Genomic DNA, 99,513 nt, shown 5'->3' on the forward strand with positions numbered 1-99,513 from the left:
AAGGCAAAATAAACTCTGTCGGTTAAAGCCCTTGGCCCCCAAGAGTGGGGGCAGGGGTTTGGGGTTGGGGGCTGACCGAAGAAGCCACGCTGCCAGCTTTAGCCGGCTGGGTGGCCAAAAGCAACCGGATGCGGTACCGGCAACCCTATAGCTTTTTCTCAACAAAAAAAGCCGGTACAGCATCCGGCTTAAATCAATTACCTAGTTGACTTCTTGAATGAAATCTCATATAATGAAGTAGTGCAAGTCGGGATGTGGCGCAGTTTGGCTAGCGCGCTTGGTTCGGGACCAAGAGGTCGCAGGTTCAAATCCTGTCATCCCGACCATTTTTGTATACAGGCAATGGAAGTGATTTACAGATACGTTTTTGCACAGCGCGGTAGCGCGCTTGGTTCGGGACCAAGAGGCCGCAGGTTCAAATCCTGTCATCCCGACCATTTTTTTTGCCATCTTATCTTAAGTTGGGAAAACCCTGCTGTCGCAGCCCTTCATAGAGCACGATGGCGACGGAATTGGACAAATTCAAAGACCTGGCTTCATTGAGCATGGGAATGCGGATCACGCGTTCCCAGTTTTGTTTTAACAGGTCCTCCGGCAGCCCTGCCGTCTCCTTGCCAAACACCAGGAAGTCATCCCTTTGATAGGTAACCTCCGTATAGCGCCGGGGCCCTTTCGTCGAAACGTAATAATAAACCCCGTCGGGATACTGGGCCTGCAAATCCGCCAAGCTTTCATGCACATGTATTTCCACCAAGTGCCAATAGTCCAAACCGGCCCGCTTTAAATATTTGTCCTCAATGGAAAAACCTAGGGGTTTCACCAGGTGTAAGACGGTCCCGGTGACAGCACAGGTCCTGACGATGTTTCCTGTATTCGGGGGAATCTCCGGTTCCACCAACACTACATGCATGATTGCCTGCCTCCTGTTACAGTATCTCAATGGAATAATCGATGATTTCCGCTTCGGGAAACTGTTCCACAAAATTCACGCTTTGCTGCAGCACTTCATTGATATGCCTGCTTTCATTGCTGACACAAGCCAGACCGATACGGGCTTTTTGCCAGTACTCCTGGTAATCCACTTCCGCCGCGGAAACATTAAAACGATTGTGTAATCGCTGCAGCAAACTCTTAACAATCCTGCGCTTCTCTTTCAGGGACGTCACACCCCTCAAGTGGAGTTCCAGGGAACACAAACCCACCACCATAGAAAAACCCCCTCAATAGTGGTAACAGGATTATTATAGCACTTGACCGGTGCTTTTTAAGACATGGATCAAGAACTACGGCAAAAAATGGGCGCAATTTAAAGCAGGACTTCACCAAAACAGAAAGAATCCAAATGCTGACCCTTTTTGCTAAGACACCGGAGGAAAGGAGAAACCACTCATGTCCCTTCCGCCCCTGCCCCCCGCGGCCCAACCGGCAGCGGCACCGGAACCTGAGAAAATCTACCGGGGCTGGCCTTTGCCCGCCGGCTTGGCCTTGTGCTTCGTCCTCGGGCTTGTACTGGCCTGGCTTTACCCCGGCTTTACCACCGTTGTACCGGAGCCCCGGAGCACCCCCACCCTCATCTGGCACGGAACGGAAATCGAGGGTAAGCCTGTCATCATGCAGGAGGACACTTTATATTTTCACGTCCCGACCCTCCAGTCATTGTTAGACCCTAATATGCACTGGGACCGGGAGGGTGGATACCTGGCCATTACCACCAAAGACCGGGTAATCCAGCTGCACACCGAACAATTAACTTGGTACATTAACCAAGCACCGGTAGACCTGCGGTTTCCGGTACTGGTCTTGGACGGGGAACCATACCTGGACCTGGAGCCCTTGCGGTTTCTATACCAGTTGGATGTTAGCTACGTACCCGGCACTGACCGGGTCGTGGTGCGGGATACCAAGGAACCCTATTTGGACGGGGAAATTACCGGCAAGAAATCCTATCTCCGCATCCAGCCCAGTATCAGGGCCCCCCGCTTGACGGAACTTGTCCTGGGGGACCGGGTCATCATCCTGCAAGAAGAGCATAATTGGTTTAAGGTGCAAACAATCCAAGGCCTGATCGGTTATGTACCGGAAAAAGACCTGGCCGTGCAAGCCATTGCCTGGGTGCCGGCACCGCCAAGTTTGGAACAGCCGCCCTGGAAACCTTTAGGAGGCAAGATATCCCTGGTATGGGAGCAAGTCACCCATGGTTCCCATAATCCCAAGCCGGAGGTGCTCGGGCCCTTAACGGGCGTGAATGTCTACTCACCCACCTGGTTTCACCTGGCCGACGCCGGGGGCAACATCAACAGTTATGCCAATCTGGCTTTAGTGGAAGAGGCCCACCGGGCCGGGAAACAGGTCTGGGCCCTTTTCAGCAACAGCTTCGACCCGGAAATGACCGCCGCCTTCCTGCGTAATCCCGAGGCCCGCAGTCGGGCCATCAAACAACTGGTGGTCCTGGCCCGGCTTTACCACTTGGACGGCATCAATATTGATTTTGAAAATATTCCCCCGGAAAACAAAGACCTCCTGGTTCAATTTGTCCGGGAACTGGCTCCCATATTGCGGGAACAGGGTTTAATCGTATCCATGGATGTAACTTTTAAATCCGACAGCGGCAATTGGTCCTTAATCTACGACCGGAAAGCCCTGGGCGAAGCCGTGGATTATTTAGCCGTAATGGCCTATGATGAGCACTGGGCCACCAGCCCCGTGCCCGGGTCGGTAGCCTCCCTACCCTGGGTGGAAAGAGGATTGCGGGCATTATTGGAAGAAGTGCCACCGCAAAAGATCCTGCTGGGCATACCCCTCTATGCCCGCATCTGGACGGTGGCAGGAAACGAAGCAGAACCCAAAGTAACCTCCAGGGCCTGGTCCATGAGGCAAACACAAAAATGGCTGCAGGAAAACCGGCTGGAGCCCATATTGGATCCCGCCACCGGGCAGCATTTCGCCGAACTGGAACAAGACGGGCAGCGGTATCTCCTCTGGCTGGAAGATGAGGTTTCCTTGCAGCAGAGAATTGAGCTGGTGCATAAATACGGTTTGGCCGGTATCGCCGCTTGGCAAAGAGGGTTTGCCAAAGAGGAGATATGGCCGGCCATCAAAGAATACTTGAAGAATTAACTTGCTCGCCGGGAAGCACAATACTCGGCCACTACGCATTGATGGCAAAGAGGATGCCTGGCTTTGCACACCTGCCGGCCATGGTAAATCAGCCAGTGATGTGCTTCGGACCACAATGCCCGGGGTATCCAGGCACAGAGCTGTCTTTCTGTTTCCAGGGGATCTTTAGCCTCGGCCAGTTTCAGCCTGTTGGCTACCCGGAACACGTGGGTATCCACCGCCAGGGCCGGCTGCCCGAAGCCGATGCTTAGGACTACATTGGCGGTTTTGCGCCCCACCCCGGGCAATGCTTCCAGTTCCTCCCTGGTCTGTGGAACCTGTCCATGGTGTTTCTCCAGTATTTGGCGGCATGCCGCAATAATGTGGCGACTTTTGCTTTTGTACAGACCTACCCCCTTAATATCCTCTTCCAACTCCTCAGGGGTAAGCCTGGCAAAACTGGCGGGATCCGGGTATTTTTTGAATAAAGAAGCGGTAATCACATTGACCTGCCGGTCCGTGGACTGGGCAGCCAGCATGGTAGCAATTAAGAGTTCAAAAGTGTTTTTGTACCGCAGGGCTGTTTTCGCCCCTTTGTAGGTCTCCTGCAGCAAAGCCAGGATTTTTTGGCGGCGCTTCTCTTCCCCCAAAGCCTCCACCTCCGTTTACGGTATATCTAACGGTTCCTATGTTACCACCAGACTACGGCTTTTTCAAATCTAAAGCTGTGAGACCGCCCTGCTTTCGGGAAAACAATAAGGCCATGGGCTCATAAAGACCATGGCCGCTGCCGTCATGTCTTTGCAGGCACGGATGCCGTGCATAACTGAGTAGCCACCAGGTTACGGCGAAGGATTAAGGATGATGCCGGCGCTGGCATTTTTCTCCATCAGGGCAAAACCTGCCTCCCAAGAGGTCAAGGGCAGCACTTGAGACACCAGCTTTTCCGGCTGGATTTTACGACTTTGCATCAAGGCCAGGGCCTTCTGCTTGGCCGTCCAGGTGGTGCCGGAAGAACCAATAATTTCGATCCCGTTAGCCACGGCATAGGTTAAGTCTACGGGGGTGTTGCCCGGATAACCATGGGACTGGAGCAGCAACCTGCCCCTTTTTTCCAACAGTTTCAACCCGAGAGCGACCCCTTCCTTGGTGCCTGAGCATTCAATCACACACGCTACCCCCAGGCCGCGGGTCAAGTCCATGACCTGCTCTTTTACATCCTCCTGCTCGATGAGCATGATCTGGTCAGCACCCAGTTCCCTGGCCAGCCGGTGCTGTTCTGAAGCAACGAAATCAACCAGGTAAACCGTGGCACCGGCTGCTTTGGCAACCATTAGCGCAAGCAAACTCGTAGATTCGGAGCCCAGCACCACCACTGTCGTGCCGGCTTTGAGGTCACAGTGTTCGATCAGGCAATGCACCGTTTTGAACAATGGCTGCGTCATGGCGCCGCTGACAAAGTCAATCTGCTCTCCCAGGACCGTTACGTATGCGGCTTTGGTAACAAAATACTCCGCAAATCCCCCGTCGACATGACGGCCCACCATGGTACGCTCCAAGCAGTACCGGGGCAGGCCCCTTTGGCAAAAACCGCAGGTATTACAGTAATAGCCGTGGGAATCAGCCGCCACCCGGTCACCCACTTTGATCCCCTTGACCCGGGAGCCCACCTCCACCACGACGCCGCTGATCTCATGCCCCAGTATAACCGGGGGGCAGTAGTCGATCCGGTCATGGTAAATGAGGAGATCCGTGCTGCAGATGCCACAAGCTTTGACATTAATCTTAACTTCATCGTCCCGGACCGCCGGTTCCGGTACATCCTTTAATTCCAGTAGACCTGGACCTTTTGCAGTTTTCACCAGTGCTAACATGCGCTTCCCCCGTTTTCTCTCTCAGTTTTTTGTCTCAGTGCCAACAAAACCTTTTCCGGCGTGGCCGGGAGTTCGGTGATCCAAACACCGACAGCGTCATAAATGGCGTTGATGATGGCCGGTGCGGTGGGCAAATTAGCCGGTTCCCCAATTCCTTTAGCACCGTAAGGGGTAAAATCGTCTTCCGTTTCAACGAAGCAAATGTTGATCTCCTCGGGAACATCAAGAGCGGTGGGGACCAAGTAATCGGTAAAACTGTCGTTGAGTACGGCACCCGTCTCACCATCCAACAGCATTTCTTCCATCAAGGCATGGCCTATCCCCATGGCTATACCCCCCGTTACCTGTCCTTCGGCCAGGATGGGATTAATCACCCTGCCGCAGTCATGTACTGCCGTTACTTTAAGCACCGTTACTTCTCCCGTGGCAGTATCCACTTCCACCTCGGCCACCTGGGTGGCAAACACATACGTGGAGTAAGGCCGCCCTTGTCCGGTCTCTTTGTCAATGTCGCTGGTATCAGGAGAGAATGAGCCCAACCCGTAGACAGGTTTCCCCAGCACTCTTTCACTGAAAAACGCAGCTTCTGCAATGGAAACCCATCTGGCGGGCAGGTCAGCCAGAAAGATTTTGCCGTCGCGGATCGTGAGAAAATCCTGATTGACATTCAAAATACGAGCAGCAGCCTCCAGCAATATGGTCTTGGCGTTTTCTGCTGCATTTTTTACCGCATTGCCCATAATCAGCGTCACCCGGCTCGCCCCGGTACCATAATCATACGGGGTGAACTCGGTATCATGATAGACCATCGTAATATCATCGACGGCCAGTCCCAGTGTTTCCGCAGCAATTTGGCACATGGCGGTGATCACCCCTTGCCCTACATCGGCTGCGCCAATGTATACGAAAGATTTGCCGTCGTGATTAACCCGGACAATTGCAGTAGAAGGATTAGCTTTCCCGGTGGAGCCAATGGCATAAATCATGCCGGCCACCCCTTTGCCGCGCTTTTTCACCAGTTGTGTCCTCCTTTCCTGCCATACCGGGCACTGTGCCCCGGCGGACTGTGTTTAAGAAAAGCTAAGCTCGCGGGCCCTGCGCAGGGTCTCTGCAATAGAGGGCCTGATGATTAGCTGGCCGGTGGGCAGCGGGTCCCCGTCCTTGAGAGCATTCTTCAACCGGAAGTCAAAAGAGTCCATACCCAGGGCGCGGCAAATCTTTTCCGTATGCACTTCATGGGCAAAAGCCACTTGCGCCACCCCGAACCCCCGCATGGCGCCGCTGACCGGGCCATTGGTATAGACCAGGTAGCCATCCACTTGTACATTGGGAATAAAATACGGCCCACAAGCGCTGATACATGCCCTTTTTAGAGTCTCTTCCCCCAACTGTACATAAGCACCGGTGTTGCTGAAGATCTCCACTTTCCGCGCTAACACCTGACCCTCGGCCGATACACCCGTGGCATACCGCATCAGGTAAGGATGCCGTACAGAAGACCCGGTGAATTCCTCCTGTCGCGTAAATACCATCTTCACCGGTCTCCCTGTTTTCAGGGCCAGCAAAGCTACCCACGGTTCCAAGGAAATCTCATTCTTACCGCCGAAACTGCCACCCACACTTGGCACCTTTATTTTCAAACGGTGGGACGGCAGTTGCAGCACTTTGCACAGGTGTGTTAAATAAGCAAAGGGCCTGGAAGTTGAAGTCCAGATCACCAGTCTGCCATCCCGGTCTAATTCAGCCAAAGCCACATGGGGCTCTATATGAGCGTGTTCAATATAAGGGCTGCTGAATTCATCCTCCACGATTAGATCAGCCTTTTTAAACGCCTCTTCCACCGAGCCGAACCGGATTTTCACATGGGAAGCCAGGTTGCCTTGGTCATGAATACAGGGAGCATCAACCGCCAGGGCTGCCTGGGCATCAAATACCGCCGGCAGTGGTTCATAATCCACTTTGATCAACCTCACTGCCTCATGCGCCTTGGCCAAAGACTCGGCAGCCACCACCGCCAAAGGCTCTCCTAAATACCTGACCTTTTTGTCAGCCAGCACCGGCTGGTCCAGGTGGGTAAAACCGAAAATATTGTTGGGAACATCCTTGGCAGTAATAACGGCAAACACGCCTTCCAGTTTTTCCGCCTTACGGGTATCGATCCCCAAGATGCGCCCATGGGCATATTGGCTGCGCAGGGCCACGGCATACAACATGTCCGGTCTGGCGAGATCTTCCCCATACATGGTTTTTCCGGTAACCTGGGCTGACACATCCAGCCTGGGCATTCTTTGCCCTACATATCCCTTTGGAGCCCCTGCCATTGACATACCTCCTAAAAGGTCATTGAGCATTGACAGTTTTCCTTCCCTTAACGTACTTTTGATAAACGGTCAAAAGGTAGCCGCCAAAGATAAGTATGATCCCTACCAGATCGTAGGCAGGGAATAACAGCACTGCAGCACCTGCCACCATCAAAACCCGTTCCAGAATAGAAATCTTCCTGTACTGGAGACCCCTGGACAAGGCGTAAACGGCAATCAGAGTGATGACGGCCGTATAAACGATTTCAAAAGTGGTACCTTGAGCCAACAGGGGCGGCCGGTAAACGAATAGGAACGGCACAATAAATCCCGAAATGGCCAGCTTAACCGCGTGAAAACCTGTCTCCATTGGATCGCCGTCAGCTATGGCAGCAGCGGTAAAAGATGAAATGGCAACCGGAGGTGTAATGGTGGACAGGCATGCATAGTACAGCACAAAGAGGTGTGCTGCCATGACGGGAACACCCGCTTGCACCAGGGCGGGAGCCACTACTGCGGCAGCAATTACATAAGCCGGCACCGTAGACATCCCCATGCCCAGGATGGCACTGAGAATCATCGCCATCAGCAAAATCAAGAACAGTTTTCCGCCGGCCAGCATGATGATGAACTGGCCCAGCCTGATCCCGATACCCGTCAAACTGACCACACCGATAACAATCCCTGCTGCAGCAGTCAAAGGAGCCAGGCGCATGGTTCCCTCACCGCCGTTATAGAGGGCCTCAAGAATTTTATTCAAAGTAACTTTGTTTTGAGTAAACCAGCTAACCAGGACAATAACACCCAAAGTATAGATGGCAGCCCGCGTCACTGAACTACCGGCACCAAAGAGCATGTATAGCAAGAAGGAAATTGATATCACAAAGGAAACGCCTAGCTTTAACGATTGGCCGAGAGAAGGAAGCTGCTCCCGGGGCAATCCCATTAGGTTTAAGTTCATAGCTTCAAAATCAACCATAAAATATACGGCCAGGTAATAGAATATAGCCGGAAGAGCCGCCGCCACAATCAAACTAGTATAGGTAATGCCGGTCATCTCCACCATGACGAACGCCACCGTGCCCATCACCGGGGGCAGGATCTGGCCGCCGGTGGAAGCTGCCGCCTCAATGGCACCGGCAAAGGCAGGTTTGTATCCGATCCTCTTCATGAGGGGGATGGTAAATGTGCCCGTGGTAGCCACGTTGCCGGCAGCATGACCGGAGATGGTTCCAAACAGGGCACTGGCCAGTACAGCCACTTTACCGGGGCCCCCGCGGGTATGACCGCTCACCGCCATAGCAAAGTCATGGAAAAAGTCTGCGCCCCCCGATACTTTAAGAAAAGCTCCCAAGGTAATAAACAACACCGCGTAAGTAGCCGACGCCCGGATGGTGGAACCGAAGACACCTTCGGGGCTGAAGATAAAACTCACGGTACGAGCCAGGGAATAACCGCCATGCCCCATAATGCCCGGGATCAGCCCGCCGAACAAGGCATAAGCCATTGCTACCACGGCAACTATCACAAAAGCCATCCCTGCGGCCCGCCGGCAAGCCTCCAAGACGGTGATGATGAGCACCAAACCGAATATAATGTCCAGTTGAGTCGGGGAAGCGCCGGCCCGGTAAATCAGACCGTCCAGTTCAATCAAGGTGTAAACCGTAACAGCCCAGGAGGCCAGGGATAACAGGATATCGATTAGCTGGGGATTGGATTGTTTGCCTTTGTCTTCCTTGCGCATCGGTATGAGAAAAAACACCATAGTGCTGGCTATGCTCAAGTGCAGGGTGTAAAAAATCCATGGGTCTAACGGATACACCATGACATTGAACATGGTGACCAGGGGTAAAGCCACACCCAGCACGAAAACCAGCCATTTGTAAAACCCACTAAGCTTTCGCATACGTTCCTCCCCTTTGCATTAGTACCGGAGGGAGAGACGGGCTCTCCCTCCAATTGACGCCGCATTTTAATTAATCAATAGGTTTGATCTGATCCGGAATTTCAATGCCTAATTCCTGGTAATACTTGTAAGCACCTTTATGCAAGGGAATCTGAGCCAGCACAATTGATTCGGGAGTGATGGAACTCATCCCCTCGTAAGCTGCCGCCATGACATCTTTACCTTGGTAAGTGTGCTTCACCAGTTCGTAAACCAGTTCTTCCGGCAGGTCTTTGTCTACGATCAGCACGTCGTATTCACCCAGGGTTTCAATAGCGTAATCGATCCCCTTATAACTGCCCGCCGGAATCGTTAGTTGATAGAGTTCCGGGTATTTTGCTGAAAACTGGGCTGCGGCCTCGCCGGAAACACCGAAAATGCGTAATTCATTGTTCACGCTCATTTCCACGATGGACGGGTGCACGCTGCCCATCACACCGGCTACATCCAAAAGCCCGTCGCGCATCAAGTCGTTGGCCTCTCCCGGGTTGACATTGCTGATCTTGGCAGGCTTAATCCCAAGCTCATCAAAGAGGCGCCGGGCCCAATTGTCAGTGCCTGAACCAGCTTTACTAAGGTTCACATGTTTGCCGTTAATATCCTCAATCGATTGAATACCTTTCCCTTCCAGGCAATAGAACTGGAGCGCAAAGGGGTCTAAAGTGGCGATGGCCCGCATCCTTTGGTGTTTCTTCCCTTCGGCCCATCCTTCACCGTTCCAACCTTCCGCAGCAATGGTCGTCATGGTCTGGGCAATCTGCACCTCGCCGGACTCCAGCAACTGCACATTGGCTACGGATCCGGCCGTGGATTCAATAATGGGTGAGAAAGTGGGAATCTTCTCCGCCATGTAATTGGCCCAGGCTACGGTCTTGGTATAACTGGATGAACCGATACTGGAAGAACCGATGGAAAAACGGCCCCAATTGACCGGTTGTTCTGTTGCTTCTCCACCGCTTCCCTGGGGTTCTTGTTGCTGGGCATTCTGCTGTCCCCCACATCCTGCCAGTACCAGCGCAAAGCACAAACCGAAAACTAAAAGCAACACCGGTAGTTTTTTCATGTTATTAGGCCCTCCTCTTCTTATTCGTAATCAAAGCAAGTTAAGATGGTAGGTATTTCCTGTCCGTCTAGACCATCACCTAACGGTCATCAACACCACCTCCCCAGCCGGCTATCTAGTCAACTGAGCAAACATGATTTATTCTAAGCAGTCAGCCGGGAAGACTGCCGACAATCATCTCGCTTCATCGTCAATTCTCAGTACACCGGCCTTGGCGTGGTTGCTCTTTGGTATATCGTTAATGATGACGGTAACACGGTCCGGCGTGCAATTGGCACATTCACACACTACGTCAGTTATCTTTTTCACCAACGCCCGTTTCTGCTCCACCGTTCTCCCTTCCACCCAGTCCACTTGAATAATCGGCATACCCAATCCACCTCTCGCAATATTTTGGTAATGTTGTTGTAATATCTTTCACAAATTTCGGGTTGGGTAACTAATCCCCGGGCAGTTTGCCCAAGGCTTTCAGGATTTTTTCAGGGGTGGCAGGCAGGTCGTAGATCTTCACCCCAACCGCGTCGTAAATAGCGTTGATGATGGCCGGGGCGGTGGGCAGCTGGGTCGGCTCACCAATGCCCTTGGCTCCGTAAGGACCGTTTGCATCCTTTTCCTCAATCACCTCTATCACCATCTCCCGCGGCACATCGACGGCAGTGGGAATATGATAGTCGACGAAGGAATCATTGAGCACTTGGGCCGTTTCCGGGTCCAGCATGAGCTCTTCCATCAAGGCATAACCCTGCCCCATTACGATACCGCCTTGGACCTGTCCTTCCACAAACACCGGGTTCAGCATTTTCCCACAGTCATGCACGGCGGTGATTTTCAATACCTCAACTTCACCGGTACAAGTATCTACTTCCACTTCGGCAATTTGGGTAGCAAACACCCAGGTTTCAAAGGGCATGCCCTGCCCCGTTTCCTCATCCAAACCGGTAACCACCGGCGTCGAAGATGCCGCGGCAATGACCGGGACCCCGTTTACTCGTTCGGAGTGAAAAGCTGCCTGGGCCAGGGAAACGGATTTTTTAGGAAAACCTTTTAGTTTAATCACCCCATCCTCAAACACCAGGGTATGACTGCCCGCCAGTCCCAGCATATCAGCCGCGGCTTCCTGCAGCAGTTGTTTCGCTTGGGCCACTGCTTTTTCCACGGCCTTCCCCAAAACATAGGTGGTCCGGCTGGCTCCTGCGCCGTGGTCAAAAGGAGCTATGTCCGTGTTGCCGGGAATAACCCGCACCGCTCCGGGTTCGATGCCCAACCCTTCGGCTACGATTTGCTGGAAGATGGTAGTACTGCCCTGGCCCCAATCCACAGCGCCCACAATGACGGTGGCGGTGCCATCGTGGTTTACTTTTAAAAACACGCCTCCCGGGCTGGCTTTTGCTGTCGAAGCAATGGGATAAAACATGCAGGCAATTCCCTTGCCCCTTTTTTTCATAGCAAGACCCCCTTCTTACCATCCACTTAGTTCCAGTGCCCTTGCAAATGTGGTCCGGAGGGCATGGGCATTGATCTCCTGCCCCGTAGGCATGATGCCGCGCTCATCGAACAGGTTGCGTTTCCTGAAGTCCACCGGATCCAGGCCCACTTTTTGGGCTAAAGTATCCGTATGGCATTCGTGGGCAAAGCAAACCTGCGGTACCCCGAAGCCCCGCATGGCTCCTGCGGCGATGTTATTGGTATAAACCAGGTAGGCGTCTATTTTGACATGATCGATCCGGTAAGGGCCGGCGGCGTGGATGGCTGCCTTGGTCAGGGTGGCTTTTCCTAACCCCACGTAGGCGCCGCTGTCACTAATGATTTCGATCTCCCGCGCCACGATACGTCCGTCTTTAGTGAGACCGCTCTTGTATCTCATCCGGTACGGGTGCCTGACCGTAGAGACAAAAAACTCCTCCTGCCGCGACCAGACCATCCGCACCGGTTTGCCAGTCTGCTTGGCCAGCAAGGCCACCCATGGCTCAATAGTGACCTCATTCTTGCCGCCAAAACCGCCGCCTACCGCCGGAACCTTGACGGCAACCTGGTTCATGGACAAATTGAGAATCCTGGCCAGTTGCGTGACATATTGGAAAGGGCGCCCCGTGGAAGTCCAGATCACTATTCTCCCGTCTTTTTCCACTTCCGCCAGGGCCACATGGGGCTCCAGGTGGCAGTGTTCCACCCTTTGGGTAGTAAAGACTTCCTCCACCACCACGTCAGCCTGGGCAAAGCCCTGTTCCACGTCTCCATGCCTGATTTTAAGATGAGCGGCAATATTCGTTCCCTCATGCACTAAGGTACTGTCGTCTTGCATGGCTGTCAGGGGATCACAGGTGACGGGTAAAGGTTCATATTCCACCTTGATCTTTTCCAGGGCCGCACTGGCCGCTTCCGGGGTAGTGGCGGCTACCACCGCTATGGCATCACCCCAACTCCTGACCTTGTCATCGGCCAGGACCGGCTGGTCTTTATGAGACAACCCAAACCTGTTAACCGGCACATCTTTGTGGGTAATGATCCCCTCCACTCCGGGGACCTCCCAAGCGCCGCCGGCATCAATCCTCTTGATGGTTGCGTGGGGATATTTGGCGTATAAAGCTTTGGCATGGAGCATATTTGGCCTGACCAGGTCTTCCCCGTACTCAAGTTTCCCTGTCACCTGCAATGCAGCATCATGTCTTGGCAGTCTTTGTCCGATGATCCGGAGCATTTACTCACCTACTTCCCGGCCGGCCATTTCCCTGGCGGCGGCCTTGACAGCATCAATGATTTTGACATAACCTGTGCAGCGGCACAGGTTGCCGGACAACCCATGCCTGATTTCTTCTTCCGACGGGGATGGGTTCTTATCCAGCAAGGCCTTGGCTGACATGAGCATGCCCGGACCACAGAACCCGCACTGGAGTGCACCTTCCCTGATAAAGGCCTTTTGCAAGGGATGCAGGTTTTCTTCCGTGCCCAGTCCCTCAATGGTCAGGATTTCTTTTCCTTCCGCCCTGATCGCCAGGTACAGGCAGGAATTCACAGGTTCCCCGTCGATGAGGACCGTGCAGGCGCCGCACTCCCCGTTGTCGCAGCCCCGCTTCGTACCCGTCAAATGCAGCTGGTTTCTCAGCACATCCAGGAGGTAATCCGTTGGCTGCACGGTGACGGAGTAGAGCTTGCCGTTTACTTTGAGGTTGATAGTCTTCACTTTAACACTTTCCGTCATGCCGCCTCCCCTCCTCCAGCTCTTTGCCGGGCAAGTTCTAACCCGCGCTTAAAGAGATTTTCCGCCAGGTACAGCCTGTACTCTTTGCTGGCCCGTAAAGATGTACGAGGAGAAATACTTTCCTTAACTAAAGGAATCGCTTCTGCCACCAGTCCTTCACTCAATTCCCGACCTGTCATGTATTCCTCTACCTGCCTCAGCCTAAGAGGCACGGGGGCCACCGTGCCCATGGCCACGGCAATGTCCCGGATCACATCACTGCCCGGCTCCAATTCCAGCTTGACTGCCAGGTTGATAATGCTGAGACGCAGTGCCTTTCTTTTCCCCACTTTCAGAAACGCGAAACCGCGCTGCCGGAGGGAATTACCGGCAGGTACCACGACCTCGGTGAGAATTTCATCCTCCTCCAAACGCAGCTGCCTGGGTCCCGCGACGAAGTCCTCCAACCTGATCACCCGTTCGCCCCGGCGACTCCGGAGTACCACTTGGCTGTCGAGTACCAGAAGGGCCGGTATCATATCCGCCGACGGGATCCCGGTGCAAATGTTGCCCCCCAAGGTAGCCAGGCTTCTCGTCTGGACGGCTCCCACTTCCCGCGCCGCCTCAGCCAGGATGGGATGTTTCTCCCTTAACTCCGGGTTTTCAACGATGTGGTTCAAAGAAACCATGGCGCCGATACGAACATCTTCACCGCACTGTACATAGTCAAGGCCTGCTCCTGCCAAATCCAGCAAACGAGCAGGTGTCTCCTTGCCGTCTTTCATCCTGACCAGTAAATCCGTCCCTCCGGCCAACAGAGTCACTTCTTCGCCATATTGACTTCTAATGTCTAAGGCTTCCCTCAGACTGCCGGGACTGAAATAGTCCATCATGACACCACCTTTTACCATCCTTTATTCCGGCTAAAGGAACTGCTTGATCCTAGCAAAGGCTTCTTGGATCTTGTCTTCCGGTACTAACAGGGATATGCGGATGTAGCCCTCCCCTGCCGGGCCAAAGGCTGTACCGGGAAAGGTAAACACGCCCGTGTTCTTTAGTAAGCTGCTGGCAAATTCGTAAGTGGTCACGCCAAATTTCCGAATGTCAGGGAAGATGTAAAAGGAGCCTTTCGGTACAACGTAATCAATCCCCAAGGCGTCCAGGTTTTCCATCACCAGATTGCGCCTCCGCTCGTAAGTGGCAGCAATCTCTTTCACGCAGTCCTGCGGTCCCTCCAGGGCAGCCAGGGCAGCGATTTGTGACACAGCGGGAGAGCAAATTGTTAAGGCATATTTCAGGTTCAACATGGCTGAAACCAGATCACGCGGGCCGGCCAGGTACCCCACGCGCCAACCCGTCATTGAGTACGCTTTGGAAAAACCGTTAATGGTAATCGTGCGCTCAAACATGCGAGGCAGCGACGCGATGCTGCAGTAACCGGTGTTGTCGAAGAGGATTTTTTCATACAGTTCATCGGAAATGACCAGCAGGTCTTCTTGTTCCGCTAAATCCGCTATTTCTTTTAGATTCTTTTCACTAATCACGGCACCCGTTGGATTATTCGGGCTAATTAACAGGATAGCTTTAGTCTTATTGGTGAGAACTTTTTCAATATCTCGGGCTGTTACTTCAAAGTTCTCCTCCGGCCTGGTTACCACCGGCACCATGACCCCGCCGGCCACTTTGATGGCAGTATCATACGGGGTGTACCTAGGTTCAGGCACGATGATTTCCTCTCCCGGATTGATCAAGGAAAACACAGTCAGGAACACGGCCTCCTGGGCCCCGACAGTGACAATGATTTCACTTTTCGGATCTACCTCAATCCGGTTCTCCGCTTTCAGTTTCCTGGCGATGGCTTCCCTAAGCCTCATATCACCGGCCCAAGGGGTGTAATGGGTGGCTCCTTCGTCCAAAGCCTTTTTTGCCGCTTCGACAATATGAGGAGGAGTGGGAAGATCCGGGTCTCCCCGACCCAGGTTGATCACATCATTCATTTCCTGTGCCAGAGCGATCATTTTTCTCCTTTCATCCGAGGGGTTTTCGCCTAATCGCTCGGCCAAGAACCGTTTGCTGGGCGATAGATTCATCTGCGCTTACCTCCACATCTTAAAATCTTTCGGGGAAGTCCCGTTTCTTGACTTGCACAGGAATCTCTTTGATTCCCTTGATAAACTCGGCGAACAAGTCAGTCATCCTGCTGTAAATCTTTTCTCCCTTTTCCTTGCTGCCCAGCAGCGGATTACCCATGATGCCCGACACACTGTATTCCTGCTGGTCAAAAGCTGCACGCACAGGAAAATCATGGAACTTGAAGCCGAAACCCGAGCCGGAATCCTTCACACTGCCGGCCGGGAGATAACCCGGTGTGGTGGGAAGCTCTTTTTGCGCCCTGTCCAGTCTAACTAACTCGGGGCAAATCAAAAGAGCGGCGGAAGTCTCAATTTCGCCGGCATGCCAGCCCGGCAACTGATCTTTGCCGTCAATAATATCCATGCACAGGTTGGCAAATACTTCCGTATCGGCGGCATAACCAAAAGCCAGGGCTCCCGTTTCATAGCGAAGGGCCCTGATGACCCGGTCAATGGTCGGCCCATTGGAGGTATGGCCCGTGCTGAAAATAATCTTGTTGAAGCCGTGGAAAATGAGACTGCGACCTACATCGTATAGGACATTGAACAGGGTTTCATCCCGTAAGGTAATGGTGCCCGGCGCATCAGGACGCATGTGGAAGCAACTGTACCCCAGGGGAATTAAGGGAGCCACAGGCACGTCAGCTTTGACCGCCGCTTCCATGCAGACGTAGTAGCCGGCATAGGAATCAATGCCTATGGGCAAGTGAGGCCCGTGCTGCTCGGAGCTGCCCACCGGCACCAGGACTACATCTGTTTTTTCCAGCCACTCTTTCACCTCCACCCAGGTCAAGTCGAAGATCTGGTACTTGCGATAAATGCTCTCCCTTTCTCTAAGCGTCATCTCGTTAACCCTCCCGTGTTATGATAAACTCTCCACGATTCTCATAAATTCCTCGTCCGTCAGCGTTCTTTGCAACCTAACCGCCTCTTCCTTGACCAGTGCCAGGGCTTTCTCCACCAGCTCCTGGCTGAGCTGCAGGTTAAGCTCACGCAGCTTCCATTCAATGTTTGCCTTGCCGGACTTTTTCCCCAGCTTGACATCATGCTTCCTGCCGAAAAGCTCGGGTTGGAACGGTTCAACGGTGTGAGGATTTTTCATCATAGCCGCCGTAGGAATACCTGCTTCCCATGTAAACAGGTTGTCTCCAACCACCGGCTTATTCGGCGGGAAAGACCACCCGCTGATTTCCCGGACCCTCTGGGCCACCTGGTATAAAGCCGCAAAATCAATCCCTGTATCAATCCCGTAGAGACATTCCAGGGCGAGAGCCACTTCCTCGGTGGCAGTGTTGCCTGCCCGCTGCCCCAGACCGTTTAATGTGCAGGAGACAGAGGCGGCCCCTTCTTCCACGCCGGCCAGGGAATTGGCCACTCCCAGGCCAAAGTCGTTATGGCAGTGAACTTCAATAGGTACATCCACCCACTCTTTGGCTTTGCGCACGAGATACTTCATCCCCGCCGGGTGAATCACGCCGTTGGTATCCACCATGACCACTTTGCCCACTTCCGCCTTGGGAACCACAGTGGTGAGCATCCTTTCCAAGAATTCCAACCTGGCCCTGGTGGAATCGATCAGGAATAATGAAGTATGCAGCCCTTGTTCTCTTGCATAAGCTGCCGTGCGCAGAGCTTTGTCAATCACTGCATCCTCTTCCCAACCGAACTGGTATTTCAATCTCGGATAGCTGACCGGGATCTCGATGATGGCTCCCCACACACCGCACTGCTTGGCTAGATCTATATCTTTTTCCATAGCCCGACACAAGCAAGTAATTTTAGCCTTGAGACCCGCCGCACAAACCGCGGCTAAGGCTTCCTGGTCATTAGCCGATACCGCCGGGAAACCGGCTTCAATATACTGGACGCCGGCCCGGTCCAGCATTTTGGCTATTTCAATTTTCTGCTCTTTGCTGAAAACCACGCCTGCCGCCTGCTCCCCGTCCCGCAAGGTGGAATCGTGCAAAGCCACGCTGCCGGATAAATGAAAGTTCTCTCTAACACTTTCAGTGAAGTTAAAGTGACTAACCCACCAATGCTCCGTTTTCCACGGTCCCTGTTCCAAATTGATAGCCATTGTAACCTCCTCACTATACCTGAAGATAATATGATTCACTCTCATTGACATAGCAATTTTCATGCCGCTTCCGACCCATACCGCCTGGATTTGAGCTTACCGTGCTGCCAAGGTAGGCATGAAACCCTACAGCCCTCCCCCAACAAAGGGGGGCCGGGGAATTTCGGGGGAAGCACCCCCTTTCATCCCCCATTTACTGCCCCGGCCAATCACCTGCCGTACCGGGCCCAGAACTGGCCCCAGATTTCTTCGTCAGTGGGCTTGTTAACGGGGATGGGTTCCGCCACCCAGGTCACGTTAATGAAGTGGCGGTAATTAATGTTTTCCGTGGTGATGTTGCCTCCCCAGGTACCGCACCCCAGGGTAACGGTGGCGGGCATGCCGTTAAAGAAACTCCCTCCATTGGCTTGGGCCTGGGGCTGCCTCACCATGATGCGGCTGGTGTGCATGTTTTCCGCCAGGAAATCGACGTATTCTTGCTTAAAAGTATGAATGCCGCAGGAATGGCCGGTCCCCGCCAAATCGGTCAGTTCCTGCAAAATCTTAAAGGCATCCATAAAGTCGGAGCACTTCCACACCGTTAATACCGGAGATATTTTCTCCTGGGCAAAGGCCTCGCCGGCCACGGGCAGCTCGCCTTCCACCAGCAGCATTCTGGTATTTTCGGGCACCGTAAAGCCGGCTCCCCTGGCGATGTCGGTGGCGTTCCTGGCGATAATCTGGGGATTTAACGCCAGGTGCCCTTTATCGTTGGCAACCCACATCCAGCCCTCAAGTTTCTTCTTCTCCTCGGCGTTGCACAGGTACCCGTTATGTTTGACCAGCTCCGCCAGAAAAGCGTCATAAATATCCCGGTGCACAATCACGGAGTTTTCCGAAGAGCAGGAGGTAGCATTATCAAAGGTCTTGCTCATGGCGATTTTCTGAGCCGCGTCCGGAACGTCAGCATCTTCGGCAATGATCTGGACGGCATTGCCGGGTCCTACCCCGTAAGCCGGGGTCCCGCTGGAATAGGCAGCCTTGACCATGGCTGCGCCTCCCGTGGCTACCACCAAATCCACTCGTTTCATCAATTCATTGGTCAACTCCAGGGAGGGCTCGGCAATGATCTGGATCAGATCTTCCGGTGCACCTACTTTTCTTAAACCCTCCCGCATCATGTCCACTGCCAACTTGGAGCTGTTCTTGGCTTTGGGATGGGGAGCAAAGATCACCGCATTTCTCCCTTTCAAGATACTCAAGGCATTGCTGGCGGGAGTGGCGGTAGGATTGGTGACCGGTGTCAAAGCGCCTACCACTCCCACCGGTTTGGCATATTTGGAAATGCCCTTGGTTTCGTCACGTTCAATTAATCCAACGGATTTTGCCCCTTGGAGGTCCCTAAGTAAAGTGAGTATTTTCGCCTTGTGCTTCGCCACTTTGTCTTCGTACACACCCATTTTGGTCTCTTCCACGGCAGCCCGGGCCAGTTGAGCCACGTTGTCATCTTTATAGACCTGCCAGCCCACCGCTAAGCAGACCAAATCGATCTGTTCCTGAGTGTACTTTTCCACCTGTTTTTGGGCCGCCCGGGCCCTGTCCATCAATTCACCGATAATGGCTTCCTTATCCGCCAAAACATGCGTCCCCCCTATCAGAACCGGTGCAATCATGCCGGAGCACGGTTACCAGTTTTTATGGTCTAAGTGCTGGTACTTAGGCAGCAGCCTGGTCGGCAGCGCTAAAGCGTCTTTGCGGAACGGCGGTGCCAGCTGGGTTCCGTCGACCAGGAACTCTAACACCACCGGAACATCTGAGGCGAAGGCTTCCGCCAGGGCATCTTTGATCTCTTCCGGCCGCTGGACCCGGATGCCCTTGGCGCCCATAACTTTGGCCATTTCAGCCCAGCTTGGCGCTTTAATATCTACGCCCACAAACCGGTTGTTATAAAAATCTACTTGGTTTTTCTTCTCGGCACCCCAGGCTCCGTTGTTGAAAACACAGCCGATGACCGGCAAGTTCTGTTCGACGGCAGTCATTACTTCATAGAAACTCATACCCCAGGCACCGTCACCAACAATAGCCAATACCGGGCTTTCAGGGCTGCCCAGTTTTGCTCCCAAAGCAGCCTGATAAGCAAACCCCGTATTGCCAAAGGTGAGGCAAGCAATATGCTTTTTGGGCTTGGTGAACCTCAGGTAGCTGTTGGCCGTGGAGGAAACATTACCGATATCAGTGGTGACGATGGTATCCTCCGGTAAGAAATTCGCGATCTCGTACAAGGCTCGCCTGGGATTTATGGGGTTGCCGTCCTTCATGGCCAGTTCTTTAATTTCTTTATCCCAGGCCTCTCTTTTCTCTTGAATGCGGGCGAATCTGGCTTGGTCCACCGGCCGGTCTTCCATGCTTCTCAGGATCTTCAAAAGTTCCTCGGCAGCTTTCTTGGCATCACCGACAATACCTACCTCTACTGAATGTCTCCTCCCGATCTGGGTGGGATCGATATCGATTTGGATAATCCTTTGCTTGCCGGTAAAATAAGTGATGTCGTATTGGGGCAGGGTACCGAAAACGGATAACCTGGTGCCTACGGCCAGGATCACGTCTGCTTCCTTCACGGATTCCATCGCGGCCTTAGACCCCATGTAACCTATGGGTCCTACCCAATAAGGATTGTTGCTGGGGAAAGCATCATTGTGCAGGTACGACACTGCTACCGGAGCCGTTAAATACTGAGCCAGCTCGGCAATCGCCGGTATAGCACCGGCAGTGACGGCGCCCTGTCCCGAAATGATCACAGGTTTTTTAGCTTCCGCCAGTATTTGAGCCGCTTGTTTCAGGGTTTCCATATCCGGCAGCGGCGCAGCGCAGGAACGGTACTTGTCCGGAGGCAAGATCTCGTCCTCCAATTCCCCGTAAAAATAATCCCTGGGAATATCCAGGTACACCGGGCCCCTCAGAGCATAGGCAAGCCGGAAGGCAGTCCGGACGCAATCGGCCACCCGGCTGGGGTGCGGGACCCGGAAAGCCGCTTTCGTCACCGGTTTGAAGATGGAAACCTGATCAATTTCCTGAAACCCATCCCAACCGACAGTGGGGCTGCCTGCCGACGGCCCCAGCACCACCATGGGAGTGTGGGCATGATAAGCAGTGGCCACACTGGTCACCATATTGGTCATGCCGGGACCGTTTTGCCCGATGCAAATGCCAATCTTGCCGGTTACCCGGCCGTAAGCATCCATCATGTGGGGCGCGGTATGTTCATCTCGCACAGGGATAAACTTGATACCGGCAGTAGGAAAGAGGTCCAGCAGGTCCATAAAAGCGGATCCTACGATACCGGCACAATACTCTACTCCTTCAGCCAGCAGCTGCTCTACAATCGCTTCACTGGGCGTCATCCTTACTTTAGCCATCTGTCATCCTCCTTTTTTCCATCCTTTGTATGGCCTGTGCAATGCTTCACAAGATTAAGTAGCAATTTCGGTGCCAATTGGGTACTTGCCGCCCGCGGCCCACCGGCACCCCGTTAGCAGCCTCCCGGTCAATTTCCCCGGCAGCGCCTTCTCCCATTCTTGCCCCATTTATGACCCAATGTTGCCCAATCAAAAAGCACCCCGCGAAACGGGGTGCTCTGGCAATTAATAACTCTGCCAGACCATTTCTCTACCCTTTTCGGTAATGGTCGAACCCGCCCTGCCTAGAGAAACCTTGACCAGTCCCTGCTTTTTCAGAGCCCTGAGCCTGGTGCGAATCTGGTCTTCCGTGAGCTGGATTCCCGCCTGTCCCAGCAGCACCTGCAGGCGTCTCCTGCCGATGCTTTGCCCGAAGTCCGCCAGGTCGGACATGATCTTCAAAATGGCGAGATCCGTTTGCAGGTAATGGGCATCCCCCAGTTTTGGCCCGGCGGAATTCAATTGAACTTGAGGAGCCCCCGGAACAACGCCCGGCTGGAATTCCAGGGGCAAATCACCGACTTGTACTTTCCTGTCATGCACCGTAGCAACGAGAAACTCGGCAATATTCCTCAGTTCTCTCACATTGCCGGGCCAATTATACTGGGTCAACACCCGGCAGACTTCTTCCGAAAGAAACCCGTGCACCGATTTCCCATATTCTCTCAGCATCCGGTCCATCAACGGGATGATATCTTCCCGCCTGTCTCTTAAGGGAGGAAGGTATACTTTTAAAACATTCAATCTAAAGTACAAATCTTCCCGGAATTTCCTGGCATCCACCATGGACCTGAGATTCCGGTTGGTAGCGGCAATAATCCGGACATCCACGGAGATCAGGCAGTCACTGCCGATCCGCATCACTTCCTTCGCTTCGATGACCCGCAGCAGCTTCACCTGGATCTCCGGCGGTATTTCACCGATTTCATCCAGGAAAATAGTACCCAAGTGGGCTTGTTCAAACAAACCCGGTTTGCCGCCTTTCCTGGCTCCCGTGAAGGCGCCCTCCTCATAGCCGAAGAGCTCGCTTTCCAGCAGGTCCTTCGGCAGGGCAGCACAGTTAATCGCTACAAATGGCCCGTGCTTTCTGGTGGACCCGTTATGGATGGCATGGGCCATCAATTCCTTCCCGGTGCCCGTCTCTCCTTCAATGAGAACGGCCATATCCAGGGGCGCAAATTTCTTGGCGTTGCTGATCTGTTTCCTGAGCATTTCATTCCTGCCGTAGATGTCTTCAAAAGTGTAACGGGCCACGTGCCCCTTGGAGTAGACATGCTGTCTAAGTTTCTTTTCGATTTTTTCCACTTCGCTGAACTCATAAGCCGTCAGCACGGCTCCGTTGATGCCGTTGTCATATTCTAAGGGGATGCGGTTGATCAAGATATGCTTATCCTGGTAACGTTTTTCTATGTTTTCATCACTTTCCCCGGTCACCAGCGGCTTGTTGATCTCCAAGTTGGGCAGCACCTCATCGGCGTTTTTCCCCAGCACCTGATCCTTGTTGATGCCAAACATGCGTTCCGCCGTTTTGTTGCACATCACAATGTTTCCTGCCTCATCCGTAGCGATGACGCCGTTGTTAATCTTCTGCATAATGGCTTCCAACAAATGCACCAGCTTCTTATTGGCACCCAAGCTGTCGGATAATCTCCTGCTGATATTGATGATATTGCTCATGTACCTGGCAGACAAAAGATTGGCTCTTTTGTCCAGCAACTCAAAGCGAAAGAGTATTTCCATCAGGGTGGAAAAGTCGATCTTGCGCGTACCGATATCAATGACTCGTTTAACATAAGGAGGAACCAGGTGACATTCGCCGGGGGTAATGGCAATATCCGTGCGTGGGGGATTCGGCAAACCGGGATACACGGGTATGAGCCAGAGATGTTCAAAACCCATGCCGTATAAAAGGGAAATCACTTCCTCGGCCGTCTCCTTGCGATCATTGACCAACATGATCTTTTGCTTCGCCGGCAAGCTGAACAGCTGGTATAAATTATCAAAATCAACGCTCCGCCGGGCCACAATGATCTCGTACTTATCCCTGAGTTCTCCAGGACACAGCTTCAAGATGGATTCCGTAGCCGCCACCACCAGGTCAACCTGGGACTTGATAGGCGGCAGCGGTTCGTCCACATTGTATCCCATCACATCCACCCTGTCCCCGAGCAGCTCCTCCAATTCCCCGGTCAGGATGCGAAGGTTCTTTTCCCCTTTTGTTACTAAAAGAATACTCTTGTTGAGCATCATGTTGGCCATCGTCACTCTCCTCCCGTGCTGTGATGCATGACATATCAACCACAGGTATCTACCCGCCACACCATAGTAAGTTTTTCTGGTTGTGACCTGCGATTCCCTGTAAAACCGGACTGGAATATATAGGCTTTCCTAGCCGGCTAAGTTAAAGTTCTCACAACCACGTAACATATTATAGAACTGGTTAACCTGTGGCAGAATTAAAGCTTTCACCTGTTTGCCTCAAAAAAGCAATCTCCGCCCGATAATTATCCAACCCGCCGGGAGTCTCCAAGATAAACATTTTTCCGGCTAATGCCGGGTGATAGACTAGCTTCTTAATCGCCTCCCGGCCGATATGTCCTTCTCCCAAGTTGGCATGCCGGTCCCGGCGGGAGCCTAAAGGCTGCAGGCTGTCATTGATATGAAAGGCTTTCACCCATTCCAGCCCCAGCACCCGGTCCACGGCTGCCAGGACTTCTTCCAAGCGTTCTTTTACATCATAACCCGCCCCGTACAGGTGGCAGGTATCCAGGCAAAAACCCATCTCTGCGCCTGTTAACTCCCTCAGGCGCGCTAATTGTTCAAAGGTATAGCCGATCTCACTGCCGCTGCCGGCCATCCCTTCCACCAATAACATCGTTTGAAAAGGACCCTGGCGGAGCACTCTTCTGATAGCGGCGGCAGCCCGCCTCAGCCCCTCCTCCACCCCGGCGCCGGCATGACTGCCGGGATGGAAGTTCAAATAAACCGGCTGCAGGTGTTCCAACCGTTGCAGGTCCTCGGTCAGAAGCCGGATGGCAAAATCCCACACTTCATCCTTAGGGGAAGCCAGGTTTAGAGTATAGGGAGCATGAGCCAGCAAAGGCCCAAAGCCCAACTCTTCCCTTAAAGCATTGGCCGCCCCTATATCCACCGGGTCCAGGGCTTTTGCCTTAGCGCCTCGCGGGTTCCTGGTAAAAAACTGAAAAGTATCGGCACCAATGGACGCGGCTTCTTTGACTGCATGGCGGTAGCCTTTACCGATGGATACGTGCGCTCCCAGAAACAAAGGCATCGTTCCTTTCTCCGCCCGGCCGCTGGCCGGGACCTGTTTCCTCCATTGACAGTGCCAGCGAAACAAAGTAGCATAATAGTAAAAAAAGACAAGGAGGCATGACAAATGAACATTACTGCCAGGTGGTTAGGCAACATGGATTTCGAGGCTTACAACGAACGCAACCACAAAGTCTCCATGTCCAACATGGAGGGTACCATTGGCCCGACGCCCATGGAACTGGTACTCATGGGAGTGGGCGGCTGCACCGGTTTGGACGTGGTCTCCATTCTGCAGAAGATGAGAGTATCCTTTGACCGGTTTGAGATCCAAGTATCCGGCGAAAGAGCGGAAGACCATCCTAAGGTGTTCAAACAGGTCTCCGTCGTTTACCGGGTGTGGGGCCAGGACATCCCGGAGGACAAAGTGGCGCGCGCCGTGCAGCTAACGCAAGAAAAATACTGCAGCGTGCTGCACATGGTGAACAAGACCGCAGAGGTCAGCTACCGGTATGAAATCAACCCGCAGGCGTAATTGACTATTCTACCAAGCAGCTGCCCCCTACGAATTCCTTGATGATGGAAGTGCACGGTATCTCCACATCTCCCAGGGGCACAAAGCATTCCAAAAACCTCAGGAGTCGTTTCGCGGCAATATACTCCGGCATCGAGCTGTCTATTTCTTGCAGCAACGGCTCCGCATACTTTTTGAGCAACGCCAGCTCATACACCAGCGCCGAGTTAAACATGATGTCCGCTTCTTCCTGGAAAGGAAAGATGTTTCTTTCCTCACCCCGGCGCACCATGGGCCAAAGCCTTAAGGTGGCGGCCGCATTGTGACCCCGGAACTGACTGTCCCGCACGATTCTCCTTAAGAGGCGTACGTCCGTAGTGGGAATCCGGTTGTGCCGGTCAATATTTAAAGCAGTGATGGCGCTGATATAGATCTTGTACTTCCGGTCCCGGGGAATGGAAGCGGTCAGGCGCTCGTTTAGGCCGTGGATGCCTTCAATAATAATCGGTTGTTCCGGTCCTATCTGCACCGTGCGCCCGAGATACTCCCGCTTGCCCAGCTTGAAGTTGTAGCTGGGCACTTCTACTTTCTTGCCCTGGATGATGGCCGTCAATTGTTCATTAAACAGCTGGAGATCGATAGCCTCCAGCGCTTCAAAGTCATACTGCCCGTTTTCATCCCTGGGGGTTGATTCCCGGTCTACAAAATAATCGTCCAAAGAGATGGAAATGGGCTGCATGCCGTTTACTTTCAGCTGGATGGACAAGCGCTGGGCAAAAGTGGTTTTACCCGAGGATGAGGGCCCGGCAATAAGGATCACTCGCAACCGGTCCCGCTGCCGGTAAATATCGTCGGCAATTTGTGCCACCTTTTTCTCATGCAAAGCCTCGTTTAAGCGGACCAACTCCTCCCCTTCACCGGCTTGAATACGGTCATTAAGAGCACCGGCGGTGGCTACGCCGAGGATCCTGGCCCACTGCTCCGCCTCCCTGAAAATCGTAAATAACTTGGGACGTTCTACAAAGGGGGGTACCCGGAAAGGCTCCCTGTCATCAGGCAGCTCCAGGATTAACCCGGGCATGTGGTACCGCAGGCGAAAAGTCTTTAAGTACCCGGTACTGGGCACCAAATAGCCGTACAAATAATCCCGGAAATCCTTGCAGCAGTACATGTTTAAATAGGTTTTTTCCCGGTACTTCAATAAGCGGGCCTTATCTTCCAAACCCTCTTTCCGGAAGTATGCAATAGCCCGGTCAAGGGGCCACCTTTCCCGGATGATGGGCAAATCCTGTGCCACCAGTTCCTTCATCTTGTTTTCCAAAGCTGCTACGTCTTCCCTGGTCAACACCGGCTCTTTGTAAAGCTCGCAATAGATCCCTTTGCCGAGAGAATGCTCAATGGAAATAACCCCTTTGGGGAACAACTCCTTGGCCGCCATGATCAACAAATATGTTAAGGAACGCTGGTAAATGCGCATTCCTTCAGGATGATACAGGTCTAAAAACTCCACCAGCCCAGGCTTGTCGGGCCGGAAGGCCAACTCTTTGAGTTCGTTGTCCATGATGGCTGCTACCACCGGCGTACGATAATACTGTTCGAATTCCTTGCTTAATTCCAGCAGGGATGGGCCCAGTCTCCTTGCCACCCTCTGCTCACCAGGTAAAACGATCGTCAATGCGTCCCTCACATCCGGAACCTCCTTCCATACCCGGTCCTCACGGGCCACCAGGTCCAATTCATGGCAGCACAATCCCCTGTTCTTAATGTTCTAGCCGCGACCAGGTTTTCCTCCTTTTGCGCCGTCCTCCACCCCCGGATGAAACTGTATCGCCTTTCGCCACTACGGGAAACGGCTCCCCCCGGCACCGGGGTGCTTCTTTCATTATTACCAGTACTAATATGCTTATGAAGGCTTCACCGGCAGGAACACCCTGCGGTACAAATAATTCCAGAGTATACTTATTGGCCCGCCGGACAGACTAAGAGATAAGACTCTTGTGGGAGACAGGCACCATGATTATCAGCTTCGTCCGGACCATTATCCTGTTCCTGATTGTCATCACCGTGATGCGGATCATGGGGAAACGCCAAATCGGCGAACTGCAGCCCTTCGAATTGGTCATTGCCATTATGATCTCGGAACTGGCTGCGGTACCGATGCAGGAAACAGGCATTCCCCTGTTGTCAGGGATCATTCCCATTCTTACTTTATTGATAATCCAGCTCACCTTCTCTTACCTGTCCATGAAAAGCGAGACAGCCAGGCAGGTGCTTTGCGGCACCCCCAGCATCGTTATTCAAAACGGGAAAATCGTGGAAGAAGAACTGTACCGGCTGCGCTATAACATTAACGATCTCTTGGAACAATTGCGGGAAAAAGACTATCCCAACATAAGCGACGTGGAATATGCCATTTTGGAAACCAGCGGCAAATTAAGCGTCATCCCCAAATCCAGCAAAAGACCCTTAACCCCGTCTGACCTGCAGCTTCCCACCGGGCAGGAAGGTTTGCCCATTACTTTGATCTCGGACGGGGTAGTGAATGAGGAAAACCTGGCCGCCGCCGGTGTCGATTACCGGTGGCTGCTGCAGCAGTTGAAATCCCGCGGCATCTCCAACCCGAAAAAAGTATTGTTCGCCACCTTAAACCCCGACGGGCAGCTCTTCCTGCAGCAAAAAGCCAAGTATGCCAAAAAGGAGAAGTGAGATGCGCATCATTGTCTTTACCGTTGCACTGCTGGTCTTGATCATTGCCATGTCCTGGTACGGCACCGCTTACCTGGAAGCATCCGCCGGGGCCCTGCTGGAGCTCCTGCAGACGGTGGAGAGCCAGATCCAGACCGGGAACTGGACGGCAACTGAGGCAACCCTGCACCGGGTCACCGAGCTGTGGAATGAGACCCATCTTTTCTGGAAGATCCTCATCGATCACCGGGAAACGGATGAAATTGAAACAGCCCTCACCCGGCTGCAGAGCTTTGCCGCTATCCACCGGCAAGGAGAGGCCTTGTCCGAGCTGGCGGTCTTACGTTTTCGCTTGCAGCATATCCCGGCCAAAGAACGCTTGCTTTTAAGCAACATTTTTTAAGGCAGCTGCTTTTTGCGCATCCTGAATTGCTTGGGGGTAACTTCCAGCAGTTCGTCGTCAGCAATAAACTCCAGGGCTTTCTCCAAAGTCATCAACCGCGGGGCATTCAGCTTGACGGCGATTTCCTGAGTGGAACTGCGGATATTGGTCAGCTGCTTTTTCTTCGCCACGTTCACCTTCAAATCACCCGGGCGGGCATGCTCACCCACGATCATGCCCCGGTACACCCGGTCGCCGGGCTTAATAAACAGCTCGCCTCGTTCCTGGGCATGTTCAATGCCGTAGGAGGTAGCTTCCCCCGTTTCATGAGCCACCAGTGAACCCCGCGTACGGCTGGAAATCTCCCCTTTCCACGGGGCAAAATGGTCAAAGCTGTGATACATAATGCCTGTCCCTTTGGTACCCGTCAAAAACTCCGAACGGAAACCAAAGAGACCCCGGGTGGGAACCAGAAAGCGCAGCCGCACCCGACCGTCGGCCTGGTGATCCATGCCCTGGAGTTCCCCTTTCCGCACGCCTAAGCTTTCGATCACAAAGCCCACGTACTCGTCCTCCACTTCCACCACCAGTTCCTCGACGGGTTCGCACTTTTCCCCGTTAATCTCTTTCACGATCACTTGAGGCCTGGACACTTCGAATTCATAACCTTCCCGCCGCATCTTTTCAATCAGGATCGACAAGTGAAGCTCGCCGCGACCGGCTACTTCAAAAACATCCGGGGAATCCGTATCCGTCACCCTAAGACTCACATCCCCTTGCGCCTCCCGGTATAAGCGCTCCCGCAGCTTGCGCGAGGTCACATACTCCCCGTCTTGCCCGGCAAAAGGGCTCTTGTTCACCTGAAAAGTCACCCTGACGGTGGGTTCGTCGATTTTCACAAAGTCCAGGGGGATGGGTTGTTCAGGGTCCGCCACGGTATTCCCTACGTTAATATCTTCGATGCCCGTCAAGAGCACAATCTCACCGCACCCGGCGGTCTCCACCGGCTTCTCTTTCAAACCTTCAAAGACGAATAACCCGGACAAGCGCCGGTAGTCACAAGAGCCGTCTTCCCTCAGGAGGGCTGCCTGCTGCTTCCCCTGTACCCGGCCGTTAACCACGCGACCGATGGCTTTCCGCCCCAGGTAAGGATCATGATCTACAATGGCAACCCCTATTTGCAGAGGAGCAGCCGGATCTCCTTCCGGAGCCGGAATATGGGCAATGATGGTTTCAAAAAGCGGCTGCAAGTCCACCGGCGGTACCGCCGGGTCCAGGGTCGCCAGGCCGGACTTAGCAACGGTGTAAACCACCGGGAAGTCCAACTGCTCATCATCCGCCGAGAGATCGATAAACAAGTCCAGCACCTCATCCAGCACCTGGGCGGGCCGAGCATTGGGCCGGTCAATTTTGTTGATGACGACAATAGGCTTCAACTTAGCCTCTAAAGCCTTGCGCAGCACAAAACGAGTCTGGGGCATGGGACCTTCAAAAGCGTCCACCAGCAGCAGGACCCCGTCTACCATGTGCACGATCCGTTCCACTTCCCCGCCGAAATCGGCATGGCCGGGAGTATCTACGATATTTAATTTATAGCCCTGATAAGAAATGGAAGTGCATTTGGCCAAAATGGTAATGCCGCGCTCTTTTTCCAATTCGTTCCGGTCTAAGACGCGGTCCTCCACCACTTGTTTTGCGTGAAAAAGACCGCTTTGCTGCAGCATGGCATTGACCAGAGTGGTTTTGCCGTGATCTACGTGGGCGATAATCCCAAAATTGCGAATCTGTGTCTGTTTCATCCTATCCCTTCTTCGCCTCAAAACTCCTTTAATATTGTAACGGGTCATACCCTGTCATGCAAAGACAAGCTACCGGCCCAGGATTTCTTTGAGCGTAGCCCCATCCACCGCCTCCCGCTCTACTTGGGCCGGCCGGTCATAATTCTTTTCCGCCGCTATGAATCCAAGTCGTTAGGTTCTAACGGGCGCGGGTTCCTTTTTGACCGCAAGTAAACGGTTCGGGCACCCGGCACCGGTCTGCCTCCTTCCTGTTCAAGACCCTTGTCTTAAGCGCCGGTATTGCCGGCAGCCGTTGACAAAGCCGGCGGCCGCTTTAGGGTTAGACCTCCAATGAAGGTGCACAAAGGAGGCCACCATGTTCCGGTCCACGTAACCCTCAATCCTTTCCGCAGGTGCCTTACCCCCGGCGAGCACATAGGCCGCCTTTTCCTCAGGCAACCCGGTCATGACCGAATAGTGAAACTCGTGCCCTTTCAGGCGATCGCCCCGGTCCGCCAGCAGGCTGGGCCGCAAGGCGGTGGCTTGTACATAGCCGAGAGCCGCCGGTCGCCGGACCATGCGGGCCTCGCCGGGTACCAGGCCCACTCCTTCCCACCTGTCGCCTTGAAAATCCACGATCCTTTCCGCCAGGTACATCAAGCCGCCGCATTCCGCCACCACGGGCATCCCCCCGTGAAAAGCCTGCCGGATGGCCTCTTTCATGGCTTTGTTTCCCGCCAGTTCTTCCAGGAACATTTCCGGAAAGCCGCCGCCCAGGTACAGGCCGTCCACCGGCGGCAAGGCCCGGTCCCGCAGGGGACTGATAAAGACCAGGGAGGCTCCCAATTCCTCAAGGTAATCCAAACTGTCCTGGTAATAAAAACTGAAAGCCTCGTCCCTGGCTACACCGATGACCACCGTCCCCCCACCGGTGGCCCGCCCGGCACTGCTTACCTGGTAACCGGAGGCTAGGTCCGGCGCCCCGGCGGCCACCTCCAGTACTCCCGCCAGGTCGACTTCCGCTTCCACCAGGTCTGCCATTTGCTCGAGAACCGTTCTTAACTGCCGGTTCTCCTCTGCCGGCAATAAGCCCAGGTGCCGTTCCGGCATGGCTATCTGCTGCTCTTTGGGTACACAGCCTAACACCGTCAGTCCCAGTTCCTGTTCAATGGCGGCTTTGATTTCTTTTCGATAATAATCACCACCGGCGTTATTCAAGATCACACCTTTCAGCTTCAAATGCGGCTCATATTCTTGAAAACCCTTGATGAGAGGCAGGCAACTCCGGCCCATGCCTTTGACATTGACTACCAGGATCACCGGCATGTCCAGGATTAAAGCAATGTCGGCACTGCTGCCCTTGAGCCTCTCTCCCTTGGCACCGTCAAAGAGACCCATTACCCCTTCCACTAAACACAAATCAACCCCTTGGGCATGCTTGACAAAAATCTGTTTTATGACCTGCTCGTCACTCATCCAACTGTCCAGGTTATGAGATCTCCTCCCGGCAGCATGGTAGTGCAGGCCGGGGTCAATGTAGTCAGGGCCGACTTTATATGGCTGTACTTCTAGCCCCCGCCTCCGCAAAGCAGCCAGTATCCCCAAGGTCAGCGTAGTCTTCCCTACCCCGCTTTGCACACCGCCAATCAGGACCCGGTTGACTTTCATGCCATCGCCTCCAACCTTCTTAAACGTAAAAAAGCTTCTGACCTTCGAGTCCAGAAGCAAGACTCATCTTCCACAGCAGGAAGGTGAATTTAACACGGGCGGGCCGCTTCCCGGATTTCATGTCACTCTTATCCTTTCCATTCCCGGTGACTCCATCACCGCCCGTGGCGGCGGGATAGCGCCGGCTTCCAACACCCAGTAAACACCCACGCTTCCATTTTTTAAGCAAGAGTTATTGTACACCAATCTTAACCTGAACACAAGCCGGCCCGTAGCCGGACGCAGTATGGTGCCCCGGCAAGTTTGCGGCCTGTCCGTCACCGGTATGGCAGTGTAATCCCTGTAACCAATCGGGAGTGGGAATAGACCGCCCCATTATTGCCTTATTCTACCAACGGGCATCCCGTCACTGAACTTTTTGATTCCGAATAGATTGAATCAGCAACCCATCACAGTCGTCCAAAGGAGTTGGAACCCATGAACTGCTGGCACGACCTGCTGGAAATACCCATGCCGGGAAGACTGCCGAAGCCCCGCCACACTGGATTAACCATGGTCATCGACAAGGGACTTGGTTTAACGGAGCTGCAGGAACTGCTGGACAGCGCTTCCGGCTACATAGACATGATTAAACTGGGCTTTGGTACTTCCCTCCTGTACCCGGACAGGGTCTTAAGGGATAAAATTGCCGCCATTAGACAAGCCGGCATTTTGGTTTTTCCGGGGGGAACCTTTTTTGAAATCGCCTATTTGCAGAAAAAAGCAGCCAACTATTGCCGCCTGCTGGTCAAGTACGGCTTTACAGCCATTGAGATTTCCGACGGCACTATCGAACTGCCTCCTGCCGAAAGGCGGAAAGCCATCAAAATAGCCAAAGAAGCGGGTTTGGAAGTGATCACTGAAATTGGCAAGAAGGATCCACGGGATAAAGTTAGCATGTCTTTTCTCCGGGAACAGCTGGAGGAGGACCTGGCAGCAGGAGCTTATAAAGTCATTGTCGAAGGAAGAGAATCCGGAAAAGGAGTTATGCTCTACGACCAACAGGGGGAACTGAAACAGGAAGAACTGGAAACGCTGCTGAAAAACCGTATTTCCCCGGATCACATCATCTGGGAGGCCCCTTTGAAAAACCAGCAGCAAAGACTGATCAGCCTTTTCGGCTGCAACGTCAATTTGGGTAATATCGCCCCGCAGGAGACCCTGGCTTTGGAAGCTTTGAGATTGGGCCTCAGAGGCGATACCCTGCGAAGTCTCCTGCAACGGCAAAAGAGCGTGATTCCTCTATCTTTCCCATCACAGGAAGAAAAATACAGCATGAGCCAGCTATCCATCCCATAAACACAGAAAGTAGGAATGAAAAGTGCCCGGAACAATATCCTTCGTCATGACAGCCCAGTGCTTGGCCTACACGGATACCGCCGTTCATCCCACCGTGGTGGTCTACGATGTCCTGCGGGCCACCTCCACCATTACCACTGCCCTAGCCCACGGGGCCAAAGAGATCATTCCTGTCTTGGAAGTTGATGAAGCGTTATCCCTCTATGCCGGCTTAAAAAAAACAACCGGCCAGGTGCTGCTGGGCGGGGAACGCCGGGGTGATCCCATCCCCGGGTTCCACTTGGGGAACTCACCTTTAGAATACACGGAAGACAAGGTCCGGGGCAAAACGATTATACTTACTACTACCAACGGTACCCGGGCCTTGCTCCACAGCCGGCGAAAAGGAGCGCAAAAAATTATCATTGGCAGCCTCCTCAACCAGCAGCAGGTGGTGCGAGCCCTTTTAAATGAACCGGCGATAACCGTCGTCTGTGCCGGGGTCAACGGAGCCTTCGCTTTGGAAGATTTTTTCGCCGCAGGCTTGATGCTCCTGGAGCTAATTGCCCTACAACCTGACTATGCCTTGGACGACGGTGCCCTGGCGGCCCTCCACGCCGCCCGGGGGGCCGGGGAGGGCCCCGCCGTGATTGCTGCCAGTACCGCCGCCCAACGGCTCAAAAACCAAAACAGGTGGAAGGATGTAGAGTTTTGCACCACCCCCAACCTGTTCCCCGTCCTGCCGGTATTTCACAACCACCGGGTGGTGCTGGACAGCGCATTTTGCTCCAGATAGTTGATGATCCCCCTGGACAGCGCTTCAGCCAGCTGCTGCCTGAAGCCCGGTTCCATGAGCTTCTGCCGGTCCTCCTGGTTGGACAAAAACCCTAATTCCACGATGACGGTCGGAATACGGGAAGTCCTCAGCAGGAAAAGGTTTTCCCTGGGCAAAGGACGATTGTCATTGAGCAATTGCACCTTGTTCAGCTCCCCAAGCAGGGCAGCGGCCAGTTGTTTCCCTGCTTCCGACCCTTTCTGGTAAAACACTACCGCTCCTCTCTGGCTGCTGTCCTCGATGGTGTTACAGTGAACGCTGACGGCTACTTGCCCTTGATTGATCACCCGAACCCTGGCCTGCAGGTCTCGCCGGTGCCTGCCCGGCGCTAGTTCCCCACCCAGGTCCACATCCGCATCCCTGGTTAACACTACACTGTAACCCTGTTCCTCCAAGTAGTGACTCATCCGCTGCACCACATCCAATACAATGTCCTTTTCCTTCACTTCCCCCGACAAGGCGCCCGGGTCCACGCCGCCATGACCCGGGTCCAAGATGACCTGGGCCCCGGTGGCCAACACCTTTCTCTCCTCCCGGTACATTATCCAGTAATCCAAAGCCATGATCCCAAGAACAATGTGTAATATTAAAAGCCCGCTCAAGAACAAGTACCGCTTTGGCACAAAAACTGCCATGGTAAACCGGCCCAAGTCGACACCCTCCCTCCAAAATCTTCCGCTAACTATCTTATGACTGGCGGATATGATACATGCCTCCCGGGAGGAAAATCTCTGACCGGGCCTCTAGCACTACTCCCGTGTACCTGCATATGCTATCATCAGAAGTTCCTTGCGCAAAGGAGGTGCTTTTTCATGCCCTATGTCATTGTCCAGCCCGGCGATACATTGCGGGAGCTCAGCCAGCAATATCACGTTTCTTACTTAAGGCTTTTGGCCGCTAATCCCCAGATCCAAAACCCGGATAGGATTTATCCCGGCCAGGTGATCATTTTGCCCACCCCTCACCAGCGGACACCGGCAGCCGAGGTACAGAGGGTGGTTCGTCCCGGGGATACCATGTTCTTCATTGCCAGGGAGTTTGGCGTGCCGCTGGAACACTTGATCTCCTTAAACCGCTTCGTCAAGGATCCAAACCTGATTTACCCCGGCATGATCCTGACGATCCGGAGAGGCAGGCACTGCCCGTCACAAATCGTGGATTTCGTCAACCGCTTTATGCAGCGTAAAGCTCAAGGCCAACCCTATGACCACCGGGAGTTTCTAACGGTGGAAGCAGAGCAGCAGTTGGATAAGCGATTAATCATGGGTATACCTGACCCGGCCAATGCGGAATACGATTTCCTATCCTGTTACCAGAGAGCGAACAATGAATATGTGGCTCTAGTGGCCCTCTACCGGAGAAGGAGGGGCTTCCCCAGCGTTTTCGACATCGTCGTAGAGCAAATCATTGTGAGGGTGGTGGACGGGCGACCCAGAGTGGCCAACGTCAACGTCCAGGTGGTGCTGCAGGTAAGTTAATCAAAAAAAGCCTCCTACCTTTCATGCCGGTAGGAGGCTTATACTTAACCTGGGCTAGTTTCTTCGAAAATAGTTAATCCCGGTGCGCTTGCCGGCTTTTTCCACCATCTTGGCTGAGATCCGGTTCGCGTTGGCGACAATGAATTCCTCATCAAAAGCTACTAACCTGCCGTTACGCACCACGATTTTCCCGTTTACAATCGTAGTGTCGACCACTTGGCTGTCGCCGCAAGTCACAATGGCCGCCACCGGGTCGTGCTGCGCCCCGGCAAAGGCCAGGTCATTAAAGTTTATCAGGACCAGGTCGGCAGCCATACCGGGGGCCAGGTAGCCGACGTCGCTGCGCCCCAGCACGGCCGCTCCACCGCGGCAGGCCATCCGCAGTGTTTCCTCTGCACTCAAACCTTCTTGTCCCAGCGTGAGTTTCTGCAGCAGGTAAGCTGTTTTGAGCTCAGCCCACATATTAGAAGAATCGTTACTGGCACTGCCATCCACCGCCAGGCCGACCCGGGCTCCGGCATCGATGAGCTCTTTAACCCTGGCAATACCGGAGGAAAGCTTCAGGTTGGAAACCGGGCAGTGGGCCACACCGGAACGGGTTCTCCCCATTTCCCGGATTTCTTCGTCATTTAAGTGAATGGAATGGGCAAACCAGATGTCTTCCCCGTACCAGTCCAGAGACTTCATATACTCAAAGGGCCTCATCCCAAACCGCTCCAGGCAGAATCTTTCCTCGTCTTTCGTCTCCGCCAGGTGGGTATGGCACAGCACACCGTGTTTTCTCGCCAAAACCACAGTTTCTCTCATCAACTTTTCCGTCACGGAAAAAGGCGAACAAGGAGCCAGCGCAATGCGGCACATGGAGTAGGGGCTTGGATCGTGATATGTTTTGATCAGGCGCTCACTGTCCGCCAGGATCTCTTCTTCCCTTTGCACCACATCGTCAGGCGGCAGTCCTCCATCTTTCTTGCTCAGGGACATGCTGCCCCTGGTGGGGTGAAAACGCATGCCGATGGCTTGGGCCGCTTTGATCTGGACATCAATGAGATTGGCACCTTTTCCTTTTGGGAAAACGTAATGGTGGTCCGTCGTCGTGGTACAGCCGGTTTTAAGCAGTTCCCCTAAAGCAACCAAAGTGCCGAAATAAACGGCTTCTTCATCCAGTTCCCGCCAGATTTCATAGAGTTTTATCAACCAGTCAAACAGCTCGATTTCCTGTGTAGCCGGGATACTGCGGGTCAGGGTTTGGTAAAAATGGTGATGGGTATTCACCATCCCGGGGATCACCACTTTGCCCCTGGCGTCGAGGACCCGGGTATCGTGATCCGCCGGGAGGTTTAGTCCAATCTCTTTGATGGCATTGCCCTCAATTAGAATATCAGCATTCGCATATCTTGTCCCATGGTCATCCAGCGTGATCACCCAGTCTGCATTCTTGATGAGCAGTTTACTCATGGACATGCCCCCATTCTTGACTGTGTCTTTATAGTTTAAGCATACCATAAATGTGTATTTTTTAGTATGACTTAAATAAAAAAACACCTGCCGCAGCAGGTGTCAACTGGCTGGCAAACTGCCCTGTCAGCAGCCGCGCTAAGGGCCGGCCGCCAGGAACCCTGTTTGGAGATGAGCTCAATAGCGGTGGTTAGACTTCAGCCGTCATCCGCCGGTGGTACATGGCATCCTTTCTGCCTGTGCCTAAACGCGACGGAAGTACAACCAGACGCCCGGCACCTGATGACCGGTCGTGGTGCGGGGAGCCCTGACTCTTTTGCTTCTTGCTCCCAAGCCCTGCGATGAACACCGGACCTGGATACCACAACAGGCTTGTAACGTCCTCCACATCCTGTGGATCCATTACATGGGTTTCGTCAAGTGATGGCGCAGCTGTTCCCTGAGCTTGCGCTTCAAAAACTTGCCCACCGGTGTTTTCGGTATTTCTTCCAGGAACACCACCTCATCAGGCAGCCACCAGGCGGGAAATCTCGGGCGAATAAAGTCCAGGATATCCTCTTTTGTCACCTTCCCTTTGAACTCATCTTTTAATACTACACAGGCCACGGGTCTTTCCGCCCACTGCTCGCTGGGCATCGCCACCACTACAACTTCCAACACTGCTTTATGATCGGCGATGGCATGCTCCAGGTCCACAGGAGAAATCCATTCACCGCCGCTCTTGATTAAATCCCTGGTCCGGTCCACGAGTTTGATGAAACCTTCCTGATCAATGGTGGCAATATCACCGGTATGGAGCCAACCGCCGGCAAACACATGGCTGCTTTCGTCATCCCGGTAATATGCGCCGGCAATCCAGGGGCCCCGCAGGAGTATTTCCCCCATTTCCCGGCCGTCCCAGGCCACCTCACCGTGAGCCCCTTCAATTCTCATTTCCAACCCAGGCACCAAAATCCCTTGTTTAGCTTTGAGGGCCAGTTTCTCCTCAAAGCTTAAAGTCTCCTGGTAGCTTTTCAAACGAGCCACGGTCACTAAGGGAGTGGTTTCCGTCATCCCATAGGCATGATAGAAGGGTATTCCCAGTTGTGCCTCATATCTTTCAATGAGGGCGGGAGGAGCGGGGGAACCGCCGCAAACGATGGCTCTCAGGGAACTGGTGTCATACTTACCCTTTTCCAGCAGCGCGTATAAACCCATCCAAACAGTAGGGACACCGGCCGTCACCGTAACTTTTTCCCGGGCGATTAATTCCGCCAGCACTTCCGGGGTAAAACCGGCACCGGGAAGCACCTGCGTAGCACCGAACCAGGTAGCGGCGTAGGGTAACCCCCAGGCATTCACATGAAACATGGGTACCACAGGCATGCAGACGTCGGATTCACTCAGGCCGAAAGTATCGGCCAGACCGACGGCCAAACTGTGGAGCACCAAAGCCCGGTGGGAATACAAAACCCCCTTCGGGCCGCCGGTGGCGGAAAAGGTATAGCACAGGCCGGCAGGAGCATATTCATCAATGTCCCTGCAAAACGGGAAGCTGGGATCGCCTTCTGAAAGCAGTGCTTCATAGATATAGAGAGGCTCCAGGGAAGAAGGGGGCACCTCGTCAGTCTCCGACATCACTACATAAGCTTGCACTGTGGACAAATGACCTTTTATTTTTTCAAACAAGGGAACCAGTTCTTCATCAATTAACAAGACCTTATCCTGGGCCTGATTAATGGTATCAACAACATGCTCCGGTGCTAACCGGGGATTAATGGTATGGATCACCGCCCCGAGACCCGGAATGGCGAAATAGGCTTCCAAGTGCCGGTGATGATTCCAGGCGGCCGTTCCTACCCGGTCGCCGGCTTCCACGCCCAGTTTGCGCAAGGCACTGCTCAAACGACGAGTTCTTTCCCCGATTTCTCTATAAGTAAGGCGGCGGATGCCGCCGGCTGTCCGCGAAATAACTTGTTTATGCGGGAAAAACAATTCCGCCCTTTCCAGCATCGTGCTCACGTTAAGGTTAACCCGCATCATGTCAGCTCCCCCTCCCGATTTTCCATACTTATCAGAATTATAAGTTAACTGCAAGGGGGATGTAAAGCATTTTCGCCCTCTACACCCTGTCCGCCAAGAGCAAGATAGCAAACATCAGCCCATTCCACACCCCGTGGGCGATAATGGACGCATAAAGGGATTTGGTTTTGTGATAGAGTACAGCCAGGCCCATCCCGCCCAGTGCCAAGGGAAACAACCGGACCAGGTCAAAATGCAATAGGCCGAACACGATACCGGAAGTCACGATACCCCAGCCCAAGCCTAAATACTGCTTCAGGACGCTGAAAAGCAGCCCCCGGAAGTAAAGCTCTTCCGCAAAGGGGGCAATGATGACGCCGAAAATGAACAGTACTGACAGTTGCCATGGGGAGGAAGCTTCAAGGACCATTTCCGTAAAAAGCTGCACATCGGTGGAACTGATGGGGTAAAACAACTCCACCATCATGCCGCCGAGAATTACCAGCGCAAAAATAAGAAGACCGGAACTGAATCCCTCTTTCAAACCTTTCATCAACTGCTGCTGCCCCAATCCCAGGCCGGCCGGGGTCATCCCCCATCTACCCAGGCTTAAGTACATGGTGCCGCCGATCAAAAGCAGAGATTGCCAGAGGCTGATGACCACAAAGAAAGCAAAGCCCTCCCACACCCCCGTCAGCCGGGCAAAAATGAAGGCAAAAAGATGATTGCTGAGAAAAACCAGCGGCAGTATCAACAGGCTCACCAGTACTTGTATAGACTGTTTTGGTCGCTGCACATGCTGTTCTTCCACACGGATCACCGTAACGAATCATTTTAGTTCTTTATATTAGCATACCTGAATTCATAGATAAAACAAGCTTTAAATTTCCCAATAAGAAAGTCCCGAGGGAATACCCTCGAGACTACAGGCCATTTCACGAACCGGAAACCGGAGGAACAGTCCCGCCCGGCTGTGTGTTGACTAGCTGCCGGATTCTATCTACATAGAAGGCAGCCAATTCCTGAGCCGCTTCTTGGGAAACGCTCTCGGTGTACACCCGGTAAAGAGGCTCATCCGCATCCGGCAGGATGAGAGCCCAACCCTGTTCCCGGTGAATCTTGATGCCGTCCAGCAATTCCACCCCTTGGCCGCGATGTTCTTCGATGAGCCGCCGCATCACTTGCCCTTTAGCCTCCCAAGGACAAGGAGTATGCTGGACCTCCATATGATAGGGAGGTATGGGGGACACCAGGGAAGACAAGTCTTGCCCGCCCCGGGCCAGGAAATCCAGCAGCTTGAGCAAAGCCCCCACGGCGTCAAATTGCAGCACTAACTGGGGATACTCCCCCTGGCCGCGCCGGAATTCCTCGCCGGCCACGGTTTCCATGAGCTGCGCCGTGTTAGTTTTGGTCCAAACCACTTTCCCCCCAAATCGCTCCGCCAGGCATTCCACCGCCTTCGGTGCCGTCACCGGCATCGCCACGGCAGCGCCGGGATTAGATTGAAAAATGACGGAGGCCATAAATAACAAGTATAGGCCGGCATCAACAATCTGCCCCTTTTCATCTACCAGCACCAGTTTTTCTCCTTCTTTGTCCAGCCAGACCCCCAGGTCCGCCTGGTTTTTCACCACTTCCCCCGCCAGCTTTTCCAACACCTCCGGAACCGCCCGGTCAGCTGCCTCATCTCCCGCCAGGCTGCCGGCGACGAAACCCGCCAGCTTCACGCCGAGGCGGTCCAAAACGTTGGGTAACAGGCCGGCCAGTGCACTTTCCACCGGAGCGCCGACAACCAGTTGAAACTGCCTCTCTTTAATTTTTTGCCGGTCAACCTGATCCAGCATGTAATCACTGTACATGGCCGCCACATGGGTGATTGGATAGGTCAGGCCCATTGCTTCCGGCGGCACCCGGCGAAAATCTTCCCTGGCAAAAGCATTCTCCAGCTTTCTTTCTTGCTGCCGGCTGAAAAGCAACCCTTTTTCATTGACAAAGCGAAACCATACCTTGGTGCTGTCCCGGGAATCAGACATGATATGTACGCCTCCGGCCAGACCTAAAGCGTCCACCGCATAGCGCAGCAAAGAAAAAGGAAGCACCCCGCAGTCCACCCCGTGCACCCCGGTACTCAATAAGCCTGCCAGGAAAGCAGTTTTCAGCATCGGGGCGGCTTTTAGCCCGTCACAGCTGATACCGATTTTTTGATTTGGATTAATAATGCTGCCGTAAGCAGCCCCCAGTTTGGCGGCTACTTCCGGTGTGATATCTTTATTAACAGGGCCGGGAATACCCTGGGAACCGAACAAGTTCTTCCTGCTGCCGGTGCCCCACACCAGGCTGTCATACTGGATGGTACCGGCGCCGATCCGTTTATGGGGCCAGATTTTTACTTCCGGTTTAACGACCACACCTCTTTCCAGTTTACTGTGGTCACCTACCACGGCTCCTTCATAAACGCCTACCCTGCTTTCCAGCACCACTCCTTTCCCGACGACGGCCCCTCTTAGCTCGCTGCCCGGCCCGATATAACAACCATCCCAGATCACGGATCTCTTGACGGATGCCCCCTCCTTCACTTGGACGTTATGCCCGATTACGGTATAAGGGCCAAGCCTCACTCCCGGACCGATGCGGCTGTAATCTCCAATGAGCAGCGGCCCCTCCAAGACCGCTGTCTCATCAATCTGGACTCCTTTGCCAATCCAGAGGCCGTTACCCTGGTAGACCGCCGGCGGGACTACTTTCGCTGTGCCGGCCAGCACGGCCCGGTGGGCTTCGACATATTGCTGGAGATTGCCGATATCGCACCAGTAGCCCTCTAAAGTGACGGCATATAAAGGGGCTTTTCGCCGCAACAGCTCCGGAAAAAGGTCCTTGCTGAAGTCAAACATTTGTCTTTCCGGTATTAAAGACAAGATCTCAGGTTCCAAGACATAAATACCGGTGTTCACCCGGTCGCTGAAGACTTCCCCCCACCCCGGTTTTTCTAAGAACTTGACGATCCGGCCGTCCCGGTTGGTAATGACTAAGCCGTATTCCAAAGGATTGGGAACCGTAGTCAAGACCAGGGTGGCGACGGCTCCTTGGCTGCGGTGAAAATCCATGGCTTGGGCCAGGTTAAAATCGGTCAGGGCATCGCCGCTGACCACCACAAAAGTTTCATCCAGGAAATCTTCCGCGTTTTTCACGCTACCGGCCGTGCCCAGAGGTTTATCTTCCACAAAATAATATAGGTTGACATCCCAGGCGCTGCCGTCGCCGAAATAATCAATGATGCTGTCAGGCAAGTATTGTAAGGTAACGCCGATATCCTTGATACCGTATAGACGCAATAGCTCAATGGCATATTCCATGACCGGCTTATTGGCCACGGGTACCAGGGGCTTCGGGCGGTCACAAGTCAGCGGTCGCAGTCGTGAACCTTCCCCACCCGCCATGATAATCCCTTTCACGTTATCAACCTGCCTTTTTGCATGATGATGATACTGCAAAAGAGGATGAAATAGTGAAGGCCTATTTGGGACCAGGGCCTGCACTTCTTGTCTTTTTCCTTCTCCTTTATTATGGGATTTTTCATGGCAATCAATTCGTCCCCCGGCCGGTGCTCCGGCTGCGCCGGGAATTGTTCCTAAAGAAAAAGGAGACAGGTGCACTATCTCCTTGGTTTAGGGCACATTTTTATGCATGCCCAATTTGGTTGTCACAGCGTTGACCATTTTGTTCAGCGGTGCATCGTATTTTTCAATATTACCGGAATCAGCCAACGCGATCAGGTTGTGGTCAATGGGCAATACCGCCAGCAAATCCGTGCCGATGCTCTCGGCAAATTCCTCGGCTTTGCTCGGTCCAAACAGCCGGATTTCTTCACTACAGTGGGGACAGAGAGTATAGCTCATGTTCTCCACCAGGCCAATCATGGGAATACCCACTTTTTCGACCATTTTCACCGCTTTCCCCACGATCATGGTAGCTAAATCCTGGGGCGTGGACACCATAATCACGCCCGTTACCGGCAGCGATTGCAACACCGTCAAAGCAGCGTCACTGGTCCCGGGCGGCAAGTCCACCACCAAAAAGTCCAATTCACCCCAAACCACATCCGTCCAGAACTGCTTGATAGCCGCACCGATTAGAGGACCGCGCCAAACCACCGGTTCCGTTTCTTCCGGCAGCAATAAATTCAGGGACATGACCTTGATCCCCAAGGAACTCGTAACCGGCAGCAATCCTTTTTCATCCATGTCCGGCTTCCCCGTCAGTCCAAAAAGCCTGGGAATGCTGGGGCCCGTAATATCGGCGTCCAGGATCCCAACTTGGTACCCGGCTTTGGCCAGGTTGCTGGCCAGCAATGCCGAGACGGTGGATTTGCCCACTCCTCCTTTACCGCTCATCACCGCCACCAGGTGTTTTACCTGGTTAAAAGGACTGCTCTCCACTTTCGTTGAGGCGCTTTCCGGTCGGGAGCTGCAACTGGCAGCGGAGCTACAGCCGGAACAAACCTCGTCTTGGCCGCATTCTTTATTTGTCATAAATAATCCCTCCTACCGGATCCAGAAGCTGTGTATGATGCCTTAACCATTGTATCCCAACCGCCATTTCTTTCGCAAGGGCACAAAAGACTGCCCGGTTTTATTTTCTCCAAAATGCCCGCAGCTTTTCCAAATCCTGCGGCCCCCCTGAGGTGAACCATTGCACCGGTTCTTGCTTAACCGGGGCCAACCCGGGCCTTTCTAATCCATGCAGTTGGAGGACTCGCTTCAATTGTTTCGCCGTTCCTTCATTGCCGTCAATCACGAGGGTGTCCTCCGGAAAAAACCCGGCGATGGCCTTCCGGGCAAAAATGTAATGGGTGCATCCCAACACCACCACGCCTACCCGCTCCGTCTCCACGGAGGCAAACATGTGCCGCAAGAAACTGCCGATTCTTTCACCCTCCGTTTCCCCGGCTTCGATCAATTCCACCAAGCCGGGACAAGGCAAGGAAATGATGCCGGCTCCCTGCCCATACCTGGCCAGCAAAGCTTGAAACTTTTCCTCTCTTAGAGTCATTGGAGTCGCCATCACCAACACCGCCTTCCCGTTGGCTTGGGCCACGGCGGGCTTTAAAGCAGGCTCCATACCTATAATGGGAACGGGAAACCTTTCGCGCAAAAGCTTTACCGCCGCGCTGGTCGCCGTGTTGCAGGCCACAACCAGGGCTTTGGCTCCTTTTTCTACCACCAAGAAATCGGCAATCCGAAGAGACAACTCGGCTACCTGGGCCTTGGTTTTGGTTCCGTAAGGTGCATTCGCCGTGTCTGCATAGTACAAAAAACGCTCCCGGGGCAAGTGACGAACCAGAGCTTGCAGGACACTGACACCGCCGACACCGGAATCAAAAACCCCAACGGGTCTCTCCCTATCATCCATGGAAACTAACCACCTTTAACACCACATTCTGGCAAGAAATGTCATTACAACATCTAATTATAACAAACCTCACTCCTTTCGGAAACATAACCATCCATTTTCCTTCCGGCAGCGCCCAGCCGTGCCGGAGCAGCATCCCAATAGCCTCATTTGACAACTTTAATTATCTCGATGATCGATTACTAATAAGAAACCTAATCCAAACACAAGAAATTCCATCATTTATTCAGACAAACCCCTATGTAATTAAAATGTTATGTTTTCGCAAGCTTTTATTAGCAGGTTTTTTCGTCTTTGTGTTGAATTTAACGAAAATAGCAAGCTTCATTTTTGTTAAAATTCAAGTGCTATTTATTGGTAATATATCGTTTCATTTTTGCTAAAGTTAGTTACCAAATGCACTAATGAAACTGATTATCCGCCAGGTGCCACACTGCCGCCGGGTATCGCTCAATTAGTAATCTTGTCAATTTTTTGACTCTGCCGTTGACCTGCCTGTTCCCCGTAACGGGAATTTACGGTAAGGAGGTGATGAAATCTTTCCGAAACGTGTCCAACCGGGGGGAACGAAAGGCGGGTAAAAACATATTACTGGCATATCCAGCTACAGATACTTCTTATCTGTTTTCTGGATCTAGACACACGACTATGCTCCCTTTTTCTCAAAGCTATATGCCTGTTGTCCATGCATTTGGGTTCAACGGGCAGCAGCCTTGAAGTAGTATCAAGGAGGAGGCGTTCTTTATGTCTGACCAAAGTAAACCCCTCACCAAAATCTCCTTACTATCCACCGAAGACTGGTGGGCAGCCTGGTTGGGGTTATTCATCTTCGCTTTAGGCTTAGGCCCCATCTTCGGCAAAGATTTATTGGGATGGGTCGTTAAAGACAATACCTGGATCGACATTTCTAAATCCATTGCTCCGATATCTGCTAATTATCAAGGCATGTCCGGTATCACTTCTCTTTTTCTCACCTACCTGTTTCTGTTAGCTATCACGTGCTGTGGAACGTATGTCATGGGCGGCAACGTGAAAAGGTTTGCCGGGGGCTTCACCATTATTTTTGCCATTACGTACTTGTGCATCATTCTTGGTAAATATGCTTACATCGCCGCCACCCCCGACAAGCTGGACCGTTACGGGATCTCCTGGGCCCTCGGGATGGGAGATATGGGTTATATTTTCGCCATGATCATCGGCCTAATTATCGGCAATTTCTTCCTGGGCGCCGCCGATTACCTGAAGACGGCTGCCAGGCCCGAATGGTACATTAAAACAGGGATTGTGATTTTGGGTGCTTCCATTGCAGTGAAGACTCTCAGCGCCATGGGACTTGCTTCCACGGTTATCATCCGGGGCCTCTGTGCCGTGGTGGAAGCCTATCTGGTCTACTGGGCCGTGGTTTACTACATTGCCCGTAAATGGTTTAAGTTCACGCCGGAATGGGCGGCCCCGTTGGCCTCAGGTATCTCCATCTGCGGCGTGTCCGCAGCCATTGCTACCGGCGCAGCCATCCGTTCACGCCCCGTCATACCCGTTATTCTGTCTGCAGTAATCATTGTGTTTGTGGCCTTGGAATTGCTCTTCTTGCCATGGCTGGCTCAAGTGTTGTTGTGGAAAGAACCGATGGTAGCCGGCGCTTGGATGGGGCTGGCGGTAAAAAGTGACGGCGGAGCTATCGCCAGCGGCGCCATAACGGATTCCCTAGTCCGTGCCAAAGCCCTGAAAGAACTGGGAATCAACTGGGAAGAAGGCTGGATGCTGATGGCCACCACCACCACGAAAGTATTCATCGACATTTTTATCGGTGTATGGGCTTTCATCCTGGCCGTCATCTGGTCTGTGTTTAATATTGGTAAGAAGTCGAAGGACAGCGCCGGCAAATCCCAAGTTAAGGCCAGCGAAATCTGGGACCGGTTCCCCAAATTCATCATTGGGTTTGTGCTCACTTTCCTAATTATTCTGCTGCTGGGACTGTCTAATCCGGACATCGTCGGTGCAGCCGAAACCGGCACCGGTCACGCCAATGCGTTGAGAAGCATCTTCTTCGGTTTGTGCTTCTTCTCCATCGGTTTAGTAACCAACGTCCGCAAATTGTGGCAAGAAGGAATGGGCCGCATTGTGGCAGTTTACGCCGTAGCTCTGTTCGGCTTCATTCTCTGGGTAGGACTGCTGATTTCTTGGATCTTCTACCACGGCATCTACCCGCCTACCGTCTAATTAAATAGATTTGTTTTCCCTATTTCGCTACTAAACAAAACAGGCAGACAAGGAGGTTGAACATATGGCCAAGCTGGAACCCAATCCCGTCCAAACCACACCTGCCGCTGACGAGTTCGAACAAGAGTGGTTCGATTTGCTACCCATTGAAAAGAAATTAATCGGCTATTCCCTGGCTTTGGGTATTACGCTCTTGACCATTTTCGTGCTGGTGTTCCGGGTACTTCCAAATATGTAATTAATCCGGCCCAGGGAAGGAAGTGCCGGTTCAAACTACTGGCCGGGGTAAGCCTTAAAGCCTGAGACGATTATCATTCCTGACAATTTCCTGAGCATAACATGACACCGGCAAAACCCGGGAGCCGGGAGGAGCATTCTTCCCGGCTCTTTTCATTGGAGTGACGCTCGCAAGTCAGTTCAATCTACAGCGCCCTCAAGTTTCTTAGCCTGACCCAAATTCGTAACATTTAGGCAATAAAAGTATCAATGATTTGCAATCAATCTTAGCAGGTTTTTTGCAGCCCGTGGCAAAACTTATTTATAAAAAAATCGTGTTAATAAATAGCTTAACTAGTTTTCATTCTTACTAATTTAAACCATAAACTTGTGAAAGTTCACTCGTTCTCTGAGCTAATTATGTTATGCTTGCTGATTGGCATCCTGTCTCTTACAAACATATTGTAGGGTGGGTGCTGAAAAAACTCATGAAACTGGGAGAGGGGGGATAGTCTCCGGCAGTCTGAGTCTTCTGATGGTGGAACCTGTAACTTGCAAACAAGTCAACGGAGGTGTGAAGCATGTCCCAACCGAGTATTGCTGGTAACGAAAAGCGGGGTATCAACTGGTCTCCTCTATGGAAACTGGAAGACTGGTGGGCTGTGTGGTTTGGCTTTTTCGGCATTCTTTTGGCCGCCGCCGGAATCCTTACCAAAGTAGCTAAATTCAGCAGTTGGAGTGCCTTGGGCGAAGCCTTCCCCGAAGGCGTATGGCTCAGGCTGCTTGTCTTGCTGGTAGGAATGCTGGTGGTCTTCGCTATTGGCGTCAAATGCATGGGGCAAGATGCCGGCAAATTCGCAACCGCCTTCCCCGTCCTGTTCATCCTGGCAGCCCTGGCTGAACTATGTGCCGCCAATAAGCTAGCCAAAGCGTACAACTTGGAAACCGCTCTTTGGGGTTTGATCATCGGTCTATTAATCAGTAATACCGTCAAGACCCCTGCGTGGCTGAAACCGGCAGTTAAGACGGAAATGTACATTAAGACCGGTTTGGTGTTCTTAGGCTGCGAAATCCTATTCAACAGAATTCTCGCGCTAGGTCTTCCCGGACTAATTGTAGCTTGGGTTGTTACACCTATTGTTGTTTTGGTCATGTTCTGGTTTGGTGACAAGATTCTCAAGATGGAGAGCAAGGAATTTAACATTACTCTTACCTGCGCCACCTCCGTCTGCGGTGTTTCCGCTGCCATTGCCGCAGGAGCAGCCAGCGGCGCTAAGAAGGACGAAGTAGGGGTTGCTATCACCATTTCCCTGTTATTCACCGTACTAATGATGGTATTCATGCCTGCTTTCATTCTTCTAGTCGGATTAGACCCTGATGTCGGCGCGGCTTGGATGGGTGGAACCATCGACTCGACCGGTGCCGTGGTAGCCGCCGGTGCATTCCTCGGTCAAAGAGGCTTGGAGATTTCTTCCGTCGTGAAAATGATTCAGAACGTCATGATCGGCATTTTAGCTTTCTTCATTGCTATTATCTGGGTCACCAAATTCGGCCGTAAGGAGAGCAGCCAGCACGCCAGTGCTAAGGAAATCTGGATCAGGTTCCCCAAATTCATCCTTGGTTTTGTCGGTGCCTCCCTGTTATTCTCCTTCGTATTCATCCCCACCGTCGGAGAAGCTGCCGTCGACGGCTACCTGTCCGTAACCAAGACCTTAAGGGGATGGTGCTTCGCACTAGCCTTTGTCAGCATCGGACTTGATTCTAACTTCAAAGAACTGGCCGGTCACGTCAAAGGCGGCAAACCCTTAATCCTTTATATTGTAGGCCAATCTTTCAACTTAGCTCTTACTCTGCTGATGGCCTGGCTCTGCTTCGGCGGAATTCTGTTCCCCAAGACATTCTAGGGATGATGCATAAAACTAAAGCACCAGCCGGAACGGCTGGTGCTTCCTTTCTAGGAGGTGACCGGTATTAACAACAGGAAAGCATTAACACCCCTCATTGTAGGGATCATCTTACTCCTCGTCTTCCTGGTTGATCTATTCATCTTTCGCTTTGTCACCGGCCGGCCCTTAGGCCTCGCCCCCAGCGATTTGTCCTCCGGGCCTAACATCAGCGTAAACGCCCAAGCGGCTCCCGTAGCCGCCGGCTGGGTCACTCCCGGTGAGCCGTTCGTGCTGGTACCCCCCATGTCCTTTCAACCAGTAGACAATCACGGCACCGGCAGCATCAGTGCCATCGGGTACGGGCGAGCCAACAACTCTTTATATCTTAAGATTCGCCTGCATGAAAGCCTGGATATGAGCTTAAAGAAAGGATGGGGCAAAGCTTTCCAGCTCCTTGACTCAAAAGGCAGCAGTTATCTTTACGATTCCTACTCTTTACCGGCCGGGGTACATCTATACGATCCCCTGGTGGACCTACCGGACGATTTGAGAGCTAACCTTACCGTTTTGACCGGTGGTTACAAAGATCTATATCTCTGTTTTCCGGAGTTTCCCGCCGCCGCCGAACCGGTGCAGTTGAGGCTCATTGAGGCATTTCAGGGAAACAGCCCTGCCAACCCCGGCATTATCTATCATGATATCGCTCTTACTCCTGCCGGTTCGGCCCTGAATACGGAAGCGGTGATGGCGTTGGACAGCCTGGAACTGGATTTGACATCACTCCCACCCTTATCCTTGGCCGACCAGGAGTTGGAGATAACCTTCAAAGAATTACGGCTGGATGAGCAGTTGTTTCCCCGGCTGACCCTGGATGTCGCCCCGCAAACCTCAGGTGCCTACTTGTTAGACAGCCTGCTCATCGATGAAACGGGACAGAATTACACCATGCTGCAGCTGGATGAAGCCGTTCCTTTGGACCGGCAGCAGGTACAACTGCTGTACGAGCGATTGCCCGAGCACGTTCAAATTAAGCAGGTGTGGTTTAAACTGTCTATAGACAACACCGAGTACGAATTAATTGCGGAAATCTAAGGGGGCTGTTGCACGAACAGCCCCAGTCTTTTTCAGGCATTCGACTATGCAAGTAAGAGGTATCAACAAAACACGTCGAATTAAAGAGCCTTGGCAAACTCATCCTGCCTTGCTCATGCAGTCTGACCTAGAGTGATGCTTCGCGGTCTGGCACCCGGCGTTTTTCCGGACAGGAATCCCGCTTTCGCTCTAGGCGGGATCTTTTTTGTGTTCTTCCATTTCGGTAAAGGAAAAAGACGGCGAGCCACATCCGAGACTTTCTCCCCCTTCCATAAATCCTTGTTTGTCCCGGACCGCCGCCTGTGCTTGCTTAACTCCCTTAAGGTCACCACCTTAGTGCCTTTTGCAGCCAGCCGCACACACTCTTGGCAACGTTTGCCACCTGAAAGTAACGGCCGTCTTCCGGCACCAGTACATCTCCCCGGGACACATTATCTGAAGCCATCAGGGCGGAAAGATCGGTAGTGGGCGAAACAGTAATGACCGCCATCGGAATACTTCCATTCCAGAAACAGCATCTCGGTGGTTAATAGCATTATATGCGCCCATGCCATTTCCTGCCACTTGCAGCGACAAGAGCGCTGCTTGTTACCGCCTCCGGGGGATAAAAAAACAGCCACCTGGGAAAAGGCAGCTACCTCTAAGTAAAAAGACAAAAGGATGGAATTACCTGTTTCGTAAACAGCTTGGAGCCGCCAATCGCAGCGGCGGCTATGTCGACATATCACCTGATCGTAACGGGTGGAACATAACTGCCCCTGACAGTAAAAAGACGGCAGCCGGAATCTTCCAGTTGCCGTCTTTTGCTCTCCTTTTTTACTCTTCATCCAAGAACTCCAGGAAAGGTCTATCCAAATCCGCCAGGGCATTGACCATGATTTCTACTAAGCCGGTATAATGCAGGTTATACTTGTTGGTGGCATCATAATACTCAAAGATATCCCGGATGGTCCCCTTGCAGTTGGAGCACGGGGCGCAAACTACTTTAAGCACCTCAGGATTACCGGCATCCTCGCCAAAAGCCTCAAGGATTTGCTTAAACTTCATCCTGGCACTGACCTTATTGCGGAAGTCGCTGAAATTCATGGAGTTCATGATGGCAAAGCCGCTGCCGCCCCCGCAGCAATAATTGTGCACCCCGTGGGGGGTCATTTCCCTGAAGCCGGGAGCAATGGCTTTAAGTATCTCCCGCTGGGGCTGCACAATCCCCATGGACCGCACCACGTTACAGGGATCGTGCAGGGTCACCGGAAAGTTGTTCTTGCTGGGATCCAGCTTCAGGCGTTTATCCTTGACCAGTTCCCACAAAAGGGGCAAGCAGCTTTCCCTGGGAATGTAGTTTTGGGACGTCACGATCCGGTCCATGCTCACGGCGGCGGCCCGGTGGGCGTGGCCGCATTCCCCGATCACAATGCGCTTCACACCCAGTTCTTTAGCCGCCTTAAATTGTGCCTCCGCTATCCTGCGCGCCATCACATCATCATACCAGACCCCGTAGTTCACACTGTCATAGCCAATTAAATCGCTGCTTAAAGTCCAGTCCAGGCCTGCTTCTTCAAATAAGATGGCAAAAGCGGCAGGGTTTTCGGGCCAGGCCATGAATTCCCCGGCATTGTGCACCAGCAGTATGTCTGCACCCTTCTTGTCAACGGGAAACTTGATTTTCTTGCCTGTTTTTTCTTCAATATCTTCCTCGATGAACTCCAGCATGTCCAGCAAGGCCGGCTTGGTCAGCCCCGTGGAGGAGCCCGTTTGCAATTGCAGCATGGTACCCTTCTCATGCAGGGGTTTGGGTGCGATGCCCAGTTCCATGCTCATGATTTTTCTAATTTCCCTGGCGATCAAGGCATTGTCCAACCCCAGGGGACAAGCCTGGGCACAGCGGCGGCACAGATTACAGCGGTAAGCCAATTCCGCCAACCGGGCCATCCCTTCCCAGTTCAGTTCCATGTCGGCACCGACCAAAGGCCCCAACAACTTTCCTCCGGTAGTGCAGTATTTTTTTATCAATTTTCGCAAAACTTCAGAACGGAAGATGGGTCGATACAGTTCATTGCGGCCGCTGGCCAAAAAAACGTGGCAAGCGTCGGAGCACGTGTTACACTTGGCGCAGTATTCCAGGGACAACAAGGCCGGCTGCAGCCAGTTCTTATTGGTTTCTTCCGACAACAGTTTTTCCATACCCCGCAAAAATGCCTGAACCTGTTTCTCTTCTTCCCCTTTGTCAGCAGGCCGTACCAAGGTGTCAATGCCGACAAATCCATCCAAAGAAGCGCAGTGTTTTTCGCACCAGGTATCCTTCACAGGCATGAAAGGCGGTTCCAGGTCCGGGGCATCATACGGATGCGGCAGCGGCATTAACTCTGCTTCATTCAGTTTGACCAGTTGTCCTTCTTTACGAGATAGATCCTTAGGATGAATCAAGCTCATCGTCTTCCTCCCTTCTACTGCCCCGAAGCTTGACTAGACGGCGGCTTAATATGAGGCGCAGACCAAGTAGTACTTGGCTTCTGTTTCTGCCCTTCTTCCACAGCCTTCATGATGGCGGAATCGGGCAGGTTTGGTTCATTGTCCCACAGAACCTTGTGGAAGGAAAAGTACTTTCCTACATAGTGACTCATTTTAGAAACAGGAATGTAAATCAAGAGGCAGCCCAACAGCACCACATGCCAAATCACCAGGCCTTCCATCGCCAGCGGTTCAAATCTTAAGAGGGCCGCTGCCATTTGCCTGGCCCCGTCAAACACCGGATCGCCGGACCACAACACTAAACCGGTAACCGCCACGACGAAAATAAACAACAGGTTAAAATAATCCTGCGGGTTGGAATAAATGCGCAGTGAGGCATCTCCCAAGCGCTTGAAGAATAAGGACAGGGAACCGAAAGCCACAAGCACACCCCCGGCCCCGCCGCACAGGCACGTGAGGTAAAATAATAAACTGGGCCAGATCCCATTGCCCGCGGCTACCTCTACCCCTGAATTGACCGTAAGCCCGCCTAGGAATAGCAACAGGGCCCAAGCAATTAACAAATAAATGCCGAGGTGCATTGCATAAGACAGCCACCAGAGAGGTCTCTGGTTGTCAAACAGCTTTTTGATAAAGAGCATCTCCTTGAGCATATCCACCAATTCGCCCATGAAAGATGTCTCCCTGGGTTTTTGCCACCAGAGATGCTCTTCATAGTAGGAACCCCCGTATTCACCCCTGCCTTTTTCCTTCGGCACCGGGTACAATTCCCACCTGGTGTGCATGGGCATTTTGGCGTACTTGAAGGCCTTCCCCAAGGAAAGCACAATGAAGCCTACGACAGCCAAGCAAATGAAAGCTTCCAATACCAAGTCAACTATCCCCCTCCTATTTAAGATCCCTCGAGAAATCCAGCCGGTAAATAGGAACATCACCCTGGGCTGTTTTCTTATTTTTGTACCAGCGAGCCAAGGTCACAAAATTGGCGGCCCATTCTTTCGCCCCTAAAGCATGGAGATGATTGTAAGAAGCGAACACGTTCTTATAAAGTAACCCGTCATGCTGCCCGTCAATGCCATGGCCGCGGCGGACGCGATAAACCAATCCGGTTCCGGGAGGCAGCTCCAGATTTACCATGCGTGTGTGAAAGAACTCATGCCCCCTGACGACCGTCCCTAGGGAAACCAGCGGGTTGGGCTGTGCCACTTCTAACAAGGTATAGCCGTGACCCACGGGCTTTTCTTCCTTCACACCGTCAAAAGGCAAAAGACCTACCATGGGATACCGGACACCATCGACGCAAATACTCCGGCCCAGAAAAGTCATGCCGCCGCATTCCGCATAAATGGGGAGACCCGCCTCAGCTTTCTCCCTGACAGACTCCATGAAGCTCTTATTCATGTTCAACGCCTGGCCATACTCCTCCGGAAACCCTCCACCAATCAGCAGGGCGTCAACATCGGGCAACCCTTCATCATGCAAGCTGTTGATAAACTCCAGTCTTGCTCCCGCCTGAACTAATGCTTCCAGGTTTTCCGGGTAATAGAAGGAAAACACCTGGTCTCTTACAACACCGATAGTCACCGAAGGAGATCCTTCCTCCACGGGCGGCAGGCCGTCATCCATTGTTAAGGGAGGAGCGCCGTTGGCCAGAGCCATGATAGCGTCTAAATCCATATTCTCCATGATCAGTCCTGTAGCTGTCTGGAACAGCCTGGCCAACTCTTCATTTTCCGATGCAGGTATCAAGCCCAGGTGCCGGTTCGGGATGCGAATGCCGCTGTTCTTTGGGACTACCCCTAAGACCGGTAAACCGCAGTAGTCCCGGATACAATCCTCCAACATCTTGCGATGCCTGCTCCTGGCCACATGGTTCAAGATGACGCCGGCAATATTGACCTCCGGGTCAAAGTGCTGGAATCCCATCACCATGGCCGCGGCACTCCTGGTCATCCGGCGGCAATCAATCACCAGGATCACCGGTGCCCGGAGCTTTTTCGCCAGCTGGGCCGTACTGCCGCTGCCTTCCCGGTCCAAACCGTCGTACAACCCCATGTTTCCTTCCACGATGGCAATATCAGCGCCTCGGCTCGCTGTAATGAAGCTCCCGAGCAGGGTCTCATCATCCATCAGGTAGCAGTCTAAGTTACGGCACGTATTCCGGGCCATTACCGACAGCCAGCTGGGATCGATAAAATCGGGACCCTTTTTGAAAGGCTGGACTTTAATCCCTTTCGCCGTTAAAGCACCGAGCAGCCCTAATGTAACTGTGGTCTTTCCCGACTGGCCATGCGGAGCAGCTATCACTAGACGCGGAATTCTCATCGCTTGTGTCATTGGCATCCCTCTCCCAATTTAAAATCAACCTGCTTTAATCTGATACCAGCATCTCCTTTGGCAATGCGTACACTCCTCCTTCGAGGGATAAGACATCGGTGAAGCCCGCCCCCAGGAGGATGCGTTGAGCTTCGTAAGCCCTGGTCCCTAACTCGCAGAAGGTAATGATCTTCTTATCCTTTGGCACTTCCGCCAACCTTTGATGCAACTCATAAAGTGGTATGTGCAGCTTTTGTTCCACTGCCAGCACCCGGTCTGCCGCTTCACCGGGGGTGCGGACGTCTAAAATCAGGACATGGGGGTCGTTCTCCAGCAGGGACTGGAATTCTTTAACGTCAACCCCTTTTAAAATCCCTTGGCATTTATTCCGCAGCGTATTGACGGCATGCAGGCCCAGATCAATGGGCGTCGCAAAAGGAGGCGCGTATCCCAAGTCCAAAGCGGCAATTTGGTCCAGGGTGGCGCCTAACTGCATGGCGGTACTCAAGACATCCAGTCTCTTGATGACCTCGCCGGGACCCACCCCTTGCGCTCCCAAAAGCTTGTGGGTCTCCGCACAGGCAATGAGTTTGATGATACCGTTGCCGTGCAGCGGGTGATAATGAGCCGCATCCACCCCGGCGGTGAAACTGGTGATGACTGAGTATCCCAGTTCCATGGCTTCCTTTTCCGTTAAACCTGTCTTGCCGCCGTTTAATTCAAACACCTGGAAAACACCGGTTCCCATAATGCCCGGGAAAGTTTCTCGGAGCCCGGCCAAATTACTGCCGACTACCCGGCCTTGCTTGTTGGCGGTGGAAGCCAGAGGAACGTACACCGGCTTCCCGCTGAGCAAGTGCCTGTTTTCCACACAATCCCCTGCAGCGTAGATATGCGGATCACTGGTGCTGAGGTACTCATTCACTTGAATGGCTCCCGTCGGACCTATAGCTAGACCTGCCCCTTGGGCCAGTGCCACGTTAGGCCTCACACCGCAGGCCAGGATGACTAAATCGGCCTCCAGCCGCTCCTGGGATAAGATCACACACTTCTCACCTGCCGAGCCTGCCTCAATGCCTAACACGGTTTCACCGGTACGGACTTCCACCCGGTTCATCTCCATTTCCCGGCTGACAAAAGACGCCATTTCCGGGTCCAAGAGGCCCGGCAACAGCTGGTTCTCTTTTTCAACCAGCACCACACGCCGCTTGGCACCGGCCAGGGCCGCAGCTACCTCAATACCAATCAGGCCGCCGCCAATCACTACGATCCGGTGGGCACCCTGCTTCAGCTTTTCCCGTACCAGCAGGGCATCATCGGGGTGGTGCAGCACGATAACCCCTTCCAAGTTCACCCCCGGGATCGGCGGGATCACCGGTTTCGCGCCGGTGGCCAGCACCAGCTGGTCATAGTTTATTTTAAAGGTCTTATTGTTTTCCAAATCAAAGAGGGAAACTTCCTTGTTCACCGGGTCAATGTCCTCAGCTAAAGTGCGCACCAGGAAATTAATTCTCTTTTCATTGCGAAAATAGTTGACATCTCTTTTCATGCCGTAAGCAGTCGAAGTCAAGGGGGCCAACCCGGCTACCATCCCTTGCAGCAGGAGGGGCAACCCGCAGCTGCCGTAAGAAATAAGACTCCCCTTGTCAATCACCGTAATCTCGGCCTCAGGCAACAAACGCCTGGCCCTGGCTGCCGCTTTTGGCCCGGCGGCTACTCCGCCGATCACAACTATTCTCTGTTTTTCCTGCACTGCGGCACCCCCTTTGTTACAAAATTTTGGTAGAGGGAACCGTGATCACGATTCCCTCTAACCCGTTTTGGAGCAATAGTCGATTATACGCATCCCGTGGGCTTCGGTAAGCCGGCGATTTTACAAGCACCCTTGGCAGGTCCGCTGGGGAACAAATCATAAATCTGATTGAGTTTGAACCCCGTATCTTTGCACAGCTTGCGTACCATCGGAGCAATGCCGAACTGCTTGTAATAATCGTTCAGGTAACGGATCACTTTCCAGTGTTCTTCCGTCAGTTCCTCGATACCCTCGGTCTTAGCTAAGAACTCCGCCAGCTCCTCATTCCACAACGACGGATCTGTAATGAAACCATCCTCGTCTACCTCAATCTGCTGTCCTTTGTACTCAATGAACGGCAATGCCAGCACCTCCTCATAATATTGAAAGTTATAATTCTTGCACTGTAACTGCACCGGTGGTGCAGACTTCCACGCAGGACTCACAGCCCAGGCATTCGTTTTCCGTTACGACAGCTACCCCGTCATCTAGTTCCAATACCCCGTTCGGGCAGTTATCAACACATTCACCGCAACCTGAGCACTTGTCAGCATCAACGTTTACCAGATACATGTTTGTCACCCTTCCTTTTTGGGGCAGCAAGCCCTCCGCCGGGGAAGGCTTGCCGTCCCGGCGGAATTATTTTAGTTTCACGTAAGAAGTGCCTAGATAGAGAAATTCCACCAAGTCTTCTTTAGCTAGTTCTTTGACCACTGCATCCACATCACGCTTTTTCTCCCCTAATGCGTCAGCAATATCACGGCTCTTGGCTTTATCCACGGTCTGCAAATATTGCAAGATCCTTTCCCGCAGGTCAGACATTTAATTCACCCCCTACCAGCGGAACTGGGTCGTGGTACGGAAGGTCGGCACTGAGAAGATGAAATCGTCAATATGCTTATCCGTAAACGGTATACCGGTCTTCTTGAAGAAGTTCTCCCAGCCGATCCGGGCGATCCATTCACCTACGCGCTCGCCTTTCCTTGCATCCTTAATCCAAACCTCCACAATGTTCCTGACCGCTTCCACCACTTCAGGCCAGCGCGGCGGGTTGTTCGGGAGGTAAGGAATGGCCAGCCTGGAGAAGGACGGTGTGGACCTGGCGTTGGAGACTTTTCCACCCACCAGAATGGCGATACCGTCGTTTTCCGGATCCAGGATCTGCATGGACGGGCACATGGTGTAGCAGTTGCCGCAGTACATGCATCTTTCCTCGTTCACCTTCACACTCTTGTTCTTCGGGTCCGGACGAATGGCGGCGGTGGGACAAGCTGCGATGACGTTCGGGATCTCACAGGTTTTCGCCAGGTTTTCATGGTCAATCCGCGGCGGTGTCCGGTGTACGCCTAAAATGGCGATGTCGGAGCAGTGCACGGCACCACACATGTTCAAGCAGCAAGCCAAGGCGATTCTTAACTTGGCCGGCAGGTCCATATGGGTGAAGTGTTCATACAGGTCATCCATGACGGCCTTCACGATTCCGGAAGCATCGGTAGCCGGGGTGTGGCAGTGAATCCAGCCCTGGGTATGAACAATGTTGCTCATGGAGTTGCCGGTACCGCCCACCGGATAACCTTTTTCTTTCAGCTCAGCCAGCAGCGGTTCCAGTTGGCCCTTGTCGGAAACCAGGAACTCCACGTTATGACGGCTGGTGAAACGCAGGTACCCGCCGCAGTAGCGGTCGGCAATGTCACAAATAGCTCTAATCCAGTCGATACTGACCAGCCTGGGGGAGCCGACTCTGACGCTGTAAAGCTCGTCACCGCTTTCCGCCACGTGCTTCAGTACCCCCGGCTTAACGATTTCATGGTATGCCCACTTGCCGTAGTTATCCTTGATTACCGGAGGAAGGAAATTTCTATAATCCGGAGGCCCGATATCGGTTTTCCCAGTCACATTAGCCATAGCTGTCACTCCTTTGATCTTAATTGTATCTTGTGATTTCTTTCTTATTTCTTGTCCTCAAAATCCTCATCCCGCCAGAAGATATACGGGTTGGCCCTGGGCTGGTAAACCATTTGCGGAACGGGCGGCAGTCCGACACCCCGCAGGAACTCACCCATGCCTTTACGGTAAATCAGCTCGCCAATCCGCTCCCGCATCTTGCCGTGCTCATCCCACCATTCCCAGATCCTCTCCAGGAGGTCTTTCAGTTCTTGGTAGGGAGGCTCCATCTTCATGAAGGGCACGATAACCCAGGACAGGAAAGCAGATTGGACAATGGTAGCTTTACCCCCGATAAGGATGGTGGCGCCTCTCTCTTTACCAATCTTGATGGCTTTGGACATCTTATTGACACAGTGCATGCACCGGACGCAGTCCTCGGCTTTGAAGACCAGTTCCTGCTTGCTTTCATCGTAAGTCAAAGCTTTCGTCGGGCAGTAATCAGTTACTTCTTCTCTAATGTTGAACCCGTTGTTGGCGTATTTCTTCACTTCTTCCTGGTTAATGATTAAGTCGTCCCGCCAAGTACCGATAATGGACAGGTCGGACCTGGCAATGGAAGCTACACAGTCATTGGGACAGCCTGCAATCTTGATTTTGAACTTGTAAGGCCACATGGGGCGGTGAATCTCATCCTGGTACGTCAGGGTCAAATCATGGCAGAGATCCAGGTTGTCAAAGCAAGCGAACTCGCAGCGAGCGGGACCGACACAGGTACTGGGGGTTCTTAAATCGGATCCGGAACCGCCCAAATCCCAGCCGTTGGCACTCAGCTCGTCAAAGCAGGGCTGCAGTTCTTCCGTCTTGGTACCCAACAGGATCATATCGCCGGTGGAACCGTGGAGGTTCGTTAAGCCGCTGCCTCTACGCTCCCAAATGTCGCAAATGGTTCTTAAAGCTTCCGTGGTATAGAACCATCCGCTGGGCTGGTTCACCCGGATCGTGTGGAATTCCGCCACGCCGGGGAACTCCTCGGGCAGGTTGGTATAACGTCCGATGACACCGCCGCCGTAACCTCTTACACCAACGATACCGCCGTGTTTCCAGTGCCCGGTCTTGTCTTTATAGGACCTTTCCATCAGCCCCAGCAAGTCGGCAGCTGATTCGTTCTTGGCCGCCGCCTTCTTAATTTCAGAGACGAAACTTGGCCACGGCCCTTTCTCCAATTCATCTAACATAGGCGTCTTATGCTTTTCAGACATGTCTCCACCTCCATAATTGTTAAACTGTTTTTGTGCCTGGTTGCTCTAATGAAGAATCCTTGTCTCTATCACCCCTTTTCCACCGGAATGCCGGCGGCAATCATCTTGTCTCTAAACTCCTCTTCATATTCCTCGTAAGTATGCACATCCACCGGGTAATTCCACGGGTTGATGTGCCTTACGGCGCGGCAATTGTTAGCTAGGTTCCTGGTAGGGCTTAAGAAAATGCCACCCATGTGCATCAACTTGCTGAAGGGGAAATAGGCTACCAGGGTACTGGCCAGGAACAAGTGCACGAAGAATATACCGTCCACACCCGCCGGTATCACCGGGTGGAAAGTGACCAACCCCAGGGCCAGTTCCTTAATCGCTGTAATGTCCACCTTCGACACATACTTCATCAGGATCCCCGTGGTGGCGATACCTCCCAGCAGGAACAGCGGGAAATAGTCCGCCGTTAAAGAGATGTACTTCACCCGGGGGATCACTACTCTTCTCAGGAAAAGGAAAGTGATGGCTAGTACAATGAAGACATCGGTTAAGTAGAAGGCCTGGTATCCGAACCGGAACATGCCATCCAACCGGTCCAACCCACTGACTAAAGCCGGTACGGGTTCCGTGAAGTAGCGTAAATGACGTACTATGATGATGAAGAAGGACCAGTGAAAAACCAGACCAAACAGCCAGAGCCATTTTTCCCACCGGTAGACCAGCTTCCCGTCATGCAACTCGGCCTTTACATTCCTGAAGAGGGAGCGAAAACACAGCACCTCCAGCGCCATCCGGCCAATCACACCCGCTTTAGTAAAGGGGCTGTCCAGTTTACTGTCTTTGACCCAGTCCAGGGATCTCTGCTGCCCTCCCGTCAACACAATGTTAAAGGGAACGGGAGTAGAAGCCCACCGGACAATCCGGTAGATAAAGCCGACCACAAACACCGCCACGGCCAGGTAGGGAATGACGACGCCGAACAGGAAAGTGCCCCCGGCTGCCACCCCGGCGATTGGCAGTAAAACCAGTACGATAGTAACGATGAGCGAGGTCCAAAGAGCCATCCGCGGTTCACCTCCTTAAAATTCCACTTCCTCTTTAACGCCCACGGCAATCTTATACAGCAAGGTCAGTACCAGCAGCCCCAATGCCCAGATCCCGACGGTAATCATGATCTCGGGCCAGGTGGGGAAGTATTCCACCACGTGACCAAAGGGATTGGGGATAAAACCGGCTACTACCAAGCCCAGTCCCTTTTCTAAAAACATGGCCACAAAAGTCGCCGCGCAGGCTAGCTTCAAAGTGCTTTCATTCTTTCGCGTCGCCGGATTCAAGAGCAGGATTAAAGCCATTACTGCCAAAACCACAAAGGTCCACATGAAGGGTACTAACCCGGCATGCCCCTCCAGCCCGGCAAACAGGTACACCAAGCTGTGCATGTGTCCCGGTACCTGACTGTAAAAGGCCGTGAAAAATTCCAGACCGATAAAGAACAAGCTGATGGTCAGAGCATAAGTCATAATGACGGCTAATTTCTGCAGCCCCTCTTTAGCCACATCCACCCGGCTGAACTTTTTGATCACGAAGATGAGAAGTATCAACAGGGCCGGGCCCGAGGCAAAGGCCGACGCTAAGAACCGCGCCCCCATTAGGGCCGTCAACCAGTATCCTCTCCCGGGCAGCCCGGCATAGAGGAATGCGGTGACGGTGTGGATGCTGACGGCCCAGGGAATGGAAATGTAGATTAAAGTTTTTACCCATTTGGCCGGCGGCACCCCGCCTCGCTCAGCTTCCAGGACATTCCAGCCGATGATCAGGTTCAGCAGGAGATACCCGTTTAAAACCACCATGTCCCAGAACAAGATGGAGTTCGGCGTCGGGTGGAAAATCATATTGAACAACCGGGCCGGTTTCCCCAAATCCACGATCACAAACAGCAGGCACATCAACACCGCGGCAATGGCCAAGAATTCACCGAAGATGGTAATCGGTCCAAAGGATTTGTTGTGATGCAAGTAATACGGCAGCACCACGGTGACCGCTGAAGCAGCGATACCTACGAGGAAGGTGAGCTGGGCTATATACAGTCCCCAGGACACATCCCTGCTCATGCCGGTGATGCCGAGACCTTGATTCAGCTGCACCAGGTAACACCCAAAACCCACACCGATCAGCACCAGCAAGGTTATAATCCAAGCCCAGTATTTAGGACTTCCTTTAAAGGCCTTGTCAATCATTTTCCGCCCTCCTGACTACTTGTGTACAGGTTTACACCAGGTAGTAAACCTTTGGTTTCGTGCCCAGTTCCGCCTTCCGCTGTAAGCTGAAACGACCGGCCAGTACTTGCCGTACTTCGGAACCGGGATCATTCAAGTTGCCAAAATACAAGGCCTGGTGGGGACAAACCTCCACACATATGGGCCGCTGCCCCAGGGCAATCCGCTCATCACACAAGTTGCATTTTTCCACCACACCTTTTTCCCTGGTGGGGAATGCGGGATTAGCCTCCTTGATAAAGGGCCTGGGATCGGTGAAGTTAAAGCTCCTCGCCCCGTAAGGACAAGCCGCCATGCAATACCGGCACCCGATGCAGCGATGGTAATCCATCACCGTAATACCCGACGGCGTCTGGAAGGTAGCCTTGGTCGGGCACACCCGCACACAAGGGGCATTCTCACAATGGTTGCACAGGGCCAAAACATTGCTGCTTAATAAACTCTCTTCCTTGAGCCCCTCCAGTTCCGGAAACACAGCCGTGAAAGGAGCTGACCAGATCCACTTTATCTCATTTTTGGCGCTATCCATCTCAGGCACATTGTGATGGTAATGACACGCTTTGATGCATTCCCGGCAGCCGGCCTGCTGCTTTTCCCAGCACTTGCGCACATCGATGGCCAGACCCCACTTTGCTTTCCGGTCTGAGCTAACCGGTTCTTTATCGGCCAAGGCTTGCGCCAGGGGCAAGGTGCCCAGGACCAGCGCCGTGGCCCCGCCGGCTTTTAAGAACTCACGCCGGTTTATTCTCATAATCCCACCTCCTCCGGCTCCAGGTGGCAAGTCCAGCAATCAGGCTCCACGTTGCTGTAATCATGACACCGGTCACAAAAATCAGCTTTATTGGAATGGCAATCTAAACAGGTGTTTTGCAAACTCACCGGGTAAACGGTGCCATCCCAGGCCTGGTACTCGCGCCGGCCGTCTCGAATGGCCCAGTCCCGCCAATCCTTTAAAAGCTCCATATGTTGACTGCGCATGGTTTCTACCGGCAACACGCATTTTTGCTCCGGCATCTGCAAGATGCGGGGAGTATTCAGATCCAGCTCAGGAGCCTCGGCTTGGGCGCCAAATCCCAGCCAAAAAGGCAGGGTGGCGATGACAAAAAACACCGCTAGTCCAGCCAACACCCTTCCGCCGTTATACATCGTCATTTCCCTCCTTGGCGCCCTGGGACACTAAAGGTTGCCCTCTCAGGTCAGCCTCCCGTTCTTTTTCGCCTGTCATTACCAGGGCATTGCCTACCAATTCATGGAGTCCGGACACCTGTACTCCTGGAACCCAGTAATCCATCAGGGCCGGCAGCACCGCCCGGTCCACGGCACAGATACAGCTTAACAAGTTGACATCGTATTTGTCTTTCACGTACTTGACGGCGTTGGCCCGCGGGAATCCGCCCCGCATTCTCATTTCCATCAGTTCATCGGCATTCAAGCCCGAGCCGCTGCCGCAGCAGAAGGTTTGCTCCCGGATGGTGTTGGACGGCATTTCATAGAAATGATTGCAAACATGTCTTAAGATGTACCGGGGTTCTTCCAATAATCCCATGGACCTGGCCGGGTTGCAGGAATCATGGAAGGTCACCCGCCAGTGATCATTGCGGCTGGGATCTAATTTAATCTTGTTATGCTTGATCAGGTCCGCCGTAAACTCGGCAATATGGATCATCTTGGTGGAAGCGGCATGCTCAAACCTGGTACCGGTCACCGGGGATACCGGCACTTCCAAGAAATCAGCCGGACCGTTCATAGTATCCATATACTGGTGAATGACCCGCCACATATGGCCGCATTCGCCGCCCAGGATCCATTTCACCCCGAGCCTTTTCGCCTCAGCATACATCTTGGCGTTAAGTCTTTTCATCATTTCGTGGGAGGTGAATAAACCGAAATTGCCGCCTTCCGAAGCATAAGTACTAAAGGTATAATCCAGGCCGATTTCATGGAGCAGCATGATTATGCCCATCAGGTTGTATGTACCCGGATCGGCAAAGATATCTCCGGAGGGGACAATCACCAGTACCTCCGCCCCTTTGCGGTTAAAGGTAACCTCGGGCCTAATCCCAGTTAAATCTTCGATATCATCCAAATAGAACTCAAACATATCTACCAGCCCGTGGGGCTGAATCCCCAAGTGATTACCCACCCGGTAGCAATTAGCTACGGAACTGACGATCCAGTCGATGTTCAAACCGACCAAATTCAGCAGCTCCCTCACAATCATCGTGATTTCCGCCGTGTCAATCCCGTAAGGACAGAACAAGGAACAGCGGCGGCACTCGGTGCACTGGTAGAAGTAATAGAACCATTCTTTAATCACATCTACCGTGAGTTCCCTGGCTCCCACCAGCTTGCCGAGGAGTTTCCCGGCGGCGGTAAAATTCTTCCGGTAGACGGAACGCAAGAGCTCAGCCCTGAGCACCGGCATGTTTTTCGGGTCCCCCGAACCCAGGTAGAAATGGCACTTGTCCGCACAAGCACCACAGCGGACACAAATATCCATGAAGATCTTCAGGGAACGGAAACGATCGATTCTCTCCCGTAACCCCTCCCAAATAATTTCCTGCCAGTTTTCCGGGAGCTTCCAATCCTCCTCGGCCGGCGACCACTCCCGTGGGTAGGGTAGTCCTAAAACTTCCATACTTTTAGGTTTGCTGGGATAGCTCCAGAAACCGGGTTTAAAGGTTACCGGCGTCTCCATCCAACCGGTAGCCGGGGGCTGGTAACTTACTTTGCGCAATTCGTCTGGTTTAGGCACTGATGACACTTTTATCCCTCACTTCCTTCTGCCTGGTATCCATCGCACTGCCGGAGCACCGCGTCTTGATAAATCTTGGGGATACTGTTTTTCAGTTCTTTGATGCGAATGGCGTACAGTTGCTCGCGGCAGTTGGAGTAGACTTCAAAAGCCAACAGGGTCGCTAAATCAATTCGTTCCTCGAATTCCGCCAGCTCCTGCCAGCGTATCGTCTCCCGATGAGTTTCGGCCAACAGCTCTCGCACCGGCCGCTTCAGGTAAAGCAAGAAACCTACCGCCCGCCCCGGCGGAAAATCCTGCACCGCTCTGATTTTAATGAGAGGTTCCAGGGCGGCCTTGAGCATCTCTTCACTTATTTGGGACTGGACAAGCTGGGTCCAAAGGGCTTCAATGCCCTGGCGAAAAGTATAGCCCACCGGATTATTAAACGGATCGGAATTGTTCTTGAGGAAAAGTGCCGTTTCAGAGGGATAATCAGCCAAAATCGCGTCAAACCATTTGGCCAGTATTGATTTCTGCTGGGACATTAAGAATGGGAGTATATTCACCGTTCGGCCCCCTATGTTAAAAAATAAAGGAAGCAATTGTAACCGACTGCTTTACTAATTTGCTTAAATAGTTCGCTATTCATCGCTAAAATCCTGCCTGTTTTATAAAATCAGTCAAAAAAATTTTCATTATAGATTAGTGCTCGTTAGTGTTTTTAGGTTTTTATTAAGAAAAAACAGGCTTGTGCGGGCGAAACAGCCCAACCCAAACCTGTGTTCTTGTTTAACAGGCAGATTAGCTGTTGGCTTGCAGCTCAATCGTAAACTCCGGATGCATCAGCACATCGATTTTTTCCGGCTCGATTTCCGCGACAAGCTTCCTAAAACTGGACATGGATACCCGCTCGATCATGTGGGCAATTCTTTCTTCATGATTACCATACCAGTAGTAAGCGGCCAAAATCCTTTGGATTTGCTCGATCACTTCACCTTGGGTAGGAAAATCACCAAAGCATTGGCCCAACATGGGACTTCTTCCCATTTTGCCGCCCACATACAAGCGATAGTATACACCTTCACAAAGCAAAGCCTCATTAGGGCAGGCATGCAAGCAGTCGCCGCAATCGATGCACTTTTCACGGTCATACACCACGCTGCCTAAACTATTCAGGTACAGGGCACCCTCGCGGCACTGTTTGATACAACTGCGGCACATCTTGCATTTTTCCGGGTAAAAGATGACGCGGGATACACCCACAACGCCAACATCATTAATTAATGGATGAGTGCAGCCGTTCACACAACCGGAGATGGCGATCTTCACTTTGGCCGGCATATGATCTAAATGACCCAATATACTGTCCAACTCCAAACCAATTCCTTGGGTGTCTACTTGAGCATTGGCACAACTATAACGTCCGGGGCAAGCGACAATATTGCGCACATTATTCCCGTAGGCGCTTCCGTCCCACCCGGCGCGACTCAGCAAAGCTTGGGCCTGCTCTAAAAACTTGACCGGGACACCGGGAATTTCAATGGTTTTCCTGGTAGTCAGGTGCAATCGCCCGTCACCGTAGCGCAGCGCCACTTCTCGCAAAATATCCAATTGCTCCGGGTACACTATCCCCAGCGGTACGCGCAGGCGGATGGTCACCAGGTTAGGATCTCTAGCAGACACACTTCTCATGCGCAAAACCCTCTTTCCACGCCGGAATCATTTCATTACAAAGCCAATCCCGGCATTAATAGTTGGCTTGCACTTCCTCTTTACTGGCAATGAACTTAATGTAGTCCAGTACGGATTTCTTCTTTTCCACAGGAAGTTCTTTCAACAGACTCGCTATTTCCAGTGTAATCGGGTCTGCCGGCACCTCCATTCTCCCCGGGAGACTCTTGTTGATGAGCTCCATGATATTGAGGGCTAATTCCTGCTGCCACTCCTCGGCTTCCTTAAACATTTCGATGCGATTCCGGTTTTTCTTCAGATTCACCCATTGTTCAATAGGTACAATATTCGGCGCATCGCTGTTAATCTCCTGTGGATTGGCAAGAAAATAATCAACGGACACACCCAAAGTATCTGCCAACTTCTCCAGGGTATTTAACGACGGCTGCACCTTGCCGGTCTCAATCTGCGCGATGAGACTATCGGAAATGCCTAACTGGGCAGCGAGTTTGACTTGTGTTAAGCCTTGTGCTTCCCGTAACTTTCTCACCCGTTCTCCCAGGCTGACCGGGCTATCGCCCTTTAAGAAATAAGATACGGGCTTTTCCAAGGCCTTGGCCAGTTTTTCTAAAGTTTTTAAGGACGGGCAAACATTACCTCGTTCGATCTCGCTGATATGAGTGTAAGAAATACCCGCTCTCTTGCTGCATTCCACCAGGGTGAGTCCCATTTCCTCCCTGACCTGCCTGATTTTCCGGCCGGCGGAGCTGGAGATGTATTCACCCGTTTCTCGCTCGATTTTTTCCCCTTTGGTATCGGCCAGGCTGATAAACCTCGTATCGTCTACCTCCAACACCCTGGCCAGTTGTCTTAAGGTGTTGACTCCCAAGCATCTCCGCCCGTTTTCCACATCCTCCAAACAGCTGACGGGGATATCCACTTCGGCAGCCAGAGCCGCCAAGGTCAATCCTTTTTTCTCCCTCAGTTTCCTGATTTCGCTACCCAGTCCAGACACGATTATCCCCCCAAAATAGCTTGCAGCGATGTAAAGTATTAATTTCACTTTTCTTTATTCTAACCAATACACCAGGATCTTGCAATAGAGAGTTCCGTTATTACTTAACTTCTTTCGCCAATTTAATGAATTCTTTAATCTTGGCCGCATCTTTGCGCCCCCCAGTCTCTACCCCGCTGGAAACGTCCACTCCGTAAGGCCGTACTGTCATGATAGCTTGCTGCACATTACCGGCATTTAAACCACCGGCCAGGATCACCGGTTTTGGCGAGGGGATCTTTCTTAAGACATCCCAATTAAAAGCCTCCCCTGTACCACCGTAGCATCCCGGCCGGTAAGTATCAAACAAGAAGGCATCGGCCCGGTAACGGGCCAAGTCCGAAAGTAAGATCCCCTCCCGGACGCGAAACCCTCTAATCAGTTTATAACGGACGGGCACTGGATAATCCGGCGGCTCGTCGCCGCTTAATTGGATCGTGGTTAAACGGCAGAACTCGGCAATCTCTTCCACTTCCCGGGGCGGGGCGTTGACAAAAACACCCACTTTATCCACATAGGGCGGAAGCATTGCAATGATTTCTTTTGCTTTTTCTTTCGTGACCCGGCGGGAACTGGGGGCAAAAACAAATCCGACGGCATCGGCGCCTGCCTCCGCCGCCGCCAACGCCGCCTCCGGATCCGTGATGCCGCAGATCTTCACTTTCACTCCACTCACAGGGACACCGCCTTTCTCAAAGCAGGGACACCCCTCAAGCTCAGGGCTTTCCCTTTCAGGTCAGCAGAGGCCATCAGGGCCTCTCCGACCAGCACCCCATTGACGCCGGCGTCACTTAGCATCATCACGTGTTCCCGTTCCCAGATCCCGCTTTCGCTGACAACCACCACCCCCTGGTCCCTTAAAGCCGGGGCCAACCTCAGGGTGGCCTGCAGGTCCGTTTCAAAGGTGTCTAAATCGCGGTTATTAATGCCGATGATTTCCGCACCGCCCTCCAAAGCCGCGGCAATTTCCTCCTCGGTGCGGCATTCCACCAGCACCTGCAGCCCCAGCTGCCGGGACAGCTGGATATACTGTCTCAATTTGCCCGGCGGCACGATCTTGGCAATCAAGAGGACAGCATCGGCCCCCAGGCACCTGGACTGGTAAATCTGGTAAGGGTCGATGATAAAGTCTTTTCGCAGGAGGGGCTGCTCCGTCATCCGGCGGGCGTCCCTCAGGTAATGCTCCGCCCCGCCGAAAAAGCGCCGGTCGGTCAAAACGGAAATGGCTTCCGTACCCGCTTCCCGGTAAGCGGTCACTACATCTTCCAAATCTAAATCCTCCCTGATCATCCCGCGGGACGGGGACTTGAATTTCACTTCCGCAATTAAAGCCACCCGGTCACCCTGCAGCGGGACTTTGAAATCCCTGGCGGGCGGCAAGGCGGCCACCCGGGCTTCCAGTTGGGCCGGCGGCTGCTGTTCCTTGGCTCTTTCCACTTCCCTTTTCTTGTAGGATAAAATGTCCGCCAGGATATGATGCATTACCCGCTCACCGCCTCTTTACCGCCGAGCTGACCGGTAAACCGGACCAGTTCCTCCAATTTGTCATAGGCATATCCTTCATCAATGCTCCGGGCCGCCAGGTCCAATCCCTCCGGTAGAGAACCGGCCAAATCCACCGCCATGAATCCCAACGCCGCATTAAGCAAGACCGCGTTTCTTCTCGGTCCCGGCTCCCCTCGCAGGATAGCCCGGATAATACTCGCGTTTTCCGCGGGCCCGCCGCCCGACAGGTCCGCCAGAGCGGCCGGTGCCATGCCGTATGCTTCAATATTCAATGTATAGGTCCGCAGCCACCCGTTCCTGAGCTCACAGATTTTGGTCATCCCCAGGGGAGACACTTCATCCAAGCCGCCGGCACCGTGGACGACAAAGCCCCGCTGCACACCCAGCCGGTGTAGCACCCTTGCCACCGGTTCCACCAGCTCCGGGCTGTAGACGCCTATCACCTGGGCCGTCACCCCGGCCGGGTTGGTTAAGGGACCAAGCACATTAAAGACAGTCCGGAAACCCAGCTCGCGCCGGGGCCCCGCCACTCGTTTCATCCCCTGGTGCAGCACCGGGGCATAAAGAAAAGCTATGCCCACCCGGTCCAAGCAGGCGGACAACTCCGCCGGCCCCAAATCAACTTTAACACCTAAAGCCTCCAACACATCGGCGCTCCCGCAGCGGCTGGACACGGACCGGTTGCCGTGCTTCGCCACTTTCACGCCTCCCCCGGCCAGCACCAGTGCCGCCGCGGTGGAGATATTAAAGGTATTCGCCCCGTCACCGCCGGTCCCACAGGTATCCAACAGCAAGGGATGGATACTCTTAATGACCGGTGCCTTGCGCCGCATGACCAGGGCAAAGCCGGCAATTTCCTCCGGCGTTTCACCTTTTAATTTCAAGGCCGTGAGCATGGCACCCAGCTGGGCATCAGTCACCCGGCCGGCCATGATCTCTTCCATTAAGGCCGAGGCCTCGGTTTCCTCCAAGCTGCTCCCGGCCAATACCTTGCTCAACAAATCCCGAACCACTCCGCTCGCCTCCTCTATACTCGTCTCTGCTAAAGGGCTACCAGTGACAACCCCAAAGCCTGGCATAATGCCTCGGCTTTGGCTTTCACCTCCATGAATTCCAGCTCCGGCCTGGAATCCGCCACAATCCCGGCTCCCACCTGGACATAGACCCGGTTGTCCTTGATCACGGCCGTGCGAATGGCGATGCCTGTGTCCAGCACCTGGTTAAATCCTACATATCCGACTGCGCCGCCGTAAATCCCCCTGTCAGATGGTTCTAAATCTTCAATGATTTTAGCTGCTGCGTCGCGGGGCGTGCCCAGCACCGTGCCGGCGGGAAAACAAGCAGCCAGGGCCTCGATAGGAGCAACCCCGGGACGCAGTCGTCCCGCAAGCTGCGACACCAGGTGAATCACATGGGAAAAATACTGGGGCTCCAAATACTTGGCAATGGTCAGGCTGTCCGGCTCGCATACCTTCCGGAGATCCCCCAGAGCATAGTCGATCAGCATCCGGTGTTCCGCGATTTCCTTTGGATCGGCCAACAGCTCTTGTACCAGGCGCAAATCCTCTGCAGCATCCGTCCCCCTGGGCCTGGTGCCGGCAATGGGGCAGGTAGTCACCTGTCCCTGCTCCACCCGGAGCAGCATTTCCGGGGAAGAACCGATGGCTTTAATGCCGTTTTGACTCAGGTAGAACATGTAAGGGGACGGGTTAATGCTGCGCAGCCTGCGGTAAATCTCAAAATCATCCCCGGAAAAGCGGGCTTCATAGCGGCGGGACAAAACCACTTGATCCGCGTCACCCCTGCGAACGGCAGCAACGATGCGATCCACCTTCTCCATGAACTCCGCGTCAGTCATATTGGCTTGCAGTTCCTCATCCAGGACAAATTTGCCGGCAGGGTCCATGGGAGCGGCCAACCTAGCCATGACCTGTTCGCTTTTGGCTACCGCCTTTTGATAGGATCGCCCCGGGTCTTCCTTTTGCAAGTAACAATTGACCACCAGGGTCAATTGATGGGTCAGGTGATCATAAATGATCACCGTTTCAGGAAAAAACATTTGACAGTCGGGCAAATCAACGGTCTCTTTCCCGGGCGCCCGGTGAGGCACCCGGGGCACGGGAAACCCCGCTTCAAAAGCTAGATAGCCGACCGCCCCGCCGTAAAACCGGGCTAATCCTTCCACCGCGTGGAACCGGAAGCGGGCCAGTACCTGCCTGAGCACTTCCAGCGGGTGACCGTCGGCCCGTACCATCTCTCCGCCTGCATAAGACAGGACGCCAATACCGTTAGTGGACACGAAGCTCATGACAGGGTCACAGGCGATGAAGGAATAGCGACCCAGGAACTGCCCATTTTCGGCACTTTCCAGCAGGCAGCCGGTCCGGTTGCCCACCAGCTTCCGAAAAATGGTAATGGGCGTCTCCGCATCCGCCAGCATCTTGACGTGAACCGGAACAATGTCAAAATGGCGGCTGAGAGACAAAAATTCCTGGAAGGAGGGATAGATCATGCTTTCTCCCCCCTTTCAACGAAAAAACGGCACTCAAATGAGTGCCGTCTACCTTCGTGACGACATACCTCACCTAAGCTCATCTCCATCTCTCCTCTTCTCTAAACTTGTCTCAGCTCAAACTCTATGGTCCGGTGGGCCGGGGGCTTCTTACAGCCGGTACATCTCCAGAGCCAAAGGTTTAGGCCCCGTCCACACTGTTATAGATAATATTACAAGTCACGCCAATAAATGTCAAGCAAAAGATTTGTCTTTATTGCACAATTCGTGTGCCTTTTTCTCCTTTGACCCCGGCTTCCAGGTGGCTGAGGGAAGTAATCACGGCTTCCCCGCCCGCTTCCACGAAGTTGATGGCCGCCTCCACTTTGGGACCCATGCTGCCCTTGCCGAACTGGCCGGCCGCCAGGTAGTTTTTGGCCTCAGCAACGGTTAACCGCTCTAAATTTTTTTGATCCGGTTTGCCGTAATTGATGGCCACATTGGTTACATCCGTGGCGATGACCAATACATCAGCCCCCAGCTCCCTGGCCAGCAGGCTGGAAGCCAAATCCTTGTCGATGACGGCTTCCACCCCGGCCAGCCTATCATCGTCCTTGACAACGGGAATTCCCCCGCCGCCGGAAGCAATCACGATCACACCGTTGTCCACCAAAGTACGAATAGTGCCAATTTCTACAATCTCTTTCGGTCTAGGCGAAGGAACCACTTTGCGCCAGCCGCGGCCGCTGTCCTCAATCCAGGTTTCCCCTTTTTCCTTCATATTCTTTTCCGCTTCCTCACGGCTGTAAAAGGGTCCCACCGGCTTGGTCGGGTTTTCAAAAGCCGGATCCTGCCGGTCTACCACCACTTGGGTGAGCACCGTCACTACCTGCTTGTCCAAGCCCGCTTTTTTCAGTTCATTGTAGACACACTGTTGAATCATGTAGCCAATCAGTCCCTGGCTTTCGGCACCGCAAACATCCAAAGGCATGGCCGGGACCTGGTCTCTGGCCGCCGCGTTTTGCAGCAAGATGTTACCTACTTGGGGCCCGTTGCCGTGGGAGACCACCACCCTGTACCCTGCCTGGATCAGTTTGACAATTTGCTGGGCACTGTAGGACACATTGGCCATTTGTTCTTCAACGGTGCCTTTTTGTTTCGGCTGTAGAATAGCGTTTCCACCCAAAGCAACAACAACAGTTTTCATTTAGTTCCCCCCGTCCAAATTCTCCTGATTGCTTATTCCTTGTTTTGTCTTATGGCCAGGCTATTTCTCCTGCCTTGATAAATTTCCCCCAGCCGGGTTCGCCCACAAACCTGCCGTTTTGATACACCACCCTGCCGCGGGAAATCGTCATCACCGGATACCCTTTGACCTTTAATCCATGAAAAGGTGTATACCCGGCTTTGGAATGAAGGTGCTCACCGGTTAACAGTTGGTCCCGGTTCGGGTCCACCAGCACCACATCTGCATCGCTGCCTGCCCGGATCACTCCTTTTTGGGGATAGAGACCGAACAGTTTAGCCGGATTGGTGGACAAGTAAGCCGCCAACTGGGCCAGGGTCAACCTACCCTTTTGATAACCTTCGCTGAACACAAGCGGCAAGAGAGTCTCTGAACCGGGAATCCCGGGCAGCGTCGTAAAACATGTATCTGCTTCTTTTTGTTTTAGAGTATAAGCACAGTGATCCGTGGCCACCACCTGCAGGCTTTCACCCGCCAGGGCCTGCCACAGCATTTCGTTATCCCGGCCGGTGCGAAGCGGCGGTGTCATGATATATTGCTGCGGGAAATCCCGCTGAAAACAGCTGTCATCCAGCACCAAATAATGGGGACAGGTCTCGCCGTAAACCTTCACCCCCCGGGCTCTGGCGGCTGCAATGACGGCGGCCCCTTCGCCCGTCGACACGTGGACGATGTATACCGGCACGCCTCGTTTTTCCGCTAAGGCAATCACGTCTGCCACAGCTTTGACCTCAGCGGCGCCGGGCCTGCTTTTGCCATGGTAGGCGGGAGCGGTCAAGCCCTGCTCTTTTAACTTTTCCCCTACCGCCCGCACATGATCATCGTCTTCCGCATGCACCGTCACCAGCAAGCCCTGTGCATGAGCATCCACCAGGAGGTTCTCAAGGTGATGGTAAGGAATGCGGGAAGCTTCATAAGTGGTGAACACTTTGAGACTGCTGATGCCCTCTTGGCGTAAGTTCTCCAGCTCTGCTTGCGACCAGGGGCGCTCCCCGTAAAGGCACATATGGAAATGATAATCGATGCAAGCCTTGCCGGCGGCTTCCGCCCGGCGCGCCCGCAGCCCTTCCGCCAGCGGCTTACCTTCAATGGGGTCCGCATAGTCAATGAAAGTGGTTACCCCGCCGCAGGCCGCCGCTAAGCTGCCGCTGGTAAAATCATCGATGGTTAATGCTCCTCTGGTCAACAAACTGTAATGGGTGTGAGCGTCGATGACCCCGGGCAGGACCACCATCCCCGAGGCATCGATCACTTCGGCCCCGGCGGCCGTCAATCCCCGGCCGACGGCGGCGATTCTCTCACCCTCAACCAAAATGTCCGCCTGCACTACACCTTCCTCGGTAACTACCGTACCGTTTTTAATGATCAAGGCCATGGCGAACTCCCCTAACTTTCTATTGTTTCATATAATCAAAAAAGCCCTCTTTTTGCTCCAGCGCAGCCAGCAGTTCATCCATGTCAGGATGGACTTTAATCGGTTCACCGGCAGCCTTAATGGCGTTGTTGACATCCTTTAAGCCGTTACCGGTGACGGCGCAGACCACCGTCTCGTTTTTCTTGATAATCCCCTGGGCTACGGCTTTTTTCAGGCCGGCCAGCCCTGCCACCCCAGCCGGTTCACCGAAAATACCGGAGGTGCGACCCAGCAAGCGCATGGCAGACAGGATTTCCTCGTCGGATACGTTAATATAGGTGCCGTGGGAGTCTCTTACGGCCCGCAGGGCTTTTTCCGGGTTTCTGGGCATCCCTACGGCGATGCTGTCGGCCAGGGTATTCTCATCCGTGGGCTCCAGTTTACTGCCGGAGAAGAAAGCCTTGGTAATCGGAGCGCAGCCTTCCGCCTGCACGCCGAGCACCTTGGGCAAGCGGTCAATCATGCCGGTATGATACAGGTCCAGGAAACCTTTCCAGGCCCCCCCGATGGTGCAGCCGTCCCCCACGGAGAAGACCACCCAATCAGGCACTTCCCAGTTCAACTGCTCGCAGATTTCCAAAGTCACCGTCTTTTTCCCCTCAATCAAATAAGGGTTAATGGCGGCATTGCGGTTGTACCAACCGAACTTTTTGATCGCTTCCGCCGACAGCTTAAATGCATCCCGGTAATCTCCCTGAACGCTGATCACCGTGGCGCCAAAAATTAAGAGCTGGGCAATCTTCCCTTGGGGCGCCCTTTGCGGCACGAAAATACAGGTTTTCATGCCCACGCTGGCCGCATTGCCGGCCAAAGAAGAAGCCGCATTCCCGGTGGAAGAACAGGCAATCAGTTTGGCACCTTCCTCCATCGCTTTCACCACCGCAATGGCCGAAGCCCTGTCCTTCAAAGAGGCAGTGGGGTTCTGCCCATCGTCTTTCATATACAGTTTTTCCAAGCCAATAGCGTCTGCCAGCACCTTAGTCTCATACAGGGGCGTCCAACCTACCCGCAAACGAGGCCTGGGGCTGTCAGGTTGGATGGGGAGATAATCGCTGTATCTCCAGATGGTGAAATTACGGTTTTCCTTAAACATTTCCTTGGAAACCCGGCTCTTAATATAATCGTAATCATACTTTACATCTAAAATCCCGTCCGCACCGCAGTCAGGACAAGTGTAAACACCGGGCGCAGCAGGATAGGTCTTACCGCAGTTGATGCACTCCAAGTGTTTGACGTTGCGCATCGAAAAACCCCCTTGGTAGATTTATCTATGATTAATATTATGCTTACAAATTAAATATATCTTAATAACAGGGCCGGCGCAATAGCATTTTTCTCCTGACACCGGCAAGAAAAGAAAGGCACTCTTACCCACTTGGGTTCGAGTGCCTCGTTCTCTTACGCCAAGTCGGCGTACAAGGGGAAGCGGGCACAGATGTCGGCGACTTTGGCACGGAGGTTTGCCTTTTCTTGCTCATAAGCCTCCGATAAGGTAACGTCGATGATAGCCGCAATCTCTGCCATTTCCTTTTCCTTGAAGCCGCGGGTGGTGCAAGCCGGTGTACCGATGCGGATACCGCTAGTGACAAACGGGGATTCGGGATCGAAAGGAATGGCATTCTTGTTAACGGTAATGCCGATATCGTCAAGACGATGCTCTGCTTCTTTCCCCGTCACCCGCCGAGAGCGTACATCCACCAGCATCAGGTGGTTATCCGTGCCGCCGGAAACCAGGTTAAGGCCTTTGTTCATTAAGTTCTCCGCCAGGGCTTTGGCATTCTTCACCACTTGCTCCATATAAGTCTTGAACTCAGGACTTAACGCTTCTTTAAAAGCAACGGCTTTCGCCGCGATTACGTGCATTAAGGGGCCTCCCTGCAGTCCGGGGAAAATCGCCTTGTCAATAGCCTTGGCATGTTCCTCTTTGCAAAGGATGAGGCCACCCCTGGGTCCCCGCAAGGTTTTGTGGGTGGTGGAAGTCACAAAATCCGCATAAGGAACCGGGTTGGGATGCAGCCCGGTCGCCACCAAACCGGCGATGTGGGCCATATCCACCATGAACAAAGCGCCAACTTCGTCGGCAATCTCCCGGAAGATCTTGAAATCGATTACTCTCGGATAGGCACTGGCCCCGGCCACAATGAGCTTGGGACGATGCTTTTTGGCTTGCTCCCGCACCATATCGTAATTGATGGTTTGCGTTTTTTCGTCTACCCCGTAAGCGACAAAGTTATAATAGAGACCGGAAATATTCACGGGGCTGCCATGGGTTAGGTGACCGCCATGGGCTAAGTTCATCCCCAGCACTGTATCGCCGGGCTTCAGCACTGCCAAGTAAACGCCGGTGTTGGCGTTGGCACCGGAATGGGGCTGCACGTTGGCATGGTCGGCACCAAACAGCTGCTTGGCTCTTTCCCTGGCCAGGTCTTCCGCGATATCGACAAACTCACAGCCGCCGTAATACCGCTTACCGGGATAACCTTCGGCATATTTGTTCGTCAACACGGAACCTTGAGCTTCCATCACGGCTGGAGAAACAAAGTTTTCCGACGCAATCAGCTCGATCTTGTCATTTTGCCTTTTCCTTTCCTGTTCCAGAACCTTGGCGATTTCCGGATCCACTTGCATCAGGTGTTTCACTTTTGTAGCCTCCTTGTCAATAAAGTCCTTATTCATTTATTTTAGTATTCACCGTAATTTAATTTAGATCACTATCATTAAATGGTATTCAACAAAAAAGTTAGTTTTCCTGTTAGAATTTTATCATTTGTTTATTTTTTTCCCTTTACGGCGATGCCAGATGATTTCCGCCAAGATGCTGACCGCTATTTCGGCCGGAGTTTCGCCTCCGATATCCAATCCGATGGGCGTCTTCACTTTGTTCAGGTCCTCCCGTGCATAGCCTTCCTCTTCCAGCTGATCGAACAGTAACCTGGTCCGGCGGCGGCTGCCAATCAAACCTATATAAGCCGCCGGGGAAGTGATCACTTGGCGCAAGCACTCGGCATCATAGCGGTGCCCCCTGGTGACAATGACTACATAAGTGGAGCCGGTAATAGGATACTCCCTTAAAGCCTGGGCAAAACTGCTGCAGATCACCTGGGCCCGGGGGAAAAGCCTGGTGTTGGCAAAGTCCGGCCGGTCATCCACCACGGCAATTTCAAAATCCAAGTAAGCTGCCATGGCCGCCAGGGCCTGAGCAATATACCCTCCTCCCAGAATTAAGAGAGTATGCGGCGGGACAATAGGCTGGATAAAGAGCCGGTTACCGTTAGGCGCCTCTACCAATTGCGGTTCATCCAGCAGCCAGTCAGGCTGCAACCGGTCCAGTACCGGTGTCCCCCCCAGGTACGAGCCGGCAGCATCGTACACGGCTCTTTTCCCTAACAAACCCGGATCTCCTTGTACCACCAGACATGAATAGACTGTCTCATTTTTCTCCTGGCAAGCTGCCATTAAACGAAACGGTTCCGGGTCCGGCACCGGTTCAATCACCACATCCATCATGCCGCCGCAAACCATGCCTTCATCGGCGGCAATATCTGCAGTCATATCCACCTGATGGATCTTCATACGGCCCTGGTCCATAGCCATCAAGGCTGCCTTCTTGACCTCCGCTTCCCCACACCCGCCGCCAATGGTCCCCACGGTTCTGCCGTCGGCAAAAACCAAGAAGGAGACTCCTTTTTGCCGCGGGGTTGAGCCCTTAGTACCGATGATGGTGGCTAACGCGACTTTTTCCCCCGTCGTCATGCTTGTTAATACCTGGAGAATTTCCTTGTCCATAGTATCCTCCTTACCTTTTGCTGGCAAGATGCCCCAGAATCCCTTCCAGGACTCCACCGCCGATAGCCAAAGCTTTTTCCGAAACCGTAAAACAGTATTCCACTCTTCCCCTGGGGTCCACATCTCCTACTTTCATGCCCCGGTGCACCGCTAAACCGCTGCGCAGGATACCCCGCAGCACACCGCTGATCCCGGCACGCACCGGTTCGCCGCCGGCTAAGGCCACCACTTCACCCTCATGCACCAGATCACCGATTTCCCGCACCGCTTCAAAGACCCCGTCCCCAGTTGCTCTTAGCACGCGCTCCGCGCCATAACCTGCAATGGATCCCGGCACCCCGGTATTCGGGAGAGCGCTGCCTTGGCGGATGACCCGGCCTAAATAATGGCCCCGCATGGTCTCAATGACCAGGTCCACGTCTTCCCCGGCGGTAAAGCCAGGCCCACAGCCGATCACCAGGGGAGCTTGTCCCCTGAAAGTACCCAGGTTTTTCTTGGCCAAAGTGGCATCTACAATCACTTCCGGCGCCAATTCCCGGCAGCAACCGGCTTGCGGGTCCACCAGCACGGGGATCAAGCCGTCCTCCAATAGTTTTTTCGCCTCCAGACTGTCCCCGGCGAGGCAGGCCTTAACTCCTTCGACCTCCGTTGTTCCTTCGTAAACCGCCTCGGCGAAAGCTACTTTACGGCGGATGACCGTCGGTTGGGGGATCTCGGTCATCACCACCTTAAAGCCGCTCCGCCATAATCTTAAACCGATGCCGCTGGCAATATCTCCTGCACCTTTAATCAAGACCAACATCTGCCACATCCTCCTCTTCCGGTCGAAGCTTTTCGTACGCCTCCGGTTCATCTACATCAATTAGTATGCCTGGATCCTCCACCGGTAAATAGCACACTAGATGGGGGTTATCTCTGATCACCTGCCTGGCGCCCACATCAGCCGAAACATTCAACAACCGGGGGAAGAGTTCCTTCGCCATCAACACAGGATGACCGGATCTTCCCTGAAAAGTCGGCACAATAATGGAGGACCGCCGCTCATAAAAGACCCTGGTGATGTGCCGGACGGTTTCAGTCTTGATCAGGGGCATGTCTCCCAGGGCAAGTAAAACCGCTTCCGCCTCCTCCGGCAGTGCCTGTACGCCGGCTTTGAGGGAAGAGCTCATTCCCTGGCCGTAAGCTTTATTCTCCACCCAAATAACATCTAAACCGGCCAGTTGGGCCATAATTCGTTCCTTGGCGTGCCCAACCACTACCAAGACAGGTCCGGCTCCGGCCTGCCGGTAGATACTTATCGTTTGGCCTAACAGCACATTCCTGCCCCAGGGCAGGAGTTGCTTCAGCCTCCCCATTCGTTCACCTCGTCCGGCCGCCAGGATGAGGGTGGCTATCATACGATCACCTCATTGACGGGCGGTTCCTGGCTGACATTGGCCAGCAGCACCTTTTTGATGCCCCTTGCCCTGAGCTGCCGGGCAAAGCGCCTGGCGTTTTCCCCATTAGCGCCGTTCACCCCGTTGATGATGACGACCATCTCCGCTCCCTCCGGCAGGGATTTGGGATAACTGTCAGGATGCAATAGGGCCTTTGCCGCCACTTCCGCTGTTAACGGGCTGCCTAAACTGACCCCGGCGAATTCCGCCACCAGCTGGGCCCGGTGGATGTATTCCGGCAGCACCGGCAACCCGAAAGCCCAAGCACCCACAATCACAATCACTAGTTCCGTAGAAGAGGGTACCACCGGCTCATGGGATGCGGGCACTTTAAAAGGCTTTTTCGCCGATCCGTCCGCCTCCACCAGCACATGCTTGTGGGGAAATCGCCGGTGTACCAGATCTATCTCTTGGGGGCGAACCCCCTTCAACTTCCCCGCATCAATTTCCGCCCCCAAGAGCAGCAAATCGCAGTTGGGTAACCCTGGTTTCTCTAACCACTCCCCTTCCGGCAAATTGCGGAGCAACAGCCGGTGGGCAAAGGACAAACCTTCACTGGCGGCCAACCTGGTGGTGGTGGTGACAATGACCTCCCGGTGCACGGCATTGAATTCCCCGGCCAGGCGTTTAATGGTGGAAGTCTTACCCCCGCCACCTACCACACTGATAACTTTCGCCTCCCTGCCTTCTATGGCATCAAGCAAGAAACCTTTTTGCTGCCCTGCATGAATCACTGCCAATCCACTCCTTTGCATGGGTGCCGGCCGGTTAAGAAAAATCTCCGAGATTGAGCTCCTTTTCCAATTGACGGGCACAAGGGGTATTAGCCAGGCCGCCTCGGGCCGTTTCTTTTAAACTCACGGGTAGGGATAAGCCCACTTCCCGCATGGCAGAGATAGCATCATCAATGGGAATGACGCTTTTAATACCGGCCAGCGCCATATCAACGGCAATCAAAGCATTGGCAGTACCCATGGCATTTCTTTTAATACAAGGCACTTCCACCAAACCGGCCACCGGATCACAAACCAAACCTAACACATTTTTCAAAGCAATGGCGCCGGCATGGCCGGCTTGTTCCGGATCACCGCCGGCCAGTTCCACACCGGCGACAGCGGCCATACAGGAAGCCGTGCCTACTTCCGCCTGGCACCCGCCGGCTGCACCGGAAATAAAGGCTTTCGCCCCGACCACCGTACCAACCCCGGCGGCGGTGAACAAGGCAGCCACAATGTCTTCCCGGCTTTTGCCCAGCTGTTTCCCAATGGTATACAATACAGCCGGCAAGACCCCGCAGGACCCGGCGGTGGGAGCCGCCACAATCTTGCCCATAGCAGCGTTGACTTCGGCTACGGCGATGGCCCTGGCCACGGCGTCCATCACCGGTATCCCGGAGACATATTTTGATTTGTCCTTCACATGAAACAGTTTATAAGCATCTCCACCCGTCAGCCCGCTCTTGGAACGAACCTGTTCATGCAGGCCCCGTTCCATGGCCGCCACCATGACCGACCAATGGGAATCCATCTGTTGGCAAATATCATCCCGGCTTCGACCCGTCTCCTCCATTTCCGCTTCTATGACAATGGTGGAAATCTTTGCTCCCCTGCTTTTGGCTTGTTCGATGATTTCTTTAACTGAAGCTAGATGCACCCCAGCACCTCCTTAATCTTTCACGGGTTTCAGGATAAAGGCCTGTTCAATCTCTTCTAAATTGCGGATGGCCGTTACCACATCGGGAGGAATGGGCATATCGGTCTCGACCACCATGAGGGTTTGCCCACCTTTCCCCTCCCGGGAAACCTTCATCTGGGCGATATTAATCTTATTGTCCGCCAGCAATTGGGATACTTTAGCGATCATGCCCAACTGGTCCTTGTAGATGGCACATACTGTGTAATACTCACCGGTCAGCTTCACTTTAAAATTATTAATCTGAGTGACCAGGATGTTGCCCCCGCCAACGGAGGAACCGATTATGGTCCGCTCCCGCCCGGTCTTATCCTTTACCACTATTTTAACTGAATTGGGATGAGCTATCCCCAAATCCGTGGTACCGATGGAAATTTTCACTCCTCTTTGGGCGGCGATTTCCATCGCGTGCACAATATGCTCATCATCGGTTTTCATCCCCAAGATGCCGGCCACTAGGGCTAAATCGGTCCCGTGCCCTCTACCGGTCTGGGCAAAGGAACCATGCAAGTAGATCTCTGCCTCTACCGGCGGTGCATTTAAAACGGCCACCGCCATCCGGCCCAGCCGCACCGCGCCTGCAGTGTGGGAGCTGGATGGACCGATCATCACGGGTCCCACAATGTCAAATACGCCTAGCAATTTCTTCACCTTCCTCCAATATACAGACAACACGAAGCGGCGAATCCAATATCCATTGAACCGCCGCCTCTTCAAGAACATCAACAACTATTTACGCATTTCTTCAATTTTCTTGTTGTATTCGAAGATCTTGTTGTATTCTTCATCCCAGAAAGCTTGGTCCCGCATGGAATCGATGTATTCCTTGCTGTAACCAAAGGGCAGCCAATCCATTTCTTTTTGCTTGAAGAGTTGTTCCTTGGCCTTCTTCGACCGGAAATCGTAGATATGCTGCTCGCCCATGCCCAGGAAGATATCCTTAAACCAGCGCTCCAAGACGAATTCCTCCGTCTCCAGGTAGCGACGCTCCAGGTCTTCCAGCACAGAATTGTAACGGTCGAAACTGTCGGTGGCGATGGTGACCACGTTGTCATCGGGACCGAGGCGCAGGTATTTAGCCATCTTAATGGCTCCCAAAATGTTGCACAGCCCTGACACACCGAACAGCTCCCTCATGCTTTCCGCCACGTCGCGATCCACGCCAAATTTCACCAGGGTATCCGGGCTGTCATGGATGATCTTCAATCCCTTGACGCAATCATCGTCATGGATTAAAGCCACAAAGTCAGTGTTGAGGACGTTATGGATCAGGGTGCACATCTTGTCCCCAATCCCTTCAATCCGGTGCTGGCCGCGGCCGCCAAAGGCCAAAGTAGCACATTCATAGGGCTCCAGGGCCACTACTTTACACTCGGGGAAAGCTTTCTTGATTTCGTCCCCGGCACCGATGGTTCCGGCCGAACCGGGAGCCGACACGAAGCAAGCAATCCGCCCGTTGCCGACGCCCTGCACCGCTTCGATGGCGGAATTACCTGTTACATAACGGTGGAAACGATAGTTGGGCATCAATTCAAATTGAGCCAGGGCTCTGTTTTTCGGGTCCTTGGCCAATTCATGGGTTCTCTGCAAGGTCAGGATCACATCGGATTCCGTACCCGGTGTCAAATCTAGTTCCGCACCGTATCTCTTGATCCGCTCATATCTTTCTTTACTCATGTTATCCGGCATGATCACAACGGCTTTATAACCCATTAAGTTACAGATATAAGCGGTACCGATGCCGAAGTTGCCTGTGGAAGGACCTAAAATGGTATGTTCGCCCGGAATAATGGTACCGTCAACACAGCCCTCGATCAAGGTGGCATAGGCGGGACCTACTTTGTGGGAACCGGAAGGAAAATCCCTACCCAGTAGCACCACGATGTTGGCCTCAACACCGGTCATTTCCTTAGGCAAAACTATTTTTCTTACCTGATTGTTTTCATCTTTCCAAGTAATATTGAACAGGTTAATCGGATCAAACTCATCTTCCTTTAAGGCCTTCAAGGCTTTCTGCCTGACACTCGGATCAATCTTTTCCGGGTGCAGCATCTCCTCATAAGTTGGACCAAATGGAATTTTTTTGCTACTCATGCTTATACCCCTTTTCATATATAATTTTTGAGCATATTGACACTGCTTCAACTACCGGTGAAGCTGAGCAGACTCCTTAGAAGCGAGGCGGTGTAATGGCTGAAATAAAGATCAGGTCTTCCTCGCCGACACTGACTATTTTGTGCGGAATGGCCGCAAAATAATAAATGCTGTCGCCTTCCTCCAAGACATAAACTTCATCGCCGATGCTTATTTCCATTTTTCCCTGTAACACATAAATACATTCCTCGCCGGGATGAGAAAGCGGCTCGTCGCAACTGACCGCTCCCACTTCCAGCCTGGCCATCATCACTTCCATTTGCTTGTTAAGATCCGGAGAAAGAAGTTCGTAAACCAAATGAGATTCCGGAAACTTGAGGATTTTCCGCTCATTCTTCCTGACGACGGGACTGGTGCTGCCGTTGTCAAGTAGGAAATAAAAAATGGGCACTTCCAATGCATCAGCAATTTTCCGCAGGGACGTAATCGACGGTTCCGCCAAATCCCGTTCCACCTGGCTAAGAAAACTGGCGGTCAAGTCAGTCTTCTCGGCCAGCTCCTTCAAACTCATGTTTTTCTCCATGCGCTTCTTGCGGATTTTCTGACCAAGCATGATAGCCTCCCTTTACGAGTCCGGTAATTGCGCCAGGTACGCTGAAATGTGTCTTTAATAATCCACAAAAAATTTAATTCGACTTTAACACTTAAAATCCTTCTTCTAATTTATAAATTTTATACATGGAAAAAACCCGCTCAACGCGGGTTTGAAAAGGCTACAACTTTTTCCGCAGGATCTCGTTGACCAGTTTGGGATTCGCCTGCCCTTTCGTGGCTTTCATGACCTGCCCCACTAGGAAGCCGAAAGCCTTGTCCTTACCGTTTTTGTAATCCTCCACTGACTTGGGATTCTCTGCCAGGACCTGATCCACAATGGCTTCCAACTGGCCGGTGTCACTGATCTGTTTCAGTCCCAGTTCTTCCACCAGGACCCGCGGGTCTTTCCCCGTATCAAACATCTTTTCAAAAATATCTTTACCCATTTTGCCGCTGATCTCGCCGCTGTCGATCATGGTTAACAACTGGACCAGCTGCCCGGGGCTGATGGGGCATTCCTCCACTTCCAGGTTGCGGGCATTCAAGACTCTCAGCAGCTCAACCATGATCCAGTTGCTGACTTTCTTGGCATCCCGGTACTGGGCTACCGCCGCATCAAAGAAATCAGCCAGCTTTTTCGATGCCGTAATCACCCCGGCATCGTATTCCGGCAGTCCCAGTTCGGCCATCAAACGCTGCTTGCGGGCTTCCGGCAGTTCCGGTATCGTTTGCCGGATCTCCTCTATCCAGGCATCGTCAATCTGCAAAGGAGGAATATCATGTTCCGCAATCAGGCGGTAGTGGTCTGAACTGAATTTAGGCCGCATGGGTTCGGTAATGCCTTTTGCTTCATTCCAGGTCCGGGTCTCCTCTTCCACCCGGCCTCCCTCTTCCACCACCCGGATTTGCCGTTCAATCTCGTACCGGATGGACCTTTCAATGGCGCGGAGGGAGTTCATATTCTTCAGCTCGGTTCGGGTGCCGAATTCACTGGACCCCACCGGGCGGATGGATACGTTGGCGTCGCAGCGCAGGGAGCCTTCCTGCATCTTGCAATCGGACACTTCCAAATATTCCAGGATAGCCTTGAGTTTCGCCACAAATTCCCTGGCTTCTTCCGGAGACCTGATATCCGGCGCGGTCACGATTTCCAATAAGGGGACACCGGCCCGGTTAAAATCCACCAGGGTATTGTTGGCTTCCAGAATATTGTCGCCGCCGGCATGCACCAGTTTGCCGGCATCCTCCTCCATATGGGCAAAAGCAATGCGGACCCGCCTGGTACTGCCGTTCACTTCCACATCCAAATACCCGTTGCGGATGATGGGCAGGTAATACTGGGAGATTTGGATGTTTTTCGGCATGTCGGGGTAATAATAGTTTTTCCGGTCAAACCTGCATTCCTTGGTAATCTCGGCATTCAAGGCCAGCCCGGTTTTGATGGCAAACTCCACCACCCGTTTGTTCAAGCGCGGCAGGGCGCCGGGCAGCCCCAAGCAGACAGGACAGACATGGGTGTTAGGGGCGCCCCCGAACTCAGTGGTACAGCCACAGAAAATCTTCGTCTTCGTCTTAAATTCCACGTGTACTTCCAACCCGATCACTGCTTCGTATTTGCCGAACATCTATTTCACCTCCGCCAGTGGGATATCCTTTGGAAATTCCAGCAACTGCTCCAGGGTGTAAGCCGCTCTCAACAAGGTGGGTTCCCCAAGGGGAGGCCCGATCAATTGCAGTCCTACCGGCAGTCCTTCCACTAACCCGCAGGGCAGGGAAATGGCCGGCAAGCCGGCAAGACTGGCCGGAATGGTGCAAATGTCGCTGGCATATACCTCGACGGAAGTCAACTCCTTAACCTGCTTCGGCCAGGCAACTTTGGGGGAGGTGGGGGTAACCAGCACATCATACCTGGCAAAGATATGATCGAAATCCTGCTTCACCAGGGTCCTCAACCGCAGTCCCTTGTCATAATAGTCCTTCAGGCGGCCGGGACCGGAAAAGAAGTGGCCGAGCAGGGTGCGCATCTTGACCTCATGACCGAGCCCTTCCCCGCGGGAACGGCAGTACATGGTTTCCAGATCCTCAGCCTCCAGGTTGCGGTAACCGAACCGCACGCCGTCCACCCTGGCTAAATTGGAACTGGCTTCGGTGGTACCGATCAGGTAATAGGCCGGTAAGGCGCACTCCGTATGAGGCAGGGATACTTCCTCCACCAGGGCGCCGTTACTGGCCAGGACTTGCAAGGCTTTTTTAATGGCCTCAATTACTTCCGGCGCCACTCCCGCCCCAAAGTACTCCTTGGGCACGCCCACCTTAAGCCCTTTGACATCTTCAACTAAGGATTGACTGTAATCCGGTACGGGCGCGGCCAGGGAAGTACCGTCCAGCGGGTCATGCCCTGCCATGGCTTGCAGCAACAAGGCACAATCCCGCACATCCCGGGCCATGGGACCGATGGTTTCCATGGAACTGACGGTGGACACCAATCCGTAGCGCGAAACCAACCCGTATGTAGGCTTCAACCCGACAATGCCGCAGAGGGCTGCCGGCTGCCGGACGGAGCCGCCGGTATCCGTCCCCAGGGCCAGCGGCAGCTGGCCCGCGGCCACGGCTGCGGCACTGCCGCTGGAGGAACCACCCGGCACCCGTTCCAGATCCCATGGATTGCCGGTCACCTTAAAAGCAGACAATTCACCGGTACTGCCAAAAGCAAATTCATCCATGTTCAGCTTGCCGAAGTTTATTGTACCTGCGGTCGCCAGCTTGTCCACCACCGTAGCCTGGTAGGCGGGCACAAAACCGGCGAGCATCTTGGATCCACAGGTGGTTTGCAATCCCTTGGTGCAAATATTATCTTTATAGCCCACCGGGATGCCTGTCAAAGAGCCCACTTCTTTCCCCCGGGCAATCTCTGCATCCAGGTCATTGGCTTTGTTCAAGGCTTCGTCCCCATTAAAAAACAAAAAAGAACCCAGCTTTTCCTCGGTGCCGGCAATCCTGTCCCTGAAACTCTCCACCACATCGCGCACGCTGATTTCTTTTCCGGCCAGGAGCCGGTGCAGCTCAAAGGCGGTCAGCTTGTATAAATCCACAATGATTCCTCCTTCACGTCCTCGCTAGAGCAATTCAATCCTGGGCACCACAAAAAACCCCTCCTGAGCGAGCGGGGCATTGGCTAACGCAGTTTCTTGATCGTAACCCGGTTCAACCTCATCTTCCCGCAATACATTATGAATGGAATGGACAAAACCAAAGGGCGGGACATCATTTAAGTCCATTGTCAAATATTTATCCATATAAGCCAGGAGTTCTTCCAACCGCCGGATAAAAGCTTTTTTCTCCTCTTCCGTCAGCGTCAAACGAGCGGCTTTCGCCAGCACTTCCACTTCCCGGTCATCAATCATTCACGAAGCACCCCTTCTTTTTCGATATACTGCCATTAAAAACCATGAAGATTATATCAAATCAAAGATATAAGTGCAACTTAAGCCCCCCGGGCCGGCTTTTCCGTTAACCTTCCGGCGCCGTGCCCGTGGGAATATTTATAATCCCTGTTAATATTAAGCTCGATTATCGTTATAATAATATCAACAAAATCCAGTATGGATGCTCGAGGTGGATCATGATTCCCATTAGAGACAGTATTCGACCGCGGAAAACACCTGTGGTGAATTGGCTGCTCATCGGCCTCAACATTTATATCTTCATCCTGCAAACAACCTTGTCGCCCAGGGAGCTGCGGCTGTTCTTCCACCAGTTCGGCGTCATCCCGGCCCACATCATCCACCTGGACTTGCCCATGCTCTTAGCCGGGCACTGGGAGCCTTTCGTGCCCCTGGTAAGCTCCATGTTCCTTCACGGCAGCTGGTGGCATTTGCTGAGCAACATGCTGTATCTCTGGGTGTTTGGCGATAACGTGGAAGACCGCTTGGGACATTTGGGCTACCTGTTTTTTTATGTGGCTATGGGATTAATCGCCGCCTTAACCCATGTCTGGTCGGATCCCTTCTCCACCGTCCCGATGGTGGGCGCCAGCGGCGCCGTGGCCGGGGTCCTGGGCGCCTACTTTGTCGCTTTTCCCAGGGCCAGGGTCCTGGCCCTGGTACCGGTGTTCTTTTTCCTGACCATTGCGGAAGTCCGTGCCGTGTTCTTTCTCTTCCTATGGTTCCTCCTGCAGGCATTATCGGGCCTGGGCACCATCCAGGGCGCCCAGTCCGTGGCCTGGTGGGCTCATATCGGCGGCTTCCTGGCGGGAGCCTTAACCTTTTTATTATTTAGGCCAAGGGCTCCCCTCCGCCGGTTCCCCTAATCCTGACACCGGGGCACCGGTGTGCGGTGATGGAACCAATGGGGCGGCAGCCGGCAGGAAAGGCCGGCCTCGGGGCTCACCCGGTGCGGCCCCCATCCAGCAGCCCTCAACACGGTTTCCCGCCCAGTAAGGTTATTCTTCCAGAGAACCTTGATGCTCCCTGATCATGGCCATGAACTCTTCTTCATTGAGAATAGGAATATTTAAGCTCACGGCCTTGTCATACTTGGAACCGGGTTTGGCACCGGCCACTACGTAATCGGTCTTGCTGCTGACACTGGACGAAACCTTTCCTCCCAGTTTCTCGATCAATGCCTGGGCCTCTTTCCGGGAATAATGCTCCAAAGTGCCCGTTAAAACGAATTGCTTCCCGCTCCAGGGCAGGGCCGCCGCCTCTTCCCTGGGCTGTTCCATATTGACCCCGGCTTGAGCCAGTTTCTCAATCACCTGCCGGTTCTTTTCCTGGGCGAAAAAGTGCACGATGCTGGCTGCCACCTTCGGCCCGATCTCGTTGATCTCCGTAAGCAAGCTTTCCTCCGCCCGGGCCAGGGCTGCCATGGTGCCGAAATGGTCGGCCAAGATCCTGGCGGCTCTCTGCCCCACATGCCTGATGCCCAGGCCGAACAACAAATGGTGCAGGGGCCGTTCCTTGCTGGCCGCAATAGCGTTGAGCAGGTTGGTCACCGATTGATGTCCCATCCGTTCCAGGCCGATCAAATCTTCATATTTTAAATAGTACAGGTCCGCTACGTCATGGATGAGATCGGCATTGAGGAGCTGTTCAATCACTTTAGGCCCCAAGCCTTCAATATTCATGGCATCCCTGGATACAAAGTGGATCATGCCTTCCCTGACCTGGGCCGGGCAGGACAAGCCGCCGGTACAGCGATGGGCTGCCTCTCCTTCCAGCCGGACCACCTCGGAACCGCATTCCGGGCAGCGTTCAGGGAAGCGGAAAACCCGCTCAGTCCCGGTCCGGTGTTCCGGCAGCACCGCCACTACTTCGGGAATAATATCCCCCGCCTTTTGCACCACCACGGTGTCACCGATCCGGATATCCTTTTCCAGGATCATATCCTCATTATGCAGCGTGGCTTTGCTGACCGTAGTCCCGGCCAGCCGCACCGGCTTTAAAATGGCCGTCGGCGTCAGCACCCCGGTGCGCCCCACCCGCACGATGATATCTTCCAGGACCGTCACCGCCTGCTCCGCCGGAAACTTGTACGCCACGGCCCACCTGGGGCTTTTGGCCGTGTTGCCCAACCTGGTTTGGAACTCCAGTTCATTGACCTTAATTACCATGCCGTCAATCTCGTAGGCTAGAGAAGCTCTTTTTTCCGCCCAGGCCCGGCAGTAGGCGTAGACTTCCTCCACACCGGCAGCCAGCTTGCGCTCGGGATTCACCGGCAGCCCCAGTTCTGCCATGAGCTCCAATGCTTCCCAGTGGGTATCGACCCTTTCTCCCTCCATATGAATGATTTCGTAGAAATAGGCACTTAAAGAACGGGAGGCGGCGATGCGGGGATCCAGCTGCCGGAGGGAACCGGCGGCGGCATTGCGGGGATTGGCAAACAGTTCTTCCCCTCGTTCCTCTCTTTCCCGGTTCAACCGCTGGAAAGCGGCTTTAGGCATGTAGGCCTCACCCCGTACAATCAAGCGGGGCAGGGGCTTCTTCAATCGCAAGGGTATCACTTTGATGGTCTTGAGATTCCGGGTGATATCTTCACCCACCAGCCCGTCGCCGCGGGTGGCTCCCACGGTAAGCAAACCGTTTTCATAAGTCAGGGCAATGGACAGGCCGTCGATTTTGGGTTCCACCACGTAGGCCGGCGCTTGGCCCAGCATGGAAATCACCCGGCGGTGAAAATCCTGCAAATCCCCTAAATCAAAGGCGTTGTTCAAGCTCAGCAAGGGGCGATAATGCTTGGCCGTGGCAAAGCCTTTCAGGGGCGCACCGCCCACCCGCTGGCTGGGGGAATCCGGTGTCAAAAACTGTGGGTATTTAGTCTCCAACTCAATGAGCCGCTGCATCAACCGGTCATATTCCCGGTCGGAGATCAGCGGTTGATCAAGGACATAGTACCGGTAATTATGTTGTTCAATTTGCTCCCGCAGCTGAAGAATTTCTCGTTCCACTTCTTGCAAAGACGGCATTGTTACCATCCCTCCGGTATGAACTGTTCATCAAGTCAATGGGCCTGTTTACTTGGATACCGGCGTTAACGGGGCATACTTGGCCAGCAGTATCTTCAAGCCTTGATCCGGAAACGCCACCGTCAGCTGCTGGTCATCCCCCTGCCCGGCTACCTTCACGATAACCCCCACACCCCATTTCGGGTGACTCACTTTATCTCCCAGCTGGAAGCCTCCTTGGGGCGCCGCCGGTTTAGGTTCAGCCGCAGGCCTGGAGGTGCTCCGAACTTCCCGGTCCCGGTTTTCCGTTTCACTGACCAGGTGTTCCGGTATTTCGGACAGGAAACGAGAGGGGGGATTGTACACGGTATTGCCGTACAAGGTCCGCTGCCAAGCTCTGGTGAGGTACAGTTCCTCCTGGGCCCTGGTCATACCTACATAGCAGAGACGCCGCTCCTCTTCCAGCTCCTCCACCTCCAGCATGGAACGGCTGTGGGGAAACACCCCTTCTTCCATGCCGGTGATGAAAACGACGGGGAATTCCAGTCCTTTGGCGGTGTGCAAGGTCATGAGCACCACCCGGTCCTTTTCTTCCGACAAGTTGTCCAAATCCGTCACCAGTGAAATCTGGGCCAGGAATCCTTCTAACGTTTTCTCCTCACTATACTTGTCGTAATCATGGGTGACGGACAGGAACTCCTGCAAGTTCTCCAAGCGCCCTTGGGCCTCTTCCGTATTCTCCCTTTTCAGTTCTTCCAAATAGCCCGTCTCTCGCAGGACCAGCTCCGTCAAATCGGTTACAGATATCCTGTCCACTTTTTCCCTGAAACCCATCATCATGGCACCGAAATTGGCCACCGCCCCCGCGCGGCTGCCCAGGCCCGGGATTTCTTTTGCTTGCATCACCGCTTCCAAAACCGTCAGCCCCTGCTGCCGGGCATAATCCTCCAGTTTCAGCCAGGTCCCTTCTCCAATCCCGCGCTTCGGCACATTGATAATCCGGGCCAGGCTTAAAGCATCGGCCGGGTTCGCCAGCACCCGCAAGTAAGCTAGAATATCTTTAATTTCTTTCCGCTCATAGAACTTGATGCCGCCGAAAATTTCATAAGGGATCCCATTCTTCAAGAAAGTCTCTTCCAGGACCCGGGACTGGGCGTTGGTACGGTACAGCACGGCAAAGTCCCGGTAGGCGCGTCTTTTCTCCTGGCGCTGCCGGTAAATCTCCCCGGCCACAAAATGAGCTTCATGATGCTCGTTTTCCCCTTGAAAGACGGCGATTAAAGCGCCTCCTTCTTTATCGGTCCACAGGTTTTTGGGCTTCCTGCCGGTATTGTTGGCAATGACGGCATTGGCGGCATCCAGGATAACCTGGGTGGAACGGTAATTCTGTTCTAATTTGACTACCCGGGCATCCGGGTAATCGTCTTCAAAATCCAGGATATTCTGCATGTTGGCACCCCGCCAGCCGTAGATGGACTGGTCCGGATCCCCCACCACACAGATGTTCCTGTGCTCCTCCGCCAGCAGCTTGACCAGGATGTACTGGGCGTGGTTCGTATCCTGGTATTCATCGACGAGAATGTATTGAAATTTGTGCTGGTAATAGCGCAGCACCTCCGGATGCTGCCTGAACAGCTGCACCGTAAGCATCAGCAAATCATCGAAATCCAGGGCATTTAATTCTTTCAGCCTTTTTTGGTACAGCCGGTACACCTCCGCTCCCTTAACTTCGAAGAAATTGCCGGCCAGGTCAAAAAAACGCTCCGGATCCCACAGCATGTTCTTGGCATTGCTGATCACATTGAGGATACTCCGGGGCGGGAACTTCCTGTCGTCCAGGTTCAATTCCGCCATGCAGCGCTTGACCAGCGTCAACTGGTCATCGGCATCGTAGATGACAAAATTGGGCTGGTAACCCAGCACGGAAATGTCCTTGCGCAGGATCCGCACACAAGCGGCATGAAACGTACTCACCCACATGTATCTTAAATCGGCGCCCACCAACCGGCTGAGCCGTTCTTTCATCTCCTGAGCCGCTTTGTTGGTAAAAGTGATGGCGAGAATGCGGGCAGGGTCCACCCCTTTTTCCGCCAAGAGGTAAGCGATCCGGTGGGTCAACACCCTGGTTTTACCGCTCCCGGCTCCCGCCAGCACCAGGAGCGGTCCTTCCGTGGTCCGCACTGCCTCTTGCTGCCTGGGATTGAGGGTATTAATGATATCCAAAGGTCTGCCTCCTTAATGCATATCGGTGTCTAGAGTATTTTACCATAAAATTTTACCACAAAAACGCCCTCTATGGCGGAAAAAGGCAACCGGCGTTGACCGGAAAGTCCGGGTGACTTTCCGGTCAACGCCGGTTGCCCTCATCATGCCCCGCACGGGGCCGGCACTCCGCCGGACGCCCGGTACGAATCAGTCCATATAAGCATAACGGTTACGGCTCCGATCCCGGTGCCGTGCCAGCGCCAAGTCAATTAACTTTTCCAGCAGCTTCGGGTAGGGAAGTCCCGCGGCCTCCCAGAGTTTAGGATACATGCTGATGCGGGTAAAACCGGGGATGGTGTTAATCTCATTGATGAGAACTCGCTGGTCTTGGCGGGTCACAAAGAAATCAACCCGGGCCATACCGGCGCAATCAATGGCTTGAAAAGCCTCCACCGCCAGGCGCCGGATCTCGTCCGTTACTTCCCCGGGTAGGTCGGCCGGAATAATTAGCTCCGAATCATCCGCTATGTACTTGGCTTCATAATCGTAGAACTCATTGCAAGGAATAATCTCTCCAGGCACCGATACCTGGGGATCATCATTACCCAGCACGCTCACCTCAATCTCCCGGCCGTCAATATTTTCCTCCACCACCAGCTTGCGATCATACCGGGCCGCTTCGTGTAAAGCCTGCATCAAGTGTTCACGGTTTTTCGCCTTGGAGATGCCGACACTGGAACCTAGATTAGCCGGCTTCACAAAACAGGGATAACCGATCCGGGCCTCTACCATTCCCACCACTTCTTCCGGCCGGCGCTCCCAGTCCCGCCGGAACACACTCAAAAACTTGGCCTGGGGCAAGCCGTGATAGGCAAAGAGTTTTTTCATCAAGATTTTATCCATACCAACAGCGGAGCTGGCTACCCCGCCCCCCACGTAAGGGAGATTGGCCAGTTCCAGCAGTCCCTGTACACAACCGTCTTCCCCGTAGGTGCCGTGCAGCACAGGGAACACCACATCAATGGGCTTTCCCAGTTCCGCTTCATAGGACCCGTGTTCTTGCAAAGGTACCAGATACGGTCTCTGGGGATCCGGGCTCAGGATCACCGGCAGCAAATCTCCACGGAAGCCCTGCTGCAGGACCTCCTGGGGTCCCGCACCAACCAGCCAGCGCCCTTCTTTGGTAATGCCTACCGGCAGCACGTCGTATTTTTCTTTATCTAAGGCATTAATCACTGATGCGGCAGATTGCAAGGAGACTTCATGTTCCCCCGAACGTCCGCCGAACAAGACGACAACCCGTAATTTCCCTGACATGAAAGGTCACCTCAATGTTATGGTCAATATTTATCCTATGCTGCCGAACCGGTAAACATGCCCAGCCATGTCCGCTATTTCCTGCGACCGGCCAGTTCCGCGGCTATCTCGCCCAGACTGATCCCTTGTTCCGCCAGCAACACCAGCAAATGATACAGCAAATCAGATACTTCATAGACGACCTCGTCCCGGTTTTTGTTCTTGGCACCGATAATGACTTCCGCCGTTTCTTCCCCTACTTTTTTCAAGATCTTGTCCAGGCCTTTTTGAAAAAGATAGGTAGTGTAAGAACCTTCCGGCAGTTCTGCTTTCCGCTTTTCGATCACCCCGGCCAGTTCCCCTAACACGCTGCCCAGCCGGAGCCCCTCCCGCACGGTGGGTTGTTCCCCTGCCGTCACCGTGCCCGCACCGGTGAAACAGTAATGAAAACAAGAATGATACCCTTCGTGACAAGCGTCTCCTACTTGTTCCACTTTGATGAGAAGGGTATCCCCGTCGCAATCGTAATAGATTTCCTTCACCTTCTGGTAGTGGCCCGACGTGGCTCCTTTATGCCAGAGGGTTTGACGGCTGCGGCTGTAAAACCAGGTCTCACCGGTTTCCAAGGTCTTGAGGATGGATTCCTTATTTTGATAGGCCAGCATAAGCACCTGGCCCGTGGTCGCCTCTTGCACAATGGCCGGGATGAGCCCCTCCCGGTTGAACTTTAAATGGTTGATGAATGCTTCCGCCGCCTGCCGGTTCATAAAGACACCTCCACCCCGTGGGCCGCCAAAAAGGCTTTGGCTTCCTTGATACTAATGATGCCGAAATGAAAAATTGAGGCTGCCAGGACGGCATCCGCCTGTCCGAGGGTTAATGCTTCGTACAAATGCTGTAAGGTACCCGCACCGCCGGACGCAATCACCGGAATACCGGAGGCTTCCCGTACCCTCTTGGTTAAGGCCAGGTCATAGCCATCCCTGGTCCCGTCCCGGTCCACGCTGGTCAGCAATATTTCATCAGCTCCCAGTTCAGCCACCTGCCGCGCCCAGTCCAGGGCATCCAGGCCGGTCCCCTTTTGGCCGCCGCTGATGACGACTTCCCATTTCCGGTCGTTTACCAGCTTGGCATCAATGGCCACCACAATACTTTTTTCAGGAAACTTTTCTTTGGCTTCCCGGATGAGTTCCGGTCGCAGCACCGCCCCGGTATTGACGGATACTTTATCGGCACCGGCTGCCAGCATATCTTCCATATCCTGAAGGGTCTTCATGCCACCGCCAAAGGTCAAGGGGATGGAGATATGCTTTTTCACCTCCCGGATAATGGAGATGAACTTGGGCCGTTCTTCCTTTTTACCCTGGATATCCAAGATCACCAGCTCGTCGGCACCTTCCCTTTCATAAGCACGGGCCAGCTCCACCGGGTCTCCCGCATCTTTTAACCCGGCAAAATTAACTCCCTTGACCACACGCCCGTCCTGCATATCCAGGCAAGGAATAATTCTCTTTTTCATTGTCCTCCACTCCTGACGGTTACTTGAATAGGTTGACCGCTTCACGCAAATCAACGGTTCCCATGTAAAGAGCTTTGCCGACGATAACCCCTTCCAGGCCAAAAGGCTCCAGTTCTTTCAAAGCCCGGAGATCATCCATGGAAGATACCCCGCCGGCGGCAATGATGTTAATACCCAGTTCCTCCGCCAGCAAGCGAATACTCTCCAAGTTAGGCCCCCGCATGGTCCCGTCCCGCCGGGTATCCGTAAAAATGATCCTGTTCACGCCCCAGTTTTTCACCTCGTGACCGAGCTCCAGAAAAGTCTTCTCCACCGTGGCTTCCCATCCTTCCACAGCCACCAGGCCGTCTTTGGCATCAATTCCCACGGTAATCCGTTCACCGAACCGCCGGCAGGCCTCCTGCACCAGGTCAGGATCAGCGATGGCTGCCGTGCCTAAAACCACTCTCTCCACCCCGGCAGCCAGGGCTCTTTCGATGGTAGCCATGGTCCGTACACCGCCCCCCAATTGGAGTGGGACGGACACGGCCCGGGAAATCTCCTCTACCACGTCCAGGTTCTGGGGCTCACCGATGAATGCCCCGTCCAAATCCACCAGGTGGATAATAGGCGCCCCCAATTCCTCCCATTGCTTAGCTGTCTCTACCGGGTCATCGGAAAACACCGTCATTTGTTCAGGATCCCCTTGGAGCAACCGGACACATTGGCCCTCCCTCAGGTCGATGGCTGGAATGATCAACACTCTTATTTCCCCCATTCCCATTTGGATTTACAGTATACCTTTGGTAGAAGGGATGCCCTTCTCCCTTGGATCGAAGGATACGGCTTGCCGGAGGGCTCGACCTACCGCTTTGAATACCGCCTCAATAATGTGATGGGTGTTGTGTCCTGTCTCCTGCTTAACATGCAGTGTTACCCCTCCATGCAGGGTAAAAGCGCGCCAGAATTCTTCCACCAGCTCCGTATCAAAGTCCCCTACTCTACCTTGCGGCAAAGCCACTTGCATGCTGAGATATGGCCGGCCGCTGAGATCAACCACCGCCAGCACCAAAGCATCATCCATAGGTATCCAAGCACTGCCGTAACGCTGGATGCCTGTCTTGTCGCCGATAGCCTGGCTCAAGGCCCGGCCCAGGCAGATACCCACATCTTCCACCGTGTGATGGGCATCGACGGCCAGATCCCCCGTTACCCTGGTCAAATCCAAATTTAAGCCCCCGTGGCGCACCAGCTGCTGCAGCATGTGATCGAAAAAGCCTATGCCCGTGGTTCCCTGCATGACTCCTTGACCGTCCAGTTCCAGCGTCAAGGCAATGTCTGTTTCCCCGGTGGCGCGGGTAATCACTGCTTTTCTTCCCATGCCGCCACCCTCCTGCGCACCGCCACGGCCCTCCCGTGAGCAGCCAGGCCTTCTACCCGGGCCAGTTCCTCCACGGCCTCCGCTGCCTCCAGCAAGCCGGCTTGGGTGTAACCAATCAAGCTGGTCTTTTTCATGTACATGTCCACATTTAGGGGTGAGGAGAAACGGGCCGTACCCCCGGTAGGCAGGACATGATTGGGCCCAGCATAATAGTCTCCCAGGGATTCCGGCGAATAATGCCCCAGGAAAACGGCACCGGCGTTTTCCACCCGGCCCAACCAGCTAAAAGGCTGGTCTAAGCATAATTCCAAGTGTTCCGGGGCAAAACGGTTGGCCAAATCGAAAGCCTCTCCCAGGTCGGCGGTGATAATTATGGCCCCCCTGTGCTCCAGCGACCGGCCGGCGATCTCCCGCCTAGGCAGCTCCGCCAGCTGTTTCATGACTTCCCGGGCCGTTTTTTCCGCCAAGTCTCTCTCCGGGGTAATTAAAATGGAACGGGCCAGGGGATCGTGCTCCGCCTGGGAGAGGAGATCCGCGGCCAAAAAGACCGGGTTGGCCGTTTGGTCGGCGATAATCAAGATCTCACTGGGCCCAGCCAGCATGTCAATATCCACATCACCGTAACATAGTTTTTTCGCCATCGTGACATAAATATTCCCAGGTCCGACAATTTTATCCACAGGATTGATGGTCTCGGTACCATAAGTCAGAGCGGCCACGGCCTGCGCTCCGCCTATTTTATAGATCTCCGTGACCCCCGCTTCCTTGGCGGCCACCAGGGTATAAGGATTAACGGTACCGTTCCTGCCCGGCGGTGTCACCATCACCAGTTCTTTCACCCCGGCTACCAGGCCGGGCAGCGCCGTCATCAACACGGAAGAGGGGTAGGCCGCCCTGCCCCCGGGCACATATAACCCCACCCGGGTCAAGGGCCGGTAGAGCTGGCCCAGAATATTGCCTGCCTCATCCACCTGCCACCAGGATTTCTCCAGCTGCCGGCGGTGAAAATTAATAATGTTTTCTTTGGCCTGTCTTAAAGCTTTCAAAAAACCCGGCGTGACTTCGTCATAAGCAGCCTCGATTTCCCCGGCGGTCACCTGCAGTCCTTTACCGGCCAGGGAAGCCCCGTCAAACCGCTCCGTGTAGTCATATAATGCCCGGTCCCCGTCCCGTCGCACCGTATCAATAATTTCCATGACTTGCGGCAGTACTTCATAGCCGCTGATTTGTCCCGCTTTTCTTAACTCCTCCACCACGGGATCCTGACTGTCAATAATGCGCAGCACTAGTCCGCCCCCATTTCTACCACTTGTTTTAATCGCTGCACCAGCGGCTCCAATCGTTGATAATCCATCCGGTAGCTCACCCGGTTGGCGATCAGGCGAGCCGTGGCGCTGAAAATATCACTGACGGCCACTAACCGGTTTTCTCTCAAAGTCCTGCCCGTGGACACGATGTCGACGATCATATCTGCCAAGCCAACCCTGGGCGCCAATTCAATGTTACCGTGCAGCTTGATTACTTCCACCTGCATCCCCAGGGAAGCAAAGTAGTTGGCCGCCACCCGGGGAAACTTGGTCGCTACTCTCTTGTGATTGAGCTTCCGCAAGTCCGGCTCCCCGTCCACGGTAATCCTCGCCGCCGTCTCTTCCGGCAGCGCCACCACAAACCGGCACAAGCCAAACTTCAGGTCCACCAGCTCAAAAACATCGGCTCCCGCTTCTTCAATGGTGTCCTTCCCGACCACACCCAAAGCCGCCGCCCCGTAATCCACGTAGACCGGGATGTCCGTGGGGCGGCAGATAATGTAACGGTAACCTTCCTCCGGGTATTCGAACACCAGCTGCCGGTCCTCCGTTTTCAAGCCTGCCGCAGGCAGCCCCGCTTTCTGGAAAAGGGCCACGGCTTCCTCCCCTAATTTGCCTTTCGGGAGCGCGATCGTCAGCAAAGACCTATCCATTTTCCCCCTCCTCCGGAATCCCGACCACCTGAGCTATGTTTCGCCGGGCCGCGTAAGCCGCCGCCTCTTGCCGGGAGCGTCCCAGGAGGTCAATTTCCACTTTCAAACCCCGTTGTCTCAAGCGTTCCGCTTCTTTCAAACGCTCCGGTACTTTTCCTCCCACCACCAGGACATCCACCGGCGCCTCATTAGCCCCGGGCAGGGTTTGCATGAGCCTTTCAATGCCGAAAGCGAAACCAATGGCCGGTACGTCCCAGCCAAACTGCCCCAGCAGGTGATCATACCTGCCGCCGCCGCAAACGGGATAGCCCAATCCGGCGGCATAACCCTCGAAAACGATGCCTGTATAATATTCCAAGTCCCGCAGGATACTGAAATCAAAAAACACGTACCGGGCCAAACCCAGCGCATCAAGGGACTGGTATACTTCTTCCAACTGTTCAATGGCCTGCACCATGGCCGGGATGCGGGCAAGGCTCTTGGCTTTTTGCAGCACTTCCCGGCCGCCCCGCAAGGCCAGGATGTTTTTGATTTCCTGCCCCAAAGGCCCGGCCAAGCCCAAAGCAGACAACCTGTTTTCCAGTCCTACGAAGTCCTTGCGGGCAATCAGCCATTTGATCTCTTTGCTCAACTCCGGGGCTACGCCCGCATTGGCCAAGAAGCTGTCCGTCAGCACCACATGGCCGATACCTACCTGGAATTCCGTCAAACCGGCCTGTCTTAAAGCTTCCACCGCTAAAGCCAGCATTTCCGCATCGGCGCCGGTACCCGCGGCCCCAATTAATTCCACACCCCCCTGGTAGAACTCCCGTTGCCGGGCACCACCCAGCGCTTCATAACGAAAAGCATTGCCGAAATAAAACAGCCTCACCGGCAAAGGCTCCTCCCGCAAGTGGGTAGCCACCATACGGGCAATGGGGGTGGTAAGATCCGGCCGCAGGGCCAGGATGCGCCCCGTCGGATCAATCAGCTTGTATAACTGTTCCTCCGCGCTGCTGCCCTTTAACTGTTCATAGTACTCCAGACTGGGCGGGATGATTTCCCGGTAGCCCCAGGCAAGAAACAGGGAAGACAGCTTTTCTTCCAGTTTACGCCGGCTGAAAGCTTCCGGGGGCAGTATATCCCTCACCCCGGGCGGGATCTGCCAAGCGGCAGGATTGACAACCATCGCCAACACTCCTTTAACACATTAAAGTGTTAACGCAATGGTATCACTCTTTTTTCTGCCTGTCAATCTCTTTTAAACGTGAAAGAATTAATTTATACCCGTCCGCGCCGTAATTGAGGGCTCTTTTTACGCGGCTGATGGTAGCCGTGCTGGCACCGGTGGTTTCCGCAATAGTGGTGTAAGTGTAATCCTGGTCCAGCATCTTGGCCACTGCCAATCGCTGGGCAATGGACTTTAACTCAGCCACCGTGCAGATGTCCTCGAAGAACCGGTAACACTCCTCTTCATTTCTCAGCAGTAAAATCGCCTCAAACAAAGCGTCAATGAAAGGATCTTTCAATTTGCTTTGATAGGCCATGGCTATTCCCCCTCTGACCCTTCCTATATTTTATTTATTTTGCCCGTCCTGCTCAGTCATTGTTATATGAGCCTTTTGCAAAATAGCCCCTTTGTAGAAAAAGAAAACAAGTTGCCATACTGCCGCAAAGCGCAATTTTCTAAAAACACTTTAGCGGGCAGCAGTAATATCGGTATCAACCGATTTTAA

90 protein-coding genes and 1 tRNA gene are annotated in these 99,513 nt (G+C 53.5%); 13 read left to right on the top strand and 78 right to left on the bottom strand.

Annotation, left to right across the window (positions count from 1 at the left end; translation table 11 throughout):
• Window positions 1-248 precede the first annotated feature (248 nt).
• A tRNA-Pro gene (locus GXX34_00290) sits at window positions 249-326 on the top strand.
• Window positions 327-451: 125 nt separating this feature from the next.
• Here GXX34_00290 and trmL read toward each other — a convergent pair.
• Complete coding sequence (gene trmL / locus GXX34_00295; protein ID HHW05962.1) at window positions 452-910, bottom strand: tRNA (uridine(34)/cytosine(34)/5-carboxymethylaminomethyluridine(34)-2'-O)-methyltransferase TrmL; 459 nt, start codon at window positions 908-910, stop codon at window positions 452-454.
• Between the two features lie 16 nt (window positions 911-926).
• Complete coding sequence (locus tag GXX34_00300) at window positions 927-1,208, bottom strand: DUF503 domain-containing protein (GenBank protein ID HHW05963.1); 282 nt, start codon at window positions 1,206-1,208, stop codon at window positions 927-929.
• 181 nt (window positions 1,209-1,389) lie between these two features.
• On the opposite strand from GXX34_00300, the gene GXX34_00305 reads away from it, so the two are divergent.
• Complete coding sequence (locus GXX34_00305) at window positions 1,390-3,117, top strand: SH3 domain-containing protein (protein HHW05964.1); 1,728 nt, start codon at window positions 1,390-1,392, stop codon at window positions 3,115-3,117.
• On the opposite strand, the gene nth is transcribed toward GXX34_00305, so the two are convergent.
• The 18 genes from nth to GXX34_00395 all read right to left on the bottom strand — a co-directional run bounded on the left by nth (window position 3,114) and on the right by GXX34_00395 (window position 24,385).
• Window positions 3,114-3,746, bottom strand: coding sequence for an endonuclease III (gene nth, locus GXX34_00310; GenBank protein ID HHW05965.1), 633 nt, complete (start codon window positions 3,744-3,746; stop codon window positions 3,114-3,116). The genes GXX34_00305 and nth overlap by 4 nt on opposite strands.
• Window positions 3,747-3,938: 192 nt before the next feature.
• On the bottom strand, window positions 3,939-4,970 hold the full coding sequence (locus GXX34_00315; protein HHW05966.1) for an alcohol dehydrogenase catalytic domain-containing protein: 1,032 nt from the start codon (window positions 4,968-4,970) through the stop codon (window positions 3,939-3,941).
• On the bottom strand, window positions 4,964-5,986 hold the full coding sequence (locus GXX34_00320; GenBank protein HHW05967.1) for a molybdopterin-dependent oxidoreductase: 1,023 nt from the start codon (window positions 5,984-5,986) through the stop codon (window positions 4,964-4,966). The genes GXX34_00315 and GXX34_00320 overlap by 7 nt, the downstream gene beginning before the upstream one ends.
• A 54-nt stretch (window positions 5,987-6,040) precedes the next feature.
• Complete coding sequence (locus GXX34_00325) at window positions 6,041-7,291, bottom strand: molybdopterin-dependent oxidoreductase (protein HHW05968.1); 1,251 nt, start codon at window positions 7,289-7,291, stop codon at window positions 6,041-6,043.
• A gap of 19 nt (window positions 7,292-7,310) precedes the next feature.
• Window positions 7,311-9,176, bottom strand: a complete 1,866-nt coding sequence (locus GXX34_00330) for a TRAP transporter fused permease subunit (GenBank protein ID HHW05969.1) — start codon at window positions 9,174-9,176, stop codon at window positions 7,311-7,313.
• A 70-nt stretch (window positions 9,177-9,246) separates the two neighbouring features.
• On the bottom strand, window positions 9,247-10,278 hold the full coding sequence (locus GXX34_00335) for a TAXI family TRAP transporter solute-binding subunit (protein ID HHW05970.1): 1,032 nt from the start codon (window positions 10,276-10,278) through the stop codon (window positions 9,247-9,249).
• Between the two features lie 174 nt (window positions 10,279-10,452).
• Window positions 10,453-10,647, bottom strand: a complete 195-nt coding sequence (locus tag GXX34_00340) for a 4-oxalocrotonate tautomerase (protein HHW05971.1) — start codon at window positions 10,645-10,647, stop codon at window positions 10,453-10,455.
• 70 nt (window positions 10,648-10,717) lie between these two features.
• The gene (locus tag GXX34_00345; protein ID HHW05972.1) at window positions 10,718-11,722 is read right to left on the bottom strand and encodes a molybdopterin-dependent oxidoreductase; all 1,005 of its coding nucleotides are present in this window, start codon (window positions 11,720-11,722) and stop codon (window positions 10,718-10,720) included.
• Between the two features lie 15 nt (window positions 11,723-11,737).
• Window positions 11,738-12,925, bottom strand: a complete 1,188-nt coding sequence (locus GXX34_00350; GenBank protein HHW05973.1) for a molybdopterin-dependent oxidoreductase — start codon at window positions 12,923-12,925, stop codon at window positions 11,738-11,740.
• A 51-nt stretch (window positions 12,926-12,976) separates the two neighbouring features.
• The gene (locus GXX34_00355) at window positions 12,977-13,477 is read right to left on the bottom strand and encodes a (2Fe-2S)-binding protein (protein ID HHW05974.1); all 501 of its coding nucleotides are present in this window, start codon (window positions 13,475-13,477) and stop codon (window positions 12,977-12,979) included.
• Window positions 13,474-14,346, bottom strand: coding sequence for a xanthine dehydrogenase family protein subunit M (locus tag GXX34_00360; GenBank protein ID HHW05975.1), 873 nt, complete (start codon window positions 14,344-14,346; stop codon window positions 13,474-13,476). The genes GXX34_00355 and GXX34_00360 overlap by 4 nt, the downstream gene beginning before the upstream one ends.
• A gap of 33 nt (window positions 14,347-14,379) precedes the next feature.
• Window positions 14,380-15,546: a pyridoxal phosphate-dependent aminotransferase gene (locus GXX34_00365; GenBank protein HHW05976.1), complete on the bottom strand. Its 1,167-nt coding sequence runs from the start codon at window positions 15,544-15,546 to the stop codon at window positions 14,380-14,382.
• Window positions 15,547-15,565: 19 nt separating this feature from the next.
• Window positions 15,566-16,432 carry a creatininase family protein gene (locus tag GXX34_00370; GenBank protein HHW05977.1) on the bottom strand — a complete coding sequence of 289 codons (867 nt, stop codon included), beginning with the start codon at window positions 16,430-16,432 and terminating at the stop codon, window positions 15,566-15,568.
• An 18-nt stretch (window positions 16,433-16,450) separates the two neighbouring features.
• The gene (locus GXX34_00375) at window positions 16,451-17,665 is read right to left on the bottom strand and encodes a 3-hydroxy-3-methylglutaryl-CoA lyase (protein ID HHW05978.1); all 1,215 of its coding nucleotides are present in this window, start codon (window positions 17,663-17,665) and stop codon (window positions 16,451-16,453) included.
• 209 nt (window positions 17,666-17,874) lie between these two features.
• Window positions 17,875-19,317 carry an aldehyde dehydrogenase family protein gene (locus GXX34_00380; GenBank protein HHW05979.1) on the bottom strand — a complete coding sequence of 481 codons (1,443 nt, stop codon included), beginning with the start codon at window positions 19,315-19,317 and terminating at the stop codon, window positions 17,875-17,877.
• A gap of 12 nt (window positions 19,318-19,329) precedes the next feature.
• Window positions 19,330-21,060, bottom strand: coding sequence for a sulfoacetaldehyde acetyltransferase (xsc, locus tag GXX34_00385; protein HHW05980.1), 1,731 nt, complete (start codon window positions 21,058-21,060; stop codon window positions 19,330-19,332).
• A 225-nt stretch (window positions 21,061-21,285) separates the two neighbouring features.
• On the bottom strand, window positions 21,286-23,358 hold the full coding sequence (locus GXX34_00390) for a sigma 54-interacting transcriptional regulator (GenBank protein HHW05981.1): 2,073 nt from the start codon (window positions 23,356-23,358) through the stop codon (window positions 21,286-21,288).
• A gap of 181 nt (window positions 23,359-23,539) precedes the next feature.
• The gene (locus GXX34_00395; protein HHW05982.1) at window positions 23,540-24,385 is read right to left on the bottom strand and encodes a deoxyribonuclease IV; all 846 of its coding nucleotides are present in this window, start codon (window positions 24,383-24,385) and stop codon (window positions 23,540-23,542) included.
• A gap of 111 nt (window positions 24,386-24,496) precedes the next feature.
• Here GXX34_00395 and GXX34_00400 point away from each other — a divergent pair, with 111 nt between their 5' ends.
• Window positions 24,497-24,904 (top strand): OsmC family protein, encoded by a 408-nt coding sequence (locus tag GXX34_00400; GenBank protein HHW05983.1) that lies wholly within the window; start codon window positions 24,497-24,499, stop codon window positions 24,902-24,904.
• Between the two features lie 4 nt (window positions 24,905-24,908).
• Here the strand turns inward: GXX34_00400 and GXX34_00405 are convergent, their stop codons facing one another.
• Window positions 24,909-26,570 carry a nucleoside kinase gene (locus GXX34_00405; GenBank protein ID HHW05984.1) on the bottom strand — a complete coding sequence of 554 codons (1,662 nt, stop codon included), beginning with the start codon at window positions 26,568-26,570 and terminating at the stop codon, window positions 24,909-24,911.
• A 326-nt stretch (window positions 26,571-26,896) separates the two neighbouring features.
• On the opposite strand from GXX34_00405, the gene GXX34_00410 reads away from it, so the two are divergent.
• A complete protein-coding gene (locus GXX34_00410) occupies window positions 26,897-27,589 on the top strand; it encodes a DUF421 domain-containing protein (protein HHW05985.1) in 693 nt (230 codons plus the stop codon).
• A gap of 1 nt (window position 27,590) precedes the next feature.
• The gene (locus GXX34_00415; protein ID HHW05986.1) at window positions 27,591-27,971 is read left to right on the top strand and encodes a DUF4363 family protein; all 381 of its coding nucleotides are present in this window, start codon (window positions 27,591-27,593) and stop codon (window positions 27,969-27,971) included.
• On the opposite strand, the gene typA is transcribed toward GXX34_00415, so the two are convergent.
• Both typA and GXX34_00425 read right to left on the bottom strand, forming a co-directional pair.
• Entirely contained in the window at window positions 27,968-29,749 is a 1,782-nt protein-coding gene (gene typA, locus GXX34_00420) for a translational GTPase TypA (protein HHW05987.1), read from the bottom strand. The two genes, GXX34_00415 and typA, sit on opposite strands and share 4 nt — an antisense overlap.
• Window positions 29,750-30,001: 252 nt before the next feature.
• Complete coding sequence (locus tag GXX34_00425; protein HHW05988.1) at window positions 30,002-31,396, bottom strand: cobyrinate a,c-diamide synthase; 1,395 nt, start codon at window positions 31,394-31,396, stop codon at window positions 30,002-30,004.
• Window positions 31,397-31,873: 477 nt separating this feature from the next.
• On the opposite strand from GXX34_00425, the gene GXX34_00430 reads away from it, so the two are divergent.
• Together GXX34_00430 and GXX34_00435 are read left to right on the top strand one after the other, a co-directional pair.
• Window positions 31,874-32,734, top strand: a complete 861-nt coding sequence (locus GXX34_00430) for a phosphosulfolactate synthase (protein ID HHW05989.1) — start codon at window positions 31,874-31,876, stop codon at window positions 32,732-32,734.
• Window positions 32,735-32,780: 46 nt separating this feature from the next.
• Window positions 32,781-33,509 carry a 2-phosphosulfolactate phosphatase gene (locus GXX34_00435; GenBank protein ID HHW05990.1) on the top strand — a complete coding sequence of 243 codons (729 nt, stop codon included), beginning with the start codon at window positions 32,781-32,783 and terminating at the stop codon, window positions 33,507-33,509.
• On the opposite strand, the gene GXX34_00440 is transcribed toward GXX34_00435, so the two are convergent.
• Complete coding sequence (locus tag GXX34_00440) at window positions 33,464-34,198, bottom strand: N-acetylmuramoyl-L-alanine amidase (GenBank protein HHW05991.1); 735 nt, start codon at window positions 34,196-34,198, stop codon at window positions 33,464-33,466. The genes GXX34_00435 and GXX34_00440 overlap by 46 nt on opposite strands.
• Window positions 34,199-34,360: 162 nt before the next feature.
• Here GXX34_00440 and GXX34_00445 point away from each other — a divergent pair, with 162 nt between their 5' ends.
• Window positions 34,361-35,026: a LysM peptidoglycan-binding domain-containing protein gene (locus GXX34_00445; protein ID HHW05992.1), complete on the top strand. Its 666-nt coding sequence runs from the start codon at window positions 34,361-34,363 to the stop codon at window positions 35,024-35,026.
• Window positions 35,027-35,080: 54 nt separating this feature from the next.
• Here GXX34_00445 and GXX34_00450 read toward each other — a convergent pair whose 3' ends face one another.
• From GXX34_00450 to murI, 6 genes are all read right to left on the bottom strand, one after another.
• Window positions 35,081-36,481, bottom strand: coding sequence for an 8-oxoguanine deaminase (locus GXX34_00450; protein ID HHW05993.1), 1,401 nt, complete (start codon window positions 36,479-36,481; stop codon window positions 35,081-35,083).
• Window positions 36,482-36,883: 402 nt separating this feature from the next.
• Window positions 36,884-38,503, bottom strand: a complete 1,620-nt coding sequence (locus GXX34_00455; protein HHW05994.1) for a long-chain fatty acid--CoA ligase — start codon at window positions 38,501-38,503, stop codon at window positions 36,884-36,886.
• A 79-nt stretch (window positions 38,504-38,582) separates the two neighbouring features.
• Complete coding sequence (locus tag GXX34_00460; protein HHW05995.1) at window positions 38,583-39,302, bottom strand: CPBP family intramembrane metalloprotease; 720 nt, start codon at window positions 39,300-39,302, stop codon at window positions 38,583-38,585.
• Window positions 39,303-39,417: 115 nt separating this feature from the next.
• Window positions 39,418-41,934 carry an NTP transferase domain-containing protein gene (locus tag GXX34_00465; GenBank protein ID HHW05996.1) on the bottom strand — a complete coding sequence of 839 codons (2,517 nt, stop codon included), beginning with the start codon at window positions 41,932-41,934 and terminating at the stop codon, window positions 39,418-39,420.
• A gap of 213 nt (window positions 41,935-42,147) precedes the next feature.
• Complete coding sequence (locus GXX34_00470) at window positions 42,148-43,011, bottom strand: Mrp/NBP35 family ATP-binding protein (GenBank protein ID HHW05997.1); 864 nt, start codon at window positions 43,009-43,011, stop codon at window positions 42,148-42,150.
• Window positions 43,012-43,111: 100 nt separating this feature from the next.
• A complete protein-coding gene (gene murI, locus GXX34_00475; protein ID HHW05998.1) occupies window positions 43,112-43,891 on the bottom strand; it encodes a glutamate racemase in 780 nt (259 codons plus the stop codon).
• A gap of 744 nt (window positions 43,892-44,635) precedes the next feature.
• Between murI and GXX34_00480 the strand changes: the two genes are divergently transcribed.
• The 4 genes from GXX34_00480 (at window position 44,636) to GXX34_00495 (ending at window position 49,305) form a co-directional block, all read left to right on the top strand.
• On the top strand, window positions 44,636-46,111 hold the full coding sequence (locus GXX34_00480; GenBank protein HHW05999.1) for a putative sulfate exporter family transporter: 1,476 nt from the start codon (window positions 44,636-44,638) through the stop codon (window positions 46,109-46,111).
• A gap of 64 nt (window positions 46,112-46,175) precedes the next feature.
• Complete coding sequence (locus GXX34_00485; protein ID HHW06000.1) at window positions 46,176-46,349, top strand: hypothetical protein; 174 nt, start codon at window positions 46,176-46,178, stop codon at window positions 46,347-46,349.
• A gap of 559 nt (window positions 46,350-46,908) precedes the next feature.
• On the top strand, window positions 46,909-48,231 hold the full coding sequence (locus GXX34_00490; protein HHW06001.1) for a putative sulfate exporter family transporter: 1,323 nt from the start codon (window positions 46,909-46,911) through the stop codon (window positions 48,229-48,231).
• Between the two features lie 57 nt (window positions 48,232-48,288).
• Window positions 48,289-49,305: a hypothetical protein gene (locus tag GXX34_00495; GenBank protein ID HHW06002.1), complete on the top strand. Its 1,017-nt coding sequence runs from the start codon at window positions 48,289-48,291 to the stop codon at window positions 49,303-49,305.
• 325 nt (window positions 49,306-49,630) lie between these two features.
• Here GXX34_00495 and GXX34_00500 read toward each other — a convergent pair whose 3' ends face one another.
• From GXX34_00500 to gatC, 37 genes are all read right to left on the bottom strand, one after another.
• Window positions 49,631-49,795, bottom strand: a complete 165-nt coding sequence (locus GXX34_00500; protein HHW06003.1) for a hypothetical protein — start codon at window positions 49,793-49,795, stop codon at window positions 49,631-49,633.
• 326 nt (window positions 49,796-50,121) lie between these two features.
• A complete protein-coding gene (locus GXX34_00505; protein ID HHW06004.1) occupies window positions 50,122-51,735 on the bottom strand; it encodes a (Fe-S)-binding protein in 1,614 nt (537 codons plus the stop codon).
• A 14-nt stretch (window positions 51,736-51,749) separates the two neighbouring features.
• A complete protein-coding gene (locus tag GXX34_00510; protein ID HHW06005.1) occupies window positions 51,750-52,706 on the bottom strand; it encodes a nitrate reductase gamma subunit in 957 nt (318 codons plus the stop codon).
• Window positions 52,663-54,111, bottom strand: coding sequence for a cobyrinate a,c-diamide synthase (locus GXX34_00515; protein ID HHW06006.1), 1,449 nt, complete (start codon window positions 54,109-54,111; stop codon window positions 52,663-52,665). The genes GXX34_00510 and GXX34_00515 overlap by 44 nt, the downstream gene beginning before the upstream one ends.
• Before the next feature lie 34 nt (window positions 54,112-54,145).
• Window positions 54,146-55,843: an FAD-dependent oxidoreductase gene (locus GXX34_00520; protein ID HHW06007.1), complete on the bottom strand. Its 1,698-nt coding sequence runs from the start codon at window positions 55,841-55,843 to the stop codon at window positions 54,146-54,148.
• 83 nt (window positions 55,844-55,926) lie between these two features.
• The gene (locus GXX34_00525) at window positions 55,927-56,244 is read right to left on the bottom strand and encodes a TusE/DsrC/DsvC family sulfur relay protein (GenBank protein ID HHW06008.1); all 318 of its coding nucleotides are present in this window, start codon (window positions 56,242-56,244) and stop codon (window positions 55,927-55,929) included.
• A 28-nt stretch (window positions 56,245-56,272) separates the two neighbouring features.
• Window positions 56,273-56,455, bottom strand: a complete 183-nt coding sequence (locus tag GXX34_00530; GenBank protein ID HHW06009.1) for a 4Fe-4S binding protein — start codon at window positions 56,453-56,455, stop codon at window positions 56,273-56,275.
• A 66-nt stretch (window positions 56,456-56,521) separates the two neighbouring features.
• Window positions 56,522-56,704 (bottom strand): hypothetical protein, encoded by a 183-nt coding sequence (locus GXX34_00535; GenBank protein HHW06010.1) that lies wholly within the window; start codon window positions 56,702-56,704, stop codon window positions 56,522-56,524.
• A gap of 12 nt (window positions 56,705-56,716) precedes the next feature.
• Window positions 56,717-57,787 (bottom strand): dissimilatory-type sulfite reductase subunit beta, encoded by a 1,071-nt coding sequence (dsrB, locus tag GXX34_00540; protein ID HHW06011.1) that lies wholly within the window; start codon window positions 57,785-57,787, stop codon window positions 56,717-56,719.
• Window positions 57,788-57,831: 44 nt separating this feature from the next.
• A complete protein-coding gene (dsrA, locus tag GXX34_00545; GenBank protein HHW06012.1) occupies window positions 57,832-59,028 on the bottom strand; it encodes a dissimilatory-type sulfite reductase subunit alpha in 1,197 nt (398 codons plus the stop codon).
• Window positions 59,029-59,096: 68 nt separating this feature from the next.
• Window positions 59,097-60,083 carry a sulfate reduction electron transfer complex DsrMKJOP subunit DsrM gene (dsrM, locus tag GXX34_00550; GenBank protein HHW06013.1) on the bottom strand — a complete coding sequence of 329 codons (987 nt, stop codon included), beginning with the start codon at window positions 60,081-60,083 and terminating at the stop codon, window positions 59,097-59,099.
• 15 nt (window positions 60,084-60,098) lie between these two features.
• Window positions 60,099-61,256 (bottom strand): polysulfide reductase NrfD, encoded by a 1,158-nt coding sequence (gene nrfD / locus GXX34_00555; GenBank protein HHW06014.1) that lies wholly within the window; start codon window positions 61,254-61,256, stop codon window positions 60,099-60,101.
• A 31-nt stretch (window positions 61,257-61,287) separates the two neighbouring features.
• Window positions 61,288-62,046, bottom strand: coding sequence for a 4Fe-4S dicluster domain-containing protein (locus tag GXX34_00560; GenBank protein ID HHW06015.1), 759 nt, complete (start codon window positions 62,044-62,046; stop codon window positions 61,288-61,290).
• Entirely contained in the window at window positions 62,043-62,441 is a 399-nt protein-coding gene (dsrJ, locus tag GXX34_00565) for a sulfate reduction electron transfer complex DsrMKJOP subunit DsrJ (GenBank protein HHW06016.1), read from the bottom strand. Before dsrJ ends, GXX34_00560 begins: the two co-directional genes overlap by 4 nt.
• The gene (locus tag GXX34_00570) at window positions 62,434-64,059 is read right to left on the bottom strand and encodes a (Fe-S)-binding protein (GenBank protein ID HHW06017.1); all 1,626 of its coding nucleotides are present in this window, start codon (window positions 64,057-64,059) and stop codon (window positions 62,434-62,436) included. The genes dsrJ and GXX34_00570 overlap by 8 nt, the downstream gene beginning before the upstream one ends.
• Before the next feature lie 2 nt (window positions 64,060-64,061).
• Entirely contained in the window at window positions 64,062-64,598 is a 537-nt protein-coding gene (locus GXX34_00575; GenBank protein ID HHW06018.1) for a hypothetical protein, read from the bottom strand.
• A 235-nt stretch (window positions 64,599-64,833) separates the two neighbouring features.
• Window positions 64,834-65,724 carry a 4Fe-4S binding protein gene (locus tag GXX34_00580; GenBank protein HHW06019.1) on the bottom strand — a complete coding sequence of 297 codons (891 nt, stop codon included), beginning with the start codon at window positions 65,722-65,724 and terminating at the stop codon, window positions 64,834-64,836.
• Between the two features lie 55 nt (window positions 65,725-65,779).
• Window positions 65,780-66,718 carry a transcriptional regulator gene (locus GXX34_00585; protein ID HHW06020.1) on the bottom strand — a complete coding sequence of 313 codons (939 nt, stop codon included), beginning with the start codon at window positions 66,716-66,718 and terminating at the stop codon, window positions 65,780-65,782.
• A gap of 100 nt (window positions 66,719-66,818) precedes the next feature.
• Window positions 66,819-67,433: a phosphoribosylanthranilate isomerase gene (locus GXX34_00590; protein ID HHW06021.1), complete on the bottom strand. Its 615-nt coding sequence runs from the start codon at window positions 67,431-67,433 to the stop codon at window positions 66,819-66,821.
• Window positions 67,430-68,239, bottom strand: coding sequence for an indole-3-glycerol phosphate synthase TrpC (trpC, locus tag GXX34_00595; protein HHW06022.1), 810 nt, complete (start codon window positions 68,237-68,239; stop codon window positions 67,430-67,432). Before trpC ends, GXX34_00590 begins: the two co-directional genes overlap by 4 nt.
• Window positions 68,239-69,276: an anthranilate phosphoribosyltransferase gene (gene trpD / locus GXX34_00600; protein ID HHW06023.1), complete on the bottom strand. Its 1,038-nt coding sequence runs from the start codon at window positions 69,274-69,276 to the stop codon at window positions 68,239-68,241. Before trpD ends, trpC begins: the two co-directional genes overlap by 1 nt.
• Window positions 69,277-69,305: 29 nt before the next feature.
• Window positions 69,306-70,775 (bottom strand): anthranilate synthase component I family protein, encoded by a 1,470-nt coding sequence (locus GXX34_00605; GenBank protein HHW06024.1) that lies wholly within the window; start codon window positions 70,773-70,775, stop codon window positions 69,306-69,308.
• 253 nt (window positions 70,776-71,028) lie between these two features.
• A complete protein-coding gene (arcC, locus tag GXX34_00610) occupies window positions 71,029-71,961 on the bottom strand; it encodes a carbamate kinase (GenBank protein ID HHW06025.1) in 933 nt (310 codons plus the stop codon).
• Window positions 71,962-72,010: 49 nt separating this feature from the next.
• Complete coding sequence (hydA, locus tag GXX34_00615; protein ID HHW06026.1) at window positions 72,011-73,375, bottom strand: dihydropyrimidinase; 1,365 nt, start codon at window positions 73,373-73,375, stop codon at window positions 72,011-72,013.
• A gap of 19 nt (window positions 73,376-73,394) precedes the next feature.
• Window positions 73,395-74,657: a threonine synthase gene (locus GXX34_00620; GenBank protein HHW06027.1), complete on the bottom strand. Its 1,263-nt coding sequence runs from the start codon at window positions 74,655-74,657 to the stop codon at window positions 73,395-73,397.
• A gap of 155 nt (window positions 74,658-74,812) precedes the next feature.
• The gene (locus GXX34_00625; GenBank protein ID HHW06028.1) at window positions 74,813-76,090 is read right to left on the bottom strand and encodes a serine hydroxymethyltransferase; all 1,278 of its coding nucleotides are present in this window, start codon (window positions 76,088-76,090) and stop codon (window positions 74,813-74,815) included.
• Between the two features lie 87 nt (window positions 76,091-76,177).
• Entirely contained in the window at window positions 76,178-77,200 is a 1,023-nt protein-coding gene (locus GXX34_00630) for an XdhC family protein (protein ID HHW06029.1), read from the bottom strand.
• Between the two features lie 10 nt (window positions 77,201-77,210).
• On the bottom strand, window positions 77,211-78,002 hold the full coding sequence (locus GXX34_00635) for an EF2563 family selenium-dependent molybdenum hydroxylase system protein (GenBank protein HHW06030.1): 792 nt from the start codon (window positions 78,000-78,002) through the stop codon (window positions 77,211-77,213).
• Window positions 77,986-78,597: a nucleotidyltransferase family protein gene (locus GXX34_00640; protein ID HHW06031.1), complete on the bottom strand. Its 612-nt coding sequence runs from the start codon at window positions 78,595-78,597 to the stop codon at window positions 77,986-77,988. Before GXX34_00640 ends, GXX34_00635 begins: the two co-directional genes overlap by 17 nt.
• Window positions 78,594-79,376 (bottom strand): putative selenium-dependent hydroxylase accessory protein YqeC, encoded by a 783-nt coding sequence (gene yqeC, locus GXX34_00645; GenBank protein ID HHW06032.1) that lies wholly within the window; start codon window positions 79,374-79,376, stop codon window positions 78,594-78,596. The genes GXX34_00640 and yqeC overlap by 4 nt, the downstream gene beginning before the upstream one ends.
• 28 nt (window positions 79,377-79,404) lie before the next feature.
• Window positions 79,405-80,289, bottom strand: a complete 885-nt coding sequence (gene sdaAA / locus GXX34_00650; GenBank protein ID HHW06033.1) for an L-serine ammonia-lyase, iron-sulfur-dependent, subunit alpha — start codon at window positions 80,287-80,289, stop codon at window positions 79,405-79,407.
• Window positions 80,290-80,301: 12 nt separating this feature from the next.
• Window positions 80,302-81,051, bottom strand: a complete 750-nt coding sequence (gene sdaAB, locus GXX34_00655) for an L-serine ammonia-lyase, iron-sulfur-dependent, subunit beta (GenBank protein ID HHW06034.1) — start codon at window positions 81,049-81,051, stop codon at window positions 80,302-80,304.
• A gap of 6 nt (window positions 81,052-81,057) precedes the next feature.
• The gene (locus GXX34_00660; GenBank protein HHW06035.1) at window positions 81,058-82,422 is read right to left on the bottom strand and encodes a pyridoxal-phosphate dependent enzyme; all 1,365 of its coding nucleotides are present in this window, start codon (window positions 82,420-82,422) and stop codon (window positions 81,058-81,060) included.
• Between the two features lie 76 nt (window positions 82,423-82,498).
• Entirely contained in the window at window positions 82,499-83,035 is a 537-nt protein-coding gene (locus GXX34_00665) for a helix-turn-helix domain-containing protein (GenBank protein ID HHW06036.1), read from the bottom strand.
• A gap of 160 nt (window positions 83,036-83,195) precedes the next feature.
• Window positions 83,196-84,641, bottom strand: coding sequence for an Asp-tRNA(Asn)/Glu-tRNA(Gln) amidotransferase subunit GatB (gene gatB, locus GXX34_00670; GenBank protein ID HHW06037.1), 1,446 nt, complete (start codon window positions 84,639-84,641; stop codon window positions 83,196-83,198).
• On the bottom strand, window positions 84,642-86,108 hold the full coding sequence (gatA, locus tag GXX34_00675; GenBank protein ID HHW06038.1) for an Asp-tRNA(Asn)/Glu-tRNA(Gln) amidotransferase subunit GatA: 1,467 nt from the start codon (window positions 86,106-86,108) through the stop codon (window positions 84,642-84,644). It abuts the gene before it with no gap.
• 24 nt (window positions 86,109-86,132) lie between these two features.
• A complete protein-coding gene (gatC, locus tag GXX34_00680; protein HHW06039.1) occupies window positions 86,133-86,420 on the bottom strand; it encodes an Asp-tRNA(Asn)/Glu-tRNA(Gln) amidotransferase subunit GatC in 288 nt (95 codons plus the stop codon).
• Between the two features lie 218 nt (window positions 86,421-86,638).
• Here gatC and GXX34_00685 point away from each other — a divergent pair, with 218 nt between their 5' ends.
• Window positions 86,639-87,325, top strand: a complete 687-nt coding sequence (locus GXX34_00685) for a rhomboid family intramembrane serine protease (GenBank protein HHW06040.1) — start codon at window positions 86,639-86,641, stop codon at window positions 87,323-87,325.
• Window positions 87,326-87,457: 132 nt separating this feature from the next.
• Here the strand turns inward: GXX34_00685 and ligA are convergent, their stop codons facing one another.
• The 11 genes from ligA to GXX34_00740 form a co-directional block, all read right to left on the bottom strand.
• A complete protein-coding gene (gene ligA, locus GXX34_00690) occupies window positions 87,458-89,479 on the bottom strand; it encodes an NAD-dependent DNA ligase LigA (GenBank protein ID HHW06041.1) in 2,022 nt (673 codons plus the stop codon).
• Between the two features lie 48 nt (window positions 89,480-89,527).
• Complete coding sequence (gene pcrA / locus GXX34_00695; protein HHW06042.1) at window positions 89,528-91,681, bottom strand: DNA helicase PcrA; 2,154 nt, start codon at window positions 91,679-91,681, stop codon at window positions 89,528-89,530.
• A 189-nt stretch (window positions 91,682-91,870) separates the two neighbouring features.
• Complete coding sequence (locus GXX34_00700) at window positions 91,871-92,980, bottom strand: D-alanine--D-alanine ligase (GenBank protein HHW06043.1); 1,110 nt, start codon at window positions 92,978-92,980, stop codon at window positions 91,871-91,873.
• A 74-nt stretch (window positions 92,981-93,054) separates the two neighbouring features.
• Entirely contained in the window at window positions 93,055-93,726 is a 672-nt protein-coding gene (locus GXX34_00705) for a bifunctional phosphoribosyl-AMP cyclohydrolase/phosphoribosyl-ATP diphosphatase HisIE (protein ID HHW06044.1), read from the bottom strand.
• The gene (gene hisF / locus GXX34_00710) at window positions 93,723-94,478 is read right to left on the bottom strand and encodes an imidazole glycerol phosphate synthase subunit HisF (GenBank protein HHW06045.1); all 756 of its coding nucleotides are present in this window, start codon (window positions 94,476-94,478) and stop codon (window positions 93,723-93,725) included. Before hisF ends, GXX34_00705 begins: the two co-directional genes overlap by 4 nt.
• Window positions 94,479-94,497: 19 nt before the next feature.
• Window positions 94,498-95,220: a 1-(5-phosphoribosyl)-5-[(5-phosphoribosylamino)methylideneamino]imidazole-4-carboxamide isomerase gene (gene hisA, locus GXX34_00715; GenBank protein HHW06046.1), complete on the bottom strand. Its 723-nt coding sequence runs from the start codon at window positions 95,218-95,220 to the stop codon at window positions 94,498-94,500.
• A gap of 27 nt (window positions 95,221-95,247) precedes the next feature.
• Window positions 95,248-95,838 carry an imidazoleglycerol-phosphate dehydratase HisB gene (gene hisB, locus GXX34_00720; GenBank protein ID HHW06047.1) on the bottom strand — a complete coding sequence of 197 codons (591 nt, stop codon included), beginning with the start codon at window positions 95,836-95,838 and terminating at the stop codon, window positions 95,248-95,250.
• Complete coding sequence (hisD, locus tag GXX34_00725; GenBank protein HHW06048.1) at window positions 95,820-97,124, bottom strand: histidinol dehydrogenase; 1,305 nt, start codon at window positions 97,122-97,124, stop codon at window positions 95,820-95,822. Before hisD ends, hisB begins: the two co-directional genes overlap by 19 nt.
• The gene (locus GXX34_00730) at window positions 97,124-97,798 is read right to left on the bottom strand and encodes an ATP phosphoribosyltransferase (protein ID HHW06049.1); all 675 of its coding nucleotides are present in this window, start codon (window positions 97,796-97,798) and stop codon (window positions 97,124-97,126) included. The genes hisD and GXX34_00730 overlap by 1 nt, the downstream gene beginning before the upstream one ends.
• Window positions 97,791-98,966 (bottom strand): ATP phosphoribosyltransferase regulatory subunit, encoded by a 1,176-nt coding sequence (gene hisZ / locus GXX34_00735; GenBank protein ID HHW06050.1) that lies wholly within the window; start codon window positions 98,964-98,966, stop codon window positions 97,791-97,793. The genes GXX34_00730 and hisZ overlap by 8 nt, the downstream gene beginning before the upstream one ends.
• A 43-nt stretch (window positions 98,967-99,009) precedes the next feature.
• Window positions 99,010-99,324 carry a hypothetical protein gene (locus GXX34_00740; protein ID HHW06051.1) on the bottom strand — a complete coding sequence of 105 codons (315 nt, stop codon included), beginning with the start codon at window positions 99,322-99,324 and terminating at the stop codon, window positions 99,010-99,012.
• Window positions 99,325-99,513: the final 189 nt, after the last annotated feature.

The organism is Clostridia bacterium, from assembly GCA_012840125.1.
In the GTDB taxonomy this organism is placed as follows: Bacteria; Bacillota; DULZ01; order DULZ01; family DULZ01; genus DULZ01.

Bases quoted from the DNA above. Each gene is read 5' to 3' on its own strand.
- GXX34_00330 (HHW05969.1), bottom strand. From the start codon at position 9,176: ATGCGAAAGCTTAGTGGGTTTTACAAATGGCTGGTTTTCGTGCTGGGT.
- GXX34_00345 (HHW05972.1), bottom strand. From the start codon at position 11,722: ATGAAAAAAAGGGGCAAGGGAATTGCCTGCATGTTTTATCCCATTGCT.
- GXX34_00700 (HHW06043.1), bottom strand. From the start codon at position 92,980: ATGTCAGGGAAATTACGGGTTGTCGTCTTGTTCGGCGGACGTTCGGGG.
- GXX34_00425 (HHW05988.1), bottom strand. From the start codon at position 31,396: ATGAAAGTCAACCGGGTCCTGATTGGCGGTGTGCAAAGCGGGGTAGGG.
- GXX34_00315 (HHW05966.1), bottom strand. From the start codon at position 4,970: ATGTTAGCACTGGTGAAAACTGCAAAAGGTCCAGGTCTACTGGAATTA.
- GXX34_00435 (HHW05990.1), top strand. From the start codon at position 32,781: ATGACAGCCCAGTGCTTGGCCTACACGGATACCGCCGTTCATCCCACC.
- GXX34_00340 (HHW05971.1), bottom strand. From the start codon at position 10,647: ATGCCGATTATTCAAGTGGACTGGGTGGAAGGGAGAACGGTGGAGCAG.
- dsrA (HHW06012.1), bottom strand. From the start codon at position 59,028: ATGTCTGAAAAGCATAAGACGCCTATGTTAGATGAATTGGAGAAAGGG.
- GXX34_00410 (HHW05985.1), top strand. From the start codon at position 26,897: ATGATTATCAGCTTCGTCCGGACCATTATCCTGTTCCTGATTGTCATC.
- GXX34_00730 (HHW06049.1), bottom strand. From the start codon at position 97,798: ATGGATAGGTCTTTGCTGACGATCGCGCTCCCGAAAGGCAAATTAGGG.
- GXX34_00360 (HHW05975.1), bottom strand. From the start codon at position 14,346: ATGGACTATTTCAGTCCCGGCAGTCTGAGGGAAGCCTTAGACATTAGA.
- GXX34_00505 (HHW06004.1), bottom strand. From the start codon at position 51,735: ATGAGCTTGATTCATCCTAAGGATCTATCTCGTAAAGAAGGACAACTG.
- GXX34_00580 (HHW06019.1), bottom strand. From the start codon at position 65,724: ATGAGAAGTGTGTCTGCTAGAGATCCTAACCTGGTGACCATCCGCCTG.
- dsrB (HHW06011.1), bottom strand. From the start codon at position 57,787: ATGGCTAATGTGACTGGGAAAACCGATATCGGGCCTCCGGATTATAGA.
- hisZ (HHW06050.1), bottom strand. From the start codon at position 98,966: ATGGTTGTCAATCCTGCCGCTTGGCAGATCCCGCCCGGGGTGAGGGAT.
- sdaAB (HHW06034.1), bottom strand. From the start codon at position 81,051: ATGTTCTTGAAGAGGCGGCGGTTCAATGGATATTGGATTCGCCGCTTC.
- trpC (HHW06022.1), bottom strand. From the start codon at position 68,239: ATGCATCATATCCTGGCGGACATTTTATCCTACAAGAAAAGGGAAGTG.
- nrfD (HHW06014.1), bottom strand. From the start codon at position 61,256: ATGATTGACAAGGCCTTTAAAGGAAGTCCTAAATACTGGGCTTGGATT.
- GXX34_00490 (HHW06001.1), top strand. From the start codon at position 46,909: ATGTCCCAACCGAGTATTGCTGGTAACGAAAAGCGGGGTATCAACTGG.
- GXX34_00515 (HHW06006.1), bottom strand. From the start codon at position 54,111: ATGACACAAGCGATGAGAATTCCGCGTCTAGTGATAGCTGCTCCGCAT.
- GXX34_00335 (HHW05970.1), bottom strand. From the start codon at position 10,278: ATGAAAAAACTACCGGTGTTGCTTTTAGTTTTCGGTTTGTGCTTTGCG.
- GXX34_00630 (HHW06029.1), bottom strand. From the start codon at position 77,200: ATGGACAAGGAAATTCTCCAGGTATTAACAAGCATGACGACGGGGGAA.
- GXX34_00705 (HHW06044.1), bottom strand. From the start codon at position 93,726: ATGAACCGGCAGGCGGCGGAAGCATTCATCAACCATTTAAAGTTCAAC.
- GXX34_00305 (HHW05964.1), top strand. From the start codon at position 1,390: ATGTCCCTTCCGCCCCTGCCCCCCGCGGCCCAACCGGCAGCGGCACCG.
- GXX34_00375 (HHW05978.1), bottom strand. From the start codon at position 17,665: ATGGCTATCAATTTGGAACAGGGACCGTGGAAAACGGAGCATTGGTGG.
- arcC (HHW06025.1), bottom strand. From the start codon at position 71,961: ATGAAAACTGTTGTTGTTGCTTTGGGTGGAAACGCTATTCTACAGCCG.
- GXX34_00640 (HHW06031.1), bottom strand. From the start codon at position 78,597: ATGATAGCCACCCTCATCCTGGCGGCCGGACGAGGTGAACGAATGGGG.
- GXX34_00370 (HHW05977.1), bottom strand. From the start codon at position 16,432: ATGACGCTTAGAGAAAGGGAGAGCATTTATCGCAAGTACCAGATCTTC.
- GXX34_00355 (HHW05974.1), bottom strand. From the start codon at position 13,477: ATGACGGAAAGTGTTAAAGTGAAGACTATCAACCTCAAAGTAAACGGC.
- GXX34_00620 (HHW06027.1), bottom strand. From the start codon at position 74,657: ATGCGCAACGTCAAACACTTGGAGTGCATCAACTGCGGTAAGACCTAT.
- GXX34_00380 (HHW05979.1), bottom strand. From the start codon at position 19,317: ATGATTGCACCGGTTCTGATAGGGGGGACGCATGTTTTGGCGGATAAG.
- GXX34_00485 (HHW06000.1), top strand. From the start codon at position 46,176: ATGGCCAAGCTGGAACCCAATCCCGTCCAAACCACACCTGCCGCTGAC.
- GXX34_00535 (HHW06010.1), bottom strand. From the start codon at position 56,704: ATGTCTGACCTGCGGGAAAGGATCTTGCAATATTTGCAGACCGTGGAT.
- ligA (HHW06041.1), bottom strand. From the start codon at position 89,479: ATGCCGTCTTTGCAAGAAGTGGAACGAGAAATTCTTCAGCTGCGGGAG.
- GXX34_00740 (HHW06051.1), bottom strand. From the start codon at position 99,324: ATGGCCTATCAAAGCAAATTGAAAGATCCTTTCATTGACGCTTTGTTT.
- GXX34_00560 (HHW06015.1), bottom strand. From the start codon at position 62,046: ATGAGAATAAACCGGCGTGAGTTCTTAAAAGCCGGCGGGGCCACGGCG.
- GXX34_00500 (HHW06003.1), bottom strand. From the start codon at position 49,795: ATGGCGGTCATTACTGTTTCGCCCACTACCGATCTTTCCGCCCTGATG.
- gatB (HHW06037.1), bottom strand. From the start codon at position 84,641: ATGTTCGGCAAATACGAAGCAGTGATCGGGTTGGAAGTACACGTGGAA.
- GXX34_00325 (HHW05968.1), bottom strand. From the start codon at position 7,291: ATGGCAGGGGCTCCAAAGGGATATGTAGGGCAAAGAATGCCCAGGCTG.
- GXX34_00530 (HHW06009.1), bottom strand. From the start codon at position 56,455: ATGTATCTGGTAAACGTTGATGCTGACAAGTGCTCAGGTTGCGGTGAA.
- GXX34_00510 (HHW06005.1), bottom strand. From the start codon at position 52,706: ATGTTCCTATTTACCGGCTGGATTTCTCGAGGGATCTTAAATAGGAGG.
- GXX34_00660 (HHW06035.1), bottom strand. From the start codon at position 82,422: ATGAGTAGCAAAAAAATTCCATTTGGTCCAACTTATGAGGAGATGCTG.
- hisF (HHW06045.1), bottom strand. From the start codon at position 94,478: ATGAAAAAGAGAATTATTCCTTGCCTGGATATGCAGGACGGGCGTGTG.
- GXX34_00635 (HHW06030.1), bottom strand. From the start codon at position 78,002: ATGTTGGTCTTGATTAAAGGTGCAGGAGATATTGCCAGCGGCATCGGT.
- hisB (HHW06047.1), bottom strand. From the start codon at position 95,838: ATGGGAAGAAAAGCAGTGATTACCCGCGCCACCGGGGAAACAGACATT.
- murI (HHW05998.1), bottom strand. From the start codon at position 43,891: ATGGATGATAGGGAGAGACCCGTTGGGGTTTTTGATTCCGGTGTCGGC.
- GXX34_00445 (HHW05992.1), top strand. From the start codon at position 34,361: ATGCCCTATGTCATTGTCCAGCCCGGCGATACATTGCGGGAGCTCAGC.
- GXX34_00665 (HHW06036.1), bottom strand. From the start codon at position 83,035: ATGCTTGGTCAGAAAATCCGCAAGAAGCGCATGGAGAAAAACATGAGT.
- GXX34_00685 (HHW06040.1), top strand. From the start codon at position 86,639: ATGATTCCCATTAGAGACAGTATTCGACCGCGGAAAACACCTGTGGTG.
- xsc (HHW05980.1), bottom strand. From the start codon at position 21,060: ATGGCTAAAGTAAGGATGACGCCCAGTGAAGCGATTGTAGAGCAGCTG.
- hydA (HHW06026.1), bottom strand. From the start codon at position 73,375: ATGGCCTTGATCATTAAAAACGGTACGGTAGTTACCGAGGAAGGTGTA.
- GXX34_00450 (HHW05993.1), bottom strand. From the start codon at position 36,481: ATGAGTAAACTGCTCATCAAGAATGCAGACTGGGTGATCACGCTGGAT.
- GXX34_00390 (HHW05981.1), bottom strand. From the start codon at position 23,358: ATGGCCAACATGATGCTCAACAAGAGTATTCTTTTAGTAACAAAAGGG.
- GXX34_00455 (HHW05994.1), bottom strand. From the start codon at position 38,503: ATGATGCGGGTTAACCTTAACGTGAGCACGATGCTGGAAAGGGCGGAA.
- dsrM (HHW06013.1), bottom strand. From the start codon at position 60,083: ATGGCTCTTTGGACCTCGCTCATCGTTACTATCGTACTGGTTTTACTG.
- GXX34_00400 (HHW05983.1), top strand. From the start codon at position 24,497: ATGAACATTACTGCCAGGTGGTTAGGCAACATGGATTTCGAGGCTTAC.
- GXX34_00625 (HHW06028.1), bottom strand. From the start codon at position 76,090: ATGAATAAGGACTTTATTGACAAGGAGGCTACAAAAGTGAAACACCTG.
- dsrJ (HHW06016.1), bottom strand. From the start codon at position 62,441: ATGTATAACGGCGGAAGGGTGTTGGCTGGACTAGCGGTGTTTTTTGTC.
- GXX34_00415 (HHW05986.1), top strand. From the start codon at position 27,591: ATGCGCATCATTGTCTTTACCGTTGCACTGCTGGTCTTGATCATTGCC.
- GXX34_00365 (HHW05976.1), bottom strand. From the start codon at position 15,546: ATGAATCTATCGCCCAGCAAACGGTTCTTGGCCGAGCGATTAGGCGAA.
- GXX34_00470 (HHW05997.1), bottom strand. From the start codon at position 43,011: ATGACAAATAAAGAATGCGGCCAAGACGAGGTTTGTTCCGGCTGTAGC.
- GXX34_00430 (HHW05989.1), top strand. From the start codon at position 31,874: ATGAACTGCTGGCACGACCTGCTGGAAATACCCATGCCGGGAAGACTG.
- trmL (HHW05962.1), bottom strand. From the start codon at position 910: ATGCATGTAGTGTTGGTGGAACCGGAGATTCCCCCGAATACAGGAAAC.
- gatC (HHW06039.1), bottom strand. From the start codon at position 86,420: ATGATTGATGACCGGGAAGTGGAAGTGCTGGCGAAAGCCGCTCGTTTG.
- GXX34_00605 (HHW06024.1), bottom strand. From the start codon at position 70,775: ATGATCTATCCCTCCTTCCAGGAATTTTTGTCTCTCAGCCGCCATTTT.
- typA (HHW05987.1), bottom strand. From the start codon at position 29,749: ATGAAACAGACACAGATTCGCAATTTTGGGATTATCGCCCACGTAGAT.
- GXX34_00300 (HHW05963.1), bottom strand. From the start codon at position 1,208: ATGGTGGTGGGTTTGTGTTCCCTGGAACTCCACTTGAGGGGTGTGACG.
- GXX34_00480 (HHW05999.1), top strand. From the start codon at position 44,636: ATGTCTGACCAAAGTAAACCCCTCACCAAAATCTCCTTACTATCCACC.